The organism is Streptomyces sp. NPDC006294 (assembly GCF_042870895.1).
In the GTDB taxonomy this organism is placed as follows: domain Bacteria; phylum Actinomycetota; class Actinomycetes; order Streptomycetales; family Streptomycetaceae; genus Streptomyces.
Genome location: NZ_JBIAHV010000002.1, coordinates 450,105 through 534,852, shown reverse-complemented (window position 1 = coordinate 534,852; position 84,748 = coordinate 450,105). Strand labels below are relative to the sequence as shown.

Annotated in this window: 73 protein-coding genes and 1 pseudogene (1 of these 74 running past the window's edge); 53 read left to right on the top strand and 21 right to left on the bottom strand. The window is 72.8% G+C overall.

The window, feature by feature from the left end:
• Positions 1-2,594, bottom strand: a 2,594-nt coding sequence (locus tag ACFYOP_RS05410) for an RICIN domain-containing protein (RefSeq protein WP_388450886.1), incomplete at its 3' end; no start/stop codon positions are given.
• 724 nt (positions 2,595-3,318) lie between these two features.
• Between ACFYOP_RS05410 and ACFYOP_RS05405 the strand changes: the two genes are divergently transcribed.
• Both ACFYOP_RS05405 and ACFYOP_RS05400 read left to right on the top strand, forming a co-directional pair.
• A complete protein-coding gene (locus tag ACFYOP_RS05405; RefSeq protein ID WP_356899526.1) occupies positions 3,319-4,833 on the top strand; it encodes a methionine--tRNA ligase in 1,515 nt (504 codons plus the stop codon).
• A 142-nt stretch (positions 4,834-4,975) separates the two neighbouring features.
• A complete protein-coding gene (locus tag ACFYOP_RS05400; protein ID WP_356899527.1) occupies positions 4,976-5,812 on the top strand; it encodes an extensin family protein in 837 nt (278 codons plus the stop codon).
• 24 nt (positions 5,813-5,836) lie between these two features.
• On the opposite strand, the gene ACFYOP_RS05395 is transcribed toward ACFYOP_RS05400, so the two are convergent.
• Positions 5,837-8,929 (bottom strand): BTAD domain-containing putative transcriptional regulator, encoded by a 3,093-nt coding sequence (locus tag ACFYOP_RS05395; RefSeq protein WP_356899528.1) that lies wholly within the window; start codon positions 8,927-8,929, stop codon positions 5,837-5,839.
• 420 nt (positions 8,930-9,349) lie between these two features.
• Between ACFYOP_RS05395 and ACFYOP_RS05390 the strand changes: the two genes are divergently transcribed.
• Together ACFYOP_RS05390 and ACFYOP_RS05385 are read left to right on the top strand one after the other, a co-directional pair.
• Entirely contained in the window at positions 9,350-11,791 is a 2,442-nt protein-coding gene (locus tag ACFYOP_RS05390; RefSeq protein ID WP_356899529.1) for a SpoIIE family protein phosphatase, read from the top strand.
• Between the two features lie 353 nt (positions 11,792-12,144).
• Positions 12,145-14,958, top strand: a complete 2,814-nt coding sequence (locus ACFYOP_RS05385) for a hypothetical protein (protein WP_356899530.1) — start codon at positions 12,145-12,147, stop codon at positions 14,956-14,958.
• A 128-nt stretch (positions 14,959-15,086) separates the two neighbouring features.
• Here ACFYOP_RS05385 and aceB read toward each other — a convergent pair whose 3' ends face one another.
• Together aceB and ACFYOP_RS05375 are read right to left on the bottom strand one after the other, a co-directional pair.
• A complete protein-coding gene (aceB, locus tag ACFYOP_RS05380) occupies positions 15,087-16,709 on the bottom strand; it encodes a malate synthase A (RefSeq protein WP_356899531.1) in 1,623 nt (540 codons plus the stop codon).
• Between the two features lie 235 nt (positions 16,710-16,944).
• The gene (locus ACFYOP_RS05375; RefSeq protein WP_356899532.1) at positions 16,945-17,574 is read right to left on the bottom strand and encodes a nucleotidyltransferase family protein; all 630 of its coding nucleotides are present in this window, start codon (positions 17,572-17,574) and stop codon (positions 16,945-16,947) included.
• 191 nt (positions 17,575-17,765) lie between these two features.
• Between ACFYOP_RS05375 and ACFYOP_RS05370 the strand changes: the two genes are divergently transcribed.
• Positions 17,766-19,676, top strand: coding sequence for a serine/threonine-protein kinase (locus ACFYOP_RS05370; protein WP_356899533.1), 1,911 nt, complete (start codon positions 17,766-17,768; stop codon positions 19,674-19,676).
• 127 nt (positions 19,677-19,803) lie between these two features.
• The gene (locus ACFYOP_RS05365) at positions 19,804-20,133 is read left to right on the top strand and encodes a DUF5955 family protein (protein ID WP_356899534.1); all 330 of its coding nucleotides are present in this window, start codon (positions 19,804-19,806) and stop codon (positions 20,131-20,133) included.
• Between the two features lie 268 nt (positions 20,134-20,401).
• Here the strand turns inward: ACFYOP_RS05365 and ACFYOP_RS05360 are convergent, their stop codons facing one another.
• From ACFYOP_RS05360 to ACFYOP_RS05350, 3 genes are all read right to left on the bottom strand, one after another.
• Positions 20,402-20,575, bottom strand: coding sequence for a hypothetical protein (locus ACFYOP_RS05360; RefSeq protein WP_356899535.1), 174 nt, complete (start codon positions 20,573-20,575; stop codon positions 20,402-20,404).
• A 134-nt stretch (positions 20,576-20,709) separates the two neighbouring features.
• Positions 20,710-21,342: a response regulator transcription factor gene (locus ACFYOP_RS05355; protein WP_356899536.1), complete on the bottom strand. Its 633-nt coding sequence runs from the start codon at positions 21,340-21,342 to the stop codon at positions 20,710-20,712.
• Positions 21,339-22,562: a sensor histidine kinase gene (locus tag ACFYOP_RS05350; RefSeq protein WP_356899537.1), complete on the bottom strand. Its 1,224-nt coding sequence runs from the start codon at positions 22,560-22,562 to the stop codon at positions 21,339-21,341. The genes ACFYOP_RS05355 and ACFYOP_RS05350 overlap by 4 nt, the downstream gene beginning before the upstream one ends.
• Positions 22,563-22,673: 111 nt before the next feature.
• Between ACFYOP_RS05350 and ACFYOP_RS05345 the strand changes: the two genes are divergently transcribed.
• Positions 22,674-23,738: an FtsX-like permease family protein gene (locus ACFYOP_RS05345; protein ID WP_356899538.1), complete on the top strand. Its 1,065-nt coding sequence runs from the start codon at positions 22,674-22,676 to the stop codon at positions 23,736-23,738.
• Positions 23,735-24,421, top strand: coding sequence for an ABC transporter ATP-binding protein (locus ACFYOP_RS05340; RefSeq protein ID WP_356899539.1), 687 nt, complete (start codon positions 23,735-23,737; stop codon positions 24,419-24,421). The genes ACFYOP_RS05345 and ACFYOP_RS05340 overlap by 4 nt, the downstream gene beginning before the upstream one ends.
• Positions 24,422-24,504: 83 nt before the next feature.
• Here ACFYOP_RS05340 and ACFYOP_RS05335 read toward each other — a convergent pair whose 3' ends face one another.
• Positions 24,505-25,305 (bottom strand): IclR family transcriptional regulator, encoded by an 801-nt coding sequence (locus tag ACFYOP_RS05335; RefSeq protein ID WP_356890284.1) that lies wholly within the window; start codon positions 25,303-25,305, stop codon positions 24,505-24,507.
• 311 nt (positions 25,306-25,616) lie between these two features.
• On the opposite strand from ACFYOP_RS05335, the gene allB reads away from it, so the two are divergent.
• Positions 25,617-26,960: an allantoinase AllB gene (gene allB, locus ACFYOP_RS05330; RefSeq protein ID WP_356891153.1), complete on the top strand. Its 1,344-nt coding sequence runs from the start codon at positions 25,617-25,619 to the stop codon at positions 26,958-26,960.
• A gap of 3 nt (positions 26,961-26,963) precedes the next feature.
• Positions 26,964-28,088 carry an allantoicase gene (gene alc / locus ACFYOP_RS05325; RefSeq protein ID WP_356890286.1) on the top strand — a complete coding sequence of 375 codons (1,125 nt, stop codon included), beginning with the start codon at positions 26,964-26,966 and terminating at the stop codon, positions 28,086-28,088.
• 115 nt (positions 28,089-28,203) lie between these two features.
• Here the strand turns inward: alc and ACFYOP_RS05320 are convergent, their stop codons facing one another.
• Positions 28,204-28,935, bottom strand: coding sequence for a 3-oxoacyl-ACP reductase family protein (locus ACFYOP_RS05320; RefSeq protein ID WP_356890288.1), 732 nt, complete (start codon positions 28,933-28,935; stop codon positions 28,204-28,206).
• 174 nt (positions 28,936-29,109) lie between these two features.
• Here ACFYOP_RS05320 and ACFYOP_RS05315 point away from each other — a divergent pair, with 174 nt between their 5' ends.
• The 7 genes and pseudogenes from ACFYOP_RS05315 to ACFYOP_RS05285 all read left to right on the top strand — a co-directional run bounded on the left by ACFYOP_RS05315 (position 29,110) and on the right by ACFYOP_RS05285 (position 33,520).
• Positions 29,110-29,718, top strand: coding sequence for a dihydrofolate reductase family protein (locus ACFYOP_RS05315; protein ID WP_356890290.1), 609 nt, complete (start codon positions 29,110-29,112; stop codon positions 29,716-29,718).
• 90 nt (positions 29,719-29,808) lie between these two features.
• Complete coding sequence (locus ACFYOP_RS05310; protein WP_356890292.1) at positions 29,809-30,735, top strand: DMT family transporter; 927 nt, start codon at positions 29,809-29,811, stop codon at positions 30,733-30,735.
• Between the two features lie 11 nt (positions 30,736-30,746).
• Positions 30,747-31,130 (top strand): hypothetical protein, encoded by a 384-nt coding sequence (locus ACFYOP_RS05305; protein ID WP_356890294.1) that lies wholly within the window; start codon positions 30,747-30,749, stop codon positions 31,128-31,130.
• A gap of 165 nt (positions 31,131-31,295) precedes the next feature.
• Positions 31,296-31,478, top strand: a pseudogene (locus tag ACFYOP_RS05300) (LuxR C-terminal-related transcriptional regulator); the annotation flags it as partial.
• Positions 31,479-31,482: 4 nt separating this feature from the next.
• A complete protein-coding gene (locus tag ACFYOP_RS05295) occupies positions 31,483-32,661 on the top strand; it encodes a cytochrome P450 (protein WP_356890296.1) in 1,179 nt (392 codons plus the stop codon).
• 207 nt (positions 32,662-32,868) lie between these two features.
• A complete protein-coding gene (locus tag ACFYOP_RS05290) occupies positions 32,869-33,114 on the top strand; it encodes a hypothetical protein (protein WP_356890298.1) in 246 nt (81 codons plus the stop codon).
• Positions 33,101-33,520, top strand: coding sequence for a PaaI family thioesterase (locus ACFYOP_RS05285; RefSeq protein ID WP_356890300.1), 420 nt, complete (start codon positions 33,101-33,103; stop codon positions 33,518-33,520). The genes ACFYOP_RS05290 and ACFYOP_RS05285 overlap by 14 nt, the downstream gene beginning before the upstream one ends.
• 28 nt (positions 33,521-33,548) lie before the next feature.
• Here the strand turns inward: ACFYOP_RS05285 and ACFYOP_RS05280 are convergent, their stop codons facing one another.
• On the bottom strand, positions 33,549-34,553 hold the full coding sequence (locus tag ACFYOP_RS05280) for a Gfo/Idh/MocA family oxidoreductase (RefSeq protein WP_356890302.1): 1,005 nt from the start codon (positions 34,551-34,553) through the stop codon (positions 33,549-33,551).
• A gap of 156 nt (positions 34,554-34,709) precedes the next feature.
• Here ACFYOP_RS05280 and ACFYOP_RS05275 point away from each other — a divergent pair, with 156 nt between their 5' ends.
• From ACFYOP_RS05275 to ACFYOP_RS05245, 7 genes are all read left to right on the top strand, one after another.
• Entirely contained in the window at positions 34,710-35,429 is a 720-nt protein-coding gene (locus ACFYOP_RS05275; RefSeq protein WP_356891155.1) for a GntR family transcriptional regulator, read from the top strand.
• A 112-nt stretch (positions 35,430-35,541) separates the two neighbouring features.
• Positions 35,542-36,540, top strand: a complete 999-nt coding sequence (locus ACFYOP_RS05270; RefSeq protein ID WP_356890304.1) for a sugar ABC transporter substrate-binding protein — start codon at positions 35,542-35,544, stop codon at positions 36,538-36,540.
• Positions 36,541-36,745: 205 nt separating this feature from the next.
• A complete protein-coding gene (locus ACFYOP_RS05265) occupies positions 36,746-37,759 on the top strand; it encodes a sugar ABC transporter substrate-binding protein (RefSeq protein ID WP_356890306.1) in 1,014 nt (337 codons plus the stop codon).
• On the top strand, positions 37,756-38,817 hold the full coding sequence (locus ACFYOP_RS05260) for an ABC transporter permease (RefSeq protein WP_356890308.1): 1,062 nt from the start codon (positions 37,756-37,758) through the stop codon (positions 38,815-38,817). Before ACFYOP_RS05265 ends, ACFYOP_RS05260 begins: the two co-directional genes overlap by 4 nt.
• Positions 38,817-39,644: an ATP-binding cassette domain-containing protein gene (locus tag ACFYOP_RS05255; RefSeq protein WP_356890310.1), complete on the top strand. Its 828-nt coding sequence runs from the start codon at positions 38,817-38,819 to the stop codon at positions 39,642-39,644. Before ACFYOP_RS05260 ends, ACFYOP_RS05255 begins: the two co-directional genes overlap by 1 nt.
• Positions 39,645-39,761: 117 nt before the next feature.
• Complete coding sequence (locus ACFYOP_RS05250) at positions 39,762-40,928, top strand: ROK family glucokinase (RefSeq protein WP_356890312.1); 1,167 nt, start codon at positions 39,762-39,764, stop codon at positions 40,926-40,928.
• Positions 40,925-41,500, top strand: a complete 576-nt coding sequence (locus ACFYOP_RS05245) for a hypothetical protein (protein ID WP_356890314.1) — start codon at positions 40,925-40,927, stop codon at positions 41,498-41,500. The genes ACFYOP_RS05250 and ACFYOP_RS05245 overlap by 4 nt, the downstream gene beginning before the upstream one ends.
• 50 nt (positions 41,501-41,550) lie before the next feature.
• Here ACFYOP_RS05245 and ACFYOP_RS05240 read toward each other — a convergent pair whose 3' ends face one another.
• The 3 genes from ACFYOP_RS05240 to ACFYOP_RS05230 form a co-directional block, all read right to left on the bottom strand.
• Complete coding sequence (locus tag ACFYOP_RS05240) at positions 41,551-42,426, bottom strand: geranyl diphosphate 2-C-methyltransferase (RefSeq protein ID WP_356890316.1); 876 nt, start codon at positions 42,424-42,426, stop codon at positions 41,551-41,553.
• A 15-nt stretch (positions 42,427-42,441) separates the two neighbouring features.
• Entirely contained in the window at positions 42,442-43,797 is a 1,356-nt protein-coding gene (locus ACFYOP_RS05235; protein ID WP_356890318.1) for a family 2 encapsulin nanocompartment cargo protein terpene cyclase, read from the bottom strand.
• Positions 43,798-43,884: 87 nt separating this feature from the next.
• On the bottom strand, positions 43,885-45,312 hold the full coding sequence (locus ACFYOP_RS05230; RefSeq protein ID WP_356890320.1) for a family 2B encapsulin nanocompartment shell protein: 1,428 nt from the start codon (positions 45,310-45,312) through the stop codon (positions 43,885-43,887).
• A gap of 409 nt (positions 45,313-45,721) precedes the next feature.
• Between ACFYOP_RS05230 and pcaC the strand changes: the two genes are divergently transcribed.
• The 5 genes from pcaC (at position 45,722) to ACFYOP_RS05205 (ending at position 49,913) form a co-directional block, all read left to right on the top strand.
• Positions 45,722-46,999: a 4-carboxymuconolactone decarboxylase gene (gene pcaC, locus ACFYOP_RS05225; protein WP_356890322.1), complete on the top strand. Its 1,278-nt coding sequence runs from the start codon at positions 45,722-45,724 to the stop codon at positions 46,997-46,999.
• 12 nt (positions 47,000-47,011) lie between these two features.
• The gene (locus ACFYOP_RS05220) at positions 47,012-47,644 is read left to right on the top strand and encodes an MBL fold metallo-hydrolase (RefSeq protein WP_356890324.1); all 633 of its coding nucleotides are present in this window, start codon (positions 47,012-47,014) and stop codon (positions 47,642-47,644) included.
• Between the two features lie 52 nt (positions 47,645-47,696).
• Positions 47,697-48,476 (top strand): exodeoxyribonuclease III, encoded by a 780-nt coding sequence (locus tag ACFYOP_RS05215; protein ID WP_356890326.1) that lies wholly within the window; start codon positions 47,697-47,699, stop codon positions 48,474-48,476.
• A 58-nt stretch (positions 48,477-48,534) separates the two neighbouring features.
• Entirely contained in the window at positions 48,535-48,984 is a 450-nt protein-coding gene (locus ACFYOP_RS05210; protein WP_356890328.1) for a DUF6278 family protein, read from the top strand.
• A 185-nt stretch (positions 48,985-49,169) separates the two neighbouring features.
• Complete coding sequence (locus ACFYOP_RS05205) at positions 49,170-49,913, top strand: amino acid ABC transporter ATP-binding protein (protein ID WP_356890330.1); 744 nt, start codon at positions 49,170-49,172, stop codon at positions 49,911-49,913.
• Between the two features lie 107 nt (positions 49,914-50,020).
• On the opposite strand, the gene ACFYOP_RS05200 is transcribed toward ACFYOP_RS05205, so the two are convergent.
• Positions 50,021-51,628: a CocE/NonD family hydrolase gene (locus tag ACFYOP_RS05200; RefSeq protein ID WP_356890332.1), complete on the bottom strand. Its 1,608-nt coding sequence runs from the start codon at positions 51,626-51,628 to the stop codon at positions 50,021-50,023.
• Positions 51,629-51,845: 217 nt separating this feature from the next.
• On the opposite strand from ACFYOP_RS05200, the gene ACFYOP_RS05195 reads away from it, so the two are divergent.
• Positions 51,846-52,637 carry an alpha/beta hydrolase gene (locus ACFYOP_RS05195; RefSeq protein ID WP_356891157.1) on the top strand — a complete coding sequence of 264 codons (792 nt, stop codon included), beginning with the start codon at positions 51,846-51,848 and terminating at the stop codon, positions 52,635-52,637.
• Positions 52,634-53,896 (top strand): cytochrome P450, encoded by a 1,263-nt coding sequence (locus ACFYOP_RS05190; protein WP_356890334.1) that lies wholly within the window; start codon positions 52,634-52,636, stop codon positions 53,894-53,896. The genes ACFYOP_RS05195 and ACFYOP_RS05190 overlap by 4 nt, the downstream gene beginning before the upstream one ends.
• Before the next feature lie 9 nt (positions 53,897-53,905).
• Here ACFYOP_RS05190 and ACFYOP_RS05185 read toward each other — a convergent pair whose 3' ends face one another.
• On the bottom strand, positions 53,906-54,649 hold the full coding sequence (locus ACFYOP_RS05185; protein WP_356890336.1) for a hypothetical protein: 744 nt from the start codon (positions 54,647-54,649) through the stop codon (positions 53,906-53,908).
• Between the two features lie 115 nt (positions 54,650-54,764).
• On the opposite strand from ACFYOP_RS05185, the gene ggt reads away from it, so the two are divergent.
• The 13 genes from ggt (at position 54,765) to ACFYOP_RS05120 (ending at position 69,699) form a co-directional block, all read left to right on the top strand.
• Positions 54,765-56,597, top strand: a complete 1,833-nt coding sequence (gene ggt / locus ACFYOP_RS05180) for a gamma-glutamyltransferase (RefSeq protein WP_356890338.1) — start codon at positions 54,765-54,767, stop codon at positions 56,595-56,597.
• A 106-nt stretch (positions 56,598-56,703) separates the two neighbouring features.
• On the top strand, positions 56,704-57,453 hold the full coding sequence (locus ACFYOP_RS05175; protein ID WP_356890340.1) for a glycoside hydrolase family 75 protein: 750 nt from the start codon (positions 56,704-56,706) through the stop codon (positions 57,451-57,453).
• A 62-nt stretch (positions 57,454-57,515) separates the two neighbouring features.
• Positions 57,516-57,791: a helix-turn-helix transcriptional regulator gene (locus tag ACFYOP_RS05170; RefSeq protein ID WP_356890342.1), complete on the top strand. Its 276-nt coding sequence runs from the start codon at positions 57,516-57,518 to the stop codon at positions 57,789-57,791.
• 30 nt (positions 57,792-57,821) lie between these two features.
• Positions 57,822-58,202, top strand: coding sequence for a PPOX class F420-dependent oxidoreductase (locus ACFYOP_RS05165; RefSeq protein ID WP_356890344.1), 381 nt, complete (start codon positions 57,822-57,824; stop codon positions 58,200-58,202).
• Positions 58,203-58,303: 101 nt separating this feature from the next.
• Positions 58,304-60,016, top strand: a complete 1,713-nt coding sequence (locus ACFYOP_RS05160) for a hypothetical protein (RefSeq protein ID WP_356890346.1) — start codon at positions 58,304-58,306, stop codon at positions 60,014-60,016.
• Positions 60,017-60,175: 159 nt separating this feature from the next.
• Entirely contained in the window at positions 60,176-61,018 is an 843-nt protein-coding gene (locus ACFYOP_RS05155) for a nitrilase-related carbon-nitrogen hydrolase (protein ID WP_356890348.1), read from the top strand.
• Entirely contained in the window at positions 61,015-62,295 is a 1,281-nt protein-coding gene (locus ACFYOP_RS05150; protein ID WP_356890350.1) for an aspartate aminotransferase family protein, read from the top strand. Before ACFYOP_RS05155 ends, ACFYOP_RS05150 begins: the two co-directional genes overlap by 4 nt.
• A gap of 18 nt (positions 62,296-62,313) precedes the next feature.
• Positions 62,314-63,720 (top strand): dihydropyrimidinase, encoded by a 1,407-nt coding sequence (hydA, locus tag ACFYOP_RS05145; RefSeq protein ID WP_356890352.1) that lies wholly within the window; start codon positions 62,314-62,316, stop codon positions 63,718-63,720.
• A gap of 12 nt (positions 63,721-63,732) precedes the next feature.
• Positions 63,733-64,734, top strand: coding sequence for a TIGR03842 family LLM class F420-dependent oxidoreductase (locus tag ACFYOP_RS05140; protein ID WP_356890354.1), 1,002 nt, complete (start codon positions 63,733-63,735; stop codon positions 64,732-64,734).
• A 28-nt stretch (positions 64,735-64,762) separates the two neighbouring features.
• Positions 64,763-66,298: an NCS1 family nucleobase:cation symporter-1 gene (locus tag ACFYOP_RS05135; protein WP_356890356.1), complete on the top strand. Its 1,536-nt coding sequence runs from the start codon at positions 64,763-64,765 to the stop codon at positions 66,296-66,298.
• 237 nt (positions 66,299-66,535) lie between these two features.
• Positions 66,536-67,042: a MarR family transcriptional regulator gene (locus tag ACFYOP_RS05130; RefSeq protein ID WP_356890358.1), complete on the top strand. Its 507-nt coding sequence runs from the start codon at positions 66,536-66,538 to the stop codon at positions 67,040-67,042.
• Positions 67,043-67,108: 66 nt separating this feature from the next.
• On the top strand, positions 67,109-67,765 hold the full coding sequence (locus tag ACFYOP_RS05125; RefSeq protein WP_356890360.1) for a M15 family metallopeptidase: 657 nt from the start codon (positions 67,109-67,111) through the stop codon (positions 67,763-67,765).
• A 158-nt stretch (positions 67,766-67,923) separates the two neighbouring features.
• Positions 67,924-69,699, top strand: a complete 1,776-nt coding sequence (locus ACFYOP_RS05120; RefSeq protein ID WP_356890362.1) for an aromatic amino acid ammonia-lyase — start codon at positions 67,924-67,926, stop codon at positions 69,697-69,699.
• Here ACFYOP_RS05120 and ACFYOP_RS05115 read toward each other — a convergent pair.
• Entirely contained in the window at positions 69,690-71,867 is a 2,178-nt protein-coding gene (locus tag ACFYOP_RS05115; RefSeq protein ID WP_388450867.1) for a DUF1996 domain-containing protein, read from the bottom strand. The two genes, ACFYOP_RS05120 and ACFYOP_RS05115, sit on opposite strands and share 10 nt — an antisense overlap.
• Before the next feature lie 109 nt (positions 71,868-71,976).
• Here ACFYOP_RS05115 and ACFYOP_RS05110 point away from each other — a divergent pair, with 109 nt between their 5' ends.
• Both ACFYOP_RS05110 and ACFYOP_RS05105 read left to right on the top strand, forming a co-directional pair.
• Complete coding sequence (locus ACFYOP_RS05110) at positions 71,977-73,764, top strand: gamma-glutamyltransferase (protein WP_356890364.1); 1,788 nt, start codon at positions 71,977-71,979, stop codon at positions 73,762-73,764.
• A 41-nt stretch (positions 73,765-73,805) separates the two neighbouring features.
• Positions 73,806-74,624, top strand: a complete 819-nt coding sequence (locus tag ACFYOP_RS05105; RefSeq protein ID WP_356890366.1) for an inositol monophosphatase family protein — start codon at positions 73,806-73,808, stop codon at positions 74,622-74,624.
• A gap of 60 nt (positions 74,625-74,684) precedes the next feature.
• On the opposite strand, the gene ACFYOP_RS05100 is transcribed toward ACFYOP_RS05105, so the two are convergent.
• Positions 74,685-75,479 carry a nucleotidyltransferase domain-containing protein gene (locus ACFYOP_RS05100; protein WP_356890368.1) on the bottom strand — a complete coding sequence of 265 codons (795 nt, stop codon included), beginning with the start codon at positions 75,477-75,479 and terminating at the stop codon, positions 74,685-74,687.
• Positions 75,480-75,567: 88 nt separating this feature from the next.
• Between ACFYOP_RS05100 and ACFYOP_RS05095 the strand changes: the two genes are divergently transcribed.
• The 3 genes from ACFYOP_RS05095 (at position 75,568) to ACFYOP_RS05085 (ending at position 78,963) form a co-directional block, all read left to right on the top strand.
• Positions 75,568-76,983: an NAD(P)/FAD-dependent oxidoreductase gene (locus ACFYOP_RS05095; protein ID WP_356890370.1), complete on the top strand. Its 1,416-nt coding sequence runs from the start codon at positions 75,568-75,570 to the stop codon at positions 76,981-76,983.
• Between the two features lie 122 nt (positions 76,984-77,105).
• Positions 77,106-78,383, top strand: coding sequence for a M48 family metalloprotease (locus ACFYOP_RS05090; protein WP_356890372.1), 1,278 nt, complete (start codon positions 77,106-77,108; stop codon positions 78,381-78,383).
• Between the two features lie 43 nt (positions 78,384-78,426).
• Positions 78,427-78,963, top strand: coding sequence for an O-acetyl-ADP-ribose deacetylase (locus ACFYOP_RS05085; RefSeq protein ID WP_356890374.1), 537 nt, complete (start codon positions 78,427-78,429; stop codon positions 78,961-78,963).
• On the opposite strand, the gene ACFYOP_RS05080 is transcribed toward ACFYOP_RS05085, so the two are convergent.
• A complete protein-coding gene (locus ACFYOP_RS05080; protein WP_356890376.1) occupies positions 78,954-79,565 on the bottom strand; it encodes a DUF4291 domain-containing protein in 612 nt (203 codons plus the stop codon). The two genes, ACFYOP_RS05085 and ACFYOP_RS05080, sit on opposite strands and share 10 nt — an antisense overlap.
• Before the next feature lie 115 nt (positions 79,566-79,680).
• On the opposite strand from ACFYOP_RS05080, the gene ACFYOP_RS05075 reads away from it, so the two are divergent.
• Together ACFYOP_RS05075 and ACFYOP_RS05070 are read left to right on the top strand one after the other, a co-directional pair.
• Positions 79,681-81,192, top strand: a complete 1,512-nt coding sequence (locus ACFYOP_RS05075; protein WP_356890378.1) for an AlkA N-terminal domain-containing protein — start codon at positions 79,681-79,683, stop codon at positions 81,190-81,192.
• 12 nt (positions 81,193-81,204) lie between these two features.
• On the top strand, positions 81,205-81,714 hold the full coding sequence (locus ACFYOP_RS05070) for a methylated-DNA--[protein]-cysteine S-methyltransferase (protein ID WP_356890380.1): 510 nt from the start codon (positions 81,205-81,207) through the stop codon (positions 81,712-81,714).
• A 19-nt stretch (positions 81,715-81,733) separates the two neighbouring features.
• On the opposite strand, the gene ACFYOP_RS05065 is transcribed toward ACFYOP_RS05070, so the two are convergent.
• Positions 81,734-82,456, bottom strand: coding sequence for a Sir2 family NAD-dependent protein deacetylase (locus ACFYOP_RS05065; RefSeq protein WP_356890382.1), 723 nt, complete (start codon positions 82,454-82,456; stop codon positions 81,734-81,736).
• A gap of 70 nt (positions 82,457-82,526) precedes the next feature.
• Here ACFYOP_RS05065 and ACFYOP_RS05060 point away from each other — a divergent pair, with 70 nt between their 5' ends.
• On the top strand, positions 82,527-82,730 hold the full coding sequence (locus ACFYOP_RS05060) for a type II toxin-antitoxin system VapB family antitoxin (protein WP_356890384.1): 204 nt from the start codon (positions 82,527-82,529) through the stop codon (positions 82,728-82,730).
• Here the strand turns inward: ACFYOP_RS05060 and ACFYOP_RS05055 are convergent.
• Both ACFYOP_RS05055 and ACFYOP_RS05050 read right to left on the bottom strand, forming a co-directional pair.
• Complete coding sequence (locus ACFYOP_RS05055; RefSeq protein WP_356890386.1) at positions 82,702-82,986, bottom strand: hypothetical protein; 285 nt, start codon at positions 82,984-82,986, stop codon at positions 82,702-82,704. The two genes, ACFYOP_RS05060 and ACFYOP_RS05055, sit on opposite strands and share 29 nt — an antisense overlap.
• Before the next feature lie 164 nt (positions 82,987-83,150).
• On the bottom strand, positions 83,151-83,360 hold the full coding sequence (locus tag ACFYOP_RS05050; RefSeq protein WP_356890388.1) for a hypothetical protein: 210 nt from the start codon (positions 83,358-83,360) through the stop codon (positions 83,151-83,153).
• Between the two features lie 451 nt (positions 83,361-83,811).
• Here ACFYOP_RS05050 and ACFYOP_RS05045 point away from each other — a divergent pair, with 451 nt between their 5' ends.
• Positions 83,812-84,748 carry the 5' portion of a glycerate kinase gene (locus tag ACFYOP_RS05045; protein ID WP_356890390.1) on the top strand. 197 nt of this gene lie beyond the right edge of the window, so 937 of the gene's 1,134 nt are visible here — the first part of the coding sequence; it begins with the start codon at positions 83,812-83,814; its stop codon lies beyond the right edge, outside the window.

Below are 84,748 nucleotides of genomic sequence, written 5' to 3'. Positions count from 1 at the left end.
TCCGCCGAGGCGTGCTCGGAGGCATCGATGGCATCCGCGGCGGCGCTGGTGGCGGTCCGCACCGCGGCGTCCGCCTTCAGCTTCGCCGCCTGCGCGGCATCCGCGTCGGCACGGGCCCGTCCGGCTGCCGCCTCCGCGCGGGTGGCCGCGGCGTCCGCGTCGGCCGCCGCCTGGGTCGCGGCGTTCGCGGCCGTACGGGCCCGCCCGGCTGCCGCCTCGGCGTCATCCGCGTGCGCCGCGGCCGCGTCGGCCGCCGCCCGGGACTCCTTCGCGTTCGCGTCGGATTCGTGGGCCTGCGCGAACGCCTCCTTCGCCGCGGCCTTCGCGCGTGCGGCGTTCGCCTTCTGCTCGGCGTCCCAGGCGTCGTCCCGCAGGTCGCGCGCCTTGTCGCGGGCCTTCTCGGCGGCGTTCTTCTTCGCGACCGCGGTGCCTTCGGCGGACTCCGCCTTCTCCTTGGCCGTCTGCGCCTTCGACGCCTCAGCCTCGGCGGTCCTGCGATGCTGCGCCGCCTCGGCCTGCTTGGCCGCGGCGGTCGCCTTCTCCGCCTCGGCCGTCTTCTCCTCGGCCTCCGCCGACAGCCGCTTGGCATGCGCCTTGGCAGCGGCAGCCTTCGCGTCGCCTTCCGCCTTCAGCGTGACCGCGAGTTTCGCCTCCGCCGTCTCCTTGTCCTTCTTCGCGTTGTCCCGGTGCGCCTTGGCCGCATCGGCCGCGGCCTTCGCCTGCAACTCGGCGGTGTGCGCGGCCTCCTTGCGGAACTCGGCCTTCGACTGCGCGGCCTGCGCCAGCGCACGCTGCGCGATCGTCTCGCTGTCGCCGGCGGACGCCCGGGTCGCGGCCTCGGCGGTCTCACCCGCCTTCACCATCGCCTCCAGCGCAGCCGCCGCACCCTGCGTGACCTGCGCCTTCTGCTGACCCACCAGCAGACCACGCCCACGCGGCGCGCCAGCGGCGTCCGCGATCGCGTACGCGGCCTGCTCAGCGGCAGCGGATGCCGTCGCCGCCGCCTTCGCCGCCGCAGCGTGCTTCTTCAACACCGCGAGCTGGGCCTTCGCCCCGGCCCGCGCCGCGGCGACACCCGTCTTCGCCTTGTCGAACTGCGCCTTGTCCGGGTACGAGAGGCTGTCCGTGCCCTTGTGCCCGGACGGCTCGACGCCGAACTTCTGCCGCGCGGTGGTGCCGCACGTCCACAGCCGGGCGTTGACGCTGTTGTCGTACTTGGGCATGTCCAGGCACTTGCCTGTGCCGACGTTCTTCAGCGTGGTGGTGGCACGGAGGTTGGCCTCCCACGTCTGCGCCGGGCTGCTGTTGCACGTCCAGATCTGGATCTTCGTGCCGTTGGCGCTGTTCGAGCCCGACACATCCAGGCACTTGGAGGATTTGGCGTTGCGCAGGTGCATGCCCCGGTCGTCGCCCTCGAGCAGCCATCCCTGAGCCGACGAGCCGTTGCACTTGTACACCTGGACCGGGGTGCCGTTGGTCGTCTTGCCACCCTCGACGTCCAGGCACTTGCCGGTCGTGCCGCGCAGCTCGATGACGGTCGGGCTGTCACCGATCCAGCCGAGCCCGCCGGCGGACCAGTGGTCCTGCCAGCGGGCGAGGTGGTCGGCGATCCACGAGTGGCCGAGCATCTCGCCGAGTGCCTTGGAGCCGGCGGCGAGAGCGCCGGTGGCCTGCTTGTTGGAGCCGAGCAGCTGGTTGCGCTGCACGGCCTGGGAAGCGATCTCCTGCTGCCACTCCGTGGCGGCCGTCTCGCTGATGGTGCCCAGGACCTTGCTCGGGTCGAGCGGGTCACGCCACGCGCACGAGGCGAACCGGGTCTTCAGGTCCTCCACCGCGATACGGAACTCGGCCGAGCCCCGCACCGGAGCGGTGCGAGGGAAGCCACCGGAGGCGAGGAACATCCGGGCGTCGTCCGCACCCGTGGGATCGACCGATCCCCCGGTCAGCCACTCGAAGGCACTACGTTCGGCGAGTGCACGGTTCCACTCGTCCGAGGGGAGCGACGGATCGGGGTCCTCCGGGTAGAGGGGAGTGCCGATGGCGCTGACGGCCTTGACCGTCGCCTCGTCCGCCCCGGGCGTGGAGTCCTCGTAGAAGTCGCTCTCGCTCTTCCAGAACCGGTCGGCGATCCACTGCGTCAGACCGGTCTGGGAGTAGAAGTCTTCGCCCTCGCGCGTGCCCGGCGGCCAGTGGAATCCGGTCTCCGTGAAACCGGCCGGGGTCTCCAGCCCGTAGAGGGGCTTCTTCCAACCGTCCCTCAGAGCATGGACGGCGTCCAGTTCCTTCTCGGCGGCGTTCCTGTCCTTGGTGTACGCCTGGCCGAGCGGCGTGTCCTCCCAATAGTCGCGGTTCGCCAGCTCGCGGAGCTTGTCCTGCGGCTGGTTCAGGCCGTCCTGCCCGATCGCGGCCATCGACGGCCCGCCCACGCGCAGCACGTCGGACATCAGGCACTGGTCCTGCCGCAGCTGCTCCGCAGCGGTGTCGTCGTACCAGTCGGAGGAGTTGCTCGCCGCCGCGGCCGGCCGCTGAGCGGCGAACGCGTCCGCCAGGCCCGGCTGGACGGTCAGGCCACCCAGGACGGCGAGCGCCGCCACGGACGTGACGGCCGAGGTGAGAATCGTGGACTTTCGTGATCCGGGTCTGAGCAACCCTGGTCTGAGGCGCACAAGTGCTTCCTTCGTAGCGAACGAGGGCGGTCGGGGGTGCCCGTCGGAAGAGGCGGTGGCGATACGCGAATCAGGTCGCCGCCGGCCAGGCATGGGAACAGGGGCGGCAGGCGGCACCGTCCGAGGCGGCCTGCGCGGTGACCCGGTGTCGTGGCATGACGGTCCATCCTCCCCGTGGCGGCACCGTTCCCCCGGCCGCCGGCTGACGCGCGCGTCACAGCGGAGCGGTCAAGATCCAGGACACGCGCGGTGATCACCATAGACACAGCTCAACGCGGGCGTGCAAGAGGTGGCTTCGAATCCGGGGGGAGCGCGGCAGCAGCAGCACGCGCGTGACGTCCCGCGTCCTCGGCTGTGCAAATCCGCGCTCATGCCGGGGGCTACCTGTGTGTCTGCTGTGAAGGATGGGCGGGCGGGCGGTGATTCTCTGCCACAAGTTGGCTGGTTGTCGCCCTCGATAGGGCTGTGGAAAACCCTGTGACCCGGCGGACCGGGCTCTGCTAGCGTTGCCGCATGATCACGCACACGTTCTGGATGATGCCCCGCAGACGGGGCTGTTGAGACGGACGAGTGACGTGCCGAGGCCCCGAGGACGGGGCCTCTTGTGCGTGCGCAGGCCGGAGCCCCGCCTCGGTAAGAGGAGGAGATCCCCGTGACCGATACGCGTTCCTACATCACCACCACCATTCCGTACGTCAACGCCCGCCCCCACCTGGGCTTCGCCCTGGAGCTGGTCCAGGCGGACGTACTCGCGCGCCACCGCCGCCAGGCCGGTGACCAGGTCCGCTTCCTCACGGGGACGGACGACAACTCGCTGAAGAACGTCCTCGCCGCAGAGGCGGAGGGCATCGGCGTGCAGGAGCTCGTCGACCGCAACGCGGCGGCGTTCGCCGGGCTGCGCGAGCCGCTGGCGCTCTCCTTCGACGACTTCATCCGCACCAGCAGCGATCCCCGTCACCGGGCCGGGGTCGAGCGGCTGTGGCAGCGGTGCTCGGAGGCCGGCGATCTGTACCGCAAGCACTACGAGGGGCTGTACTGCGTCGGCTGCGAGCAGTTCTACACCCCCGAGGACCTCACCGACGGACGCTGCCCCGACCACGGCACCGAGCCCCAACTCGTCTCCGAGGAGAACTGGTTCTTCCGGCTGTCCCGCCACGCCGGCACCCTCCGGGAGCTGATCACCGGCGGCCGGCTGCGCATCGAGCCCGCCTCCCGCCGCAACGAGGTGCTCGCCCTGATCGACGGCGGCCTGCACGACTTCTCCGTCTCCCGCTCCCAGCGCCGCGCCCGCGGCTGGGGCATCCCCGTGCCCGGCGACCCGGACCAGGTCGTCTACGTCTGGTGGGACGCGCTCGGGAACTATGTGACCAGCCTCGGCTACGGCACCGCCGACGAGACCTTCGACCGGTGGTGGGCGGGGAGCCGGCGGCGTCAGCACCTGGCAGGCAAGGGCGTGCTCCGCTTCCACGCCGTCTACTGGCCGGCGATGCTGCTGTCGGCCGGACTGCCGCTGCCCACCGACATCCTGGTCCACGACTACCTCACGGTCGACGGGCGCAAGATCAGCAAGTCCGCCGGCACGACCGTCGATCCGGCCGAGCTGGTCGCCGACGTCGGCACGGACGCCGTCCGCTGGTGGCTGCTGCGGGACGTGCCGCGGGTCGGTGACGCGGACTTCACCCGGGACCGGCTCGTGGCCCGCGCCGACAGCGATCTCGCCGGCGGCTTCGGCAATCTGGTCAACCGGGTGGTGACCATGGCCCATCGCTACCGCGACGGCCGCCTCCCGGCCCCGCGCGGCACGGCGCCCGGCTGCGAACGGCTGGCGCGCGCCTGCGACGACAGCGCGCCGGAGATCGAAGCCGCCCTGGCGGACTTCGACTTCCGCCGCGCCGCGGCCGCCGTGTGGACGATCGTCGAGGAGGCCAACCGCTGCATCGACGCCACACGGCCCTGGGAATCGGCCACAGCGGAACGCGGCGGGGACCGCGCAGCCGGCCAGCGGCTGGCCGACGTCCTCGGCGCCCTGCTCCGGGCCTGCCTGCAACTCGCCGACCGGCTCGCCCCGTTCCTGCCGGACGCCGCGTCCCGCATCGCCCGGCAGTGCACCCCGGTCGACGGCGTCCTCCCCGCAGCCGTGCCCCTCTTCCCCCGGCTCGGCGGCTGACGGAAGTCCTCGGTCAACGGAGCTCAGTCGGAAGGGAGTTGGCTGAACGGCGTACGTGTGAGAGCGGAATGAGCCACGTATGAGCCCCGCCCGCCAGCCTTTGCAGCGATCGGTCAACCGAGACTGCGAAGGAGCACACAGCATGCGTGAGCAAGCGGCACGTTCTTCGGTCGGTGGGCAGGGACTGGACCGGCGGGCGCTGATCGGCGGCCTCGGGGCGGCGGCGGTGGCGGCGCCGTTCCTCGGCGCCGCCACGGCACGGGCGGCAGAGACGCCGGGGGCACTGGCGCTGCCCTCGGCCATGGAGGCCCCGCAGGCGCTGGCCCTGAAGACGTTCAGCAGAATCGACGGCACCCCCGTCTACTACTGGCGGAGCAACCGGGGCAACACCGCGCTGCGCGACTGGCAGTGCACCCAGGCCTTCTACGACCGGCTGGTGGTGTGGATACGCGACCTCAGAAGCCTGTCGGGGGCGGACGTGGCCTTCCTGGTCTCCGCGGGCTTCTACGTCAACAAGTCCGGCCAGCACGGGCAGGGCACCGCGATGGACCTCGACCTCGTGAGATGGGCGGGAGGCCGGCAGTCCTCGCCGCTGGACCGCCACCACGCGGCGAGCAACCGTACGCTGCGCCGCCGTTACCTGGCGGTGGACGCGGTGTGCCGCAGACGGTTCCGGTACGTCCTGGACGGCTGGTACAACTCGGCCCACGCCGACCACATCCACGCCGACTTCGGCGGCCTGCCGACGGTGTGCAACAAGGGCTCGCGCAGCGACACCGTGTTCGTCCAGGCGATGTGCAACAACTTCATGGGGTCCGGACTGGCCGTCGACGGCGCCTGGGGGCCGCGCACCCAGGCCGCGTTCGACCGCGCCAAGTCCCGGCTCGGCATCACCGGCAACCCGCACACCGGCTACAGCGTCTGGCGGACCATGATGGCCCGGGTGGCGCGGCACGGCTTCGCCGATCAGGCGTTCTGAGTTCTGAAGGCTCCGGAACGCGGGTCAGGCGTTCCGACCCGACGGCTCCGGCCGTGCGGGCGGCAGCAGCGCCCTGACGTGTCCGGGGAGGCGCAGGCTCGCGTCCGGCAGTGACAGGGATGTGAGTCTGCGCCGGTACGCGCCGGCGTACGCCTCGGCCGTGTCCGGCTCCCCGGACAGCCGGAAGGCCGCGGCGAGGCGCGCCTCGACACGCGCGGTCTCCACGGGCGCGCCCATCGGCCGGCATACGGAGAGGGCCTCGGTGAGCCGGTGCCCGGCCGCGGCCGGCCGCCCTGTGCCGAGAGCCGCGTCGCCGAGAGCGCGCAGCACGTGGACGACGCCGAGCGCCTCGTGGTGGGCGCGCAGCGCGGTCAGGGCGGTGCGCAGCCGGTCGCCCGCCGGCTCCCAGGCGCGGCGGGCGATGTCGACGAGGCCGCGGAGCCGCTCCACATGGGCGGCCCCGACCTCGTCGCCGATGGCGCCGACGATCGACTGCGCCTCGGCCAGCAGCTCCAGGGCCTGCCCGCCCTCGGCGTCGTCCGCCAGGGCCTCGGCGAAGCGGAGCAGGATGACGACCCTGGTGCGGTCCTTCGCCCGGTGGTGGGACAGCGCGTGGCGGTAGTGGCCCGCCGCCTCCGCGGGCCTCCCCAGGTCGGCGAGGACGTTCGCCAGCCCCGTGTGCGCGTACGTCAGGCTGCGCTCCGGCTGCCGCTGCCGCAGCGCCTCCGTGAGGGAGCGCCGGTACAGCTCGGCGGCGTCCGGCAGCCGGCCGCGCAGCGCGGTCGCCTTCGCCACCTGCCAGGCGGCGTCCGCGACGACGTCCGGGTCGCCGACCCGGGTGGCGACCGCGAGAGCGTGCGTGGCCGCCTCGTCGAGTTCGGCGTAACGATCCTGCTGGTACGTCGCCCAGCACAGCGCGAAGTACAGCCGGGCCAGCCTGCGGTCGGGCGCGGCCTGGTCCCGCCAGCACGCGATGGCCGCGCGCAGGACGGCCACCCGCTCGGCCTCGTCGTAGCGGATGACGAGGTAGCCGTCGAGCTGGAGGGCGAGGTCGCCCGCGACCCGGGGGCTGTCCAGCCGGCCCGCCAGGTGGATCGCGGAGACCAGGCTCAGCCGCTCCGCCGCGAACCAGTCGAGGGGGCGCTGCCGGACGACCGACACCACGGCCGGCAGCGGGTCGCCGGCCGGGGTGACCGGGTCCAGGGCGCCGCCGTGCCCGAGACGCCCGGCCGCCTCCGCGGCCAGTACGCGCCACGTCCGCAGCACCCGGCCCAGCGCGGCGTCCCGGTCGCCGGGCGTGTCCTCCGCCGCGGCCCGCTCGTACGCGAAGTCGTGGACCAGGTCGTGCAGGCGGTAGCGCGACTGCCCGGCCCGGTCGACGCCGACCGCCTCCAGCAGATGCCGTTCCACCAGGAAGTCGGCGTGCCGGTCGTCGGCGGTGGGGGCGCCGGCCAGCGCCCCGACGACCCAGCCGGGCACACTGCGCGCCTCGAGGAGCCCCAGCCTGCGGACCGCGCAGCGGAATTCGGCGGGCAGCGAACGGTAACTGAGCGCGATGCCGGCGCGTACGTCCAGGTCTCCGGCGGTCAGCAGGTCCAGGCGCTCCCGCTGGCGCGCCAGCCGGTCCCGGAAGCCGCTGACCGTCCAGTCCGGACGGGAGGACAGCCGGGCGCCGGCGATCCGCAGGGCCAGCGGCAGGCAGCCGCACAGCCGCGCCACGTCGGCCGTGGCCGCGGGCTCCGCGCCGGTGCGGTCCTCGCCGACGAGGCGGGTCAGCAGCCGCTGGGCCGCCGCCGGTTCGAGCGTCGACACCTCGAAACCGAGTCCGCCGAGTCCCGTCAGCCGGTTGCGGGAGGTCACCAGCACCGCGCAGTCGGGGGTGCCGGGCAGCAGGGGACGCAGCTGCTTCTCGTCGGCGGCGTCGTCGAGCACGACGAGCAGCCGGCGGCCGGCCACCCGGCTGCGGAACTCGCCGACGCGTTCCTCCGGGTCGGCGGGCATGTCCCTGGCGTCCACGCCCAGGGCGTGCAGGAAACGGGCGAGGGTGCGGTGCGGCTCTGCGGGCGGCTCGCGCAGACCGTGCAGATCGGCGTAGAGCTGCCCGTCAGGGAACTCGTCGGCGAGAGCATGGGCGACGTGCAGGGCGAGGGCCGACTTCCCCACGCCGCCCGGTCCCGTCAGCGCGACGACCGGCACCACCGCGCCGCGATCGAGGAGCGCCGCCCGCACCTCGGCCGCCGGGGTCTCGCGCCCCAGGAGCCGGTCCGTCTGCGGCGGCAGCTGGCGGGGTACGGGCCCCGGCCGCCGGGTCTCCGTCGCGGGTGCGGCCGGACGGGCGGGCCGCGCCTCGGGGCTGTCGGCGAGGATCCGCCGGTAGATGTCCTGCAGCCGGTGCCCGGGGGTGACGCCGAGATCGTCCCGCAGCCGGCGGTACGCCCGCCGGTAGTCGGCCACCGCGTCCGCCTGCCGCCCCAGCGCGGCGTGGGCCAGCATCTGTCTGCCGTACAGGTCCTCGCGGTGCGGATGGTTCGCCAGCCAGGGGCCGGTCTCCGCCAGCACCTGTTCGTGCTGGCCCAGGGCCAGGCGCGCGTCGAGGAGAGCGACGACGGCCCGCAGCCGCTCCTCCTCCAGACCGCGGCGGGCGGCCCCGGCGAACGGCTCGCGGCAGCCGGTGAGCGCGGTGCCCCGCCAGTGGCCCAGTGCGGCGGTCAGCTGCTCCACGGCACGGTCGTGGTCGGCGTCCGCGGCGGACTTACGGCCCACGGCCACGGCCGCCCGGAAGTCCCGCAGGTCACTGGTGTGCTCCGCGGACCGCAGCACGTACCCGCCGTCGACCGAGACCAGGGCGTCCACCCGCGACGCCCCGGCGGAAGGCGGTGCGCCGGAAGGCACCCCGTCGCGCATCCGCCGGCGCAGATCGCTGACCAGGTTGTACACCTGCGCGCGGGCGGAGCCCGGCGGGTCGTCCCACAGCAGGTCGACGATGCGGTCGTGCCCGACCGGATACCCGGAGTTCAGCGCCAGCAGGGCCAGCAGCGACCGGCCCCGGCCCGGCCGGGGTCCCAAGCGCACGCCGCCGTGCCGGAGCTCCACCGGCCCCAGGATTCCGATCCACATCGGCGCTATCCTGCGGACAACGGCCGCCATGGTCAACAGCCGCCGGATGAAAGGGAGTTCACGGCCCGGACGCCGCATGCTCCCTGCGCCCCGGTTCGCGACGCCGATTCCGGTTACGGTGCGCACCCGCCCCGGCCGTCCGGCGCCCGGCAGCGTCTCCGATCGCGCGGTGGTGGGTGCCGCACGGGATGAGCGCGCGGGTGCACGAGTTCGACGTGCGACGGCGGCGGCACCGACGTCCTCGCCGTCCATGGGCGGGTCCCCGAGGGCGTGCCCGACGGCGTGCCCGACGCCGGCAACGGCACCGGTGTCCGTATGGCCCTCGCCGCGCTCGTGGGGCCGGCGAACACTCGCGGTGACCGGCCCGCCGCGCCTTCCGCCGCCTTGTGCATCAGGAGGGGCGGGCCGATTCTGAAGGTGATGAACCGGGCTGTGCAGGCTGCGAGCACCTGGAACGTGGCGAGTGCCTGGAGGGCGTTGGAGGCGGCGGAGGACCGAGACCTCCGCGGCCCCCTCGACGTCGCCGTCGCCGCCGCGGTGGTGCTCGACGCCCGCGACACGGTGATCGGCTGGAGCCCGGCCGCCGCGGAACTGCTCGGATATGCGGCGGACGAGATCGTCGGACGGTCCGCCGAGGTGTTCCTGTGCGAACCGGACCGTGACGGCACCCCGTCCCCGGCCCACGGCCACGCACCCCGTCTCGCCCGCCACCGCGACGGACGCGGCATCCCGGTCGACGTGGCGGTGTGCGACCTGACCGGCGGCGCCGCGGCGCGGGTCCTGGTTTTGGCCGAGTCGGCACGGCTGCGACTGTGGGAGTCCCGGCTGTCGATGCTGGACGGACTGGCCACCCAGTCACCGGTCGGGCTGGCCATCTACGACACCGAGCTCCGGCTGACCTGGGCGAACGCCGCGCACAGCGCCGAGGTCGGCCTGCCGCTCGAGCGGTACCGGGGGATGCGGGCGGACGAGCTGTACCCCGCCGGCGTCTTCGTCACCGAGGGGTACCCCAAGACGCTCGACGGCGTGATGTACCACGTCATCGACACCGGCGAGCCCATTCTCGACGTGCATTTCCTGGGGGAGATGCCCAGCGATCCCGGCAGGGATCATCTGTGGTCGTGCTCGTACTACCGGCTGCAGGACGCCGAGGGCCGGGTGCTGGGGGTGTGTGAGGACGCCTTCGACATCACGGACCGTTACGAGGCACAGGACCGGCTGGCCCTGCTGGTGGAGGCCGGGCGCCGCATCGGCACCACGCTGGACGTGGCGTCCACCGCCCTGGAGCTGGCCGACGTGGCGGTGCCGGAATTCGCCTCCGCGGTGCATGTCGACCTCGCGCCCGGGGTGCCGGAGGGCGGCGAGCCGCGCTCCGGATGGGCCGACAGGAACGCCTTCATCCGGATCACGGGGACAGCGCGGGGCCCGGTCGGCGAGGCCGTCGCCTACCGGCCGGGGTCGCCGCACCTGCGGAGTCTTTCCTCGGGGGGAAAGGTGCTCGACGACAACGCCCTGGTGGTCCCGCTCCGTATCGGCGGTGACGTCCTCGGCCTCGTCACCTTCGTCCGCACCGGCCGGCCGGCCGTCTTCGACAACGGCGAGGTCGCACTCGCCGACGAGCTGGTGGCCCGCACCGCGGTGTGCATCGACAACGCCCGCCGGTTCGCCGGTGAACGTGCGGCGGCCCTCACCCTGCAGAGGGAGCTGCTTCCGCAGCATCTGCCGCACCACTCCGCCGTCGACATGGCCTACCGCTATCTGCCCACCGACGACGTCACAGGCGTCGGAGGGGACTGGTTCGACGCCATTCCCCTCTCCGGCGCACGGATCGGTCTGGTGGTCGGGGACGTGGTGGGCCACGGTCTGCCCGCGGCGGCGACGATGGGACGGCTGCGCACCACGGTGGAGGCTCTCGCGAAGCTGGACATGGCCCCGGAGGAGCTCCTCACCCGGCTGGACGACCTGGTGGGCCCGGTCTCGGGCGGGGCGGGCGCGGAGCCGGAGCCGGGTGCGGGGGAGGTGCCGGGCGCTTCGGCGACGGGGGGACCGCATCCCGATGTGACCACCGGCGCCACGTGTCTTTACGCCGTGTACGACCCGGTGTCGGGGCGCTGCACGATGGCGAGGGCCGGGCATCTGCCGCCGGCGGTCGTGGTGGCCGGGGACTCGTACTCCTTCCCCGAGCTGCCGGCCGGGCCGCCGCTGGGTCTCGGCGGCCTGCCGTTCGAGTCGTTCGATCTCGATCTGCCCGCGGGCAGTCTGCTCGCCCTGTACACCGACGGCCTGGTGGAGACCCGGGACCGCGACATCGACCAGGGGCTCGACATCCTGGGACGAGTCCTGGCGGGCCACCGCGACCTGCCGCTGGAGGAGCTGTGCGACCGGGTGGTGGCCACCTTGCTGCCCGACGGCACGGCCGGCGACGACACGGCCCTGCTCCTGGTCCGCACACGCGAGCTGGACGCCGGTCAGGTGGCGGTGTGGGAACTCGAGGCGGAGGCGGTCGCGGCCGGCCGCGCACGGGAGCTGGTCACCGGGCAGCTGGCGGCCTGGGGCCTCGACGCGCTGACGTTCGAGACCGAACTCGTCGTCAGCGAACTCGTCACCAACGCGGTCCGGTACGCCGAGGGGCCGCTGCAGATCCGCCTCATCCGCGACCGGACCCTGCTGTGCGAGGTCGCGGACACCGGCCACACCTCCCCGCATCTGCGGCACAGCACGGCCGAGGACGAGGGCGGCCGGGGCCTGTTCATCGTCGCCCAGCTCGTCCAGCGGTGGGGCACGCGCTACAGCCGGTACGGCAAGACGATCTGGACGGAACAGGCGTTCCCCGGCGGGCCGGAAGGACCGGCGGAGGGCTGAGCACGGCGGGGCCGGTCGCTCAGCCGGCGGGCTTCTCCCGGACCGAGACGAGCCGGCGGCTCTCGCTCGTGAACGCCTTCCCCGTCCAGCCGTCCCACCGGTCGCGCAGCCACAGCCCGGCGGGCTCGCCCATCCAGCCGAGCCGTCACCGGCGAGTCCCGCCGGGACGTCCACCGCCGGGTCCACGCGGCCGGGGCGAACGTGTCCGCCGACGACGCGTCGTAGGTCCCCGCGCGGGCGTTTCCGAGCCGCACCCGCCGCCGAGCCGGCCGCAACACGGTTTGCCGTTACGGCCGTAGGCGACGCGTACCGGCCACTACACTCGGCCCGCGCGCGGTTACGGGGAGGGTCTCATGACGCAACGCTCTGTCACGCCGGACCCTCCCTTCACGGGCTGGGAGGACGCCGCTGAGGAGGCCGTCTACCGGAAGTCGGTCGACGCCTGCCTGGACAGCCCGCAGATGGGGCGCCGACTGGAAGCGCGGCCGACCGTCACCGCGGAGGCGGTCCGGTCGGCCATGCATCTGAACGCCAACGTGGAGCGTGCGCTGGGGCGGTGCCGCGACAGCCACGCGGCGTACCGGTCGGTGAAGCACCTGCTGGCCGAGGTCAGGTGGGCGCTTGCCGGGGCCCGGGCCGACGTCGTGTTGGACCTGCGCTCGTTCTGCGCCTGGTTCTGTGTGCTGGCGTCGCTGACCACCGTTGTCTGGCTCGCTCTGTTCGTGACGTTGCGGATCGATGTGAAGGTCGTCCTCATGGCACTGGGTGTGGGCGTGGTGCTCGCACCTCCGGCGCTCTGGGTCTGGCGCAGTGTGCCGGCACGCCTGAACCTGCTGGCGCAGCTGGTCGTGCTGGCCGGTCTGGTCGGTGCCCCCGTACTCGCCGTGCGTCTGCGAATGACGACCGCGCAGTGGGCGTACGACCTGCAGAACAACGGCACCCGTCCCGTCATGCTCCTGGTGACCGAGGCACTCCTCGGTGACGACCCGCATTCGGTCCTGCTGCCGGAGAACTACGACGGGCTGCGGTCCTCGCAGGGCACCGAGTACGTGGTGCCTGCCGCCGCGGCCCGGGAACTCGAACACAAGCTGTCCCTCCTCTCGGGCGGGACGATCGCGCTCTGCGGACCACGGGGGGTCGGCAAGACCACGCTGCTCGACGGTTGTGTCCGGGAACCCGACTTCGCCGTGCGGGTCGCCGTGCCCGCCGCGTACACGCCCTACGACTTCGTGCTCGCCGTCTGCATCAGGACCTGCGAGGACTGGATCAGACGCGCCGGCTACGAGGTGCCGCAGCTCGCACGCCTCTCCGGATGGGTGCGCTCACGGCGCCGGGCCGGTGACGCGGTCCGCTCCCTGCGGCGCCGGCTCTTCTTCGCCGTACCCGCGGCCGCCCTCGTCGCCCTCGGCTCCGCGGCGGCGGCCCGCTCGGCGTGGGACCGGCACAGCGCCGCCCTGGGTTCGTGGACCGAGACGCTGCGGCGCTGGTCCGACGGACAGATCCAGGCCGTCTGGCACGGGGAGCGCGTCGGCGTCGCTTTGCTCGTCACCTGCGCCGGCCTCTTCCTCTGGCATCTGCGGACGTCCGAGAGGTGGCGTCGCCGGCTTCGCGCCGTGCCCGGCCTGCTCGTGCTGCTCGCGGGCCTGGTCCTGCTTGCCGGTCCTTTCGTCAGCCTGGGATTCGACCCCGATGTGCGGCATCACGTGACCGCTCTCCTGGAGACACCGCTGTTCGTCCTCGGCGAGGTGGTCCTTGTGGCGCTGACCGCTTTCCACGGGTTGATCCGTTCCCTCGGTATCGAGGTGGAGATCCAGGGCCACCGGATCCCTGTCCACCGGTTCGCCCTGGCGGCGGCACTGGGCTGCGCGGCCCTTGCCGGATTCCTGCTGTTCTGGAACCAGCACTCGCACGCGCTGCTCGTCGAGAGCGGAAATCCGGTCCGGCTCGCGTACTTCGTCGCCGGTCTGCTGTTGCTGCGGCTCTCGCGATGGCGGGCCAGGGCCCCTGAGCCGGCGCTGGTGAGGCAGTGCCGCGACCAGCTGTACCGGCTGAGGACCGTTCAGAGCACTTCGGCCGCGCTCACCCTCGGTGTCGCCCAGATGGTGAGCCCGGCGGGTGCGCACACGTCGGCCCTCTCCAGCGTCCCGCCCAGCTTTCCCCAACTGGTAGACGACTTCCGGGTACTGATGGCGGGCATAGCCGTCGAGACACACATGAAGGGCGGCCGGACGCTGGTCTGCATCGACGAGCTCGACCGTCTGGGCTCCGACCTCCAGGCGCTCGGATTCCTCAGCGAGGTCAAGGCGATCCTCGGTGTTCCCCGGGTCCACTACCTGATCTCCGTCGCCGAGGACGTGGGAGCGGCGTTCGTCCGCAGAGGCATGCCCCACCGTGACGCGACGGACAGTTCGCTGGACGACGTGGTCCATGTGCGGCCAGGGGATCTCGAGGAGTCCACAGCCATCATGGACAGGCGGGCGCCCGGACTCACCCGGCCGTATGTGCTGCTGGCCCACGCGCTGTCGGGCGGTGTGCCGCGGGACCTCATCCGCTACGGCAGGCGGATCATGGAACTGCACGAGAGCACCCGCGCCGTCGAACTGGCGGACATCTCCTGCCTCATCGTCGTCGAAGAGCTGTCGGACACCTTGGCCGGTTTTCGCGCGCTCCTGGCGAAGCAGCCGTTGAGTGCCCTGGACGCCGATGTGCTGACCGGCTGCCGCAACCTCATGGAGCACCTGCGTCACACTTGTCCGCACCGGACGGAGGGTCTGCTGCGCACGCTGGAGGCCTTCGCCGCCCTGGGGTCCTCGGGGACTACCGGCGCGCCCCCACTGCCCGAGGCGGCCAGGCAGCTCATCGACGAAGCCTCGGCCTACGTGTACTTCGCCCTCACCCTGCTTCAGGTGTTCACGCCGCCGGCGTTCGAGCAGCGGAGCATGGCCGCTCTGAACAGCACTCCTGACGGCCACCCCCAGGTACTGGCCGAGGCACGGCTCGAGCTCATCGTCTCGCCGCACAGCACGCGCAGCCTCATCGACACCGTGCGGCACGCGTGGGGCCTGCCGGCTCTCACTGCGCCCACCCCACCGGTCAGCGGCATCCCGGCCCCGCGCCGCGGTCAGCGGTGCGCTCTCGCCGGCTGCGCCCGGTCGAGGTATCCGTAGCCCCTTCCAGGTCCGCGGCCCTGTCCGGACCGCCCGACGCGGTCCACGGCAAGCCCGGCCGTCGGCGCCCGGCGCACCGCCCCTGGTGCTGTGCGGTACCGGGGGCGGGCGCCGGGCGGAGAGGCGGGTCAGCGGGCGAGCTGCTCGTACGCGGGGAGGGTGAGGAAGTCCTCGTAGTCCTCGTCGAGGGCGACCTTCAGCAACAGGTCGTGCGCCTGCTGCCACTTGCCCGCCGCGAACGCCTCCTCGCCGATCTCCGCGCGGATCGCGGCCAGTTCCTCCGCCGCGACCTGCCGCGCGAGTTCCGGCGTGGCGCGCTCGCCGTTCTCGAACACGACGCCCGCGTTGATCCACTGCCAGATCTGGGAGCGGGAGATCTCCGCCGTCGCGGCGTCCTCCATCAGGTTGAAGATCGCGACGGCGCCGAGGCCGCGCAGCCACGCCTCGATGTAGCGGACGCCGACCTGGACGGCGTTGCGCAGGCCCTCGTACGTCGGCCTGGCGTCGAGCGAGTCGACGGCGATCAGGTCGCCCGGCGCGACGCTGACGTCCTCGCGCAACCGGTCCTTCTGGTTGGGCTTGTCGCCGAGCACCGCGTCGAAGGAGGCCATCGCGATCGGGACGAGGTCCGGGTGGGCGACCCAGGAGCCGTCGAAGCCGTCGCCGGCCTCGCGGTCCTTGTCGGCCTTGACCTTCTCGAAGGCGACCTTGTTGACCTCCGCGTCGCGGCGGGAGGGAATGAAGGCCGCCATGCCGCCGATCGCGTGCGCGCCGCGCTTGTGGCAGGTGCGCACCAGCAGTTCGGTGTACGCGCGCATGAACGGGGCGGTCATCGTGACCGCGTTGCGGTCCGGGAGGACGAACTTCTGCCCGCCGTCACGGAAGTTCTTCACGATGGAGAAGAGGTAGTCCCAGCGGCCCGCGTTCAACCCGGAGGCGTGGTCGCGCAGTTCGTAGAGGATCTCCTCCATCTCGTACGCCGCGGTGATCGTCTCGATCAGGACGGTCGCGCGGACGCTGCCCTGCGGGACGCCCATGTAGTCCTGAGCGAAGACGAAGACGTCGTTCCACAGCCGGGCCTCGAGGTGCGACTCGGTCTTCGGGAGGTAGAAGTACGGGCCCTTGCCGAGGTCCAGCAGCCGCTTGGCGTTGTGGAAGAAGTACAGGCCGAAGTCGACCAGGGCGCCGGGGACGGGTGTGCCGTCGAGCGTCAGGTGGCGCTCGGCGAGGTGCCAGCCGCGGGGGCGCATCACGACGGTCGCGAGCTCCTCGGCGGGCTTCAGGGCGTACGACTTGCCGGACTTCGGGTCGGTGAAGTCGATCCGGCGCTCGTACGCGTCGATGAGATTGAGCTGGCCGAGGACGACGTTCTCCCAGGTGGGGGCGGACGCGTCCTCGAAGTCGGCGAGCCAGACCCTGGCGCCCGAGTTGAGGGCGTTGATGGTCATCTTGCGGTCCGTGGGCCCGGTGATCTCCACGCGGCGGTCGTTCAGGGCCGCGGGCGCCGGGGCGACCTTCCACGAGTCGTCCGCGCGGATCGCGGCGGTCTCGGGGAGGAAGTCCAGCGTGGACGTACGGGCGATCTCGGCGCGGCGCTCGGCGCGGCGGGCGAGCAGCTCGTCACGGCGCGGGGTGAAGCGCCGGTGCAGCTCGGCCACGAACGCGAGGGCCGCCTCGGTAAGGACCTCTTCCTGCCGGGGCAGGGGCTCGGCATCGACGATTGCCAGCGGGGACGGCGCTGGTGCGGACATGAGCTGTCACTTCCTTCGCGAGCTTCACGGGCTGTGCGCGGACCCGCCGTGCGGCCGCCGGGTCGCCGCCGGACGGCACTGAGTGCCAGGGCTCCGAGGTACAGCCGAAGGCGCCGTCCGAGCGGTCAGACGCTTCTGAACAGTGGATAGTAGTTATCGCATAGTGGAAGTTCAATGGTTTGTTGATATCGAGATTCTCCGGGTCGACAGAAGGTGGCGCAGCGTGCCACGCCGCTCACCGAAGGTGGCGCAGATCTTCGGGAGTGTCGATGTCGTACGCCGCGGCCACATCACCGCACTCCACCAGCGTCACCGCGTCGGCGTGCGCCGCCAGATACGCCCGCGCGCCCCGGTCGCCCGTCGCGCTCTCCGCGATCGCCGTCCACCGGTCCGCGCCGAAGAGCACCGGGTGCCCGCGCCGCCCCCCGTACGCCGCCGCCACCAGCGACGCCCGCGATCGGTACGCCGCACGCACCCGCGCCACCGCCGCCGCGCCGATCCCCGGCTGGTCCACCAGCAGCACCAGCGCCGCGTCCGGGCCGCCGGTCCCCTCCTCGGCGAGTGAGACGAGACCCGTGCGCAAGGAGGAGCCCATTCCCTCCGCCCAGTCAGGGTTGTCGCTCACCACGCACCCCGACAGATCCGCCTCCCGCCGCACCCGGTCCGCCGCCGCACCCAGCACCACGTGCACCGGAGCGCAACCGCCCTCGCGGAGCGTCCGCACCGCGTACTCGACGAGTGGTCTGCCGTGGTGCACCAGCAGTGCCTTCGGCCGGCCGCCGAGGCGCCGGCCGCCGCCGGCCGCGAGCAACAATCCGGCGACGGCCGGTCCTTGGAGTGCGGACGTAGTCCGAGGAGATGACATGAGGACTCTCTATCCCATGAGCGGACGAATGGGCGGACGGCGCAGCCGCCGCGGCGCTGCGCCGAACGGGGGTCGTCCGCGCGATCGTGCAACCGCCCCCGCACCGCCGGTCGTCCGACGTGGAGAGCGGGTGCCGCCTTGGATAAGGTGCACCTTCAACACTGAGGTACGCCATGGGGGATCAAGAGTCGATGAGTGGCCGCGCGCACCAGGGAACGGTCTTCAAGCCGCTGGGTGAGGACGATCCGAAGCATGTAGCCGGATACAAGATCGCCGCTCGGCTCGGCGCCGGCGGTATGGGCAAGGTCTATCTGTCCTACACGCCCGGAGGACGCGCGGTCGCCATCAAGGTGATCCGCCCCGACTTCGCCCAGGACGCCGAATTCCGGCGCCGCTTCGCGCAGGAGGTCCAGGCCGCGCAGCGCGTGCAGGGCCTGTTCACCGCGCCCGTCATCGACGCCGACGCCGAGGCCGAACAGCCCTGGCTCGCCACGGCCTACGTCCCCGGCCCGTCCCTCTCCGACGCGGTGGCCCAGCACGGCAAACTGCCCGTCGAGACAGTGCTGTTGCTGGTCGCCGGCATCGCCGAGGCGCTGCAGATCATCCACGGCGCCGGCATCGTCCACCGCGACCTCAAGCCGGCCAACGTCCTCCTCGCCGCCGACGGTCCGCGCGTCATCGACTTCGGCATCGCCCGGGCCGCCGACGCCACATCGCTGACCAGCAGCGGCGTCACCATCGGCACGCCCTCCTTCATGGCCCCCGAGCAGGCCGCCGGCAGTCATGTCACCCCCGCCACCGACATCTTCGCCCTCGGCCAGATCGCGGCGTACGCGGCGACCGGCAGGGCGGCGTTCGGCGAGGGCACCTCGCACGGCGTGCTCTACCGGATCGTGCACGAGGAGCCTGACCTCACCGAACTCCCCGAGCAGCTGCGCGAGTTGGTCACCCGCTGCATGGTCAAGGAGCCGGAGAACCGGCCGTCGGTCGCCGAGATCCTGAGCATCTGCCAGGCCGCCAACGGCGAGACGGTGCTGCGCCGTCCGGAGGAGTGGCTGCCGAGCGTCGTGGCCGCCGAGATCACGACCCGCAAGGCCGCGCCCGCCCCGCCGGCCACCCCCGCCGCTGGCCAGCCGCCCGTGGCGACTCCGGCGGCCGCCGCGGCCGCGCCGACCCACGCGCCGACCGCGCACGCGGCGCCGCAGACCCCGCCGCCGGGCTTCGGGCCCGCGCCGCAGACCCACCAGCAGCCGCCGGTCCAGCCGCAGCAGCCCGCCGCGCCCCAGCCGCCGGCGCACCACCAGCAGCCGTCCGCCCAGCAGTCGCCCGTCCAGCCGACGTACGGCTACCCGCAGGCCGCCCAGCCGGCGCCCGGCTACGGCTACCCCCAGACCGGGCCGTACCCGCAGCAGCACACCGGCCCGCAGCCGTACAGCACGGTCGCCTCTCCCGTCCCCGCCGCCACGCCGCCCAAGAAGAAGAAGGTCCGCAACTTCGCCATCGCCGTCCTCGTCACCCTGGTCGTCGGCGGCGCCGCGGGCGCCGGCGCCTACATGGCGCTGTCCGGTGACGGCAAGGGCAAGACGAACCAGAGCCAGGGCAAGGGCGAGCCGTCCGCGAACAGCACGCCCAAGCAGGAGAGCCCGTCGGGCAGCGCCACTCCGGGCGGCGAGGGCGACGGCCTGGACACCGCGCCCGGAGACCCGCTGCCCGCGCCGGAGCCCAAGACGTACACCGGTCTCGACATCGTGGACAACTACCACATCTTCCTCGACCACGATCCGATCAAGCCGCTCGACGACGACTCCAACGCGGACTTCGAGTACGAGGGCGGCATCAGCCGGATCGACACCGAGAACGGCAGGATGATCCTGCTGCGCACCGGGCAGAGCGGCGACCTGGACACCTGCCGGAGCGACACGCGCTACACCAGGACCATCGATATGGGGCTGCTCTCCAAGGGCTCCCAGATCTGCGTCCTCACCGACTCCGGTCACGTCGGGCTCGTGACCTACCAGGGCAAGTCCTCGGAGAACGACGCCAGCCGGTTCATCACGGTCGACGTGACCGTGTGGCGCAACGCGATGGACCCCGTTCCTTAGTCCTGAATTCGGTGCGCGAGGTGGCGCGGTGCGGGCCGTATGGCGTTAACTGGCCCGCACCCCTCGGGCGGGCCGACCCGTCCCCGGGGGCCAGGGACGTGCACAAGGACGTGCGAGGGGCTGGGCTTTGTTGCGGAGCGTGGGGCAGACGCGGGTGACGGGCAGAGGCAGTGGCGAGGACCCGCGAGCGGCGGAGCTGCGGGCGGCCGTCGCCCGGCTCCGGCGTGAACTCGCCGGGCATCCGGCGGACTTCGGCGACCGGGGCATCGCCGAGGACGAACTGGCCGTACTGGCGGCGATGGTGGCGGCGGGCGATCCGGAAATCCCACGGATGCGCCGCTCCCTGCTGCTGATCGCCGGCGCGATCGGGTCCGTCAGCGCACTGTCGCCCGCGCTGATGCAGGTCCGCGCGGCGGTGGACCTCTTCGGCGAGTGCCCGCCGCGGCGTCGCGTCTGACGTCCGCGGCGTCGACAGGCCGGGCACCGGGGACTGTCCGTGCGCCCGCGACCGCCCGTGCGAGCGGTCGGCCGAACGGCCGGTGCGCCCCACCGGTCGGCGGGGCGCACCGGTCACGTCCGCGTCCACGGACTACGTGACCATGCCCATCTGGTCGCCTCCTCGTGCTCCGCAGGGATCCGGCCCGCCGTGCGTCGGAACGATGAGGCAGCTCTCCCGGCTGCGGCCGTGCCGCCGCCGGGAGCACCTGCCGCACGCGGTGACGTGGTCAGCGCCTGAAGCCGTGCTTCGACTTCTCCTTGCTGTCGCGCGCCTTGCCCCGCGTCTCCAGGGCCGCGCCCTTGGCAGCGGTGGTCTCCTTGCCCATCGCGTGGGCGGCCTTCCGCACGGCCATGCCGACAACCTGCTCGGCCTTGGCCTTGGCCTTCTCTCCGGCACTCATGTCGGTCCTTTCGTTGACTCCATCCATCCGGCTGCCCGAGCCGCGGGAGTGGAAACCGATCGCGTCGCGCGAGCGCGGAACGCCGCGGGCCTCGGCCGCGCCGCGTCGGCGACGCCGATCGCGGCCGTACGGAATCACCGCCGGATCAGCCTGCGGGCCGTCGCCGCCGCCACCGCCGCCGTGCGGGAGTCGACGCCCAACTTGGCGTAGATGTGTACAAGATGGGACTTCACTGTCGCCTGGCTGAGGAACAGTTCCTTGCTGATCCGCAGGTTCGACAGGCCGTCGCTCACCAGTTGCAGCACTTCCAGCTCCCGCTTGGTCAGCGCCGCCGCGGGCGTCCGCATGCGGTCCATCAGCCGGTGCGCCACCGCCGGGGCCAGCGCGGACCGGCCGGCCGCCGCCGTGCGGACCGCCGCGGCGAGCTCCTCCGGCGGCGCGTCCTTCAGCAGATAGCCCGCCGCCCCCGCCTCCACCGCCGCGAGGATGTCCGCGTCCGTGTCGTACGTGGTGAGGATCAGCACTCGCGGGCCGTCCGGGAGCGCGTTGATCGCCGCCGTCGCCTCGGAGCCGTGCATGCCGGTGCCGAACTGCAGGTCCATCAGCACGACGTCGACGCCGCCCACGGCCGCGCGCCGCACCGCCGCTTCCGCGGTCGCCGCCTCGCCGACCACCTCGAAGTCGGCCTCGGTGTCGAGGACGGCCCGCAGCCCCGCCCGTACGACCGGGTGGTCGTCGGCGAGCAGCAGCCGGACGGGGCCGCTCACGCGCCGCGCTCCCAGGCCGTGGCGGGCAGCGGCAGGATCAGGGCGACGGCCGTGCCCTGGCCGGGGGCGGACTCGACGCTCAGCGTCCCGCCGAGCGAGCTCGCCCGCGATCGCATCGCGCGCAGCCCGAAGCCGCCGTCCCCGCCGCTGCCGCCCGCACCGTCACCGTCCCCACCGTTCCCGCGGGGCGTCGTGTCGGGGTCGAACCCACGGCCGTCGTCGACGACGTCGAGCGACACCGAGGTGTCCATGTAGCTGAGGGTGATCTCCGTGCGGGACGCGGCCGCATGGCGTTCGGTGTTGGCGAGCGCCGACTGCGCGGTGCGCAGCAGCGCCGCCTCGTACGGGGTCGGGAGCTCGACGGGTGTGCCGCTGACGCTGAACTGCACCGCGGGTCCGTGCGCGCCGGCGCACAGCCGTTCCAGTGCGCCGGCCAGCGAGCCGCGCTCGAGATCCGGCGGGGTGAGGGCCCGTACGAAACGGCGGGCCTCTGCGAGGTTGTTCTGGGCCGCGCGCCGCGCCTGCCGGACGTGCCGGGCGGCCGGGGCGTCCTCGTCCAGTGCGCGCTCGGCGGCGCGCAGCAGCAGCTGGATGCTGGACAGTCCCTGGGCGAGCGTGTCGTGGATCTCGCGGGCGAGCCGCTCCCGTTCGGCCAGCGTCCCCGCGGTGCGCTCCGCGGCGGCGAGCTCCGCACGGGTGGAGACGAGCTCCTCGATCAGCCGCCGGCGGCTCTCGCTCTCCCGGTACAGGGCCTGGTAGCCCAGCACGGTCGCCACCGCGACGGCCCCGCCGAGCAGCGGTCCGATGAAGGTGCCCGGGGTGACGGTCTGCCCGTGCAGCAGGAAGCTCCCGATCGCGGCGGCGGCGGTCACGACCACGGCGGTCAGGCCCCATCGCACCGGCAGCAGATGGAGCTGGAGGAAGTAGAGCGGGAACGCGACCCAGAGGGCGTCCGGCGACAGGACCAGCAGCGCCAGCCATGTCGCGCCGAGCGCCGCCAGCCACAGCGCGGCGGCACGGGGCGAGCGGTGCACGGCCGGGGTGAGGACCCCGGCCGCGTACACCGCGGCGACCAGCGCGGCGGCGGCCACCACCACGTACGCGTGCGGTTCGCCTCCGGTGACGGCCCGGACCGCGGCCAGCATCAGCAGTCCGGCCAGCAGGGCGTGCAGGCACAGACGCAGGACGCGCATGACGGGGGTGAGGGTCCGGGTGTCCATGGTCCCTCCAGCGTAAACAGGGTGCCCGGCGACCGGCTCAACCAAAAGGTTGAGAGGGACACCCACCGGCGTGCGATGCCCCGCCGGGCCGCGCGCGCCAGGCTGGCAACCATGTTCGTCGCATGGAGAGACCTCCGCTTCGCCAAGGGGCGGTTCGCACTGATGGGCACGGTCGTCGTGCTGATCACCCTGCTGGTGGGCCTGCTGTCCGGGCTGACTGCCGGGCTGGCCAGGGAGAACACCTCTGCCCTCACCGGCCTGCCCGCCGACCGCATCGCCTTCGCCGCGCCACCGGGCGGTCGGTCGGTGTCGTTCGCCAATTCGGCCGTCACCGAGAGCCAGTGGCACGAGTGGTCGGCACGTCCCGGTGTCACGGCCGCGGCCCCGCTGGGCATCCGCACCCTCAACGCGACGGCCGGGGAGCGTACGGCCGCCGTCTCGGCCTTCGGCAGCGAGCCGTCGGCCGGACTGGCACCGCGTCCGGTGCGGTCCGGTGAGGTGGTGCTCTCCGAGCCGGCCGCGGACGAGCTGGGACTGCGGGCCGGTGACCGGGTCCGGCTGGGCACGCTGGACGCAGCGGTCGCGGCCGTCGAGGGCGACGCCTCGTACTCCCACACCCCGGTGGTGTGGACGGCGCTGGACGACTGGCAGCGCATCGCGCAGGGCCCGGCGGCGACCGTGATCGCGCTGACCACCACGGGCGGCGCCGACACCGCCGCGGCCGACGAGGTGATCGGTACGAGCACCCGCACCGTCGACGACGCCCTGAACGCCATCGGCTCCTACCAGTCGGAGAACGGTTCACTTCAGCTGATGCGCGGCTTCCTGTTCGCGATCTCGGCGCTCGTCGTCGGTGCGTTCTTCACGGTGTGGACGATCCAGCGCGGCGGCGACGTCGCCGTGCTCAAGGCGCTCGGCGCCTCCACCCGCTATCTGCTGCGTGACGCACTCGGGCAGGCCGTGGTGATGCTCGCCGCCGGCACGCTGCTCGGCACCGCGCTCGCGGCCGGCGCCGGGGCACTGATCAGCGGCGGCGACGTGCCCTTCGTGCTCGACGCGCCCACCGTCCTCTTCCCCGCCGGCGTGATGATCGTCCTCGGCGCGGCCGGGGCGGCCCTGTCCATCCGGCGGATCACCGCCGTCGACCCCCTGACCGCACTCGGGAGCGCCCGATGACCCTGCTGCTCGACGACATCACCCTCACCTACCCCGACGGCCGGGGCAGGCTCACCGCCGTCGACCGGGTCTCGCTCGACGTGCCGGCCGGCTCGCTGACCGCCGTCGTCGGGCCGTCCGGCTCCGGCAAGTCCAGCCTGCTGGCGGTCGCCGCGACCCTGGTGACGCCCGACAACGGCCGGGTCGTCGTGGCCGGCACCGACACGGCCGGGATGACGGCGGCGGCGAAGGCCGCTCTGCGACGAGAGCACATCGGCATCGTCTTCCAGCAGCCGAACCTCCTGCCGTCGCTGACGGCGGCCGAACAGCTCCAGGTCATGCCCCACATGTCCGGCCGCGCCGCGCGCACCGCGCGCGGCAGGGCCCTCGAACTGCTGGACGCCGTAGGGCTCGCGGACGAAGCCGGCCGCAGGCCGCACCAGCTCTCGGGCGGCCAGCGTCAACGGGTGAACATCGCCCGCGCGCTGATGAACGACCCGGCGGTGCTCCTCGTCGACGAGCCGACCAGCGCACTCGACCATGAGCGGGGTGCGGCCGTCCTGGACCTGCTGGTGCGTCTGACCCGTGAGCGGGCGACGGCGACGGTGCTGGTGACGCACGACCGGGCGCATCTGGAGCGGATGGACCGCACGGTCACGATGACGGACGGCCGGCTGACGCCGGTGGTCGCCGCGGCACGCTGAGCGGGGCGGTCCGGACCGTTTCCCGGTGGCGGGAAAACATACGGAAGGGGCCCGGGACCGGTCCCGGGCCCCTTCCGCCGCCGTCAGCCCTGTCCGCCTGTGTTCGCGAGCGCGGTCGACAGGTCGCGGGCGACCTCCTGGAGCAGGGGGACGATCTTGTCCGTGGCCGCCTCCGTCACCCGGCTCGCCGGGCCCGAGATCGAGACCGCCGCGGCCGTGGGGGAGTCGGGCACGGAGACCGCCAGGCAGCGGACGCCGATCTCCTGCTCGTTGTCGTCCACCGCGTACCCCGCCCGGCGGACCTGCTCCAGCGCGTCCAGGAAGCCGTCGGCCGTGGTGATCGTCTTCTCGGTCGCGGCCGGCATGCCGGTACGGGCGAGGAGGGCGCGTACCTCGTCCGCCGGGGTGTGCGCGAGGAGCGCCTTGCCCACGCCGGTGGAGTGCGGCAGCACGCGACGGCCGACCTCGGTGAACATCCGCATGGAGTGCTTGGACGGCACCTGCGCCACGTACACGATCTCGTCGCCGTCGAGCAGCGCCATGTTCGCGGTCTCGCCGGTCTCCTCGACGAGGCGGGCGAGGTAGGGGCGCGCCCAGGTGCCGAGCAGCCGGGACGCCGACTCGCCGAGGCGGATCAGCCGGGGGCCGAGCGCATAGCGCCGGTTGGGCTGCTGCCGGACGTAACCGCAGGCGACGAGGGTCCGCATCAGCCGGTGGATGGTCGGCAGGGGCAGGCCGCTGCTGGCGGAGAGCTCGCTGAGACCGACCTCCCCACCGGCGTCGGCCATTCGTTCGAGAAGGTCGAAGGCGCGCTCAAGGGACTGCACGCCGCCGCTGGCGGCGGGCTTGGCTGCGTCGGTGGCGCTGGCGCTGGACGTCGGCACGTCGGCGGTCCTTTCGGGCAGGCAGGGCAAGTCAGCAGCCTACCGGGCGCAGGTCGGGGGCACGTTGGCCGCCGAGGGGAGTACTGGCCGGTCAGGGGGTGTTTGTCCGTGTGTCTGCGGTGTTGCGCGGGCCCGCTTCCGGCTGAAGCGACCATCCTGAAATGGAATTGTACTTCCACTTTGTGGAAACGTACAAGGCTGACCGTCCGGGCCGGACGGGTCTTGACGGGTACTCGGCGGAGGGGAAGACTCCTTCAACAGTTCGTTGAATTTTCGCTGAGCAGTGGAAGTGAGGGGAGCGGGTGTCCGACGTGTCCGACGTGGAAGTGGAACTGGTCCTGCGGTCGACGCGGGTGATCACCCCCGAGGGGACGCGCGCCGCGACGGTCGCCGTCGCCGGCGGGCGGATCGCCGAGGTGGGGCCGTACGACGCCGCCGTGCCGGCCGGTGCGCGGCTCGAGGACTTCGGGGACGACGTCGTCCTGCCCGGCCTCGTCGACACCCATGTCCATGTGAACGACCCCGGCCGCACCGAGTGGGAGGGCTTCTGGACGGCCACCCGCGCTGCCGCCGCGGGCGGCATCACCACCCTGCTCGACATGCCGCTCAACTCGCTGCCGCCCACGACCACGGTCGACCACCTCGCCACCAAGCGGGAGGTCGCCCGCAGCAAGGCGCACATCGACGTCGGCTTCTGGGGCGGCGCGATCCCGTCCAACGTCAAGGTTCTGCGGCCGCTGCACGACGCGGGCGTCTTCGGCTTCAAGTGCTTCCTGTCGCCGTCCGGCGTCGAGGAGTTCCCCGAGCTCGACCAGGAGCAGCTCGCCCGCTCCATGGCGGAGATCTCCGGGTTCGGCGGGCTGCTGATCGTGCACGCCGAGGACCCGCACCACCTGGCCGCCGCGCCGCAGCAGAGCGGCCCCAAATACGCCGACTTCCTCGCGTCCCGGCCCCGGGACGCGGAGAACACCGCGATCGAGGGCCTGATCTCGCACGCCAAGCGGCTCGGAGCCCGTATCCATGTCCTGCATCTGTCCTCCAGCGACGCCCTGCCGCTGATCGCCGCCGCCAAGCGGGACGGGGTCGCCGTCACCGTCGAGTCCTGCCCGCACTTCCTCACGCTCACCGCCGAGGAGGTCCCGGACGGCGCCACCGAGTTCAAGTGCTGCCCGCCCATCCGGGAGGCCGCCAACCAGGACGCGCTCTGGCAGGGACTCGCCGACGGCACCATCGACTGCATCGTCTCCGACCACTCTCCCTGCACCACCGACCTCAAGACCCCGGACTTCGCATCCGCCTGGGGCGGCATCTCCTCGCTCCAGCTCGGCCTGCCGGCGATCTGGACCGAGGCCCGCAAGCGCGGCCACACCCTCGACGACGTCGTCCGCTGGATGGCGAAGGCCCCGGCGGAGCTGGCGGGCCTGACCGCCAAGGGCGCCATCGAGGCGGGCCGCGACGCCGACTTCGCGGTCCTCGCCCCCGACGAGACCTTCACCGTCGACCCCGCCCATCTGTTCCACCGCAACCAGGTGACCGCGTACGCGGGCAGAACGCTGTACGGAGTCGTCAGATCGACGTGGCTGCGCGGCGAGCGGATCGTGGAGAACGGCAACCTGGCCGCGCCGACGGGCCGGCTGCTCGAAAGGAACAACTGAACCGTGTCTGCATCCTCCATCCCCACCTTCACCGGTGACGCCAGCCCGTACGGCGGCGGCGACCCGTACGCCGACTACCGCGCGGCCGACTTCCCGTTCACGCAGTGCGCCGACCTCGCCGACCGCCGCCTCGGCGCGGGCGTCGTCGCCGCCAACGACGAGTTCTTCGCCGAGCGCGAGAATCTGCTGAAGCCGGAGCCCGCCGAGTTCGACCCCGAGCACTTCGGGCACAAGGGCAAGATCATGGACGGCTGGGAGACCCGCCGCCGCCGCGGTGTCTCCGCCGAGCAGCCCCACCCCACCGCCGAGGACCACGACTGGGCGCTCGTACGCCTCGGCGCCCCCGGTGTCGTACGCGGCATCGTCGTCGACACCGCCCACTTCCGGGGCAACTACCCCCAGGCCGTGTCGGTCGAGGGCACGTCCGTCGCCGGCTCGCCGGCCCCGGAGGAGCTCCTCGGCGACGACGTGAAGTGGACGACGCTCGTCCCGCGCACCGCCGTCGGCGGCCACGCCGCCAACGGCTTCGCCGTCGACGTCGAGCAGCGCTTCACGCACCTGCGCGTCAACCAGCACCCCGACGGCGGCATCGCCCGGCTGCGGGTGTACGGCGAGGTCGTGCCCGACCCGCGGTGGCTGGCCGCGCTCGGCACCTTCGACCTCGTCGCGCTGGAGAACGGCGGCCAGGTCGAGGACGCCTCCGACCGCTTCTACTCGCCGGCCACCAACACCGTCCAGCCCGGCCGTTCCCGCAAGATGGACGACGGCTGGGAGACCCGCCGCCGGCGCGACCAGGGCAACGACTGGATCCGCTACCAGCTGGCCGGCCACTCCGAGATCCGCGCCGTCGAGATCGACACCGCGTACCTCAAGGGCAACAGCGCGGGCTGGGCGGCACTGTCCGTACGGGACGGTGCGGAAGGCGCCGAGTGGCGCGAGGTCATGCCGCGCACCCGGCTCCAGCCCGACACCAACCACCGGTTCATGCTCGACGCCCCGGCGGTCGGCACCCATGTGCGGATCGACATCTACCCCGACGGCGGCATCTCCCGCCTGCGGCTGTTCGGCTCCCTGACCGAACAGGGCGCGGCCCGTCTGACCGCCCGCCACCAGGAGCTCGGCGGCTGACGAGCCGTCACAGGACGGGGGAGGCGCGACACCCTCCCTCCCGCGCGGGGCGCACCGGCCGACAGCAACGGTGCGCCCCGCGCGCATGCCGCGGGCGAAGGCCCGGGCGCGCGGCTCAGGCCGCGTGCCCGCCGTCCACGGAGAACCCCGCGCCCGTGATGTACGCCGCCTCGGCGCCCGCGAGATAGGCGACCATCGACGCGATCTCGTCCGCGGCGCCGAAGCGGCCGAGCGCCGTGTCCGCCTTCTGCGGCTCGGCGTACGGGCCGTCGGCCGGGTTCATGTCGGTGTCGACCGGTCCCGGGTGGACGATGTTCGCGGTGATGCCCCGCTCGCCCAACTCCCGCGCCAGCGCCTTCGTCAGACCGATCAGCGCCGACTTGCTCATCGCGTAGAGCGTGCCGCCGGGGCCGGGCACGCGCTGGGTCATGCAGGTGCCGATCGTCACGATCCGCGAGCCGCTCCCCATGCGGGCGGCGGCCGCCCGGGACGTGAGGTACACGCCCCGTACGTTCACGGCCAGCACCCGGTCCACATCGGCCGGCGTGATGCTCTCCAGCGGCCCGAGCAGGCCCACGCCCACGTTGTTGACGAGGACGTCGAGCCCGCCGAGGGCGTCCGCCGTGCGGTCCACCGCCCCGGCGGCCTCGGTCGCGTCAGCCGAGTCCGCGCGCAGCGCCACCGCGCGCCGGCCCGTCGCCTCGATCCGCCGGACGACGTCCTCCGCGGCGTCCTTCCCCGCCGCATAGGTGATCGCGACATCGGCGCCGTCGCGGGCCAGCCGCAGCGCGGTCGCCGCACCGATCCCCCGGCTGCCGCCGGTCACCAGTGCCACCTTGCCGTTCATCGAAGCCTCCAAGAGCCTAAGTGGTTGCGGCTTCAATCACATCGGGTTCGGCGGCCCCGTGCTGGCGGCGATCGGACATCGCGCTCGGCACGCCGATGAGTTCGTCGGCCCCGCGCGGTCAGAGCTGTGAGACTCATCGACACCCGTTGGAACCCTGCGACAGGCGGAAGAACCATGGCACAGCTCTCCCTCACCCAGTTCCTCACCCTCGACGGCGTCTACCAGGCCCCCGGCGGGCCGGAGGAGGACACCAGCGGCGGCTTCGAACACGGCGGCTGGTCCGTGCCGTACGGGGACGAGGACTTCGGCCGGTTCATGGACGAGGTCTTCGGCCGGGTCGGCGCCTTCCTCCTCGGCCGCCGCACCTACGAGATCTTCGCGGGCTACTGGCCCCGGCAGACCGACCCCGACAACCCCATCGCGTCCAAGCTCAACTCCCTGCCCAAGTACGTCGCCTCGACCACCCTGACGTCGGCCGACTGGCAGAACACCACCATCATCGGCCGCGACCTCGTCAAGGAGGTCACCGCGCTCAAGGACCGCACCGACGGGGAACTCCAGATGCACGGCAGCGGCAAGCTGGCCCAGACCCTGATGACGCACGACCTCGTCGACAAGCTCCACCTGGTGGTCTTCCCCGTCGTGCTCGGCACGGGGATGCGCCTCTTCCCGCAAGGCGCGAGGCCCACGGCGTTCCAGCACATCGAGGCGCGGACCACCGGCGCCGGCGCGGCGATCCACACCTACGAACTCGCCGGCCGCCCCCAGTACGGCAGCTACTGAGAAGACACCCGCGCGGACGCCCCGGTACGGTGATCGTCCCCGCGTGCGAGCCGCCGACGTCTCCACCCCTGCCGAACCCCAGGAGACCCGGTGTCGTCGATCACCGTACCCGCGGCCGCCCTCGCCCCGCGCCGTGCCTGGCTCACCGACCTGCCGGTGCTGCTCGTCGCCGTCGTCTGGGGCGCCAGCTATCTCGCGGCCAAGGGCATCACCACCACCCACACCGTCGTCGCCGTCCTCGTCCTGCGGTTCGCGCTCGTCCTGCCCGTCCTCGTCGTCGCCGGGCGGCGCCGGCTGCGGGCGCTGACCGCCGCCCAGTGGCGGGGCGCGGCGCTGCTCGGACTGATCCTGAGCGCCGTCTTCCTGCTCGAGACGTACGGCGTCGTCCGCACCTCCGCCACCAACGCCGGGCTCGTCATCAGCCTCACCATGATCCTCACGCCGCTCGCGGAGGCGGCGATGGTCCGGCGGCTGCCGCCCGCGTCCTTCCTCGCCGCGGCCGCCGTGTCGCTGGCCGGAGTGGTGCTGCTGACCCAGGGCGCGGGCTTCACCGCCCCGTCCGCGGGAGACCTGCTGATGCTGCTGGCGGCCGTGGTCCGCACCGTCCACGTGCTGGCGATGGCACGGAGCAAGGCGGTGCGCGGCGCCGACTCGCTCTCCCTGACGACCGTCCAACTGGGCGCGGCCGTCGCGGTGTTCGCCGTACTGGCCGCGCTGCCCGGCAGCGGGGCGTCGCCGTGGGCCGTGGCGGTCGGCTTCGGGCCGCGCGAATGGGCGGGGCTGGTGTTCCTGTCCGTGTTCTGCACCCTGTTCGCGTTCTTCGTACAGATGTGGGCGGTGCGGCGCACCTCGCCGTCCCGCGTCAGCCTGCTGCTCGGCACCGAGCCGCTGTGGGCCGCCACGGCCGGCATCGCCATCGGCGGCGAACACCTCGGCGCGATCGGCCTGGTGGGCGCGGCTCTCGTGCTCGTGGGGACGACCTGGGGCCGCCGCGCCGCCGACCGGGCCGACTGCTAGTTTCAACGGCCATGCGATCGCTCCAGTACGACATGGCCTTCCGCGCCCGCGCCAGGCGGACACAGACGTGGGGCTTCGCCCTGCTCTCCGCGGCGGCGATGCTGTGGGTCTGGTTCGGCGCCCTGCTGCTCCTTCCGTACACGGTCGAGCGCCCGTACAGCGACGAGCGGGAGTGCGAGTCGCGGCTGCTGACCGACCGGGGCACGGCCAACGAGGGCGGCGACGACACCTGCGCGTCCGAGCGTGACTGGCCCGAACTCCTCGCCGTCCTCGGGCTGTCGGTCCCGGTCGCCGTCGTCGGCACCGCGCTGTGGACCAGTGGCAGCGTCAGCCACCGCCTGAGCGAGCACGCCGCGGAGATCGCCCGCCTCTCCCAGGCGCGGGACACCGCCTAGACCTCGGCGGAAGCGGTCCGAGGCCACCATCGGCGCCCGCCGAGCACGGCCAGCACGATGCTCGCGTACAACTCGTGCCCGTCCAGGAAGGCGAGCCGGTCCACCACACCCCACAGCCTGAACCAGCCGGGTGCCGGTATTTCGTCACGAAAACCAAGTGGGCATGCGCTCGCCGTGGGTCGTGGCCGGTCCCACGCGGAGATCGCCGCCGCCCTCTACATGAGCGTGGCCACCGTGAAGGCGCACGTCTCGCGCATCCTGGCCAAACCGGACCTTAACAACCGTGTCCGGATCGCGCTGTTGACCCACGACGCCGGGCTGCTCGACGACGACCCCGACGTACGCTGAGATCATGACCATCGTCGATCTGGCGGCGTACGGGCCGGACTTCACCGCCGACCCGTATCCGTACTACGAGCGGCTGCGCGCCGCCGGCCCCGCGCACCGGGTGCGCGGGGCCGACGGCGCCGAGTTCTGGCTGATCGTCGGACACGAGGAGGCGCGCGCCGCGCTCGCCGACCCCCGGCTGTCCAAGTCGCCGGCCACCATGGGGCTGACGATGCTCGACGAGCAGATCGTCGGCCCCAACCTGCTGGTGATCGACCCGCCGGACCACACCCGGCTGCGCAAGCTGGTCAGCCGCGAGTTCACCCCGCGCCGCGCCGAGGCGCTGCGGCCCCGCGTCCAGCGGATCACGGACGACCTCCTGGACGAGATGGCGCCGGCCGGCCGGGCCGACCTCGTCGACGCGCTGGCCTTCCCGCTCCCGATCGTCGTCATCTGCGAACTCCTCGGAGTCCCCACGGCCGACCGCGCCGCCTTCCGCACCTGGTCCAACGAGGTCGTCGCCCCGACCTCCCCGGAGAAGGAGGAGGACGCCGTCCGGCAGCTGGGCGCCTACCTCGACGCGCTCATCGAGGACAAGCGCTGCGCGGGCCCGGCGGACGATCTGCTCTCCGCCCTCATCCGCACCAGGGCCGAGGACGGCGACCGCCTCTCCCTCGCCGAACTGCGCGCCCTCGCCTACCTCCTGCTCATCGCGGGCCACGAGACGACCGTCAACCTGATCTCCAACGGCGTACGCGCCCTGCTCGCCCACCCCGATCAACTCGCCGCCCTGCGCGCCGACTTCTCCCTCCTCGACGGCGCGATAGAGGAGATGCTGCGCTACGACGGCCCCGTCGAGACCGCGACGCTCCGCTACAGCGCCGCGCCCGTACCCGTCGGGGACCAGATCATCCCGGCGGGCGAAAGGGTGCTGATCGGTCTGGCGGCCGCCGACCGCGACCCCGCCCGCTACCCGGAACCCGACCGCTTCGACATCCGCCGGGACACCCGCGGCCATCTCGCCTTCGGGCATGGCATCCACTTCTGCCTCGGCGCGCCGCTGGCCCGGCTGGAGGCCCGCATCGCCGTCCGCTCCCTCCTGGAACGCTGCCCGGACCTCGCCCTGGACGCCCCGGCCGACACGTACGCATGGCTGCCGGGCCTCCTGATGCGCGGTGTCCGCCGGCTGCCGGTGCGCTGGTAGGGCCGGCCGTGGCCGAGCGGGCACGCTATGCGGTGGTCGGGGACGGGGCCTGGCAGCAGCACCACTGCCGCCGGGGCGGGCCGCGCCCGGCTCCCGGCGCGGCGGAGGGGCCCCAGGCGTTCGGCCGGTTCCTCGCCGGTCAGGAGCGGGTGGGGCCCGGGAACCGGACGGACGACATCTCGTGCGAGGCCGCGGCGGTCGTCGACCATGAGCGACGCGTCCTGCTGGGAGTGGACCTGCTGGTACGACGCCTACGAGCGGCAGCAGCAGGCGAGCGCCGGGGCGCTCGCCCTCGCCGCACCCGACGCGGCCGCCGGAGTCCGGGCCTGGACCGAACAGCTCGACGAACTCAGGGCGGCCGACGGCCCGGAGAGCGAGGCGCGAGCCGCCCTCCGTGCCGTACTCGACGCCCTCGGACCCACTCCCAGGGATGGCGTACATGACCGGACGTGAACTGGACACCGCCCGCAAGGTCCTCGACAGCCAGCCGTTCAGCAGACTGCTGGGCGCGCGGATCACCGCCTTCGGGGACGGCGAGGCGGTCCTCGAGGTGGACATCCGCGAGGAACTGCACCAGCAGAACGGGTATCTCCACGGTGGTGTCCTCGCGTACGCCGCCGACAACTCGATCACCTTCGCCGCCGGAACCACCCTCGGACCGGCCGTGCTGACCGGCGGCTTCTCCGTGCAGTACGTGCGGCCCGCCACCGGGCGCACACTGGTCGCCCGCGCCGCCGTCGTGCACACCGGGCGGCGGCAGGCCGTCGTCCGCTGCGACCTGTTCACCGTCGGCGCCGGCGGTGACGAGACGCTCTGCGCCGTCGCGCAGGGCACCGTACTGTCCGCCGGGCCGGCGTGACCGCCGGCCCGGTCAGGCGCCCGCCGCGTCAGTCCGCCGGGATCTCCTCCAGCCGGACCGGCCGGTGCTCCCGGCGGGAGAGCTCACAGGCCTCCGCGACCCGCAGCGCCGTCAGCGCCTCCCGGCCGTCGCACGGGTTCTCCGCCTCGCCCGCCACCAGCCGGACGAACGCGTCCAGCTCCGCCTCGTACGCCGGGGCGAAACGCTCCAGGAAGCCCGGCCACGGCTTGTCGACGGGCGGCAGGCCGTGCGGCTCGGTCGAGCTGATCGGCGTACGGTCGTCCAGGCCGACGGCGACCTGGTCGAGCTCGCCGGCCAGCTCCATCCGCACGTCGTAGCCCGCCCCGTTGCAGCGGGTGGCGGTCGCCGTGGCCAGCGTCCCGTCGTCCAGGGTGAGCAGCGCGGCGGCCGTGTCGACGTCGCCCACCTCGCGGAACATGGGGTGGCCCGCGTCCGAGCCGGTCGCGTACACCTCGGTGATCTCCCGGCCGGTCACCCAGCGCAGGATGTCGAAGTCGTGGACCAGGCAGTCCCGGTACAGCCCGCCCGACAGCGGCAGATAGTCGGCCGGCGGCGGCGCCGGGTCGGAGGTGATGGCCCGCACCGTGTGCAGCCGGCCGAGCCGGCCGGAGCGCACCAGCTCACGGGCCGCGGTGTAGCCGGCGTCGAAGCGCCGCATGAAGCCGAGCTGCAGCTCGGTGCCCGCCTGCTCGACCTCGCGCAGCGCGGCCAGGGTGCCCGGCAGGTCCAGGGCGATCGGCTTCTCGCAGAACGTGGGGAGCCCGGCGCGGGCCGCGCGGGCGATCAGCTCGGCGTGCGCGGAGGTCGCCGAGGCGATCACCACCGCGTCCACGCCCCAGGTGAAGACCTCGTGGGCACTGGGGGCGGCGGTGGCCCCGCAGCGGTCCGCCACCTTGGTGGCCCGGGCCGCGTCGGTGTCCGCCACGACCAGTGAACCCACCTCACGATGGCGGCTGAGCACGCCCGCGTGAAAGCTGCCGATACGGCCCGTACCGATGAGTCCGATGCGCATGGCCCAAAGGTGGAGGCGAGGCCGCCACGATGTCAAGACTTTGTCCTGACAACCGAACCTCACGACTTCCCGTCAACATGGCGTGCGACTACGCTCCCCCACGTGCCCAAGCAGCCCAGACACGAGACGGAACCGTCCCTGTCGCTCCAGCTGAGCGTGGACCGGACCAGTCCGGTTCCGCTCTATTTCCAGCTCTCGCAACAGCTGGAATCGGCCATCGAGAGGGGGGTCCTCACCCCGGGCAGCCTGCTCGGCAACGAGATAGAACTCGCGGGCCGGCTCGGCCTGTCCCGGCCGACCGTCCGCCAGGCCATCCAGTCCCTGGTCGACAAGGGGCTGCTGGTGCGCCGCCGCGGGGTGGGCACCCAGGTGGTGCACAGCCAGGTCCGCCGCCCGCTGGAGCTCAGCAGCCTCTACGACGACCTGGAGGCGGCCGGCCAGCGGCCCGCGACGGTCGTGCTCACCAACGAGATCGAGCCGGCGAGCGCAGAGGTCGCGGCCGCGCTCGGCGTACCGGAGGGCAGCGACGTCCGGCGGATCGAGCGGCTGCGCTACGCCCACGGCGAGCCGATGGCCCGGCTGCGCAACCATCTGCCGGCCGGCCTGCTGGACTGCGGCACCGAGCGGCTGGAGGCCACCGGCCTGTACCGGATGATGCGCGCCGCCGGCATCACCCTGCACAGCGCCCGCCAGTCGGTGGGCGCCCGCGCCGCGACGGCCGAGGAGGGCGAGCTGCTGGGCGAGCCGGCCGGCGCGCCGCTGCTGACGATGGAACGCGCCACCTTCGACGACACCGGCCGGGCGGTCGAATTCGGCTCGCACGTGTACCGGGCGTCGCGCTACGCCTTCGAGTTCCAGCTCCTCGTCCGGCCGTAGCGCCCGGGTCGCGGGTAAGAATGTTCGGACAAAGTCTTGACGGGGTCGCGGGGCGGCCGTAGAAACTCACCCAGCCGCAACCGGGCGGCCGGGAGAGAAGGCGGACCCCACCATGCGTACCACCCGCACGGCAGCAGCCCTGCTCGCCGCATGTGCCCTGGCCGTCGTCGCCGGATGCAGCAGCTCCGGCGGCAAGGGCGCCGACGAGAAGCCGGCCGGGGACGGCGCCGGCGGCGAAGCCGCGAAGACGCCCCGGATGAAGATCGCCATGGTGACGCACTCGGGCCAGGGCGACACCTTCTGGGACATCGTCCAGTCCGGCGCCAAGGTCGCCGCCCGCAAGGACAACGTCGACTTCCTCTACGCGGCGCACCCGGAGGGCAAGGAGCAGGCGCAGCTCATCCAGACGTACATCGACCAGAAGGTCGACGGGATCATCGTCACCCTCGCCAAGCCGGAAGCGGTCAGCGCGGTGGTGAAGAAGGCCGTCGCGGCCGGTATCCCCGTCGTCACCATCAACTCCGGGGCCGAGTTCTCCAAGGGGCTCGGCGCGCTCGGCCACATCGGCCAGGACGAGTCGGTGGCCGGTGAGGCCGTCGGCGAGGAGCTCGGCGAACAGGGGAAGAAGAAGGCGCTCTGCGTCATCCACGAGCAGGGCAACGTGTCCCTCGAGGCCCGCTGCGCCGGTGTGAAGAAGACCTTCGGCGGCACGGTGGAGAACCTCAACGTCGAGGGCACCAACATGCCGGCCACGACTTCCTCCATCGAGGCGAAGCTGCAGAGCGCCAAGGACATCGACGCCGTCGTCACCCTGGGCGCGCCGTTCGCCGCCGCGTCGGTGAAGGCCAGGCAGGGCGCCGGCTCGACGGCGGAGATCAGCACGTTCGACCTCAACGCGGAGGTGGTGAAGCGGCTGAAGGCCAAGGAGATCACCTTCGCCGTCGACCAGCAGCCGTATCTCCAGGGTTACCTCGCCGTCGACGAGCTGTGGCTCAACAAGGTCAACGGCAATGTGATCGGCGGCGGCAAGCCGGTCCTCACCGGCCCGGCGCTGGTCACCGAGAAGGACGTCCCGGCGCTCGAGAAGCTCACGGCTGCCGGTACGCGGTGAACGCGCGACAGTACGCGGGGGAGGCGCGAACGCCCGCGCCCGCCGGGCTCCGCACGCCCCCCGCCGCCGTCCGTCCGCCGCTGCCGCCCCCGCCGCACACCCCGCGACCAGCGATGACCGATACTTGGGCGGCGGCCGGCCGGGTCCGACCCGGAGCCGGCCGCGGCAGGCGGCACAGCGAGTACGGCAAGAAGGGCACCACACCGTGGCAAGGGCAAGGACAGGGGTACGTGCGCTGGGCGCGGTGCTGGCGGCGGTGCTCGGAGTCTCCCTCGTGGGATGCAGCAGCTCCGGCGGCAAGCGCGCGGAGGACGCCCGCAAGGCACAGGCGGCGGCCGGGAAGGCCGCGGTGAACACCCCCCGCTGGACCTTCGCCATGGTCACGCACTCGGGCGACGGCGACACGTTCTGGGACATCGTGCAGTCCGGCGCCAAGCAGGCCGCGGCCAAGGACAACATCAACTTCCTCTACGCCCACAGCGACGAGGGACAGCAGCAGGCGCAGCTCGTCGACTCGTACATCTCCAAGAAGGTCGACGGTCTGATCGTCACCCTCGCCAAGCCCGACGCCATGAAGGCCGTCGTCGCCAAGGCCCGCAAGGCCGGCATTCCCGTGATCACGGTGAACTCCGGCTCCGAGCAGTCCAAGGCGTACGGCGCGCTCACCCACATCGGCCAGGACGAGACCGTCGCCGGCGAGGCGGTCGGCGACGAACTCGACGCCCGCGGCAGGAAGAAGGCCCTGTGCGTCCTGCACGAGCAGGGCAACGTCGGCCACGAGCAGCGCTGCGCCGGCGCCGGGAAGACCTTCGACGGCACGCTGCAGAACCTGTACGTCGACGGCACCAACATGCCCGACGTCCAGGCGTCCATCGAGGCGAAACTGCAGACCGACCGGTCCATCGACTCGGTCGTCACCCTCGGCGCGCCCTTCGCCGACGCGGCCGTGCGGGCCAAGGAGAGCGCCGGATCCACGGCCGAGATCGACACCTTCGACCTCAACGCGAAGGTGGCGGACGCACTGCGGCAGGGCTCGCTCGGATTCGCCGTCGACCAGCAGCCGTATCTCCAGGGCTACCAGGCCGTCGACCTGCTGTGGCTGTACCGGTACAACGCCGACGTGCTCGGCGGCGGCCGCCCGGTCCTGACCGGACCGCAGATCATCACCGAGAAGGACGCCGCCGAGCTTCAGGAATACACGGAGCGGGGGACCCGATGAGCCAGGCCGCACCAACAGCGACACCCGACAGGACACCGCAGAAGCAGGACGAGCGGCTGCTCGGCACCTCGCCGCTGCGCAAGCTGATGGGCCGGCCGGAGCTGGGCTCGGTCGTCGGCGCGGTGGCCGTCTTCATCTTCTTCTCGATCGTCGCGGACGCCTTCCTCCAGGCGTCCAGCCTCGCCACCGTCCTGTACGCGGCGTCGACGCTCGGCATCATGGCCGTGCCCGTCGCCCTGCTGATGATCGGCGGCGAGTTCGACCTCTCCGCCGGTGTCATGGTGACCAGCTCCGCGCTGATCTCCTCGATGCTCAGCTACCAGATGACTGCCAACGTCTGGGTCGGCGCGCTCGTCTCGCTGGTGCTCACGCTCGGGCTCGGCGCCTTCAACGGTTTCGTGCTGACCCGCACCAGACTCCCCAGCTTCATCATCACGCTCGGCACGTTCCTCATGCTGACGGGCCTCAACCTCGGTCTGACCAAGCTGATCAGCGGCACGGTCTCCACCAGGGCGATCGGCGACATGGAGGGCTTCGGGTCGGCGGCGAGCGTCTTCGGCGAATTCACCGTCGGCGACACCACCGTCAAGGCGACCATCGTGTGGTGGTTCGCGCTGATCGCGCTCGCCACCTGGATCCTGCTGCGGACCCGCTTCGGCAACTGGATCTTCGCGGTGGGCGGCGGCGCCGACGCGGCCCGCGCGGTGGGCGTCCCCGTCAAGCGGACCAAGATCCTGCTCTACATGGGCGTCGCCTTCGCCGCCTGGGTCTCCGGACAGCATCTGCTCTTCTCGTTCGACGTGGTGCAGTCCGGCGAAGGCGTCGGCAACGAGCTGACGTACATCATCGCGGCGGTCATCGGCGGCTGTCTGATCACCGGCGGTTACGGCTCGGCGATCGGCTCCGCGGTCGGCGCGCTGATCTTCGGCATGACCAGCAAGGGCATCGTCTACGCGGAGTGGAACCCGGACTGGTTCAAGTTCTTCCTCGGAGCGATGCTCCTCCTGGCCACCCTGCTCAACGCATGGGTACGCAAGCGTGCGGAGGCGACCACCTGATGAGTGCCCTTGTCGAGCTCGACGACGTCAGCAAGTACTACGGCAACATCCGGGCCCTCGAAGGCGTCTCACTGGAGTGCCGCACCGGTGAGATCACCTGTGTCCTCGGGGACAACGGCGCGGGCAAGTCCACCCTGATCAAGATCATCGCGGGGCTGCACCGCCACGACGCCGGCGTGCTGCGCATCGAGGGCGAGGAGACCTCGCTCGCCAGCCCGCGCGAGGCGCTGGACCGCGGCATCGCCACGGTCTACCAGGACCTCGCCGTCGTACCGCTGATGCCGGTGTGGCGGAACTTCTTCCTCGGCTCCGAGCCGACCAGGGGCAGCGGGCCCTTCAAGCGCCTCGACGTCGAGACGATGCGCGAGACCACCCGCGCCGAGCTGCTGCGGATGGGCATCGACCTGCGCGACGTCGACCAGCCCATCGGGACGCTGTCCGGCGGCGAGCGGCAGTGCGTGGCGATCGCGCGCGCCGTCTACTTCGGCGCCAAGGTCCTCGTGCTGGACGAGCCGACCGCCGCGCTGGGCGTCAAGCAGTCCGGCGTCGTCCTGAAGTACGTGGCCGCCGCCCGTGACGCCGGCCTCGGAGTGGTTCTCATCACCCACAACCCGCACCACGCCTATCTCGTCGGCGACCGTTTCGTGCTGCTCAAGCGCGGCGTCATGGCGGCGAGCCACACCAGGCGGACCGTCACACTCGACGAACTCACCCGGCAGATGGCTGGCGGCAGCGAGCTGGAGGACCTGCGCCACGAGCTGGAGCGCGCCCCCGAGCCGACCCACCTCGGCGGCCACCCGGCCGGCGGCGACCGGGCCGGCGGCTGACGCGCGGTTCGGGGGAGCGGCCGCCCGCCTACTAGCATCGAGGGGGCGGCCCCCCACCCGCCCCGGACCCCACCCCGCCGAGGAGCCGGACCGGCCATCACGACCCGCAGGGACGACTTGAGCACGTACCGCGACTTCACGAACCGAGGCGCCGCCCGCGCCACCGTCCTCAAAACGGTCGGCACCCGGGAGCGGCGCTCGCACCTCACCGCGCCGCGCGTCCCCACGGTCGGCATCGACATCGGCGGCACGAAGGTGATGGCGGGCGTCGTCGACGCCGACGGGATCATCCTGGAGAAGATCCGCACCGAGACCCCCGACAAGTCCAAGAGCCCCAAGGTCGTCGAGGACACCATCTGCGAGCTGGTCCTCGACCTCTCCGACCGCCACGACGTGCACGCCGTCGGCATCGGCGCGGCCGGCTGGGTCGACGCGGACCGCTCCACGGTCCTCTTCGCCCCCCACCTCGCCTGGCGCAACGAGCCCCTGCGCGACGCGCTCACCGCCCGCCTCGCCGTCCCCGTCCTGGTCGACAACGACGCCAACACCGCCGCCTGGGCGGAGTGGCGCTTCGGCGCGGGACGCGGCGAGGACCACATCGTGATGATCACGCTCGGCACCGGGATCGGCGGCGCGATCCTCGAGGACGGCCAGGTCAAGCGCGGCAAGTTCGGCGTCGCCGGCGAATTCGGCCATATGCAGGTCGTGCCGGGCGGCCATCGCTGCCCCTGCGGCAACCGCGGCTGCTGGGAGCAGTACAGCTCGGGCAACGCCCTGGTCCGCGAGGCCCGCGAACTGGCCGCCGCCGACTCCCCGGTCGCGTACAGCATCATCGACCGGGTCGGCGGCAACGTCGCCGACATCACCGGGCCGCTGATCACCGAGCTGGCCCGCGAGGGCGACGCGATGTGCGTCGAGCTGTTCCAGGACATCGGGCAGTGGCTCGGCGTCGGCATCGCCAACCTCGCCGCCGCCCTCGACCCGTCCTGCTTCGTCATCGGCGGCGGCGTCAGCGCCGCCGACGACCTGCTGATCGGCCCGGCCAGGGACGCGTTCCGCCGCCATCTGACCGGCCGGGGCTACCGTCCCGAGGCGCGGATCGTCAAGGCCCAGCTCGGTCCCGAAGCCGGTATGGTCGGCGCGGCCGACCTCGCCCGGCTGGTGGCGCGCCGCTTCCGCCGCACCAACCGCCGCCGCGTCGAACGCCATGAGCGCTACGAGCGCTACGCGCAGGCCCTGCGCAGTCCGAGCTCCGCACGCCTCACCCAGGACCCTCCCTCATGACAACGCTGACCACCCGCCGGCCGACACCGCAGACCCCGCCCCCCGAGGGCCGGCGCCATATGATCGTGCGCCGCTGGATCACCGCGATCGTCATCGTGCTGCTCATCGGCATCCCCGCCGGCTATCTGGTGATCTCCGCCGAGCAGAGCCGCGCGAGCGGCCGAGACAAGGCGGCGGAGTCCGCCGCGGACGGCCTGCGCGACTTCTGGCCCTCCCTGATGAAGCGCCGCATCTTCGAGGTGCCGATCCCCGAAGGCTCCACACGGGTCGCCTACTACGAGACCAGTAACTGGAAGACCAGCCGGCTGTACGTCCAGTTCCGCACCTCGGGCAAGGGCCTCGACGCCTTCCTGAAGGGGGTCGGCACGAGCCGCGCCGCCCTGGAGCCGGGCCGGGTCACCATCGGCGACCGCGACGCCGGCGTGGTCGGCTGGAACTTCGGCCTCGAGGGCCGCGCCTGGGCAGGCACCGTGCACACCCAGCAGGACCCCCGCCCGAGCCAGGACATCACGGTCGACCTGACCGACCCGGACCGGCCCTGGGTCTACGTCGTCTCGACGGCCAACCCGTAGGCCCGCTGAGCCGGCGGTCGTTGAACCGCCGGACCAGCGGTACGGCGGGGTCAGACGCGGTCGGCCGCGATCAGGACGTACTGGAAGGAGCCGTCCTCGTACGACTTGATGAACGCCTCCTCGATCCCGGTGACCAGGGAGGACGTGGCCCGCAGCTTCCAGTAGGGCAGCGTGTCGGGGGTGAGGTCGACGACGGCCTGCGGTACGAGGCGGTTGTCGGCCATGGCGCGCAGGTACTCGCGGCGGGAGTGGATGTTGCACTCGAAGTGGGCGTTGATCTGGGAGACCCACTTCGACGGCTGGCCGTAACGAGGGTTCCAGCAGCCGGTGATCGTCACGTACCGGCCGCCGACCTTGAGGAAGCGGGAGTGCTCGGCGAGCAGGTCGTGCAGGTCGACGTACATGGTCGACTCGTTGTTCCACGAGGCGGTGATGCTGCCGTTCTCGAACGGCGTGTCGAGCATGTTGCAGACGTGCGCGCGGACATGGTCCTGGATGCGGAGGTCCCGCGCGCGCCCGTTGCCGAAGTCGGCCTGTGACGAGGAGAGGGTGACGCCCTCCACCTTGCAGCCGAAGCGCTGGTGGGCCATGACCATGGACCCGCCGCGCCCGCAGCCGGCGTCGACGAGTGTGTCGTCGGCCCCGATGGGTCCGAGGTGGTCCAGGAGGACGTCGGTCTGGGCCGACTCGAGGCGGTGCAGCTCGGCGATCAGCCGCTTCTCGTACGCGCTGTCCTCGGGGTCGCCGAGCGCGTCGTGGTCGACGGCGCCGACGCCGTAGTGGTGGTGGTAGAGCCCGTCCACGTCACCGAGGCGCAGGTTCACCGGCCTGGCCTCGCTGTTCCAGTAACGGGCGATGTCCCGCTGGTAGGGCGTGGCCGGGGCCGGGATCATCGGGGTGGCGGTGGGGTTCAGTTCGGTGGTCACAGAGATGTCCATTCCTTACCAGAAGTCGGGCAGGCTGTATCGGTAGGTGTTGGTCCGGTGCCAGTAGTGGTTGCCGTCGACCCACGCGGCCACGCCCTTGAGGAAGCGCAGCACGGCGGGCAGGGGGCAGTCGGCGGCCAGGCCGGCCGCGGCGGCCTCGAAGGCGTGCATGAGCTCGTTGTGGACCTCGACCGCCTTCAGGTACGCGTCCCGCTCGGAAAGCTCCTCGCGCTCCGCGATCACGACCGGGAGATTCAGATGCCGGCCGGGGCTGTCGAGCTCCTTGGTGTAGGAGTAGAGGTCGTTGACGATGGTGGTCGCGTTCCCGGCGAGTGCGATGACCCGTTGCATCTCCGGCCGGGCGTGCAGGTCCGCCGGCAGCTCGTAGCCGCCCACGGTGTCGGTGATGGTGGGGCAGGGACGGAAGTTGTTGAACTGGCGCATGGCCAGGTACTCCCACACCTCCGGGACGTGATCGGTCTCGGCCCAGGCGGCCTCGGCCAGGTACCCCAGGTGCAGCCGGGCCATGTCGTGCCGGTAGCGGTCGGCCTGCGAGGGCGTCGCCGCCCGTACGAAGTGGTCCATCGCGCTGCGGTACGCGCGCCGCGGGGCGTCCGTGCCGAGGGACTCCGCCCACGCCGGCTCGTACTCCGCGGTCGTGTGCAGCCGGTCGAGTGCGGTGTGCGCGAGGAGGAGACGGCCGCCGAGACCGACGGGTGAGCCTCCGTGGTCCTCGCAGTAGCAGTCGTCGACGGCGTTCTCCGCGACCATCAGCCGGGTGGCGAGCATCAGATGGTCGACCGTGGGGGCGTCCGGGTGGCAGGCGACCATGTAGCGGCCGACGGAGAAGCCGTCGAACTCGCCCTCCCAGTCCTCGGGGTAGAGCTGGACCTCGTCCTCGGCCCAGCGCTTGATGCGGCGGCTGACCTCCTCCACCCGTACGGGGTCGGGCTCCGGCACGGGGTGGTGGTAGAGGCCCGGCACGGCCCGGCCCTCGGCGGGCGGCGCGGGCTCCGGGAGCACCGGATCCGGGCGGCGGGCCAGGGAGAGCGAGGCCGTGCCCAGGCCGCCCGGTCCGCGCAGGACCCGCTGGAGGGCGGAGTCCGCGGCGGGCACGGCCGGCACGGCCGGAACGGCGGAGGCGGCCGCCCGGACGGAAGGGGCCGCCGGGACGATCGGCGGATGCGGCGCGGCCGGCGGGCCGGGAGCCGCCGGCGCGGGCCCGTCGGGCACCGTCGCCGCCGGTAACCGCGCGGACTTCGGGACGGGTGCCGTGGAGCGGGTGGCGGCCCCGGAGGGAACGGGGACACCGGCGCGGGCCGCGGCGGTGGGCGGCCTCGACTGCTGAGGGAAGGGTCCAGGGTCGGGCATTCCGTAGCTCCTTGCTGCGGTGGGTGGGGCCGTTCCGGATCCGCGCCGGGTCCGCCGTGCGGGACGGATCCGGGCCGGCCGGGGCCGTCAGCAGGTTCCCTCATCCCGCCCGCGGGCGATCTGCACGTTCTCCATCACGCCGAGCGCGTCGGGTACGAGCACCGCGGCGGAGTAGTACGTGGTGACGAGGTAGGAGAGGATCGCCTGCTCGCTGATGCCCATGTAACGCACGGAGAGCCCCGGTTCGTACTCCTCCGGCAGCCCGGTCTGGCGCAGGCCGATGACGCCCTGGTTCTCCTCGCCGGTGCGCATCGCGATGATGGAGCTGGTCTGCTCCTTGCTGATCGGGATCTTGTTGCAGGGCAGGATCGGGACACCGCGCCAGGCGGGGACGGACTGCCCGCCCAGATCGACGTGGTCAGGGTAGAGACCGCACGCGTTGAACCCGCGGCCGATCGCGGCGATCGTCCTCGGGTGGGCGAGGAAGAGCTTGGTGCCGCGGCGGCGGCAGAGCAGCTCGTCCATGTCGTCCGGGGTCGGCGCCCCGGAGTGGGGCTGGATCCGCTGCTTGAAGTCGGCGTTGTGCAGCAGGCCGAACTCGCGGTTGTTGACGAGCTCGTGCTCCTGGCGTTCGCGCAGCGCCTCGACGGTGAGCCGGAGCTGCTCCTCCGTCTGGTTCATCGGGCCGTTGTAGAGGTCGGCGACCCGGGTGTGGACCTTCAGGACGGTCTGCGCGACGGAGAGTTCGTACTCGCGCGGCTTCAGCTCGTAGTCCACGAAGGCGCCGGGCAGTTCGGCCTCGCCGACGTGGCCCGCGGACATGGCGATCTCGGCCTCGCCGTGCTTGTTCTGCCGCTGCCGTGCGAGCGAGCTGAACTCCTCGATGTGGGTCTGGAGGCTGGGCGCGGCGGCCTGTACGGCGGCGAAGTCGGCACGGGAGAGCGTGAGGAGCGTGCCGGAGGTTTCGGCGGTGGCCGTGCAGTCGTACCGGGCGTCGGCGTCCAGGAGGGCGTTCTCCCCGAAGCGGTCGCCGTCCGCGAGCACCGCGATGGCGATCTCCCCGCCGTACTTGCCGTCGGAGGTCTGGCGGACGCGGCCATGGGCGATCATGTGGATCCGGTCGGCCGGGGCGCCGCGCTCGACGAGGACCTCGCCCGCCGTGAAGTCGCGCTGCGTGCAGCGGCCGGCGAGGGCGGTGAGCGCGTCGAGGTCCTCGAAGCCGCGCAGCAGGGACAACTCGCCGAGTTCGCGGGGGATCACCCGGACCGCGGCGCCCTCCTGGACGAACTCGATGCGCCCGTCGCCGACGGTGTGGCGCAGCCGGCGGTTGACCCGGTAGGCGCCGCCCTTGGTCTCGACCCAGGGGAGCATGCGCAGCAGCCAGCGGGAGGTGATCTCCTGCATCTGCGGGGCGGACTTGGTGGTGGTGGCGAGGTTGCGGGCAGCGGCGGTGCCCAGGGACTGCTGGGGCGGCACCGGTGCGGTCTGGACTTCCGGGCTGCTGTCGATGGTCATCGAGGGGGGTTCTCCTTCGCGACAGGCGGCGGCCGGCGCACACGGGTGCGCCGAATGGCGGACGGGGAGGAACGGTGTGGTCACGGGCCCGTGCAGGTCCCGGAGGACCGTAACGACCGGTCGGGCCGCAACGCCCGGAGAACCCGGACTCATTACCTCGAAGCAGTGATCAACATTGGAATGCGGTTTATCTGTTCAATCAGCGACATTGCGCCACTTCGCTGGAACGCGACGGGTGGTTCGGGCCCATCGCCGTCCACGCACGGGAATCGGCCAACTCGCCGCCGGGCGCGCTTCCCTGCCGGGCTCCCCGCGCAACTACGGCCCCGCAGGCGTCGCGAGAGCGACGGGAGCCACCGGGTTCCACCCGGCAACGTGGTACCCCGTGGGACATGAGAGGGTCTGGGGCGTGAGTGAGACGCCACCGAACACCCTGCAATACCGCGTTGACGGGCCGGAAGACGCCCCTGTCCTGATCCTGGGTCCCTCACTGGGCACCACATGGCACATGTGGGACCGGCAGATCGCGGAGCTCTCCGGGCGGTGGCGGGTCGTCCGGTACGACCTGCCCGGCCACGGCGGCGCACCGGCGCACCCCGCCACCTCTGTCGGCGAGCTCGCCGAGCGGCTGCTGGCCACCCTCGACCAGCTGGGCGTGCAGCGGTTCGGTTACGCGGGCTGTTCGATCGGCGGCGCGGTCGGCATCGAGCTCGCGCTGCGCCATCCGCACCGCTTGGCGACTCTGGCCCTCGTCGCCGCCTCCCCGCGGTTCGGCACCGCCGACGAGTTCCGTCAGCGCGGCGTCGTCGTACGCACCAACGGGCTGGACCCGATGGCCCACAGCGCACCCGAGCGCTGGTTCACCGCGGCCTTCGCCGCCGCGCAGCCCGCCATCGTCGAGTGGGCCGTCCAGATGGTCCGCACCACCGACCCGGGCTGCTACATCGCCGCCTGCGAGGCACTCGCCGCCTTCGACGCCCGCGCGGAGCTCGCCCGGATCGGCGCCCCGACGCTCGTCGTGGTCGGGTCCGAGGACCAGGTGACCGGACCGGCGGAGGCCCGCACGCTGGTCGCCGGGATACCGGACGCCCGGCTGGCGCTGGTGCCCGGCGCCTCCCATCTGGCCCCGGTCGAGCAGCCCGCAGCCGTCACGGACCTGCTCGCCCACCACTTCGCCACCGCCTGGCACGACACCCTCGCCGCCGTCCCCGTACCGGCCGCGCCCGCCACCTCCGCGCCCGTCGCACCGGTCGCCGAGATCGCCCCGCCCGCGCCCGAGCAGCCGCACGCCACGGGGGCCGGCCGGCCCGACCCGTACCAGGCCGGGATGAAGGTGCGCCGGGAGGTGCTCGGCGACGCGCACGTGGACGCGCTCATGGCCGACGGCGACGACTTCACCGGTGACTTCCAGGAGCTGATCACCCGCTACGCCTGGGGCGAGGTGTGGACCCGCGACGGCCTGGACCGGCGCACCCGCAGCTGTGTGACGCTGGCCGCGCTGGTCGCGGGCGGACACCTGGAGGAGCTGGCCGTCCACACCCGCGCCGCGCTGCGCAACGGACTGACGCCGGTGGAGATCCGGGAGGTCCTGATCCACACCGCCGTGTACTGCGGCGTCCCCGCGGCGAACGCGGCCTTCAGAGTGGCGCAGGGCGTGATACAGCAGGAGACGACGCCCCGGGCGTAGCAGGATGGTGGCATGAGGCTCACCAAGAAGACCCATGCCTGCGTCCAGCTCGAGAAGGACGGGCGGCGTCTGGTGGTCGACCCCGGCGGCTTCAGCGAACGGGACGCCGCCCTGGGGGCCGACGTCGTACTCGTCACGCACGAGCACCCCGACCACTTCGACGAGGACAGACTGCGCGCGGCGCTGGAGGCGAACCCCGGCGCCGCGCTGTGGACGCTGCGCAGCGTCGCGCGGCAGCTCTCGGCCGCCTTCCCCGGGCGCGTCCACACCGTGGGTCACGGCGACACGTTCACGGCGGCCGGCTTCGAGGTCCAGGTGCACGGCGAGCTGCACGCGGTGATCCACCCGGACATCCCGCGGATCACCAACGTCGGGTATCTGGTGGACGGCGCCGTCTTCCACCCCGGCGACGCGCTCACCGTGCCCGGCCACGAGGTGGACACGCTGCTGCTGCCGGTGCACGCCCCATGGAACAAGATCTCCGAGGTGATCGACTACGTCCGCGAGGTGCGGCCGCGCCGCGCCGTCGACGTCCACGACGCCCTGCTGACCGGGCTGGCCCGGCCGATCTACGACCGGCAGATCGGCGAGCTCGGCGGCGCCGACCACGGCCGGCTGGCCCCCGGCGAGTCGCTCGACGTCTGAGGCCGCGGCGGGCCGGCGGTGACTGTCGTACCCCGCCGTTAGGCTTTGACCCATGCGTATCGCCACGTGGAACGTCAACTCGATCACCGCCCGGCTGCCCCGGCTGCTGGCCTGGCTGGAGAGCAGCGGCACCGATGTGCTGTGCCTCCAGGAAACCAAGTGCACCGAGGAGCAGTTCCCCGCCGCGGAGCTGCGTGAGCTCGGCTACGAGTCCGCGGTCCACGCCGACGGCCGGTGGAACGGGGTGGCGCTCGTCTCCAAGGTGGGCCTCGAGGACGTCGTCCGCGGCCTGCCCGGCGGCCCGGAGTACGGAGGACTGCAGGAGCCGAGGGCGATCTCGGCGACCTGCGGCCCGGTCCGCCTCTGGTCGGTCTATGTGCCCAACGGCCGCGAAGTCGCCCACGACCACTACGACTACAAGCTGCGCTGGCTGGCGGCCCTGTCCGTCGCGGTGACCGAGGACGCGGCGGCCGGACGGCCGTTCGCCGTGCTCGGCGACTTCAACATCGCGCCGAGCGACGACGACGTGTGGGATCCGTCCTTCTTCGAGGGCATGACGCATGTGACCCCCGCCGAGCGGGCCGCCCTGGAGACGCTGCGCGAGCGGGGCCTGGCCGACGTGGTGCCGCGTCCGCTGAAGTACGAGCACCCCTTCACGTACTGGGACTACCGCCAGCTGTGCTTCCCCAAGAACCGCGGCATGCGCATCGACCTGGTGTACGGCAACGAGCCCTTCGCCAAGGCGGTCAAGGACAGCTATGTCGACCGGGAGGAGCGCAAGGGCAAGGGCGCCTCCGACCACGCACCGGTCGTCGTCGACCTGGACACCTGAGGTTCACCGGCGCGCGTCCTGTGGTGCACCCGGGTGTCCGGATGGGAGTCTTTGCGGTATGAACATCCCTTTCTTGGACCATTGGCTGGGGCGCCACGGCGAACGGGACAAGGGCACAGAGGCGGCTGCCGCCGTGCACGACCCCGAGCGCGCGGCGGCCATCACCGAGCTGCTGTCCGAGTGCGAGCTGCTGCGCGCCAGAGCGGCCCAGGCCGGACTGGAACTGGACGATTCCCCGAGCTCGTTGACCGCGCTGGACCAGCTCCCGCCGCGCTGGCGCGACGACCCGGAGGAGCTGCCCTGGCTGGGCAACGACGCGGGCCTCTATCTCGGCACGGTGATCGTGCGCACCGTTCCCGGCGCGGCCTGGCACATCTGGCCGGGCGGCCACCCGGTCGTGCGGCTGGCGTCCGGGCGGGAGATCAGTGTGGTGGAGGCGGGCGTGGAGTGGGCGTTCAACGGGGCGCCGGAGCTCTCCCAGGTCTACGGCGAGGCGGCAGAGGCATAAGGGCGTCGCGGGCCCTGGGCCGCCCCGTGGGCCAAGGCGCGAGCGGCCGCGCCCGACGCCGCTCGACCGGCTTCCGTATTAGTACGGCTTATGCCGACTTCATGCGTGTCGGCTGCGAAGCCCTTTGGCGGGCTGGTTAGTTTGCGCTGACCGCGACACACATCGACGAGTGGGCAGGGCAGCGTATGGCCGTCGATCCGTTGATCGAGCTGCGTGAGGTGAACAAGCACTTCGGGCAGTTACACGTTCTTCAGGACATCAACCTCACCGTCGGCCGCGGGGAGGTGGTGGTGGTCATCGGACCCTCCGGCTCGGGGAAGTCGACGCTGTGCCGGGCCATGAACCGACTCGAGACCATCGAGTCCGGCCGTATCACGATCGACGGGCAGCCTCTCCCGGCGGAGGGCAAGGCCCTGGCGAAGCTCCGCGCCGACGTCGGCATGGTCTTCCAGTCCTTCAATCTCTTCGCGCACAAGACCGTCCTGGCGAACGTCTCGCTGGGCCCCGTGAAGGTCCGGGGCATCAAGAAGGAGGACGCAGAGCGACGCTCCCGCGAACTGCTCGACCGGGTCGGACTGGCCGACCAGGCCGCGAAGTTCCCCGCCCAGCTCTCCGGAGGCCAGCAGCAGCGCGTGGCCATCGCCCGCGCCCTGGCCATGGACCCCAAGGTCATGCTCTTCGACGAGCCGACCTCCGCCCTCGACCCGGAGATGATCAACGAGGTGCTGGAGGTGATGCAGCAGCTCGCGGCCGAGGGCATGACGATGGTCGTCGTCACCCACGAGATGGGTTTCGCCCGCTCCGCTGCCAACCGTGTCGTCTTCATGTCCGACGGCCGCATCCTCGAGGACCGCCGGCCGGACGACTTCTTCACCGACCCGCGGACCGACCGGGCCAAGGACTTCCTCTCCAAGATTCTCAAGCACTGACCCCCGGCGGTCCCGGCGCCCGGCGGGGCGCACGGGACAGCCCAGTGGATCATGGAGCACCACCCACTCCCCGTGCGAGCACGGGGCCGGCCGGCAGCAGCCGGTGATCACTCCTGGCGCAGCGGGACCGACAGATACGAAGGGTCGGCCGCCGGCGAGGAGAAGGTCAGCTGCGCGCCGCTCGGGTTGTGCTCGATGTAGAGCGGGTCGACGGTGTCGACGACCACGGCGAGACGGTGGCCGGCCGGTACGTCGTAGGCGGTGGAGAACAACTCCAGGTCCACGGCGAACGGCCGGCCGGGCGCCTTGCCGTGGAAGGTGTACGGCGCATGGGAGACCAGCTTGCCGAGGCCGAGCGGGCCCACGTCGTAGAGGTATGCGACGAGGGTGCCGCTCTCCTTGGTGCTGGTGACCGTGGTGTGCAGCTCGGCCGTCCCGCGGACCTGCTGCCCGGCCTCGTAGCGCTCCGACTGCCATACGGCGGCGAACGAGCGCGGCAGCAGCGGGATCGACGCCGTCGGGGGGAGCTTCGCGAACTGGTCGAGCAGGCTGGACAGGAAGATGGTCCCGCCGTTCGCCCCCGAATCGACGTTGGCCCAGATCCTCTTGGCGCCGCCCAGCTCGATCCTCCGCCGGTCGGCGCCCACCGACTTCCAGTCCGGGTACGTCTCGTACGCGCCGGTGGAGCGGGTCTTGATCCGTACCGGCTGCTCGCGGTCCACGCCGTTGCCGACGCCCTTCAGATGGTGGTCGAGCCACCGCTGGGCGCTGTTCCAGGTGTCGTTGGGCAGGCCGAGCAGGCCGGTGCCCTCGGCGGTGGCGTGGTCGCCGGGGCGGAACTCGAGCCGCTTGGGGACGTCGAGCCGCTCGTAGAAGTCGGCGTACTGGTTGGGCGGGAAGAGGGAGTCCCCCCAGGCGTTGCCGAGCATGATCGCGGCGCCGTTGGCGTTGATCTCGTCGAGATACGCGGCGGGGGAGCGCTTGCGTCCCCACTCGATCATCTGCTGCTCCCTGGCCAGGTTCGAGGTCAGGAAGTCGGACATGATCTGCTGGAGTTCGGCGCTGGGGCGGCCGGTGAGGTAGCCGGCGCCGCTGAGCATCGCGGCGGCCTGCAGATGCTGGGTGCGGCCGCTGTAGATGGAGTCGATGAGATCGGCCCAGCCGCTGAGCGCGACGACGGCCTTGATCCGCTTGTCCTTCGCGGCGGCCAGCAGGCTGATGCCGGCCCCGTAGGACACGCCCGCCATGCCCACCCGGGCGGGATCGGCGGGGGTGTTGGCCAGTGCCCAGTCGATCACTCTGGAGGCGTCGGCGATGTCGGGCGGGCCCGCGGTCTCGATCTCGCCGCCCGACTGCCAGAAGCCGCGGGAGTTGTAACTCACCACCACATACCCGGAGGCGGCGAGCTTCTCGGCCTGTGCGAGGTACTCGATCTGCGGCATCGCCCAGCTGGTGGGCAGCACGACGACGGGGTACGTCCCGCCGTCGGCCGCGTCCGCCGGGGTGACGACGTTGGCTTTCAGCACCGTGCCGCCGTGGCCCTCGATGTCGACGAACCGGACGTCGGGGGAGGCGGTGTTGGCGCCCGTCTCCTGCTGGACCGGGGCCGGGGCGGCCGGCAGCGCCGCGGGAGCGGCGGTGGCGGAACCGGCGAGCAGCGCTGCCGTGACAGTGCCGATGGCGGTGGTGCGCAGAACCTTGCGGGGAAGTCCCACGGGTCACTCCTGACTCATCCGTCCCTATGAAGTGACCCGACGGTAAGGGTGAAGTGCTACTTGAGGTAACTCCCCGGTAAGTTACGCCAGCGTAACAATTGTTGGACGTCGTGTCAGTTGGCGTGCAGAGAAATCAATCCACCGATCGAGGGCTTGTCCGCGGCGGCCGCCGGCAGCACTGTGGTGACGTCCGGATGAGCCGGTGAACGGAGACGTCGTGGCCCCCTTCCCGCTGCCCCACTCCCTGTACGGCTCCGGCGAGCACCGAGTGCTCGCCGTGCACGGCTGGTTCGCCGACCGCTCCGCGTACGACACCGTGCGCCCCGACCTGGACGGGCAGAGCTTCACCTACGCCTTCGTCGACCTGCGCGGCTACGGCGAGGCGCGCGACGCGAAGGGCGCGTACACGACCTCCGAGGGGGCCGCCGACGTCATCGCGCTCGCGGACCGGCTCGGCTGGGACTCCTTCTCGCTCGTCGGCCACTCGATGGGCGGCGCCGTGGCGCAGCGCGTCCTGGCCGCGGCCCCGCGGCGGGTGCGGCGCGTCGTCGGCATTTCGCCCGTCCCCGCCTGCGGCGTGAAGATGCCGCCGGAGCAGTGGGAGTTGTTCGTGTCCGCCGTCGACACGCCGGCCGACCGCCGGGCCGTCATCGACTTCACCACCGGCTCCGTCCGGCCGTCCGCCTGGCTGGAGCGCATGGTCGAACGGTCCCTGGCCCGCAGCGACCGCGACGCCTTCCGCGGATGGCTCGACTCATGGGCCGGCGAGGACTTCCACACCGAGGTCGTCGGCTCCACCGTCCCCGCACTGGCCGTCACCGGAGCGCTCGACCCGGCGATCAGCGCCGACTTCATGCGCGACACCTGGCTGCGCTGGTACACCGAGGGCGCACTCGTCGAACTGCCGTGCGCCGGCCACTACGCCATGGACGAGACCCCGCTGCAACTCGTCACCACCGTCGAGGACTTCCTGCGGGCGGACGGGCCAGGGCAAGATCTCCGGGTATGACGGCGCCCGATGTCTTCGACCCCCGGATCTACGCGGAGGGTCTGCCGCACGAGTCCTACCGGACGCTGCGCGACCACCACCCGGTGGCCTGGCAGGAGGAGTACGAGGTCCTGGGCTGGCCCGCGGGGCCCGGCTTCTGGGCGGTGACCCGGCACGCCGACGTCGTCCGCGTCCTCAAGGACCCCGCCTCCTTCTCGTCCCACCTGGGCGCCACCCAGATCCGCGACCCGGACCCCGCCGACCTGCCGTTCATCCGGCGCATGATGCTCAACCAGGACCCGGCGTCCCACGCCGCGGCCCCGGCCGACGGGGACGGTCCCTCCGACCACGGCCGGCTGCGGCGCCTGGTCAGCCGCGCCTTCACGCCCCGGCGCGTCGACCGGTTCGCCGCGACCGCCCGCAGCCGTGCCCGCCGGCTGCTGACCGCCGCACGCGACGGCGGCGACACGTTCGACCTCGTCGCCACCGTCACGGACGACTACGCCCTGCTGAACCTGACCGACCTGCTCGGCGTGCCCGAGAGCGACCGGCCCCTGCTGCTGAAGTGGACCGAACGGGTCATCGCCTACCAGGACCCCGACGAGCCACCGGTGCTCGGCCCCGACGGAACACCCGTCAACCCGCGCTCACCGGCCATGCTGCAGGAGATGTTCGACTACGCCCGCCAACTGGCCGCGGACAAGCGCCGCCACCCCGCCGACGACGTGATGACCTCCCTGGCCACCGGCGAACTGCGGGCCGACGAACTGCAGATGTTCTTCTTCCTGCTGACCGTCGCCGGCAACGACACCGTCCGCAGCGCGGCCCCCGGCGGCTTCCTCGCCCTCGCGCAGAACCCGGCGCAGCAGCGAATGCTCCGCACGGGGGAGGCGGACGTCGGGACGGCCGTCGAGGAGCTGCTGCGCAGCCACCCGCCCGTCCTCAGTTTCCGCCGCACCGCCACCAGGGACACCGTGATCGCCGGACAGGCCGTGCGGGCCGGCGACAAGGTCGTCGTGTTCCACGCCTCGGCCAACCACGACGAGCGGGTCTTCGACGCGCCGCACCGCCTGGACCCGTCCCGCACTCCCAACCCGCACGTCTCCTTCGGGGACGGACCGCACATCTGCCTGGGGGCGCACTTCGCCCGCCTCCAGCTGCGCATCCTGCACGAGGAGGCGCTCACCGTCCTGCCCCCGTACACACCGGCCGCGCCGCCCCGCCGGCTCGTCTCCAACTTCATCAACGGCATCAAGTCCCTGCCGCTGCGGTGCGAGTGACGCGGCGGGTCAGGTCGCCGCCCGGTGCGAGGCGCGCGCCGCCGGGACCGCCGTCTGCGCCTGCCGCGTCACGTCGGCCACCAGCTCGACCACATCGGGGCCGTACGCCGCCGAGTTGACCACCTTCAGCAGCAGGCAGAAGGTACCGTTGCCGTGCTTGCGGGCCAGCTTCTCGTGGTGCCGGGCCAGATAACGGGTGGCCGCCTGGTTGGTGATCGCGCGCTGCCCGCAGAACAGGAACACCGGCCGGGCCTCCTGGCCGGCGGTCAGCCGCGCCAGCAGCACGTACTCCGCCATGCCCGGCTCCATGCGATAGCGCTCCGAACCGATCTGGAACGCGCCCTGGTCCGGGCCCGGTTCGGGGTCCGTGTTCATCTTCACGCCGGGGAGCATGCTCAGCAGATGAGCGGCCATCCGGCGGTTCGAGACCGGTCCGCCCACACAGAACTCGGTGCGCTCGCCGAAGCCCTGCTGCGCGACGTCGTGCCAGACGATCTGCGCGTTCGCCCCGCAGGCCTTGATCAGCGCGGACAGTTCGATGAGCGCGAACACGTCGAAACGGTGCACGGAACCGTCCCGCCCGGCCTCCCGGTTGACGACGAGGAGCGACTCCGAGTTCCCCGGCAGCCCGAAGAACGCCTGCTTGCGCCGCAGCCGGCGGCGCCAGAGATAGGTGCGGGCGAGCCAGCCGATCGCCGCACTGATTCCCGCTGCCACTATGCCGAGCACGATGTTGCGTACGTCGTCAGTCATGGGCGCGCATGCTATCGGTGCGGTGCAAGGTTGTTCGAGTCCGGTTCGTGCCGGTGCTGTCGGCGGCGCCGCCGGACGGTTACGCTGCGCCGACACCGGCTGACTGGAGGTACGAATGCGTCGCTCCGCCGCACGGAACATGACGGTCGTGGCCCTTGCCGCGGCCGTCGTATCGATCGGCGTGGCCGCCCCGCCCACGCTCCACGCGGCCCCGCCCACGCCCCGCACCGCCGCGCCGCCGGCGCCGCCCGCCAAGACGCCGGTCGCCGTCGGCCACGGCGGCGCGGTCGCGAGCGTCGACGCGGACGCGTCCGCGGCGGGCATCGAGGTGCTGCGCAAGGGAGGCAACGCGGTGGACGCGGCCGTGGCGACCGCCGCGGCGCTCGGCGTGACGGAGCCGTACTCCGCGGGCATCGGCGGGGGCGGCTACTTCGTCCACTACGACGCCGGGACCCGCGCCGTGCACACCATCGACGGCCGGGAGACCGCGCCCCGCTCCGCCGACGCCTCGCTCTTCCTCGAGGACGGCGAACCGGTTCCGTTCGCCGAGGCCGTGACCAGCGGACTCGGCGTCGGCACCCCCGGCACCCCCGCCACCTGGGACGCGGCGCTCGACTCCTGGGGCAGCCGGCCGCTCGCCGAACTGCTGAAGCCGGCCCAGCGGCTGGCCCGGCAGGGCTTCACCGTCGACGCCACCTTCCGGGCGCAGACCGCCGCCAACGAGGAGCGGTTCCGCGACTTCCCGGCCTCCGCGGAGCTGTTCCTGCCCGGCGGGCGGCTCCCGGTCGTCGGCTCCGTCATCAAGAACCCCGACCTGGCCCGCACCTACCGGGAACTGGCCCGCAACGGCACGGACGCGCTCTACGAGGGCGACCTCGCCCGGGACATCGTCCGCACCGTGCGCACCCCGCCCGTCGCCGGGGACGCCACGCGGAACGTACGCCCCGGCGACCTGACGGAGGGTGACCTCCGGGCCTACGAGACGGTGCGGCGCACCCCGTCCAAGGTCTCGTACCGCGGCCTGAACGTGTACGGAATGCCGCCGTCCTCCTCCGGCGGCACGACCGTCGGCGAGGCGCTCAACATCCTCGAGCGCACCGACCTCTCGAACGCCTCGCAGGAGCGGTATCTGCACCGGTTCATCGAGGCCAGCCGGATCGCCTTCGCGGACCGCGGACGGTGGGTCGGCGACCCGGCGTTTGAGGACGTGCCGACATGGGGCCTGCTGTCGCAGCGGTTCGCCGACTCGCGCGAGTGCCTGATCAAGGACGACGCCGTGCTCACCAGCCCGCTCGCGCCGGGCGACCCGAACCGGCCAGAGCGCTGCGGGACCTCCGGTCGGGCCGCGCCGACAACGTACGAGGGGGAGAACACCACCCATCTGACGACCGCCGACAAGTGGGGCAACGTCGTCGCCTACACCCTGACCATCGAGCAGACCGGCGGCAGCGGCATCACCGTGCCCGGGCGCGGATTCCTGCTCAACAACGAGCTGACCGACTTCTCCTTCGCGCCCGCCGACCCCGCGGTCCACGACCCGAATCTGCCGGGCCCCGGCAAGCGGCCGCGTTCCTCGATGGCGCCGACGATCGTGCTCGACCACCACGGCCGCCCCGTACTGGCGCTCGGCTCGCCGGGCGGCGCGACCATCATCACCACCGTGCTCCAGACGCTGACCGGGCATCTGGACCGGGGGCTGCCCCTGGTGGACGCCATCGCGGCGCCGCGCGCCAGCCAGCGCAACCAGACGACGACCCAGCTCGAACCGGGCCTGTGGAACAGCCCGTTGCGGGCACGGCTCGAGGCGACCGGGCACGAGTTCCGGCTCTCCGGGGAGATCGGCGCGGCCACCGCCGTCCAGCGGCTGCCCGACGGCCGATGGCTCGCGGCTGCCGAGAAGCAGCGGCGCGGCGGCGGTTCGGCGATGGTGGTACGCCCCGGCCGCTGACCCGGGCGGCCCTGGACGGCCGGGAGGCGGGTAACCCGTCCGGCCGTGCGGGCGAGGGGGTACGGAAGCGCAGGGGTAGGGAGCCTTTCGACAGAAAGGCTCCCCCGTGCGCTTTCGGAACACCGCTCTCACCCTGGCTGCCGGCTCCGCGCTGCTCTCGGCGGCGGCACTGCCCGCGGCCGCGCAGCCCGGGGCGGTCCCGCCGCCGCCCGCCCCCGGCAGCCGGCGCCTCGCCGCACCGGAGGCGCCGACGGACGCGGCGGCGCTGCTCGCCGCGTTGGGCCGGTGCGACCAGGTCTCGAACGGCGGATACGCCACCGACCGGGGCCGGCTCGCGGACATTCCGGTCTGCGAGCACGGCGGAGCCGTCTTCTGGAAGGCGGACATGGACATCGACTGCGACGGCCGGCGCACCGCGCGGTGCAACCGCGACGCCGACCCCTCGTACCAGTCGACCACTGCCTTCACGGGGTCCGACGGCCGATATCTGAACGCCGAGCGGCTGCCGTTCGTCGTCGTGCCGGTCCCCAGCGGGATCTGGGACTACCGGTCGTCGGGCATCCGCGGCGGTTCGGCCGCCGTGATGATCCACGAGGGCAGGATGGTGTACGGGGTGGTCGGCGACACCGGGCCGAGCGGGATCATCGGAGAGGCGTCGTACGCGGCCGCGCAGGCGCTCGGGATCGACCCGGACCCGGCGACCGGCGGAGTGCCCTCGGGGGTCACGTACATCGTCTTCAAGGACTCGAAGGTGTCGCCGATCGAGAGCCACGCGTCGGCGGTGGAGCTGGGCGAGGAGCTGGTACGGCGCTTCCTGGCCGGTGCGAAGAGGGCCGAGGGGGCCGAGGGGCGCTGAGGATCGGCGGGCCGCCGGCCACGGTACTGCCGGTATTTCCGTACCGGCATTAGAATGCCGGTATGGTCCGCACCCCTCTCACCCCCGAAGAGCGCGAACGCGGCGAGCGGCTCGGCCGGCTGCTGCGCGAGGCGCGAGGGGACCGCAGCATGGTCGAGGTCGCCGCGGCCGCCGGGCTCTCCGCGGAGACCCTCCGCAAGATCGAGACGGGCCGGGCCCCGACGCCGGCCTTCTTCACGGTCGCCGCGCTGGCCGCGGCGATCGGCCTGTCCATGGACGAGCTCGTCGTCCGCTGCGCGCCGGCGGAGGAGCGGGGCCCGGTGGAGGCGGTGGCGTGAGGCCGGCCGGCCCGGCGTAGTCTCGCGGGCGTGAGTGCCGAGAAGTTCGCCAGCGCCAAGTACGTCAGCGTCACCACCTTCCGCAAGAACGGGACCGGGGTCGCCACGCCCGTGTGGTTCGCCGTCGACGGCGGCGAGTTGTTCGTGTGGACCCGGACCGACTCGTGGAAGGTCAAGCGCCTGCGCAACGACAGCCGGGTCGTCGTCACCGTCTGCGACGCGCGCGGCAACGTCGAGGAGGGCGCGCCGACCGCGGAGGGCACCGCCCGGCTGCTCGACGCCGCCGGAACCGTCGCGGTGCGCAAGCTGCTGGCTCGTAAGTACACCTGGCAGTTCCGGGCCGTCGACTGGCCGGCGACCGTCGCGCGCCTCGGCAAGCGTCCGCACACCGGCATCGCGGTCACGTTCTGAAAACGGCACGGTAGCCGTCCCGTAACACGCCTGCGGTCGAATGCCTGCGGTGCCCTCGGAGCGGAGGGTCCCGTTCTGTGACGGGCGGTGGCAGGCGGTCTATGACGGTGAACCAACTCCCGGCGGACGTCAGGGCGTTCGCCCGGTACTTCAGCGAGCTGCTGGCGCGGCCGGCCCCGGACGGCGGCTGGTACGAGATCTTCGCGCAGCGCGACCCGGACGGTTTGCGGGCGTGCTGCCAGGGGGCCGAGATCCCGCCCTGGGACGTGGTCGAGTCCCTGCTTCAGGACCTGCCGGGCGCGGACGCGGCGGAGTTCCGCCGGGCGGCCGCCCTGTACGCCGCGGCGGCCGCCGCGCACGACCGGCTGCCCGGTGGCCGGGAAACGCTGGAGGAACGCGCCGAACTCATGCGCCACGAGCGCCTGCGCGCGCAGGCCCGCGTCGAGGAACTGCTGCGCCACCTGGCCGCTGCCCCGGACGAGCCCCGCCTCGTCAACGAGCTCGCCTGGACCCGCGACGACCACAGCCGTGCGGTCCGCCGCCAGTCCGAACTGGAATCCCGCGCGACGTCCCTGGCCCACCCCCCGCCCTCTGACCGGGCCCGCCCTGACCACCCGCTGGGCCGCCCCGCCCAGACGGAGACCCCACCCGACGGGCGGCGTCCCGACGACGTCGGAAGCCCGGAGCAAGCCACGGCGGCGGCCCGGCAGGCCGGGTGGGCCCCTGAGGACCTCGCAAGCCCGGGCCCCGTTGGGTCGCCTGCCGGCCAGGGCCGAGCCCTGGGGCCCGCGCCGACCGTGGCCGCCCACGCCGGGTGGACTCCCGACGACGACGCCGGGTCCCCGGGCCCGGCCCCGGCCGCGCACGCTGGGTGGGCTCCTGCCCATGACCGGCCCGAAGCTTCGGCCCCGGCTCCGCAGGGCGGCAGGCTTCCCGGCCACGGCCGGAGCCGGGGCCCCGCCCAGCACGCGGGGTCGCGCCCCGGGCCCGGCGAAGCCGAGGCGTACGGCGGGGACGGCCCCGCCCCGCAGGGGTTCGGGAAGGGGCGGGGTGGGGGAGACCCGGCCGGCGAGCGCGACAGCCGGCCCGCGCCCAGCCGCAAGAGCAAGAAGCGCCCCCGCGGCGGCGCCCGGTTCGCCGGGGCCGAGGGCGGTGGGGAGGACGCCGTCGCCGTGCCCGTGCTGCCGGTCGCGGGGGCCGCGGGGAACGCGCCCCGTGGAGCCCGCTACGGCGGCGCCGCCGCCCCCGGCCCCGTGGACGAGCCGCACCCCCCGCCCGACGCGGACGCCGCGCGGGCCGCGAGAGAGACCGTCGCGGCCCTCGGCCGGCTCCGCGCGATGGGCCGCGGCGGCGAGGCGCACGCCCTGATCTGCGAGGCCGCCGCCCGCCCCACCGCCTGGCTGCCCGCGCTCGCCGACGCACTGCACCGCTCCGGGCTCGCGGCCGACTGGGCCACCCTCCTCTGGGAGGCGGCGTCGCAGCCGGCCCTACGGCTCGCGGCCGCCGCGGACGCGCTCGTCGCCGCCGGCCGGGGCGACGACGGCCGGCAGCTCCTGCGCCAGGGCGTACACCGTTCCGCCGACGAGATCGCGGACGCCGCCCTCACCCTCGAGGCCGACGGCACGCCCCACCGCGCCCACTCGCTCCTCGCCGCGTTCGTGCAGGTCCGCGCCCCCGCGGACACCGCCGCCGTGGCCGCGGGCGACCCCGCCCGTCTGGTGCCGCTGCTGCTCGACGCGGCCCGTACCGCGTCCCCGGCGCGGCAGCGGGACGTCGTCCACGCGCTGCGCGTGGCAGGACACATCCACAGCTGAGTCTGTCCGTTGTCGACCGCTCGGGTGCGAAACAAGATCGACTCAGCGGGTTCACGACGATGGTCTTGCCCCCGTGTGTGACGCGGCTTACGTTCTCCTCCTACGTACCCGCGTCTACGTGCGTAGAGGCTCTCTGGCGTCCCGTCGAAGGAGCAGCTCATGGCCACTGTCGTACGCGCCGCGCTCGTCCAGGCCACCTGGACCGGCGACACCGAATCCATGATCGCCAAACACGAGGAACACGCCCGCGAAGCGGCCCGGCAGGGCGCCAAGGTCATCGGCTTCCAGGAGGTGTTCAACGCTCCGTACTTCTGCCAGGTCCAGGAGCCCGAGCACTACCGCTGGGCGGAGCCGGTCCCGGACGGCCCGACGGTCCGGCGGATGCGGCAACTCGCCCGGGAGACCGGCATGGTGATCGTGGTCCCCGTCTTCGAGGTCGAGGGCGCGGGCTTCTACTACAACACCGCCGCCGTGATCGACGCCGACGGCAGCTATCTGGGCAAGTACCGCAAGCACCACATCCCGCAGGTCAAGGGCTTCTGGGAGAAGTACTACTTCAGGCCCGGCAACGCCGGCTGGCCTGTCTTCGACACGGCCGTCGGCAGGGTCGGGGTCTACATCTGCTACGACCGCCACTTCCCCGAGGGCTGGCGCCAGCTCGGCCTCCAGGGAGCCCAGTTGGTCTACAACCCGTCCGCCACCCACCGCGGCCTGTCGTCCCACCTCTGGCAGCTGGAGCAGCCCGCCGCCGCAGTCGCCAACGAGTACTTCGTCGCCGCGATCAACCGCGTCGGCATCGAGGAGTACGGCGACAACGACTTCTACGGCACCAGCTACTTCGTCGACCCGCGTGGCCAGTTCGTGGGCGACGTCGCCAGCGACAAGGAGGAGGAACTGGTCGTCCGCGACCTCGACTTCGACCTGATCGAGACCGTCCGCCAGCAGTGGGCGTTCTACCGCGACCGCCGCCCCGACGCTTACGAGGGACTGGTGCAGCCGTGACCGACCTGTACGAGCGGCACAGGGCAGTCATCCCCGACTGGGTGTCGCTCTACTACAAGCGGCCGATCGAGATCACGCACGGCGAGGGCCGCCACGTCTGGGACGCGGACGGCAACCGCTACCTCGACTTCTTCGGCGGCATTCTGACCACGATGACCGCGCACGCCCTGCCCGAGGTCACCAAGGCGGTCAGCGAACAGGCCGGGCGCGTCATCCACTCCTCCACCCTCTACCTCAACCGCCCCATGGTGGAGCTCGCGGAGCGGATCGCGGCGCTGTCGGGCATCCCCGACGCCCGGGTCTTCTTCACCACCTCGGGCACGGAGGCCAACGACACGGCCCTGCTGCTGGCCACCGGCCACCGCCGGTCCAACCAGATCCTGGCGATGCGCAACAGCTACCACGGCCGGTCGTTCTCCGCGGTGTCGGTCACCGGCAACCACGCCTGGTCGCCGACCAGCCTCTCGCCCCTCCAGACGCTGTACGTGCACGGCGGCGTCCGCTCCCGCGGCCCCTTCGCGCATCTCTCCGACGCGCAGTTCATCGAGGCGTGCGTCGCCGACCTCGAGGACCTGCTCGGCCACACCCACGACGTGGCCGCGCTGATCGCGGAGCCGGTGCAGGGCGTCGGCGGGTTCACCTCGCCGCCCGACGGGCTGTACGCGGCGTTCCGCGAGGTCCTCGACCGGCACGGCATCCTGTGGATCTCCGACGAGGTGCAGACCGGCTGGGGGCGCACCGGCGACCACTTCTGGGGCTGGCAGGCGCACGACGGGAACGGCCCGCCGGACATCCTGACCTTCGCCAAGGGCATCGGCAACGGCATGTCGGTGGGCGGTGTCGTCGCCCGCGCCGGGATCATGAACTGCCTCGACGCCAACTCCATCTCCACCTTCGGCGGCAGCCCGGTCACCATGGCCGCCGGCGTCGCCAACCTCTCGTACCTGCTGGAGCACGACCTCCAGGGCAACGCCCGCCGGGTCGGCGGTCTGCTGATCGAGCGGCTGCGGTCCGTCGCCGCGAGCGTGCCGGCCGTGCGCGAGGTACGGGGCCGCGGGCTGATGATCGGCATCGAGCTGGTCAGACCCGGCACCGACGAGGCGGACCCGCAGGCCGCCGCGGCCGTTCTGGAGGCCGCCCGGGAGGGCGGGCTGCTGATCGGCAAGGGCGGCGGCCACAGCACCAGCGTCCTGCGCGTCGCCCCACCGCTGTCACTGACCGTCGCGGAGGCCGAGCAAGGCGCTCTCATCCTCGAACAAGCCCTGCACAGCCTCTAGTCGCACCGCGAGGAGACCATGAGCACCCGCACCCTGATCCGTGGCGGTCTGGTCGTCACCGCCGCCGACGAGATGCACGCCGACGTACTGGTCGAGGACGGCCGGATCGCCGCGATCGCTTCCCACAACTCGCCGGTCTCGGAGGGCTGGACGGCCGCCCGGACGATCGACGCGGCCAACAAGTACGTCATCCCGGGCGGCGTCGACGCGCACACCCACATGGAGCTGCCGTTCGGCGGGACGTTCGCCTCCGACACCTTCGAGACCGGCACCCGGGCCGCCGCCTGGGGCGGCACCACCACCATCGTCGACTTCGCCGTCCAGTCCAGGGGCCGGGCGCTGCGCGAGGGACTGGACGCCTGGTACGCCAAGGCCGACGGCAACTGCGCCATCGACTACGCCTTCCACATGATCCTCTCCGACGTCAACGAGCAGTCGCTCAAGGAGATGGACCTGCTGGTCGAGGAGGGCATCACCTCCTTCAAGCTCTTCATGGCCTATCCCGGTGTGTTCTACAGCGACGACGGCCAGATCCTGCGCGCCATGCAGAAGTCCGCCCGCAACGGCGGCCTGATCATGATGCACGCGGAGAACGGCATCGCCATCGACGTACTCGTCGAGCAGGCGCTCGCCGAGGGCCGCACCGACCCGCGCCACCACGGCGAGGTCCGCAAGGTGCTGCTGGAGGCCGAGGCCACCCACCGGGCGATCCAGCTCGCCCGCGTCGCCGGCGCCCCGCTGTACGTGGTGCACGTCTCCGCGGAGGAGGCCGTGGCGGAGCTGGCGGCCGCCCGCGACAAAGGCCTGCCCGTCTTCGGCGAAACCTGTCCGCAGTACCTCTTCCTGTCGACCGACAACCTTGCCGAGCCGGACTTCGAGGGCGCCAAGTACGTGTGCTCCACCCCGCTGCGGCCGCGCGAGCACCAGGCGGCCCTGTGGCGCGGGCTGCGCACCAACGACCTCCAGGTCGTCTCCACCGACCACTGCCCGTTCTGCTTCACGAGCCAGAAAGAGCTCGGCCGGGGCGACTTCTCCAAGATCCCCAACGGGCTGCCGGGCGTGGAGAACCGGATGGACCTCCTCCACCAGGCCGTCGTCGACGGCCACATCACCCGCCGCCGCTGGATCGAGATCGCCTGCGCCACCCCGGCCAGGATGTTCGGCCTCTACCCGAAGAAGGGCACCATCGCCCCCGGCGCCGACGCCGACATCGTCGTCTACGACCCGCACGCCGAACAGACCCTCTCCGTGGAGAGCCACCACATGAACGTCGACTACTCGGCGTACGAGGGGCGCCGGGTCACCGGCCGGGTGGAGACCGTTCTGTCGCGCGGCGAAGTGGTCATCGACAACCGGGAGTTCACCGGCCGTGCCGGCCACGGCGTCTACACCCCCCGCTCCACCTGCCAGTACCTCGACCACTAGGGAGGCCACGCCGTGGACTTCGGACTCGTCCTGCAGACCGACCCGCCCGCATCGGCGGTCGTCGGGCTGATGCGGCGCGCGGAACGCAACGGCTTCCGCTACGGCTGGACCTTCGACTCCGCGGTGCTGTGGCAGGAGCCGTTCGTCATCTACAGCCGCATCCTCGAACACACCGAGAAGCTGATCGTCGGACCGATGGTCACCAACCCGGGCACCCGGACCTGGGAGGTCACCGCCTCCACCTTCGCGACGCTCAACGACATGTACGGCAACCGCACCGTCTGCGGCATCGGCCGCGGCGACTCGGCCATGCGCGTCGCCGGCCGCAGGCCCAACACCCTCGCCCGGCTGGGCGAGGCGATCGGCGCGATCCGCGACCTCGCGGAGGGCCGCGAGGCCGAGGTCGACGGGCAGCCCCTGCGCATCCCGTGGGTGCGGAACGGAAACCTGCCCGTCTGGATGGCGGCGTACGGGCCGAAGGCGCTCGCCCTCGCCGGGCAGAAGGCCGACGGGTTCATCCTCCAGCTCGCGGACCTGTATCTGACGGAGTGGATGGTCAAGGCCGTGCGGCAGGCGGCCGCCGACGCGGGTCGCGACCCGGCCTCCGTCACGGTCTGCGTCGCGGCCCCCGCGTACGTCGGCGACGACCTCGCGCACGCCCGCGAACAGTGCCGCTGGTTCGGCGGCATGGTCGGCAACCACGTCGCGGACCTCGTCTCGCGTTACGGCGAGCACTCCGACATGGTCCCGGAGGCGCTGACCGCGTACATCAAGGAACGGCACGGCTACGACTACAGCCACCACGGCCGCGCCGGGAACCCGTCCACCGACTTCGTCCCCGACGAGATCGTCGACCGGTTCTGCCTGCTCGGTCCCCCCGAGGCCCACATCGCGAAGCTCCAGGCCCTGCGCGACGTGGGCGTCGACCAGTTCGCCGTCTACAACATGCACGACGCGAAGGAAACGACGATCGACGCGTACGGCGCGGAGATCATCCCGGCACTCAGCCGCTGACCGGTCCCGCCTGCGAAGGGTCACGCCCATGACCGCGACCGTTCCGCCCGTGCCGCCGGTGTCCTCCGGCGGCCCCATATCCGACCCGGCGGGACGCGTCGAGCTCCCGCCCGGCACCGACTTCACCGGCAACCGGTTCGTCAACGACGACCTGCTGCCCGTGCCGGTCGCCCGCCGCCGCTGGACCACGTACAACTTCGCCGCCCTGTGGGTCGGCATGGCCCACAACATCCCCTCCTGGCTCCTCGCCTCCGGGCTCGTCGCGCTCGGCATGGACTGGAAACAGGCCGTGTTCACCATCGCCCTGGCCAACGTCATCGTGCTGCTGCCGATGCTGCTGACCGGACACGCGGGCCCCAAGTACGGCATCCCCTTCCCCGTCCTCGCCCGCGCCTCCTTCGGACTGCGCGGCGCCAACCTGCCCGCGATGATCCGCGCCGGGGTCGCCTGCGCCTGGTTCGGCATCCAGACCTGGATCGGCGGCCAGGGCATCTTCGTCCTGCTCGGCAAGATCTTCGGCGGCTGGGCGGAGGCGTCGAGGATCGGCGGCCAGCCGTGGACGCTGTGGGTCTGCTTCCTCCTCTTCTGGGCGCTCGAACTCGCCATCATCTACCGGGGCATGGAGGCGCTGCGCCGCTTCGAGAACTGGGCCGCGCCGTTCGTCATCGTCGGCGCGCTGGTGCTGCTGTGGTGGGTCACGGCCAAGGCGGGCGGCCTCGGGCCGCTGCTCGACCAGCCGTCGAAACTGGGCTGGGGCGCGGACTTCTGGCCGGTCTTCTTCCCGTCCCTGATGGGCATGATCGCCTTCTGGGCCACCCTGTCGCTGAACATCCCCGACTTCACCCGCTTCGGCGCCGGCCAACGGGCCCAGGTCTGGGGCCAGACGCTCGGTCTGCCGACCACCATGACCCTGTTCGCGCTCCTGTCCGTGTTCGTCACCTCCGGCTCCCAGGCGGTGTACGGCGCGGCGGTGTGGGACCCGGTCGCGCTCGCCGCCAAGACCGACAACGTCTTCGGGCTGCTCTTCGCCCTGGTGACGGTGCTGATCGCGACGATCTCGGTGAACATCGCGGCGAACGTCGTGTCGCCCGCATACGACCTGGCGAACCTGGCGCCCAAGTTCATCAACTTCCGCACCGGCGCGCTGATCACCGGCGTCGTCGGAGTGGTGATCATGCCGTGGAAGCTGACCGAGACGCCCGAGCTGTACATCTTCACCTGGCTCGGCCTGGTCGGCGGGCTGCTCGGCACGGTCGCCGGCATCCTCATCGCCGACTACTGGCTGCTGCGCCGCACCGTCCTGGACCTCACCGCCCTCTACACACCCGGCGGCCCCTACTGGTACACCGCCGGCTGGAACCTGCGCGCCGTCGCCGCCTTCGTGGCCGGCGGCGTCCTCGCGGTCGGCGGCTCCCACTCGGCCCCGGGCAAGGGTCCGTTCCCCGAGGACGGCCTGATCCCCTTCCTGCGCCCCCTCGCGGACTACGGCTGGGCGGTGGGCCTCGCCACGTCGCTGGTCCTCTACCTGACCCTGATGCGCCTCAGACCACGCCGGCCCGCCTGAGGGCGCTTGCCAGCCGCTCACGCCACGCGGACGGTCGGGGCTGGTGGAACCGCGCGGCGACAAGTGACCCACCGGTGCGGCGCCCGTGCGTCCGGGGCACGGCCGCACGGCGTGGATGCGGCTACGAGCGGGTGCCCGCAACCGGGCGGACGGCACACCGTACGCTCGCAGCGACACAGCAGACCGGCGCGGGCCGCCCGGACCCGGCCCGGACCCCGCCCTGAAGAAGGGAGCGGTGTGACGGACGACAGCGTCGCCTCGGTGGTAAGGCAGTGGCAGGCGGTCGATCCCGCGCTGGACACCGCACCGATGGAAGTGATCGGCCGCATCAACCGCTGCGCCGCGCTGCTGCGACAGGCGGAGGACGCGCCGCTGCGCTCGGCGGGACTGTCTCGGGCCGAGTTCGAGCTGCTCGGCGCCGTCCGCCGCACCGCCCGCGAACTGACCCCCGGCGAGCTCGCCCGTGAGACGTTCTCCTCCGGGGCGGCCGTCACCAAGCGGCTGCGGGCCCTCCAGGACCGGGGGCTCGTCGACCGGCGCGGCGACGAGCGCGACCGCCGCGTCGCCCACGTACGGCTCACCGACGACGGCCGTGTCCTCTTCGACCGGCTGCTGCCCGAGCAGCTCGCCTACGAGAGCGCCGTCCTGTCCGGCCTCGGCGGGGAGACCCGTACCCGCCTCGGCGCCGATCTCGCCGAGCTGCTGGGCCGGCTCGAAGACCGGCTCGCCGCGGCCCGGCCCTGATGGCCCTGACCTCGACAGGAGCCGTGTGGAGGGGCAGGTCCGCGGTGCGCTCCTTACCCTGAAAGGGTGAACGTCGCGCGCCGGGCCGCCGCGCCCGTCCTGGCCCTCGGGCTCACGCTCGGCGCCGTGCCCGCACAGGGCGCCGCGGCCGCCGCCCCTGAGCTGTCGGCCACCGTCAGTGACGTACCGCGGGCCAAACTCGGCGCGAGCCACGAACCGGGCTGCCCGGTGTCCCCGTCCCGGCTGCGGCTGATCACCATGAACCACTGGGGTTTCGACGGCGGGGTCCACAGAGGGGAGCTGATTGTCCATCAGGACCAGGTCCGGCCCCTGCTGCACGTCTTCGAGAGCGCCTTCGACGAACGCTTCCCCATCCGCCGTATGCGCGTCATGGCCGAGTACGACGGCGACGACGCCCGGGCCATGGCGGCGGACAACACCTCCGCCTTCAACTGCCGCCGGGTGACGGGCGACGCCCGCCATCTGTCGCGGCACTCCTACGGCGACGCAGTCGACATCAACCCCGCCGAGAACCCGTACGTCGACCGCTCCGGACAGGTGCACCCGCCGGCCGGTGAGGACCACCTCGACCGCGACCCGCCCGCCAAGGGCATGATCACTCCCGGCGACGCGGTCACCACGGCCATGGCCGAGGCCGGCTGGGAGTGGGGCGGCCGCTGGTCGCCACCGGACTACCAGCACTTCTCCGCCGACGGCACCTGATCCGGCCGCCCGGGACCGCACACCCGGCCGGTCCCTCACTCGAACAGTCCGTGCCGCACGGCCGGGGCAGGCGGCCACACGTGCATGGACATTAGGTTCCCGGTATGGCCTTCCAGAGGCCGAACGATCTCCGTTCCCCGGGAAAGGTTTACCCCACCATGCCGCCTGCACCGACGGACACCCCTGCCCGCATACGCCACGTTCCCCCCGCCGCCGCGCACCCCGCGCGCCCCGTCCGCTCCCCGCGGAAGTCCCTCTCCCTCCTCGCCTCCGCCACCCTGATCATGCTGTTCCTCGCCCCCGACGCCGCCGCCGGCGGGCCGGCCGGCCCCGGGACCGGCGGGCGGACCGAGGCGCACCTCCAACTGGTCCTGGACGGCGATTCGCTGACCGCCCAGGACATGTTCGACGTCCTGGACGCCAAGTCGGTCGCGGTGAAACTCTCCGACGAGAGCCGCAGACGGATGCGGCAGATCCGCGACGGCGCGCTCAACGAACTCTCCAAGGGCGCCCGCGTGTACGGCTGGAACCAGGCACTGGGCCCGCTCAAGGACAAGCAGCTCGACAGCGCGCAACAGAAGGAGTTCCAGAAGCGCATCCTGCGCTCGCACGCCGCAGGCGTCGGCGAGCCGCTGCCCGAGCGCGTCGCACGCCTGGTCATGGTGCTCCGCGCCAACCAGATGGCCCGCGGCGCGATGGCCGTCCGCCCCGAACTCGTCGACCGGATGAACGACCTGGTCACCGCCGGCGTCACCCCGGTCGTCCCCCAGGTCGGCTCGCTCGGCTCCGGTGACCTCCAGCCCATGGCCGCGGTCGGCATGGTCCTCACCGGCGACAAGGCGCCCGCCCGCTACCGCGGTGAGCAGGGCCCCGCCGCACAGATCCTCGGCCGAGCCGGTCTCGAACCGTCCTTCGAGCTGGAGCAGGGGGAGGCCCTGCCCATCATCAGCGGCAGCACCGTCGTCCTCGCCTCCTACGCCGACGCCCTGCACCGCGCCACCAGGGCGGCCGGCCTGGCCGAGGGCGCCCTCGCCATGTTCATGGATGCCACCCGGGCGGAGACGGGCAGCCTGGACGCCCGTACCCACGCCGAACGGCGGATCCCGGAGGAGGAGAAGGTCGCGGAACGCCTCCGGGAACTGCTCCGCGGCAGCCGGTGGACCACCGAAGAAGGCCGCAAGCGGCTCGGCGAGGACCACCCCCGCATCCAGGACGCGGTGTCGCTGCGCGCCGCTCCGCACATCTACGGCGCGCTGCGCAAGACCCTCGCGGACGGCCGGCGCGACATCGAACGCGAGGCCAACGCCTCCACTTCCAACCCGCTGGTGTTCGCGCGCGGTTCGGGCCGGGGCCACGAGTTCGTGATGGGCGGCAACTGGGACGGGGCCCTCCTCGGCCATGCCGCCGACGCGCTGAACGCCCAGATCGCCGACCTCGGCGTCCACACCCAGGAACTCTCCGCGCGGCTGCTCTCGCCCAAGTGGAGCTACGGCCTGCCGGCCAACCTCGCGGGCGGCACGCCCGGTCTGAACTCCGGCATGGTCCAGGTGCAGACCGTGGCCGCCGCACTCGTCCCGGAGATGCAGGTCCGGGCCATGCCCGCCGGTGCGCTGTCCCGGCCCGCCAAGGACGGGCAGGAGGACCACAACACCATGGCGATGGCCTCCGTACGCCACCTCCACCAGAACCTGGACCGCCTCGAGACGGTGCAGGCCGTGCTGACCCTGATGTCCGCGCAGGGCATCGACCTGATCGAGAAGAAGATGGCCGGCCTGTCCCTGGGCGCGGGCGTCCGCTCCCTCCACGACACGGTCCGCGCGCACATCGAGCCCCTCCACGACGACCGCTACCTGACCCCGGACCTGGTCGAGATGACCGACCTGGTCCGGGGCGGCGAGCTGACCCGTCCCGCTGCGGGGCCGCGTCAGCGGTGACGGGGGACCTCACGCCGGCCCCGTACGCGCATGAGCGCGATGCCCGCGATCAGCAGTACGGCTCCGGCCGCCGACGGCCACAACTGGGCGCCGGTCCGGGCCAGACCGCCCTCCACGGCCTGCGGCGCGATGCCGCCGGCCGGCAGGGGGACGTTCGACTCGCCGGCCGGGTCCGTGGCAGCCGGCGTGGCCGGTGCGGGGGCACTGGTCGTCGCCGCCGGGCTCCGCGCCGTGGTCGCAGAGGGCGGCTCGCTGTACGCGGGGGAGGGGTCGGCGTCCCGGCCGGTGGCCGGTTCCGCGGGGGCTTGTGCCGCATCGGGTGACCTGGGTGGCGCCTGTTCGGCCTCGGTACGGCGCCTCTCCGGGGCCGGCTTTTCCACGCGGGACTGCTCGGCGGCGGCCGCCTTCGGCCGGGGCTGCTCGGCGGCGGTCGTGGCGGGCGCGGCGGGCTCATGGGGTGCCGCGTACTCTGGCTCCGGCGCCGCTTCCGGCCTCGGCTCCGGGGCGGGCACCTCGGTGGGGGCCGCGGTGGCCGTGGCCGGGGCGTCCTTCGGCTCCGGGCCACTGCCGCCCGGAGCCTGCCCCGTGTCACCGGGGCCGCAACGCCGCCCCTCGTTCAGGCAGTTCACCAGCTCCCGCATGAGCTTCTCGTCGAAGACGTTGATGAAGTCACCGTGGTCGGTGACCGGTTTGTGCAGCTGCTCGGGGAACGAGTCCAGCGCGTAGACCGCGGCGTCCGCGCCGTCGAACACCGGCGGCCGCACGTCGTAGACGATCCGCTGGACCAGCTGGGGAATGGGGACGAAGCCGCCGGGGCAGCGGCCGCTCGGGTCCGTGAAGGCCACGTGGGTGCGGTGGTTGGCGCTGTCGGCGTTCCGGCCGTCCCAGCAGCTCTGGAACGCGAAGCTGCGCACCACTCTGCTGCCGCCGGGGCAGATCGGGTACTTGTCGCTGAGCTGCCGGTCCTCGAAGCCGGTGCAGCTCCACGAGGCGTTGGCGTTCGCGTCGCCGTTGACGAACGCCTTCGCGTCGCCGGTGATGATCCGCAGGAAGCGCGGCATGGCGGTGACCCTGCCCCGCGGGTTGCCGACGAAGTCGAGCGTCACCTCGGACGGGGTCAGGATCTCGCCGACGTTCTGGTCCTTGCCGCCGCCGTCCGCCCGGACGTCGTCCTCGTCCTGGCCGTTCTGGAGCCGCAGCACGGGCCAGTAGTACGTCGAACGGTCGCCCTCGTCGCGGCAGGTGGTCTCGCCCGCCGCGAGATCGTCGTCGGAGGCGAACGCGTCGTTGGCCTGGTTGCCCACGTAGTCGTGCATGTGGTGGGCGCCGTTGGCCACCCCGGGGGCGACGATGATGTTGTCCGGGTTGAACGTGCCGTTCGCGTTGACGCCGCAGTCCGTGGTGAACGTGCCGCGGGAGGCGCCGCGCAGCAGCGGGGGTTGCTGGACGTTCGGCGCGACGGTGCGGATGTCGGCGAAGTCGGACACCTCGGGGCCGTTGCCGGCCTGCCCGCCGTTGTCCCCCCGGCCGCCGTCCTCCCGGCCGCCGTCCTCCCGGCCGTCGCCGTCCCCGCCGCCGTCGCCACCGCCCTGGTCGCCCTGACCGCCCCGGTCCGCGCCGTCGGTCTGCAGGGTGCACGGGGCCAGCGCCCGCAGCCCCTGCGGCCGTTGCCCGGTGACCCGGCCGATGGCCTCCGCGATCCGGTCCAGGGCCGCTTCCCGCTTGCTCCGCAGCGGCCCGAGGATCGCGTTCTGCACGAACTGCGGGTCGCGTTCGACCTGTGCCCTCTCGTCGGCGAACCGCTGATACGCCTCGGTGATCTGGCTGTCCATCGTCGCCAGTTCGCGGTCGACCTCCGCCCTGGCCGCGTCCGGCGCCTCCGGCAGCCCGTTCGCCGCCTCCGGGCACTTGACGGTCGCCGGGACGGGCCCGGCGCCGAGCGTCCCCGGCTGCTCCTGACTGGTCGAGCCGCCCGGCCACGGGCCCTGTCCCTCACCGGCGGCGGCATAGGAGTTGACCGCGATGAGACCGCCTCCGCCGAGGATGAGCGCGATCGAGGCAGCGGCCGTCCGTCTGCCTGCTCTCGGGCGTCTTCGCGTCGTCCGTCCCATGGAGAACTCCATCTGCTTCGTCGTCAGGTGGGCATGACGGCGCCCGGAAAGGGGCACGTCCAGTTCCATACGCGCACGGCGGGCGATGTGTTCAACGTCGCGCCGAACTCGCCTGCCCGACAGTCGTTTCCGGCCCGGTCCGGACGAACAGCGAAGTGAGAGGCACATGTTCACGACCCGGCCGACGCTCCAGGGCACCTTCGGGATGGTGTCCTCCACGCACTGGCTCGCCTCCCAGTCCGCGATGGCCGTGCTCGAGCGGGGCGGCAACGCCTATGACGCGGCCGTCGCCGCCGGGTTCGTGCTCCAGGTCGTCGAGCCGCATCTGTGCGGACCCGCCGGTGAGGTGCCGATCATCGTCGCGCCGGCCGGCGGCGAGGTGCGCGTCCTGTGCGGACAGGGCGTCGCGCCCGCCGCGGCCACCGTCGCCCACTACCGCTCCCTCGGGCTGGACCTCGTCCCCGGCACCGGCCCGCTGGCCGCCGCCGTGCCGGGCGCGTTCGACGCCTGGATGGTCCTGCTGCGCGACCACGGCACCAAGTCCCTGGCCGAAGTGCTGGAGTACGCCATCGGCTACGCCGAGCACGGGCACCCTCCCGTGGAACGGCTCTGCGCGACGGTGGAGACCGTACGCGGGCTGTTCGAGACCGAATGGACCTCGTCCGCCGACGTGTATCTGCCCGGCGGCCGTGCCCCGGCCCCCGGCGCCCTGCTGCGCAACCCGGCCCTCGCCGCCACCTGGCGGCGGCTGATCGCGGAGGCGGAGGCGGCCGCACCCGACCGGGCCGGGCGGATCGAGGCGGCCCGGCAGGTGTGGCGTACCGGCTTCGTCGCCGAGGCGCTCGTCCGCCAGGCCGCCCGGCCCACCCTGGACACCAGCGGCGAACGCCACACCGGCACCCTCGTCGCCGAGGACCTGGCCGGCTGGTCGGCCACGTACGAGGCGCCCGTGACGTACGACTGGAACGGCTGGACGCTGTGCAAGGCCGGCGGCTGGAGCCAGGGCCCCGCCTTCCTCCAGCAGCTCGCCCTGCTGCCGCCGGACCTGCCCGCCCACGGCTCCGCCGAGTACGTCCACCTGCTGATCGAGGGCTGCAAACTGGCGATGGCCGACCGCGAGGCCTGGTACGGCGACGCCGCCGACGTCCCCCTCGCCGATCTGCTCTCCGAGCCGTACGGCACCGCCCGCCGTGCGCTCGTCGGCGACAAGGCGTCGTACGAGCTGCGGCCCGGCAGCCCCGGCGGCCGCATCCCGGTGCTCAGCCCCCGGGCCGCCGACGTGATCGCCGACGGGCCCGGTTCCGCGCCGGTGGGGACGGGCGAGCCGACTGTGGCGCGGAACGGCGCCGCCCAGGGCGACACGTGCCACGTCGACGTCGTCGACCGGTGGGGCAACATGGTCGCGGCCACCCCCAGCGGTGGCTGGCTGCAGTCCAATCCCGTCGTGCCCGAGCTGGGCTTCCCGCTCGGCACCCGGCTCCAGATGACCTGGCTCGAGCCCGGCCTGCCGAACTCCCTCACCCCCGGTCGCCGCCCCCGCACCACCCTGACGCCCTCTGTGGCGCTGCGCGACGGGGTGCCGGTGATGGCCTTCGGTACCCCCGGCGGCGATCAACAGGACCAGTGGCAGCTCCACTTCTTCCTCGCCGTCGCCCTGCGCGGCACGGTCCGCGGCGGGTACGACCTCCAGGGCGCGATCGACGCCCCGAACTGGCACACCGACGCCTTCCCCGGTTCCTTCTACCCGCGCGGCATGCGGCCCGGCAGCGTCACCGTCGAGTCCCGCACGGACGGCGCGGTCGTGGACGAGCTGCGGCGGCGCGGGCACCAGGTCACCGTCGGCCCGCCCTGGTCGGAGGGCCGGCTCTGCGCGGTCGCCCGCGACCCGGCCACCGGCGTGCTGTCCGCCGCGGCGAACCCCAGGGGAATGCAGGGTTACGCGGTGGGGCGCTGAACGCCTCCCGCGATGTCAGCCGGGCGTGATTGGCTTGAGGCATGATCGATGATTTTTTGACCGGTGATCTGTCCGACGTCGAGGAGGCCGTCCGCAAGGCGGCGGCCGCCGAGATCATGCCGCGCTACCGCCGGCTGGCCGCGCACGAGGTGGACGAGAAGACCGGCCCGCACGACCTGGTCACGATCGCCGACCGCAGCGCGGAGGAGCACCTGACCGCCTCGCTCACCGCGCTGCTGCCCGGCTCCGTGGTCGTCGGCGAGGAGGCGGTGCACGCCGACCCGGCCGTCGCGGACGCGCTGCACGGCGACGCGCCGGTCTGGATCGTCGACCCGGTCGACGGCACCCGCCAGTTCGTGCACGGCGAGCCCGGGTTCTGCACGCTCGTCGCGCTCGCCCTGCGCGGCGAGGTGCTCGCGTCCTGGACGTACGCGCCGGTGCTGGAGGAACTCGCCGTCGCGGTCCGCGGCGGGGGCGCCCGGCTGGACGGCACACCGCTGCGGGCCGGTCCGCCCGCACCGGGCTCGGTGCTCCGCGTCGCGATGTCCCACCCGGACTACACGACGCCCGAGCAGAAGCGCGCGCTGCTGGGCCTCGCCGTCCCGGGCGTCGAGACCAGGCCCTGCGGCTCCGCGGGCCTCGAATACCTGGCCGTGGCACGCGGCGACCTGGACGCGGTGGCGTTCTCGTGGGAGCTCGCCTGGGACCACGCCGCCGGGCTGCTGCTGGTCACGGAGGCGGGCGGCGCGCATCTCACGATCACCGGCGAACCGTTCCGTATCACGGGCTCCAACGCGCTGCCGTTCACGGCGGCACGCGACGAGACCACGGCCCGCGTGGTCAGGGAGCTGCTGACCTGACGCACGGCGCCCGGCTCGTCCAGGCCCACACCCACGGCGCCCGGCTCGCCCCGGGCCCGCTCACCCCAGCCGGGCGCGTACCTCCCGTACCAGGGCGTCGGCGTCCGCCACCGCCGCCGTGTCCAGGCCGCGCAGTGCTGCCGCCACCCGCTCCGTGAAGTCCGCGGGCGTCTCCTCGAACGCGGCGGCCGCCGCCAGCGCGCCCTTCTCGTTGAGGCACCACACCCGGTGCTGGGCGTACAGCGCCTGCGCCAGCACGCCGAACGCCCGTGACAGGCACAGCGACACATGCAGCGTGTCCCCGGCGCCGGCCGACTTGGCCGCGGCGGCGACCGAGAACTCCGCCTCCCACGCGGCGTCGACCAGCGCACGCCGCAACGGCTCCGGATACTCCCGGGTCTCCTCCCGCAGCGCCGTCAACTCGCCTCCGGGGTCGGCCAGTACGCGGCACAGCGCCACCTCGCCCGCGTACGCCGGCGACCAGAAGCCCAGCGGGTGCCCCGGCTGCGCACCCGTCTCGAAACGCCCGGCCAGACAGTCCGCCCAGACCCGTTCGACCCGGTCCAGGTCCCGCAGGATCCAGTCCACCGGCACACCGTCGAGCGACAGCCACGCACCGCCGTTGACCCACGGGCCCCAGCCGCCCGGTCCCGCCACCTCCACCGGCCCGCCGGTCAGCCCGGACGCCAGTGCCGCCAGGGCGCCGGTGTCGACGCCGCCCCGGTAGTAGACGCCGAGATCCCAGTCGGAGTCCGGCCGGTGGCTGCCCCGGGCCCGGCTGCCGCCGAGGGCGACCGCACGGACACCGGGCGTCCGCACGAGCCGCTCCGCCATGTCCTCGATCGTGTTCTCCATCGAGACCGGACGGTACCCGGCCGCACGATGTCACCGCCCGGGAATATCCTTGGCCGTCCTGGCCGTCGGCTGACGAAGGAGTCCGAAGGTGCCGTCGATGCTCGATGCCGTCGTCGTGGGAGCGGGCCCCAACGGGCTGACCGCCGCGGTCGAACTGGCCCGCCGCGGCTTCTCGGTCGCCGTCCACGAGGCCCTGGACACCGTCGGCGGCGGCGCGCGGACGGAGGAGCTGACGCTCCCCGGCTTCCGCCACGACCCGTGCTCCGCGGTCCACCCGCTCGGGGTCGGGTCACCCGCCTTCGGCGCCATGCCCCTGGCCCGGCACGGCCTGGAGTGGCTGCACCCCGAACTGCCGCTGGCCCACCCGTTCCCTGACGGCACCGCCGCGGTGCTCAGCCGCTCCGTCGGCGAGAGCGCCATGTCCCTGGGCGCGGCCGACGCGGGCGCCTACCGCAGACTCGTCTCGCCGTACCTCGGCCACTGGGACAGCCTCGCCGCGGACTTCCTGCGCACCCCCTGGGACGGGCTGCCCCGCGACCCGTACCGGTACGCCCGCTTCGGGCTCGACGCGATCCGGCCCGCGAGCATGCTCGCCCGCCGCTTCCACGGCGAGAAGGCGCGCGGGCTGCTCGCCGGGCTCGCCGCCCACGCCATCGCCCCCACCAGCGGCGTGGCGACCGGCGGCATCGCCCTGCTCTTCGCCCTCGCCGCGCACGAGGTCGGCTGGCCCGTCCCGCGCGGCGGCTCGCAGGCGATCTCCGACGCCCTCGCCTCCTACCTGCGCGAACAGGGCGGCACGGTGCACACCGGCAGCACCGTCAAGCGGCTCGACGAGCTGCCCCCCGCCCGGGCGTACATCTTCGACACCTCACCGACCGCGCTCGCCAGGATCGCCGGCCTGGGCCAGGCGTACTGGCGCTACAAGTACGGCGCCTCCGCCTTCAAGATCGATTACGCGCTGTCGGGCCCGATGCCGTGGACCGCCGAGGAGGCCCGCACCGCCGGGACCGTGCACATCGGCCCCACCGCGGCCGAGATCGAGACCGCCCTCGGCGCGGCGGTCTCCGGCCGCGCCCCCGAGGCGCCGTTCCTGATCACCTCCCAGCCGACCGTGATCGACCCGACCAGAGCGCCGGAGGGCAAGCACGTCCTGTGGGCGTACGGCCATGTCCCGGCCGGCTGGGAGGGCGACGCCACCGAGGCGGTCGAACGCCAACTGGAGCGCTTCGCACCCGGGTTCCGCGACCTCGTCCTGGCCCGCGCCGTCGCCGGCCCGCCCCAACTGGCCGCGCGCAACGCCAACTACGTCGGCGGCGACATCGCCTGCGGCGCGTTCGCCGGCCTCCAGACCGTCATCCGCCCCAAGCTCGCCCGCGTCCCGTACGCCACCGCGCACCCCGCGGTCTTCATCTGCTCCTCCGCGACCCCGCCCGGCCCCGGAGTCCACGGCATGTCCGGCCACCACGCGGCGAAGGCCGTCTGGCGCCGCCTGCGGGCCCGTTGAGCCGAAAGGGCTGGTCGGCGCAGTGACGCCTGGATTACGCTGCGGCGGCCGCCGTGGCCGTTCCAGCCACGGCGCACACCGTGGCGGCCTCTGGGGAGGGCCGTGGGGAGGGAAGAATCGCCGTGGGCAGCACGACGGAAACCGTAGGACAGTGTCCCGACTGCGGGCACACCGTCCGGACCGATCACCGCTTCACCACCTGGTGCGCGGCGTGCGAGTGGAATCTCGATCCCGAGCCGCGGGACGAGGAGGATCACGGGAGGATCGACCGGCTGCGGCGCACGCTCGCACAGCGGCACGGGCAGGAGCTCCACGCCGAGGTGACGTCGGGCGCGACGCTGAAGCCGCACCGTGACACCGCTTCCGTGCTGGCCCAGGCCATCTCCCTCTGCGTCCACGGCTTCACGGTCGCGCTCGTCGTCGGCGGCGTCCTGCTGACCACGCTCGGCTGGGGAACCGCGGCCCCGCTGCTCGGCGTGATCATGCTGCTGTCGGCCTGGCTGATGCGGCCGCGCTTCGGCGCCCTCCCCGACGACCTCCCGGTGCTGCGCAGGGCCGACGCGCCCCGGCTCTTCGACCTGCTCGACGACGTCGCCGCCGTCGCCGGCACGGCAGGAGTGGACACCGTCGTGGTGAGCGCCGAGGCCAACGCGGGCGTGACGACCTACGGCATCCGTCAGCGCCGCCTGCTGGAGATCGGGCTCGGGCTCTGGGAGGTCCTCACGCCCCGGCAGAAGGTCGCCCTGCTCGGCCACGAACTCGGCCACTACGCGAGCGGCGACACGCGCCGCGGCCTGGTCACCTTCAACGCCCTGCGCTCCCTGGCCACCTGGCACCACCTCGTGCGGCGGACCCCCGATCCCGCCATCGGCGAGATGTTCGTCAACGCCTGCTACTTCCTGCCGCGCTGCGTCATTCTCGGGCTGCTGATGCTGCTCGACCAGCTGACGCTGCGCGCGGCCCAGCGCGGCGAGTACCTGGCCGACTCCGTCGCGGCCAGGGCCGGTTCCACCGAGGCGGCCGTCGGCCTGATGGACCGGCTGCTCGTGGTGGACTCCGTGGAGTCCCACCTGCGGCGCGAGGCCAACGCCGGACAGCTGCGACGGGCCGGTGACAAGTCCTATCTGGAGTCATGGCGCGGGCTCTGGGCGTTCGTCGCGGCCCACGCCGAGTCGATCCCGGGGCACGAGGTCGAGCGGCAACGACGGCTGAGCGCCCGCCGGGGCCACGCCGTCGACTCCACCCACCCGCCGACCCATCTGCGCCGTGCCTGCCTGCTCACGGCCGTGCCGCTCCCGGCGGGCGTCACCGCCGACGATGCACGGCTGGCCGCCGTGGGCGCCGAACTGGCCGGGGCGGCGGAGCTGCTCGCCCGGCGGATCGTGAAGGGCCAGGGGTGAGAATGGCGGGCGCGGTGACGCCCGCAGCGGCCACCATGGGTGCATGACACAGCCTCAGCACCCGGCCATCACCCTCGTCCGCGGCGACATCACCGAGCAGCGCGCCGACGCGATCGTCAACGCCGCCAACTCCTCGCTCCTCGGCGGCGGCGGAGTCGACGGCGCCATCCACCGCAAGGGCGGTCCCGAGATCCTGGCCGCGTGCCGGGCCCTGCGCGCCTCCCACTACGGCAAGGGGCTGCCCACCGGGCAGGCCGTCGCCACCACCGCCGGGCGTCTCGGCGCCGCGCACGTCATCCACACCGTCGGTCCGGTGCACAGCACCTTTGAGGACCGGTCCGAACTGCTGGCCTCCTGCTACCGGGAATCGCTGCGCGTGGCCGCCGAGTTGGGCGCGCGGACCGTGGCGTTCCCCGCGATCTCGACCGGGGTCTACGGCTGGCCTCTCGACGACGGCGCACGCATCGCGGTCCGCACGGTGCGCGAGAGCGCCGCCGAACCGGTCACCAAGGTGCGCTTCGTGCTCTTCGACGAGACGGCGTACGCGGCGTTCGAGACCGCGCTGGCGTCCTACGGCTGACCCGGGCGCGCCCCGACGCGGTCGGCCGCCTGCGCCGGAAGCGGATACGTCCGCTCCGGCGGCAGCAGTTCCCGGGCCGCTTCGAGGTCGCCGGCCGCCACCGCCCGGTGGATCTCGTGCGCCAGCGGTGTCACGTCACGGATGCCGGTGATCCAGTCGTCGACGTACCGGTCGACCGCCGGCCCCGAGAGCCCGATCTGGATCGCCCGGTGCGGCAGCGGGTTCAGCCGCAGGTCCCGCTCGGGGTCCCACTGGACCCGGACCGGACTCGACCTGAGCGCTTCCCGCCAGTGGGCCTCGGTCGCGTAGCGGGACCGGTCGAAGTGACTGACGCAGGCGTGGGAGAGCGCCCACTCGAAGCCCTCCCGGCTGATCTGGATCGCGAGCACCCGTTCCTGGTCGGGCTTGGCGGCCCAGCCGCAGCGGTACATCATCCACAGGAACGACGGCTTGATCCACGTCATCCGCGTGCGTTTGAACGGGTCGACCAGGGTTCCCGCCGCCGACGCCGGGTCCGCGATCCGGGCGGCGTACGCCTGGTACACGGTGATCGTCTCATCGGTGAAGACCGCACGGACCTCATGCCGGGGAAGCTGCAGCATGGTGCGACCCTAGAAGCGGCCCGGGGCGTTCGGGAACTGGTTTTCGCCCTGGCAGGGCGAGGGTGGTGTCGGATTCCCGCCAGCCCTCGCGTCGCGCGGGCCTCATCCTGGACGCATGCACACCGACACCGAGCGCTGCGTGCGCGCCGTCCGGTCCAAGGACGCGCGGTTCGACGGATGGTTCTTCACCGCCGTGCTGACCACCCGGATCTACTGCCGTCCCAGCTGTCCCGTCGTGCCCCCGAAGGCCGGGAACATGACCTTCTACCCGAGCGCCGCCGCCTGCCAGCAGGCCGGCTTCCGGGCCTGCAAGCGGTGCAGGCCGGACAACAGCCCCGGTCGACCATGGGGGCACCTCCCAGGCCAAGGGCCCTGGGGGAGGAACGCGCGCGCCGACGCCGTCGCGCGGGCCATGCGGCTCATCAGGGACGGCGTCGTCGACCGGGAGGGCGTGCCGGGACTCGCCGCGCGGCTCGGTTACTCGGCCCGGCAGGTCGAGCGCCAGCTGCTCGCCGAACTGGGGGCCGGGCCGCTCGCGCTGGCCCGGGCGCAGCGCGCGCAGACCGCGCGGCTGCTCATCGAGACGACCCCGATGCCCATGGCCGAGGTCGCGTTCGCGGCCGGTTTCGCCTCCATCCGCACCTTCAACGACACCGTCCGCGAGGTCTTCGCCCTCGCCCCCGGCGAGCTGCGTGAACGTGCCGGACGCAGCCGCGCCGGGTCCTCGGCCCCGCCCACCCCGGGCGTGATCGCGCTCCGGCTCCCGTACCGGGCGCCCCTCGAACCGAGCAACCTCTTCGGCCATCTCGCCGCGACCGGGGTGCCCGGGGTGGAGGAGTGGCGGGACGGCGCGTACCGGCGCACGCTCCGGCTGCCGTACGGGCACGGGATCGTCGCCCTCACCCCGCACCCGGACCACATCGGCTGCCGGCTGTCGCTGACCGACCCGCGCGATCTGACCATCGCCATCAGCAGATGCCGGTGGATGCTCGACCTGGACGCCGATCCGGTCGCCGTCGACGACCAGCTGCGGGACGATCCGCTGCTGGCCCCGCTGGTCGACAAGGCACCCGGGCGGCGGGTGCCGCGCACCGTCGACGCGGCCGAGTTCGCCGTACGGGCCGTGCTCGGCCAGCAGGTCTCCACGGCCGCCGCCCGTACCCACGCGGGCCGGCTGGTCCAGGCGCACGGCGTGCCCGTGGCGGACCCGGAGGGCGGCCTTACCCACCTCTTCCCGGCCTCCGAGGCGCTGGCGGCGCTCGACCCCGAGGCCCTGGCGCTGCCCCGCAGCCGCCGCACGACCCTGACCACGCTGGTCGCCGCCCTCGCCGACGGGACGCTGAAGCTCGACCCCGGCAGCGACTGGGACCGGGCACGGGCTGACCTCACCGGCCTGCCCGGCTTCGGACCGTGGACCGTCGAGGTCATCGCCATGCGCGCCCTCGGCGACCCCGACGCCTTCCTGCCCACCGACCTCGGCGTACGGCGCGCCGCCGCCGCACTCGGGCTGCCCGCCACCCCCGCCGCGCTCACCGCACGCGCGGCGTCCTGGCGGCCCTGGCGCGCCTACGCCGTCCAGTACCTGTGGGCGTCGGACGACCACCCGATCAACCACCTTCCCGCGTAAGGAAGTCCAGCCATGACCGGCCTCACCACCACCAGGCGGCACACGGTCGTCGACAGCCCGTACGGCCCGCTGACGCTCGTGGCCACCGACGGCGTGCTGAGCGGCCTCTACATGACCGGCCAGCGGCACCGCCCCGCCGAGGAGACCTTCGGCGACCGCGACGAGGCGCCGTTCGGCGAGACGCTCCGTCAGCTCGAGGCGTACTTCGCCCGCGAACTGACCGACTTCGACCTGCCGATGCACTTCGAGGGCACGCCCTTCCAGCGCCGCGTCTGGGACCTGCTGCGGCACATCCCGTACGGCGAGACCCGCACCTACGGCGAGCTCGCCGAGGAACTGGGCAACCGGGGCGCCTCCCGCGCGGTCGGCCTCGCCAACGGCAAGAATCCGGTCGGCATCATCGTGCCCTGCCACCGCGTCATCGGCTCCTCCGGCAGCCTCGTCGGCTACGGTGGCGGACTGGACCGCAAACAGCGGCTGCTCGCATTCGAGCGCGGCGCGGCCGACGACGCGCTCTTCTAGCCGGCCGGGCCGGCTCCGGTCAACCGGCCAGCCGCTCCAGCAGCGCGGGCAGCGCCGTCCCGATCGGCTCCCTCACGACCTCGTCGGCCAGTTCGTCGTACGGCGTCGGCTCGGCGTTCACCACGATCAGCCGGGCGCCGTGCTCGGCCGCGACACCGGCCAGCGACGCGGCCGGCTGCACCTGGAGCGTCGTGCCGACGGCGACGAACACCTCGCACGCCTTGGCGACCGCCATGGACCGGCCGAGCACCACCGGATCCAGCCGCTCACCGAACATGACCGTCGCCGACTTGAGGATGCCGCCGCACACCCTGCACGCCGGGTCCTCCTCCCCGGCCGCGACGCGCGCCAGCGCCTCGTCCATCGGGGAGCGGGTATGGCAGCGGGTGCAGGTCACCGTCCGCGCGGTGCCGTGCAGTTCCAGCACCTTGCGGCCGGGCATCCCGCCGAGCTGGTGCAGCCCGTCCACGTTCTGGGTGATGACCCGCACCGCGACGCCCGGACGACGGTCGAGTGCGGCCACCGCCCGGTGCGCGGCGTTCGGCTCCGCGTTCCACGTCGCGCTCTCGCGCCGCATGATCCACGAGCGGCGGCGGATGTCGGGATCGGCCATGTAGCAGTCGTAGGTGACGAGCTTCCGGGCCTCCGGATCCTGCCGCCAAAGGCCCTGCGGGCCACGGTAGTCGGGGATGCCGGAGTCCGTGGAGACACCGGCGCCGCTCAGGATCGCGACGAGAGTCATGAGCCGAGATTACGCAGGCCGCTTCGCCGTTCGCGAACCTTTTCCACACCACCGGTGCTACCGTCCGATCATGGCGAAAGTCACGGTCACTCTCGACGCCGAACTGGTCGTCGAGGTCATGGTGCTGGCAGGCGTGGGCAGTCCGCAGGACGCGGTCGAACTCGTCGTGCGCGACTACATCGCGCGCGGCCACCGCACAGAGGCGCGCGCGGCCGCACGCGATGAGCCCCGCACACGGCGCGACATCACGCCTCCGGAACACCACCAGGCGTGACGGCGGTGAACGGCGTCGGCGCGGCGCCCGTCCAGCGCTGCAGCACGGCCTTCCCTCGCTGACGGGTGACACCGCCGTCCCGGACCTCGGCGGCGTCACCCACGTAGAACCGGCCGTCGTCCAGCGAGACCAGGCCGAACTGGCCGGGCGACTCCCAGCCGTAGGTGCCCGACGCCTTGTGCCGCAGCCCCTCCGGCAGCAGCGACAGCGGCGGGCCCCGCTCCGGCCGCCGCTGCCGCCGTATCGCGCCGGTCACCGGCGGACGGCTGCCGTCGACGACGAACAGCCCGTAGTTCGGGGAGGACGGACCGATCCGAGGGGGCGGCCGGCCAGGTCCGTCTTGACGATCCTGTCGGTGAACGAGAAGGAGAAGTGACGCCTGCCCGGGTCGAAGGCCATGCCCTGGAGGTGGCCGGACCGTCAGGTGCCGCCGGCCACGGAGGCGGGCAGCGCGCCCAGCGGGGCGGGGCCTGCGAGGAAGCGGGCGAAGCCGGGTCCGGACACGGCTCGCGCACCCGCGGGTGTCCGGGCGGATGTCTCGTGCGGGGCGGCGGCGGGTGCGGCGCCGGCGGTCGTCACCAGCGTCAGGGCGGCGACGGCGGTCAGCCAGCCGCGCAGCTGCAGGAACATGGTCCCTCCGGGTCCTGGGGATCCGGATGCTGCCCGGCGGGCGTGCACGGCCTCGGTCGGCGCGGACAACGCGCCGTGAACGCGCGTCTACGGTGCGCCCGTCGTCGGCGGAACGGTCGAACCACCGTTCCTGTTCAGTGAGCGGGAGTGAGTCCTCGCGGCGATCGGCGGGCGGCCCTGCCACGCACCCGGGCGACCGCCGGCAGCGCCCCCGGCCCGGCCTCCGGACCCGCTTCTCAGGCGTCCTGCACCGGGCGGCCCGGCGCAGACGTCCCGTCCAGGTCATGGCACGGAGCGCAGGTCAGGGACCGAGGCGACGCGCCGGACGGAATTCGTGCTTCACGACCATCTTCGGGGTGCGATGTCGGACGATGGCAGGGTGGCACGCCCTCCGGCGGTGCCGATAAGGTCGGGGCGGCGCGACTGCCTGTTCGATAGCAAGGGATACAAGGTGACGGACGGAGCAGTTACTCAGCCCGCGCGGGTGCTCGTCGCGGCTGACAAGTTCAAGGGCTCGCTCACGGCCGTGCAGGTCGCCGAGCGGGTGACGGCAGGTCTGCAGCGGATCGTGCCCGGGCTGGCCGTCGAGGCCCTGCCCGTGGCCGACGGCGGCGACGGCACGGTCGCGGCGGCGGTCGCGGCCGGGTTCGAACGGCGCGAGGTGCCGGTCACCGGGCCGCGCGGCGAGCCGCTCACCGCGGCGTACGCCCTGCGGGACGGCACCGCCGTGGTCGAGATGGCCGAGGCCTCCGGCCTCCAGCACCTGCCGGCGGGCGTCTTCGCGCCGCTGACCGCGACGACGTACGGCTCCGGGGAGCTGCTGCTCGCCGCGGTCGAGGCGGGCGCGCGCACGATCGTCTTCGGCGTCGGCGGGAGCGCGACCACCGACGGCGGTGCCGGGATGCTCACCGCGCTCGGCGCGCGCTTCCTCGACGCGTCCGGCCGGCCCGTGCCGCCCGGCGGCGGGGGCCTGCGCGAACTGGCCACCGCCGACCTGTCCGGGCTCGACGCCCGGATCAAGGACGTGGACCTGATCCTCGCGAGCGACGTCGACAACCCGCTGACCGGGCCGAAGGGCGCGCCCGCGGTCTACGGCCCGCAGAAGGGCGCCACGCCCGAGGACGTCGCCGTCCTCGACGAGGCCCTCGCGCACTACGCGTCCGTCCTCGGCCCCGGCCAGGCGGACTCGCCCGGCGCGGGCGCGGCGGGCGGCATCGGCTACGGGGCGCTCGTCGCTCTCGGCGCGCGTTTCCGGCCCGGTATCGAGGTCATGCTCGACGTCCTCGGCTTCGCGCCCGCGCTGGCGCGGGCGACCCTCGTCATCACCGGCGAGGGCTCCCTCGACGAGCAGACCCTGCACGGCAAGGCGCCCGCGGGCGTCGCGGCGG

Coding starts and splice junctions, on each gene's coding strand:
- ACFYOP_RS05155 (WP_356890348.1), top strand. CDS start 60,176: ATGGCCACTGTCGTACGCGCCGCGCTCGTCCAGGCCACCTGGACCGGC.
- ACFYOP_RS05345 (WP_356899538.1), top strand. CDS start 22,674: ATGTTCGTCGCATGGAGAGACCTCCGCTTCGCCAAGGGGCGGTTCGCA.
- ACFYOP_RS05290 (WP_356890298.1), top strand. CDS start 32,869: ATGAGCGACGCGTCCTGCTGGGAGTGGACCTGCTGGTACGACGCCTAC.
- ACFYOP_RS05350 (WP_356899537.1), bottom strand. CDS start 22,562: ATGGACACCCGGACCCTCACCCCCGTCATGCGCGTCCTGCGTCTGTGC.
- ACFYOP_RS05100 (WP_356890368.1), bottom strand. CDS start 75,479: ATGGAGAACACGATCGAGGACATGGCGGAGCGGCTCGTGCGGACGCCC.
- ACFYOP_RS05360 (WP_356899535.1), bottom strand. CDS start 20,575: ATGAGTGCCGGAGAGAAGGCCAAGGCCAAGGCCGAGCAGGTTGTCGGC.
- ACFYOP_RS05065 (WP_356890382.1), bottom strand. CDS start 82,456: ATGACTCTCGTCGCGATCCTGAGCGGCGCCGGTGTCTCCACGGACTCC.
- ACFYOP_RS05215 (WP_356890326.1), top strand. CDS start 47,697: ATGCGTATCGCCACGTGGAACGTCAACTCGATCACCGCCCGGCTGCCC.
- ACFYOP_RS05105 (WP_356890366.1), top strand. CDS start 73,806: ATGATCGATGATTTTTTGACCGGTGATCTGTCCGACGTCGAGGAGGCC.
- ACFYOP_RS05050 (WP_356890388.1), bottom strand. CDS start 83,360: ATGTTCCTGCAGCTGCGCGGCTGGCTGACCGCCGTCGCCGCCCTGACG.
- ACFYOP_RS05080 (WP_356890376.1), bottom strand. CDS start 79,565: ATGCTGCAGCTTCCCCGGCATGAGGTCCGTGCGGTCTTCACCGATGAG.
- ACFYOP_RS05135 (WP_356890356.1), top strand. CDS start 64,763: ATGACCGCGACCGTTCCGCCCGTGCCGCCGGTGTCCTCCGGCGGCCCC.
- ACFYOP_RS05270 (WP_356890304.1), top strand. CDS start 35,542: ATGCGTACCACCCGCACGGCAGCAGCCCTGCTCGCCGCATGTGCCCTG.
- ACFYOP_RS05375 (WP_356899532.1), bottom strand. CDS start 17,574: ATGTCATCTCCTCGGACTACGTCCGCACTCCAAGGACCGGCCGTCGCC.
- ACFYOP_RS05170 (WP_356890342.1), top strand. CDS start 57,516: ATGGTCCGCACCCCTCTCACCCCCGAAGAGCGCGAACGCGGCGAGCGG.
- aceB (WP_356899531.1), bottom strand. CDS start 16,709: ATGTCCGCACCAGCGCCGTCCCCGCTGGCAATCGTCGATGCCGAGCCC.
- ACFYOP_RS05260 (WP_356890308.1), top strand. CDS start 37,756: ATGAGCCAGGCCGCACCAACAGCGACACCCGACAGGACACCGCAGAAG.
- ACFYOP_RS05085 (WP_356890374.1), top strand. CDS start 78,427: ATGACACAGCCTCAGCACCCGGCCATCACCCTCGTCCGCGGCGACATC.
- ACFYOP_RS05390 (WP_356899529.1), top strand. CDS start 9,350: ATGAACCGGGCTGTGCAGGCTGCGAGCACCTGGAACGTGGCGAGTGCC.
- ACFYOP_RS05315 (WP_356890290.1), top strand. CDS start 29,110: ATGGCACAGCTCTCCCTCACCCAGTTCCTCACCCTCGACGGCGTCTAC.
- ACFYOP_RS05340 (WP_356899539.1), top strand. CDS start 23,735: ATGACCCTGCTGCTCGACGACATCACCCTCACCTACCCCGACGGCCGG.
- ACFYOP_RS05285 (WP_356890300.1), top strand. CDS start 33,101: ATGACCGGACGTGAACTGGACACCGCCCGCAAGGTCCTCGACAGCCAG.
- hydA (WP_356890352.1), top strand. CDS start 62,314: ATGAGCACCCGCACCCTGATCCGTGGCGGTCTGGTCGTCACCGCCGCC.
- ACFYOP_RS05295 (WP_356890296.1), top strand. CDS start 31,483: ATGACCATCGTCGATCTGGCGGCGTACGGGCCGGACTTCACCGCCGAC.
- ACFYOP_RS05305 (WP_356890294.1), top strand. CDS start 30,747: ATGCGATCGCTCCAGTACGACATGGCCTTCCGCGCCCGCGCCAGGCGG.
- ACFYOP_RS05190 (WP_356890334.1), top strand. CDS start 52,634: ATGACGGCGCCCGATGTCTTCGACCCCCGGATCTACGCGGAGGGTCTG.
- ACFYOP_RS05400 (WP_356899527.1), top strand. CDS start 4,976: ATGCGTGAGCAAGCGGCACGTTCTTCGGTCGGTGGGCAGGGACTGGAC.
- ACFYOP_RS05210 (WP_356890328.1), top strand. CDS start 48,535: ATGAACATCCCTTTCTTGGACCATTGGCTGGGGCGCCACGGCGAACGG.
- ACFYOP_RS05230 (WP_356890320.1), bottom strand. CDS start 45,312: ATGACCATCGACAGCAGCCCGGAAGTCCAGACCGCACCGGTGCCGCCC.
- ACFYOP_RS05280 (WP_356890302.1), bottom strand. CDS start 34,553: ATGCGCATCGGACTCATCGGTACGGGCCGTATCGGCAGCTTTCACGCG.
- ggt (WP_356890338.1), top strand. CDS start 54,765: ATGCGTCGCTCCGCCGCACGGAACATGACGGTCGTGGCCCTTGCCGCG.
- ACFYOP_RS05160 (WP_356890346.1), top strand. CDS start 58,304: ATGACGGTGAACCAACTCCCGGCGGACGTCAGGGCGTTCGCCCGGTAC.
- ACFYOP_RS05370 (WP_356899533.1), top strand. CDS start 17,766: ATGAGTGGCCGCGCGCACCAGGGAACGGTCTTCAAGCCGCTGGGTGAG.
- ACFYOP_RS05235 (WP_356890318.1), bottom strand. CDS start 43,797: ATGCCCGACCCTGGACCCTTCCCTCAGCAGTCGAGGCCGCCCACCGCC.
- ACFYOP_RS05320 (WP_356890288.1), bottom strand. CDS start 28,935: ATGAACGGCAAGGTGGCACTGGTGACCGGCGGCAGCCGGGGGATCGGT.
- ACFYOP_RS05385 (WP_356899530.1), top strand. CDS start 12,145: ATGACGCAACGCTCTGTCACGCCGGACCCTCCCTTCACGGGCTGGGAG.
- ACFYOP_RS05120 (WP_356890362.1), top strand. CDS start 67,924: ATGCCGCCTGCACCGACGGACACCCCTGCCCGCATACGCCACGTTCCC.
- ACFYOP_RS05245 (WP_356890314.1), top strand. CDS start 40,925: ATGACAACGCTGACCACCCGCCGGCCGACACCGCAGACCCCGCCCCCC.
- ACFYOP_RS05395 (WP_356899528.1), bottom strand. CDS start 8,929: ATGTGGATCGGAATCCTGGGGCCGGTGGAGCTCCGGCACGGCGGCGTG.
- ACFYOP_RS05220 (WP_356890324.1), top strand. CDS start 47,012: ATGAGGCTCACCAAGAAGACCCATGCCTGCGTCCAGCTCGAGAAGGAC.
- ACFYOP_RS05075 (WP_356890378.1), top strand. CDS start 79,681: ATGCACACCGACACCGAGCGCTGCGTGCGCGCCGTCCGGTCCAAGGAC.
- ACFYOP_RS05070 (WP_356890380.1), top strand. CDS start 81,205: ATGACCGGCCTCACCACCACCAGGCGGCACACGGTCGTCGACAGCCCG.
- ACFYOP_RS05110 (WP_356890364.1), top strand. CDS start 71,977: ATGTTCACGACCCGGCCGACGCTCCAGGGCACCTTCGGGATGGTGTCC.
- ACFYOP_RS05060 (WP_356890384.1), top strand. CDS start 82,527: ATGGCGAAAGTCACGGTCACTCTCGACGCCGAACTGGTCGTCGAGGTC.
- ACFYOP_RS05185 (WP_356890336.1), bottom strand. CDS start 54,649: ATGACTGACGACGTACGCAACATCGTGCTCGGCATAGTGGCAGCGGGA.
- ACFYOP_RS05205 (WP_356890330.1), top strand. CDS start 49,170: ATGGCCGTCGATCCGTTGATCGAGCTGCGTGAGGTGAACAAGCACTTC.
- ACFYOP_RS05255 (WP_356890310.1), top strand. CDS start 38,817: ATGAGTGCCCTTGTCGAGCTCGACGACGTCAGCAAGTACTACGGCAAC.